The sequence below is a fragment of the Peribacillus sp. NPDC046944 genome, from assembly GCF_050272735.1.
In the GTDB taxonomy this organism is placed as follows: Bacteria; Bacillota; Bacilli; order Bacillales; family DSM-1321; genus Peribacillus.
Window position 1 is genome coordinate 346,028 of record NZ_JBNNML010000004.1, and the last position, 112,946, is coordinate 458,973.

Sequence of the window (112,946 nt, forward strand, 5' to 3'; positions counted from 1 at the left end):
TTGCGCACCTGGACGTCCCGCTACAGGTTGGGGAAAGATATTGGCTTCAAGTGCAGCCAAATGAGGGACAGGTGGTTTTGAAAGTACTTGATTCCCCGAATGTGAACCTCTCGAATACAAAAGAAGCAGCGGCACAGCTACTTGTTTACCTTGGTGTTAAGTCGGAACCAGAGTCTGCAAAGCTTGCCGAGTTTTTACTGAGAAATCAATTCCCCATCACCAAAGATTTCTTCTCATCAGCATTGCAATGGGTTAAAGCGGCAAGTACAACTGAATCGGGACTTTCTGTTATTAAAACGATGTTTACGCAGCAGCTACCTTTTGTTAAGGATGTATTTTTTGCATTGGCCGAACTAGCAAAAGGTGAACCTTTTCATAAGTTACTAAGTGGTCTGCAACAACAATTACAGGAAAGCGGATCTGACACAAAGACGGTGGTGCAGCTAAAAGCCGTATTGGAGTCCCTACATATTACTAAACAAGATCAATTGCAACAAACTGGTTTGCACAGACTTATTGCAACTTGGCTTGATTCCAAGTCGACACCAGATATGAAATCAGGAGCCTTTTCCTTGCTTCAAAAGACTGGTTTCATTCCAAGTGGGATAACTGAAACGGAATTACTGAGAAGAATAGTTGCTGAATCGGTGCGGGCGCCGGAACCCATGAAGACCCCAACGGCTAATAAACTACAGCAAGGACTGCAAGCACTAGCAAATGGAACGCTTGGACAAGGGAATATGGAATCTAACCTTATTAAACTATGGGGGAGTTCGGATATAGGAGCGACGAAATCTTCAGATGTAAAAGATGTAATACCGTATAAAAGCATTGCAACCGATGAAAGGTCTGGACTTAATCTAAACCTGCTTGAACGTGCTTTTGGGAAAGGCTCCTCGGCAAGGGAACCAGGGACTATCCCTATGATTCAACGGAATGGAATCCAAAGCGAAAATGGAGGGCCGGAGTTAATCTCAGAATTATTAAAGAGCTCTAAGGCTGATACCCAATGGCAGGGGATGCAACAGACTGTCCGGCAAATTCCAATGTTTACAAAAGAAGCCCTTAATCTTACTTCACATTTACTTGAACGTGCTTTTTCCGAGGTGTCTGCCAATCGTAAAATCACCCCGGTCGATCTAGAAGTCGATGAATTATTGAGTCAAATAAATAAGGATGTAGGGCAAGTTGGTGAGTCGAAGGGGAAAGTGGGGGATCTTCTACTTCAGGCTTTCAAGCAGGTTCCAGAAACTTCCTCTGCTGCTATCAATCCCGAGAAACTAGTGCTGAGCCATTTAATAGATGAAGGTTTTCAACCAAATGATTTTACAAATGGGACAGCTGTAGCCCAACAACTGAAAGAATGGACCAAAATGCTTGGGCTTCAACTGGAGCATGTTCTTGCTAATCTATCGGGAGGCGAATCGGAAGCGCTATCAGAGGAGTTAGAAACTCTCAAGCCTTTACTCCTAAAATTGTTGAATGAGCAGCATCCACCAGCAATTAAAGACATGGCTGAACAAATAGTGAATCGGCTCACTGCTCAGCAGGTTCTCTCACAGGATAACGGACCCATGCAAAATTTATTGCTCACCCTTCCTCTCAACTTAGGTTCGTCCCAAACGGATTTAACGTTGCAATGGAGTGGAAGGAAAACAAAGGATGGAAAGATCGATCCTGATTACTGTCGTATCCTGTTTTATTTAGAGTTAGAGAACCTTAACGAAACCATCATTGACATGCAAATCCAAAACCGCGTCATCAACGTGACTATCATCAACGAGCAGAATCAAACAATTGAAACTGTGGCGAGTAATTATCTGGACGTGTTGAAGGATAATTTGCGATTGATGGATTACAAGTTATCAGGAGTTTTATTTCAGGACCCAACACGCACAAGAAATACGGGTGTGAGGCAGACTACTGTTCCTTTTTCAGAGACAGGAACTTATAGTGGGGTGGACATTCGGATATGAAACAGGAAAAACGGAAAGAAGCGATTGCCTTAAAATATGATGCAAAGTCATCGCAGGCACCTGTCGTGTTGGCTAAGGGAAAAGGCAAGACGGCAGAGAATATCCTGGCAAAGGCAGGGGAACTGAATATTCCTGTACAGAAGGACGAAACGTTAACGGAACTTTTGGGTCAGCTTGATATTAATCAAACGATACCGGAAGAATTATATGGAGCTGTTGCCGAAGTATTCGCTTTTGTTTATAAGGTGGACCGGAATGCTAAAAGTTAAAACCCTAATTTTATTCGGCAGGTTAAAAAAATGGTCGGATTGTGAAGGAAACCATAAAAAGTACTGAAAAAAATCATTATATTAAAAACATAGTAAACTAATGATAAAAGGATGAAGCAGAAGCTTCGTGCTTTTATTTTTTTTGTCCAAAAAAATAAATAAGGGTGAAAATCTTATAAAAGTGAAGCAAATAAATTCCTAAAAATGGCTTTAAATAAGGTGTTTAATTAAAAAAGTCTGTAGGTGTAAAATGATCATCCTGAAAATGAGCCTATGAATGAATAATGTATTTTCTTCCATATAATAGAAGGTTAATTAGGTATATTGTAATAATTATTTTTCATAGTCGATAAAGAAAATTATGCATGAAAGAGAATTTTGTTGTAATATGGTAGAGAAAACACGCACCAAATTTAAGTTTTGTTTTTTAGTAGATAAGGAGGATGGGAAATGAATATCCATGAGTATCAGGGGAAAGAGATTTTGAGACAATACGGGGTATCTGTTCCAAATGGCCGAGTTGCCTTTACTGTTGATGAAGCAGTTGAAGCGGCGAAGGAGTTAGGTACAGAGGTTGTTGTCGTCAAAGCTCAAATCCATGCGGGTGGCCGCGGAAAAGCCGGCGGAGTTAAGGTTGCGAAGAATCTTGATGAAGCGCGTACATATGCAGAAGAGATTCTTGGTAAAACGTTGGTGACCCATCAAACAGGGCCTGCAGGTAAAGAAGTGAAGCGTTTACTTATCGAGGAAGGCTGCGATATCACCAAGGAATATTACATTGGTCTGGTCTTGGACCGTGCAACGAACAGTGTAGTATTGATGGCCTCCGAAGAAGGCGGAACGGAAATCGAAGAAGTGGCTGAGAAAACTCCCGAGAAAATCTTCAAGGAAGTAATTGACCCTGTGGTCGGTTTAACGGGTTTCCAGGCACGTAGAATCGCTTTTAATATTAATATTCCAGCTCCATTAATAAATAAAGCATCTAAATTGATGATCAACTTATATACAGCATTCGTAGAAAAAGATTGTTCGATTGCCGAAATCAATCCGTTAGTCGTGACGGGGGATGGCAATGTAATGGCCTTGGATGCTAAATTGAATTTTGATGACAATGCAATATACCGTCAGAAAGATATTTCAGAGTACCGTGATTTGGATGAAGAAGATGCTAAAGAAATTGAAGCATCAAAACATGGTCTTAGTTACATATCGCTTGACGGAAATATTGGCTGTATGGTTAATGGCGCCGGGCTTGCAATGGCAACAATGGACATCATTAAACACTATATGGGCGACCCAGCCAATTTCCTTGACGTCGGGGGCGGCGCTACAGAGGAAAAGGTGAAAGAGGCCTTCAAGATCATCCTGTCCGATGAAAAAGTAAAGGGCATCTTTGTCAATATCTTCGGAGGAATCATGAAATGTGACATCATCGCGACAGGCGTCGTAGCTGCTGCAAAAGAGCTAGGCCTGGATGTTCCACTCGTTGTTCGCTTAGAAGGAACGAATGTTGATTTAGGGAAAAGTATTTTGAAAGATTCTGGTCTAAATATCACCGCTGCTGAATCCATGGCAGACGGAGCGCAAAAAATAGTATCACTTGTAGGATAATAGGCAGGGGGGAACATAATGAGCATTTATATTAATAAAGATACGAAAGTGATCGTTCAGGGAATCACTGGCTCAACAGCATTATTTCATACAAAACAGATGTTAGAATACGGTACGAAAATCGTTGCAGGGGTCACTCCGGGTAAAGGTGGAACAGAAGCGGAAGGGGTACCTGTATATAATACAGTTTCCGAAGCTGTCACTGAAACAGGGGCGAATGCATCGGTTATCTATGTACCAGCTCCATTTGCAGCAGATGCAATTCTAGAAGCGGTTGACGCGGAGATTGATCTCGTCATCTGTATTACCGAGCATATTCCAGTCCTTGATATGGTTAAGGTCAAGCGGTATATGGAAGGCAAAAAAACACGCTTAATTGGACCTAACTGTCCGGGTGTGATTACCCCGGAAGAATGCAAAATCGGGATAATGCCTGGCTATATCCACAAAAAAGGCCATATTGGCGTGGTTTCTCGCTCTGGTACTCTGACTTATGAAGCCGTACATCAATTATCACAAGAAGGTATTGGGCAATCATCAGCTGTCGGCATTGGTGGGGACCCTGTTAATGGGACTGATTTCATTGATGTGCTTAAAGCGTTCAATGAAGATCCAGAAACCCATGCGGTAATCATGATAGGGGAAATCGGTGGCACAGCAGAAGAAGAAGCGGCCATTTGGGTTAAGGAAAATATGACGAAACCGGTTGTTGGATTCATTGGAGGACGTACGGCTCCAGCTGGAAAACGTATGGGACATGCTGGTGCAATTATTTCAGGAGGAAAAGGAACAGCCGATGAAAAAATCCGCGTCATGAATGAATGTGGAATTAAAGTTGCTGAAACACCATCGGTCATGGGAGAAACCTTGATATCCGTCTTAAAAGAAAAAGGCATGTACGAACCTTGTAAAACGCATTAATAAGAGATGGGCCGACCTGATATTGGTCGGCCTTTATTTCACTTCTATAGTATGTACCTTCGAAAGCATCCATGACTTCGTTTGACAAACCATACGACCATCCCCTGTTTTTGAATAATCCTCAAAGGAGTGTTTCCAAATTGAACAGAAATGATAAGCTAATCCACCTTCATCATTGTCGTGGTGCAGGCTGGAAAACGATAAAAGTGATCTTGGCTGCAGACCCATCCCTCACCACCCTCTTTACAAAAACGTATGCTGAATGGAAAGAAATTCTCTCCATCCCGAACGACAAACTCCAACTCTTTCTCGCAGACTTGCATTCTTACAATACGATTGAAAAACTGAAACAATATGAAAATAATCAAATCCACTGTATGACGATTTTTGATGAAGACTATCCATATCTATTAAGACAAATTTTCGATCCCCCCTGGGTGCTTTATTTAAAAGGCAATAAACAGCTTTTAGCTAAGAAGAATACCATAGGTGTCGTTGGTACACGGAATCCAACCTCGTACGGGTTAGAGGCCTTAAAAACGATTTTAACGCCACTCGTAAAGAGAAAATTCGTGATTATTAGTGGAGTGGCAGTTGGAATTGACGCGATTGCCCATAAAATCACGTTGAACGAAGGTGGACATACGATAGGGGTTTTAGGAGGGGGATTAATGCACATTTATCCGAAAATCAATATTCCACTCGCAAGGGTGATCATCGATAAGGGATTGCTTCTTTCGGAAACCCCTCCGACTAGGAGATCGGAACCTTGGATGTTCCCTCTCCGCAATAGAATCATCAGTGGTTTATCGCAGGGGATTTTCGTGGTAGAGGCAAAGCAGAGAAGTGGTTCGCTTATCACAGCGCAGGCTGCACTTGACCAGGGAAGGGACGTATTTGCACTTCCTGGTAATATAACTAGTCTTGAATCAATGGGGACTAATCAATTAATTCAAGAGGGAGCTAAATTAGTTTTGACAGCTGAACAGATTGAGGAGGAATATTAAAACAATATAATATAGAAGATATACGGTGAAACCTCCAATTTTTGTCGAAAAAGGTGCTTTTTTAGGTGAATAGAATAAAATATTAGACAAAAAGGTTGAAAAAATTGTAAAACTGTTATAAGTTTTGCAACAGGCACCTCTTGTCAAAATATCTAAATCCTGATGAATCAGCGGGATTGGAAAAGTAAAGAGGTGTTGACAAATGATTTTTGAATGATTAATAATAGTGAAGATTTATATTACCTCTTTGAGGAGGATTTATTGGATGTCAGATTACTTAGTGATTGTGGAATCGCCCGCAAAAGCAAAGACGATAGAGCGATACTTAGGAAAGAAATATAAAGTTAAAGCTTCCATGGGTCATGTACGCGATCTACCTAAAAGTCAAACGGGTGTCGATGTTGAACATGGCTATGAACCTAAATATATAACAATCCGCGGCAAAGGCCCGGTTTTAAAAGAATTGAAAACAGCAGCAAAAAAAGCAAAAAAAATCTATCTCGCAGCTGACCCCGACAGAGAAGGTGAAGCGATTGCCTGGCATTTAGCGCATAGCCTCGACGTCGACATAAACTCGGATTGCCGTGTCGTATTCAATGAGATTACGAAAGAAGCAATCAAAGAATCATTTAAATCTCCGAGACCGATTAATATGCAATTGGTTGATGCCCAGCAGGCAAGGAGGATATTGGATCGTTTGGTCGGGTACAATATTTCCCCTCTATTGTGGAAAAAAGTGAAAAAAGGCTTGAGTGCCGGACGGGTTCAATCAGTTGCAGTCCGAATGATCATAGATCGTGAAAAAGAAATCAAAGACTTCGTTCCTGAAGAGTATTGGACAATCAAGGCCGATTTTGTAAAAGGAAAAGAACAGTTTGAGGGTTCCTTTTTCAGCCTTGCGGGAGAACGTACTGAATTGAATACGGAAGAAGACGTGAAGAAGGTTCTGGATTCTTTGAGCGGTGGGGAATTTACAATCGGTACCGTGACGAAAAAAGAAAGAAAACGTAATCCAGCTGCACCATTCACAACTTCTTCCCTACAACAGGAAGCTGCGCGTAAATTGAATTTCAGGGCCAAGAAAACGATGATGCTTGCCCAGCAGCTTTACGAAGGAATTGAGCTAGGAAAAGAAGGAACAGTCGGACTGATTACTTATATGAGAACGGATTCAACCCGGATTTCCGATGTGGCTAAGCTCGAAGCGCATAACTTCATCTCAACTAGTTATGGTGAAGAGTATGTCCAGACGGAACAGCGTAAAGAGAAAAAACAGACAAATGCCCAGGATGCCCATGAAGCAGTGAGACCGACTAGCACACTGCGGGAACCAGGTTTAGTGAAAGAATTTTTATCCAGAGACCAATTCCGTTTATATAAATTGATCTGGGAACGTTTCGTTTCAAGTCAAATGTCTTCTGCTGTTATGGATACAATGAGCATCGACTTACATAACGGAGATGTCATATTCAGAGCAAATGGATCAAAAGTTAAATTTCCTGGTTTTATGAAGGTCTATGTTGAAGGAACGGATGACTCGGTGGAGGAAAAGGAGAATACCCTTCCTGATGTGAAAAAAGGTGATCGATTCTTTTCAAAAGATGTTGAGCCTAAGCAGCATTTCACGCAACCGCCGCCCCGCTATACAGAGGCACGCCTTGTTAAAACGCTGGAAGAATTAGGCATAGGTCGGCCATCCACTTATGCCCCTACTTTGGATACGATACAAAAAAGGGGTTACGTCACGCTTGATAACAAACGATTTATCCCGACCGAACTTGGTGAAATAGTCCTTGAACTAATTCGCGAATTCTTCCCATATATCCTGGATGCTGAATTCACAGCCAAGATGGAACAGGAGTTTGATGGTGTAGAGGCTGGAAGTGTTGAATGGGTTAATGTCATTGATGACTTCTACAAGGATTTTGCTGTTGATTTGGCCAAGGCAGAAGCCGAGATGGAAAAGATTGAAATTAAAGATGAACCTGCTGGCGAGGATTGTGAAGAATGCGGTCATGGAATGGTCTTCAAAATGGGGAGATACGGAAAATTCATGGCATGCAGCAATTTTCCTGACTGCCGTAACACGAAACCAATCGTCAAGGAAATCGGTGTGAAGTGCCCAAAATGTAAAGAAGGAAACATCATCGAGCGGAAAAGTAAAAAACGCCGCCTGTTTTATGGATGCGATACGTATCCAGGGTGTGATTTCATTTCATGGGATAAGCCATTGCCGCGTAATTGTCCAAAATGTGAAGGTACCCTTGTTGAGAAAAAACTTAAAAAAGGCGTACAAGTACAATGTATGGACTGTGATTTCAAAGAGGTACCTCAAGCTTAAGGAAAGGTGGGCAATCATGCCCACCTTTTTCATGTTCACCAAAAAAGGACTGACTCGGGTAGAGCTGAGTTTCTTCATATTAGGTAAGGTATGATATCATGATAAAGAGAAGGATGTTCCTCGCAGAATATATTGGAAAGGCATGAAACTTTTTAATTTTGCTTAAGTATTGTAAAATTCAGTGGACAAGTGCCTTCATTTAAAGTTATAATTCCTCTTTGTGTCCAGTTATTGTTTCTGTAAGAACACGACTTAAGGCATTTATCCAAATAGACATACTTAAAAAGTGCATCAGCAGGAATGTGCAAGATGGGGTATACATATAAACATATCGTTAAAATGAAGATTTTGTAAAAAACAATTTTGATGATAAATCTTCCTGTTTTATCATATCTATACATGGAGGTTCGAAATATGAAAGAAGCAAAAGTAAGTGTAATTGGTGCTGGGCTTGCAGGAAGTGAAGCTGCTTGGCAATTAGCTAAAAGAGGAATAAAAGTTGATTTGTACGAAATGCGTCCGGTTAAGCAAACGCCTGCACACCATACCGATAAATTCGCTGAACTTGTTTGTTCCAATTCACTTCGGGCAAATACGTTAACAAATGCTGTAGGTGTTTTAAAAGAAGAGATGCGAACATTGGATTCCGTTATTATTTCCGCAGCAGATACTTGTGCTGTTCCTGCTGGTGGTGCATTAGCCGTCGATCGTCACGAATTTGCTGACCTTGTAACGGAGAGGGTGAAAAATCATCCAAATGTGACCGTGTTCCATGAAGAAGTGACAGAGATTCCTGAGGGTCCAACCGTCATAGCTACGGGTCCATTGACTAGCCAATCTTTATCGGATAGCTTGAAGCAAATTATGGATGAAGAATATTTATATTTCTATGATGCTGCAGCTCCAATTCTTGAAAAAGAAAGCATCAATATGGATAAAGTCTATTTAAAGTCCCGCTATGATAAAGGGGAAGCTGCTTACTTGAACTGTCCGATGACCGAAGAAGAATTCGATCGGTTTTATGAAGCGCTGATTTCTGCAGAAACTGTTCCACTTAAGGAATTTGAAAAAGAAATCTTCTTCGAAGGGTGCATGCCAATAGAAGTAATGGCATCTCGTGGGAAAAAGACGATGCTATTCGGACCGTTGAAGCCGGTTGGATTGGAAGATCCAAAAACGGGTAAACGACCATTTGCTGTCGTTCAACTTCGTCAAGATGATGCAGCTGGAACCCTTTATAACATTGTTGGTTTTCAGACACATTTAAAATGGGGACCTCAAAAAGAGGTACTTCAGCTGATTCCAGGATTAGAGAATGCTGAAATTGTCCGTTATGGAGTGATGCACCGCAATACATTCATCAACTCTCCGAATGTGTTAAAGCCGACCTATCAATTCAAAAACCGGGAAGATTTATTCTTTGCCGGCCAGATGACGGGTGTGGAAGGGTATGTGGAGTCTGCCGCATCAGGACTGGTCGCCGGAATTAATGCAGCAAGACTGGTTCAAGGGATGGAACCAATCGTTTTCCCTGCTGAAACGACAATGGGGAGCATGGCAAGGTATATTACGTCCACTAACGGGAAGAGCTTCCAGCCGATGAATGCGAATTTTGGTCTCCTCCCAGATTTAGAAATCAGAATCAAGTCGAAAAAGGAACGAAATGAGGCACATGCAAATCGCGCTTTAGACACAATTCAGAACTTTGTGAAAAGTTTGTAAAATTATTTGCCTGCTGTTTTAAAGTATGATACTATTTATAAGCCTTTGCGAGGTGTTTCTATGATCAATCAAAATAAGGCGTTATCTTCCTTCATTGAATATCTACAAATAGAAAAAAATAGTTCACACTACACGATTGAAAATTACAAGCGGGATATTCACGAATTTTTCTTATTCCTGAACGAACAACGGATTACCGATGTCGCGTCAGTCGAATATATGGATGTCCGGCTATATTTGACGAATTTATATGAGAAACAACTTTCAAAGAGGACTGTAGCAAGAAAAACATCTTGTTTGCGTAGTTTTTATAAATTTCTAATGAGGGAAGGGGAAGTCAAGGATAATCCTTTTTCCCTTGCATCTTTACCCAAAAAGGAACAGAGATTGCCTCGCTTTCTGTATGAGGAAGAAGTCAATCAGTTGTTTTCTTCTTTAAAGAAAGATACCCCAATTGAAATAAGAAACGTTGCATTACTAGAATTACTGTATGCTACTGGCATTCGCGTAAGTGAGTGCTGTGAAATCAAAGTACAGGATATCGATCTCTCGCTTGGAACCGTACTGATCCATGGAAAAGGGAAGAAAGATCGGTATGTCCCGGTTGGCAGTTATGCTCAGGAAGCGATAGATTTATACATACGTACAGCCAGGATGGAAATGACATCGTCTGACGCTAAGGCGCATGCTTATTTATTTGTTAACTTTCGCGGAGAACCCCTTACACCTAGGGGGGTCCGTTATATATTAAATGAATTGATTAAAAAGTCGGCCGCTGATGGAAATCTGCATCCCCATATGTTGAGGCATTCATTTGCCACTCACCTTTTAAATAACGGAGCAGATATACGTACGGTTCAGGAACTGCTTGGACATTCAAAAATTTCATCTACGCAAGTGTATACGCATGTAACAAAGGACCAATTAAAAAAAGTCTACAATGCATCACATCCGCGGGCTTAAAAGTTGAAAGGGGACACTTTATGACAACGATATTTGCAGTGCATCATAAAGGAGAATGTGCCATGTCCGGTGATGGGCAGGTTACTTTAGGGAATTCAGTAGTGATGAAGCATACGGCAAGAAAAGTGAGGAAAATCTTTAACGGGAATGTCCTGGCAGGTTTTGCAGGTTCTGTTGCAGACGCATTCACTCTTTTCGAAATGTTTGAAGCCAAGCTTGAGGAATACAATGGGAATCTTCAACGTGCAGCCGTCGAAATGGCGAAGCAATGGCGGAGTGATAATGTGCTTAGAAAGCTGGAAGCAATGTTAATTGTCATGAATAAACAAGATTTGCTTCTCGTTTCCGGTACTGGAGAAGTAATTGAACCTGACGACGGGATTCTAGCCATAGGATCTGGTGGAAATTATGCTCTAGCTGCAGGCAGGGCTTTAAAGCGTTTTTCTAGTGAAAACCTATCGGCAAGGGAAATAGCCCAATCATCTTTACAAATTGCAGCGGAAATTTGTGTATTTACAAATACGAATATAATCGTGGAAGAGTTGTAAGGAGGAGCGCACAATGTCAAAGAAAACTAATTTAACACCGAGGCAAATCGTAGAGAAACTGGATCAATATATTGTAGGACAGAGTGAAGCAAAACGTGCAGTAGCGGTAGCATTGCGTAATCGATATCGTCGTTCTTTACTCTCAGAACAACTTCGTGATGAAGTCGTTCCGAAAAACATATTAATGATTGGACCGACTGGTGTTGGGAAAACAGAAATTGCTCGGAGAATGGCTAAATTGGTTGGTGCTCCTTTTGTGAAAGTGGAAGCAACGAAATTTACGGAAGTCGGTTATGTCGGCCGTGATGTAGAATCCATGGTGCGTGATTTAGTGGAGACTTCCGTCCGCCTCGTGAAGGAAGAAAAGATGGTTAGTGTCAGAGAACGGGCAGAGGAAAATGCCAATCGCCGTTTAATTGATTTATTAGTGCCATCTAATAAAAAACAGAGCAATTTCAAAAACCCTCTCGAAGCATTTTTCGGAGGAGGAACGAATCAAGCTGAACAGGATTCGAGTGACAACTCAGAAGATTTAAGCCTTCAGCAAAAAAGAAAGCTTGTGGCCAATCAGCTGGCTAAAGGCGAGTTAGAGAATGAAATGATTACAGTTGAGGTGGAAGAACAGGCCGCATCCATGTTTGATATGCTACAAGGTTCGGGAATGGAACAAATGGGGATGAATATGCAGGATGCCTTGGGAAGCTTGATGCCCAAGAAAAATAAAAAGCGTAAATTGAAAGTAAGCGAAGCACGAGTTGTCTTGACCAATGAGGAAGCGGCAAAATTAATCGACATGGATGAAGTAACATCGGATGCTGTATACGGTGCAGAGCAAAATGGGATAATATTCATCGATGAAATTGATAAGATCGCTAGCAAACAGTCGGGAAGTTCTTCAGCGGACGTTTCAAGAGAAGGTGTACAACGGGATATCCTTCCAATTGTTGAAGGGTCTACAGTTGTAACAAAATACGGATCCGTTAAAACCGATCATGTACTCTTCATTGCAGCAGGGGCTTTCCATACGGCTAAACCCTCGGATCTTATTCCTGAGCTGCAGGGCCGTTTTCCAATCCGTGTGGAATTAAACAAATTGACCGTCGAAGACTTTGTGAAAATTTTACACGAGCCGGATAATGCTCTGTTAAAGCAATATGTAGCTTTATTAGAAACAGAAGGTATAGAAATTGAATTTTCTGACGAAGCTGTAAGTAAGATAGCAGAAGTGGCTTTCGAGGTTAATCAAAACACAGATAATATTGGGGCAAGGCGCCTTCATACAATCCTGGAGCGTCTTCTAGAGGACTTATCTTTCGAAGCTCCTGACATTACGATGGAGAAGATTACAATCACTCCTCAATATGTCGAAGATAAGCTGGGCTCGATTGCCCGTAATAAAGACTTAAGCCAGTTTATCCTTTAGAATGAACCAGCGGCAATATTCATTGCCTAAGCAAATTACATCACATTACGGAAATACAACTTCATAGTCAATTGTGAACCATGGTATTTTTAGGAGGAACAAGTCAGATGAACTTATTAGCAAAAACAAGAAAAATTAATGCAATGCTCCAAAAAGCAGCAGGAAAAGCAGTTAATTTCAAAGAAATGGCAGAAAGTTTAAGTGAAGTAATCGAAGCGAATGTATTCGTCGTTAGCCGTCGCGGAAAATTACTTGGAATCGCAGTAAGCCAACAAATCGAAAATGAACGTATGTATAAAATGTTAGAAGATAAGCAATTCCCTGAAGTGTATACAAAGAATCTATTCAACATCCAAGAAACATCTTCTAACCTCGATATTGAAAGCGAATATACAGCTTTCCCAATTGAGAATAAAGAGTTGTTTTCAAATGGCCTAACTACCATCGTTCCTATCATGGGCGGGGGAGATCGTTTAGGAACATTGATTCTTGCTCGATTACAAGATAAGTTCCATGATGACGACTTAATCTTGGCGGAGTATGGAGCCACTGTTGTTGGAATGGAAATCCTTCGTGAGAAATCAGAAGAGATTGAAGAAGAGGCACGTAGTAAAGCAGTCGTTCAAATGGCTATATCTTCACTTTCTTACAGTGAATTAGAAGCTATTGAACATATCTTCGAAGAACTTAAAGGGAACGAAGGATTACTTGTTGCATCTAAAATTGCAGATAGAGTTGGTATTACTCGTTCAGTAATCGTGAATGCACTTAGAAAACTTGAAAGCGCCGGTGTTATTGAGTCACGTTCATTAGGGATGAAAGGGACGTACATCAAAGTATTGAACGATAAATTCCTTAACGAATTAGAAAAACTTAAAAATAACTAAAATTCAGCTCTAGATATAAAGCTGATAGTACCAAAGGAAAGGGTTCGGGAATTTAATTCCGGATCCTTTTTTTATCTTTAAATGTAGATGGAGAAAATTAGCATCTCGATTTCTAGCAATCTAACCAAAAAGGCACGATCTCTTAGTGGGTGAGAGATCGTGCCTTTTTGGGGTTAGGTACGAAATATAATCGTATATATATTAAATTGCACTTATTTAATATATCCTTCATCCGGTAAAACTAAGGTAGTAGTTATAAGAACATGTAGGAGGTTCAATTTATAATGAAGTTTTCCATTATAGGGTAATTGGAATCAAATTCTAATAGGCAGTATGAGGATAAAGAATCGTTTATCCAAAATACAGTATAATTTTCCTTATAAAGGGTAATTATACTGTAATAGCTATCTGAATAGACAGTCCTCTATGGTCAATAAAAGATTGTTTTCATTAATTTTAAGAATACTTTATATCTCAGGCATTTATTAATCGGAATTTCCGGGAAGTTTAATATGTGGAAAAAAGTCGAATGCTTTAATAGTTTTATATTCTTTCAAAAAAATTAGGGAGTCAGTATTTGTAAAAAATCTGATTTTTTACACGTTAATTCACCCTTTGCTGAAGCAGTATGTAGATTACCATTAAACTATTACCAATATATACCTGATGGTTTCTATACTAATTAGTTCTAAAGTATCAGGTATATTGGTTTGTGATTCTGTATGATAAATAAGTATTTAAAGATAAAAATTGGATAAAATCATAAAATAATGTAATATAACGTCACAATTGACTAGAAATTTAAATGAAAAAGCTATAAATTTGAGCAAATTGTGACATTTTTCGACTATAATAGGTCTAAAGTCTATATATTAATTATAGACATCGTTCTTGCGTTTCTTTAAAATTAAGGATATTAAGATAATGGATTTATTTATCACATAAGTTATTATTTGCTTGGATAGAAAGAGGGGAACGACAAAATGGAGTTATTTTCAAATACCTTTCAATCACTGGAAAACGCTCTGAATTTTTCTAGTACGAAACAAAAGGTCATTTCGCAAAATATTGCTAATTCCGATACGCCGAATTATAAGGCGAAAGATGTTTCTAATACAAAGTCCTTTCGAACAGAACTTGATACGGCTATTCAATCATATCGTACCGATGACAGGCACTTTAGCTTTAAATCAAACGGCAAAGCGACTTCTTCCATTGTTACACAGAACAATGTGAATTATAACAGTAACGGGAACAGTGTGGATGTCGATAAAGAAATGACGGACCTGGCTACGAATCAAATTTATTATAATGCTGTAACGGATAGACTTTCGGGTAAATTCCAGTCATTGGAATCAGTGATTAGGGGTGGGAAGTAATGGGGATTTTTCAGAGTATTAATACGACGGGCTCAGCTTTGACTGCCCAAAGGCTTCGGATGGATGTGATTTCTGCCAATATGGCCAATGCCGATACGACTAGAGCCGAATTTGATGCGGAGTCGGGACAATGGAAACCTTATTCAAGAAAATCGGTTGTTCTGCAAAATAAGGAAGCAAGTTTTGCAAGTTTTCTAGATGCAGCAACCGGAAAAACGAACGGTACGGGTACAGGTGTAAAAGTATCAGGAATTGTTAAAGATGAAACACCATTTGAACTGGATTACAATCCAGATCACCCAGATGCAAATGAAGATGGATATGTAGAGATGCCAAACGTGGATCCACTGAGAGAAATGGTCGACTTAATGAGCGTCACTAGATCCTATGAAGCCAATGTCACTGTTTTGAATGCATCAAAGGGAATGATGATGAAGGCATTAGAAATCGGTAAATAATTTTTGATTGGAGCGTGTGCATTATGGAGGGGATTTCTCTTTCAAGCATAAGCAATATAGATAAAGCATGGAAAAGTCAGCAGACTAACACAAGTACACCATACGAAGCGCAACAAGATTTTGCGTCCGTATTAAAAGAAACTATGAATAAAGTTAACGAGGCCCAGGTATCATCGGACAGCCTTACAGCTAAGTTAGCTAACGGAGAAGACGTAGAACTTCATAATGTGGTGATTGCTTCACAAAAGGCGAGCATTACGATGCAGGCTACGTTAGAGGTTCGGAATAAAGTGGTCGAAGCCTACCAGGAAATGATGAGAATGAGCATTTAACATTCATTTTAAAGACCTCATATAAAGAGAGAAAAAATGGCTAGGGGGAAAATGCCTCCTCTCATAAATTCATAGACTGACCGGGGGATTTAAATGAATGATGCACTAGTGAACTTTAAAAATAAAATAACTGGTTACTGGAGTACAAGAAGTAGAAAACAAAAGATGATAATGATTGGTTCAACGGCATTAGTCATCATCATCGTCATGGTTGCCTCATTTTTCGCAACCCGAACGACATTGGTTCCGTTATATTCCAATCTGAAACCATCCGAGACGGGTAGCATAAAAGAAAATTTAGACAGTCAAGGAATAAAAAACGAGATTGCGGATAACGGTACAACCATCAAAGTACCACAAGAAAGTGTTGATACGCTCAAAGTCGAACTAGCGGCTGAGGGAATACCTGAGTCTGGTAGCATCGATTATTCATTCTTTAGCCAGGGAGCTGGATTGGGAATGACTGAAAATGAGTTTAATGTAATTAAATTGGATACGATGCAAACAGAGTTATCCAATTTAATAAAGAAAATTGATGGAGTCGAGGACGCTAGCGTCATGATTACGCTTCCTGATAAAGGAGTCTTTGTCAGCGAATCCGCCGGTGAAGCTTCAGCATCGATTGTATTGAATACGAAATCGGGCTATAAGTTCGAGGAGAGTCAAGTCAATTCCCTATATCATCTTGTTTCGAAAAGTGTTCCCAACCTTCCTACAGATAATATCGTCATCATGAATCAAGATTTTGAGTATTATGACCTTAAAAATGAAAATTCGTCATTCGGTTCTGCTTTTCAATCTCAAAATGAGATAAAAAAAGAAATAGAACGAGATATACAAAGACAAGTGCAAAATATGCTTGGAACTATTATGGGGCGGGATAAAGTGGCCGTTTCCGTTACGACCGACATTGATTTTACTCAAGAAAATCGGGAAGAGAACCTTGTGGAGCCGGTGGATGAGGAAAATATGGCTGGAATAGAAATTTCAGCCCAAAGGATCAACGAATCGTATAGCGGGGACGCAGCTGAAAATGGGGGAATTCCCCAAAGTGAAGACTCCGCGGATTCATTGGGTTCCAGTTATGTAGAAGGTACGACAGGTTCAGGCGATTATGAAAAATCAGATGAAACTATAAATAGTGAAGTGAACCGAATCAAGAAAGAAATCGTTGAAAGTCCATATAAAGTCAAGGATTTAGGCATTCAAGTCATGGTAGAACCACCTACCGCTGATGATCCGAATTCATTATCTCAACAGAGCGTGGATGATATCACACAAATCCTAAGCACGATTATCCGAACGACGATAGATAAAAAAGCGGTAGGGGAAGAACTGACAGATGATGAATTAAATCAGAAGATTGCCATTTCCGTACAACCTTTTAATGGAAAAATGAAGATCTCAGAAGAGGAGAATGCTTCCTCACTACCGATATGGGTTTATATTGTTGGTGGAGTTCTATTGCTAGTCATTATCATTCTATTAGTCTTATTCTTCCGTTCAAGACGTCAACGGGATTTGGAAGAGGAGTATTACGAGGAAGTAGAAGAGGAAGCCCAATTCGAAGTTCCTGATTTAAATAAAGAGACGGAATCGGAGGCCTCTTTAAAAAGGAAACAGCTTGAAAAATTGGCTAAAGAGAAGCCAGATGAATTCGCAAAATTATTAAGAAGCTGGATAGCAGAAGATTAGGAGGCCATGCAAGTGATAGATCGAAAGAAAAAGGGTGGATTGACAGGTAAACAAAAGGCGGCAATCCTCCTTATCTCCTTAGGCCCGGATGTTTCTGCATCCGTATATAAGCATCTTTCAGAAGAAGAAATCGAGAGGCTGACTCTGGAGATTTCAGGAGTTAGAAGTGTCGACTCGCACGATAAGGAAGAGATTTTAGAGGAATTTCATAACATCGCTTTAGCACAGGATTATATTTCGCAAGGTGGGATAGGATACGCGAAGCAGGTTTTGGAAAAGGCGTTAGGTACCGATCAAGCTGCGGCCATCATTAACCGTTTAACTTCATCCCTGCAAGTTCGGCCTTTCGACTTTGCTCGTAAAGCAGACCCAGGGCAAATATTGAACTTTATTCAAAACGAGCACCCTCAGACGATTGCCCTGATTTTATCTTATCTTGATCCAACACAGGCCGGACAAATTTTATCAGAACTGCCTCAAGAAGTGCAGGCAGACATTGCAAGAAGGATTGCTTTGATGGATAGCACTTCGCCAGAGATTATTAATGAAGTGGAACAGATATTAGAAAGAAAACTTTCTGCAACCGTTACCCAGGACTATACACAAACCGGTGGTGTCGAAGCTGTGGTAGATGTCCTGAACGGAGTCGATCGTTCCACGGAACGAACCATTTTGGATGCTCTTGAAATTCAAGACCCTGAACTTGCAGAAGAAATCAAGAAGAGGATGTTTGTCTTTGAAGATATCGTGACCCTTGATGGTAGAGCCATTCAACGCGTGGTTCGGGAATCGGATAATGAAGATCTTAAACTTGCACTTAAAGTGGCAAGTGAGGAAGTGAAAGACATTGTATTCCGCAATATGTCCAAACGGATGGTCGAAACCTTTGAGGAAGAAATGGAATATATGGGACCTGTTCGTCTACGTGATGTAGAAGAAGCACAATCAAGAATCGTTGCTGTCATTCGCCGCCTTGAAGAAACTGGTGAAATTGTAATCGCCCGTGGCGGAGGGGATGATATTATTGTCTAGAATTATTAAATCTCATCAGGCGAAGGAAGATGAAAGTAACAAATTCACGATTAAAATCCGGCAATTTGATGTCCAGGTAACAGAAAATGATGAGGGGCAAGTCACCAATCACTTCCCACCTAATGAATTTCTTAATCAAACCATACAAGAAGCGGATGCCATATTAATAGAAGCAAAGCAGCAAGCCGAAACGATTGTCGAAGAAATTCAACAAGCAAAGGATTATTGGGAGCAAGAGGAAAAAAGAATATACATTGAACAAGCACAAAAAGAAGGATACCAACAGGGCATTGAGGATGGACTTCAAAAGGGCTATAACGAGATGGCCGGGGACATCGCTTTTGCTAAAGAAGTGGTGGAGGCATCAAAAGTTGATTATCAGCAGCATCTTGAATCCTCTGAATCAGTCATTCTAGATATAGCATTGAACGTAGCCAAAAAAATCATCGGACAGCAATTGGAGGCTAAGGAAGAAACATTCTTATCTCTCGTTAAGGGAGCGATTAAAGAAGCAAGGGAATACCGGGAAGTTCAGCTGCACATTCATCCGTCCAGATACCAATCGATTCTTTCTCACAAGGATGAACTGATTTCGATTTTTCCAAAAGAAGCGGAATTATATATTTATCCTGATGATGAATTGGATGAAGGCAGCTGTATCATAGAGTCGGAGAATGGAAGAATTGATGCAAGTGTCGATAGTCAACTACTAGAAATTAAGGCAAAACTATCCGAACTGTTGGAAGGGGAGTAAAGATGAAAGCGAGAGACCTCATACCCTATATTGATGAAGTCGATACATTTAAACACTATGGCCGAGTCAAGCGTGTCGTAGGGTTGATGATTGAATCTCAAGGCCCTGAAAGCTCTGTTGGAGACGTTTGCTATATCTATACCGGTGTTCAAAAAAAGAAAAAACCGATACTGGCTGAAGTCGTCGGTTTCCGCGATGAAATGGTTATTCTCATGCCATTTACAGCTGTGAGTGATATTTCACCAGGGTGCATCGTCGAAGGAAGTGGGCGTAGCCTTGAGATAAAAGTGGGAAGCGGATTGATTGGCCAGGTTGTCGATCCTCTGGGTTTTCCCATCGATCATTCCCTGCTTCCGAAGGGACTAGCTACGGTACCAGTCGATCAAGATCCTCCTAATCCTATGGAAAGACCACCGATTGATGAACCGATTGATGTTGGTGTCAGGGTGATAGATAGTCTACTAACAGTCGGAAAAGGGCAACGTGTCGGGATTTTCGCTGGGAGTGGAGTAGGGAAAAGTACATTGCTAGGCATGGTGGCCAGGAATACGACAGCTGACTTAAATGTTATTGGACTTGTTGGGGAACGTGGTCGGGAGGTTCGGGAGTTCATTGAGAAGGATCTTGGTCCAGAGGGATTGGCTCGTTCCATTGTGGTGGTGGCAACTTCCGATCAGCCAGCGTTGATGCGGATTAAAGGAGCAATGACAGCAACTGCAATTGCAGAATACTTTCGGGATAAGGGATTGAATGTAATGTTGATGATGGACTCTGTCACAAGGGTGGCGATGGCCCAAAGGGAAATCGGACTAGCTGTCGGTGAGCCACCTACGACAAAAGGGTATACACCATCGGTATTCGCCATTCTTCCAAGACTTTTAGAAAGAACGGGAACAAATCAACTAGGATCTATCACAGCCTTTTATACAGTTCTTGTTGATGGAGACGATATGAATGAACCAATTGCCGATGCAGTCAGGGGAATATTGGACGGGCATTTCATCTTAGACCGTAATTTGGCAAACAAGGGCCAGTATCCCGCGCTTAATGTTTTAAAGAGCATCAGCCGAGTCATGAATAACATCGTTGGAGAAAGACACAAAAAGTCGGCAGAAGAACTACGTGCAAACTTATCTACTTATATGGATTCGGAAGATTTAATTAATATAGGAGCTTATAAAAGGGGATCTTCGAAGGAAATAGATAATTCCATAAAGCGCTACCCGGAAATCATTTCATTTTTAAAGCAGGGCACTCATGAAAAGGCGCCTAAAGATATAAGTATAGGAAACCTTGTAGATTTGATGGAAAGAGGTGAGTAGCTATGATTTATCAATATAAGTTCGAAAAGATCCTTACCATAAAAGAAAAAGAAAAAAGAGATGCACTATCTAAATATAATACAGCGCTGAAAAAGTTTGAAGAAGTGGCTGGAAAACTATATAAGTTCTTGAAGAAAAAAGAGGACTTACTGGCATTCCAAGAGGAAAGGTTGAGAAATGGTTTGTCCATTCAAGAAATTCGCCATCACCAGCTGTTTATGGACAATCTTGAAAAGCTCATAAGTCTTAGCCAGGAGGAAGTCATAGAAGCTCGTTATAAAATGAATGTCCTGCAAGAAGTATTAATGGAAAGAAATATTGAAGTGAAGAAGTACGAGAAAATGAAAGAAAACGATTTTCATAAATTCTTGGATATCATCAAGGAAGATGAGAATAGACAAATGGATGAAATATCTATCAGGCAATTCTTAAGTAAAGGGCGTTAGGTGATAGAATGCGTAAAAAAGAAGAACCAACTGGATTGGATGAATTGGAAGAAAGTAAAATAAGTAAATTTCAATGGTTTCTTGTCATCTTTATCCCTTTGATTTTTGCGGTGACTGTTGCATTGATCGTTTTTACTGTAGCCGGTGTGAATGTCATGGAAAAGGCTAAGGAGCTATCAGGGAAAATCCCCTTAACTGAACTATTTGAAAAAGATGATGAAAAAGTAAAACCCACGCAAGAGATTGGTAAGGATTCAAAAAGATTGGCTAGACTAGAGACTGAAATTAAAGACAAGGAAAAAGAGATAAAGAAACTTGAAAGCATCATTGACACCCGTGATCAAGCGGTCGAAAAGGCTGAGGCAGAAAAACAGCAAATACAAACTCAATTGAATCAGCTTAAAGAAAGCCAGGATGGGAGTAAACGGGCATTCAAGGACATCATACGCACATATGAAACGATGGCTCCTAAAAAATCAGCGCCAATCATTACGGAGATGAACGATGAAGATGCCGTGAAAATCTTGGCAAGTATGAAAGCTGATACATTAGCGAAGGTCTTGGAGCAGATGACTACCGCAGATGCTGTCAGATTAACGAAGAAACTAACAGAGTCTAGTACGTAAGTCGCATGAAAGGAGGTGATTTAAACGTGAATTCGGCCATTAATTCGATGCTACCTTTGGCATCAGTGAATAAAAAAGTACAACCCAACCAGAGCCAAGGATCAAATGCCCAGTTTGGATCCGCCCTTCAATCCGCATTGACTGTAGAGACAGATTCGGACAAGACGTTGGATGCAGAATCTATCACTCTTTCGGAGGAAAAACTCACAACACTAAAGGATTTGGTGGATTTCTTGAAACAATCCAATTTAAGTGATCTTGAAGGGGGAGTAGCAGCTGAGGACTTGTTAATAAACGAGTCGTCAGGTTCGGGAGAGTTACTTTTACAGCTACTGCAAATTCTTAACGGTGATGACAAAACTAGTCTAGAGAGATTTTTTACAAGTATCGAAGAACTTGATTTAGATAGTGACCAGGAAGAGATGGCACTCGACGCTCAAAGTCTTCTCGGTGCTAATGTCATGGACCTATATACAATCCTTAAACAAGTTGCATCGTTAAGTGAAGATGAGTGGAAACAGCTCCCAATAGAGGGAACGGCAAACCTTTTAAAGCTAGTGAAAGTTCAGGAACTTCTATCAGAAACTAAAGATATGACACAGGACGAAGCATCCATCCAGAAGCAAATGAAGAACGTGCTTGATGGAATAACCGGAAAGCTTGAAAAATGGGTGTCCAATGAGCAACAGAAAAAAAGTGGAGATCTTGATTTTTCAGTTCTAGTGGATAAAGGGCAGAATAAATCTCTCGAAACGGTGAGGAATGCATTCTCTCGGATGGTAGGGGCTGATAAAGAAGGAAACAAGCAAGGTCTGGGTTTGCCAATACAGATTGTAAAGTCAGCTCACTTTAAGCTCACTCTAACGAAAAGTGGAAATTCAGGAACGCTTAGCAATGAAAAGGTTTTAAATGAAGCTATTAACCAAGGTGCAAGTGTACAGGGGCAAATCACAAAACTGGAACAGCTGGTTATGACAGCTTCCAAAGATGGACAGACGGTTAGTCAAGATGAATTCGTCAAGCGATTTGAATCCATTTTGAACAAATCAAATTTCTCAGGAACGAATGGCGTCAATAAGCTGTTAATTAGACTGAACCCTGAACACCTGGGCTCGCTCAGAATTGAATTGATCCAAAAAGATGGACTGATGACAGCAAGAATCTTAGCCACTACAGCACATGCAAAGGATATGTTGGAGAACCAAGTTCGAGGATTAAAGCAAGCCTTCAGCGGGCAGAACATTCAAATCGAAAAAATCGAAATTGTACAGGCCTTCAACTCTTTCAATGCAGAGAAATTCAGCCAGAAAGATGCAGAGGACCAAAGCAGACAACACCAAGAAAGCAAGCAGGAAAGTAACGAAGAATCAGAAAGTGAATTTACCAGTTCATTTGCTGAAGCCCTGTTAAATCTAGAAGTGTAGGTGAAGAAATGACGACGATTGATACATCACTCATGTTATCAAACTATCAAACCGAAACAAGAAAAACGGGGGATAATCTAGGAAAAGATGATTTCCTGAAGTTGTTGCTTACTCAACTGCAAAATCAAGACCCTTCAAGCCCGATGGACAACTCGGAGTTCATAGCCCAAATGGCGACTTTTTCATCTTTAGAACAGATGATGAATATCGGAACTAAAATGGACGAGTTGCTTGCATCCAATCAGCAAAATAGTTTGATGAACTATAACTCCTTTGTTGGTAAAGAAGTGACATGGCATAAACTTGACGAGGGTGATGAGAACCTTGCAATTGAAGAAGGAACAGGAATCGTGGATTCAATTCAATTTAAAGGAGATAAAGTTTATTTCCTTTTAGAAGATGGAACTAAACTTGAACCGGCGAATATTTCAGCCATGAAGCAGACGGGAACAGGCTCAAATAGCCTGACGACAGCAAGTGAACTGATTGGAAAAAGTGTCACCTGGAATGATGAGAAAAACGGTGAGCAGTCGGCCATCGTGTCTTCCGTATCAATGAGTAATGGTAAGTTGCAAATCGAAGTGAATGATGAAGCAGGCACAAAATTATCAAGAGAGCAATTGATAAAAATAGCTGGCGCTTAAGGAGCGGAACGATGAATAAACTAGATTTTCAAACTAATTCCGCTCAAGCGATACCACTGATGAAAACACCCTTGAGAAAAAGGCAAACGGCCCAGCAAGGATTTCAACAGCACTTTCAAACAGCAGTAACGGCCGTTGAGAAATTGACAATCAGTAAACATGCCCAAATGCGGATGAATCAAAGAAAAATAGAAATAAATCCGCAAATGTGGAGCCGAATTGCCGATAAAGCCAATGAGGCCAAAAAGATGGGAGTGACAGAGTCACTCATCATCACCGATAATGCGGCGCTCGTAGTCAGCACGAAAAATAACAAAGTTATCACAGTCATGGACCGAGAGGAAGCATCGTCTCAAGTTTTCACGAATATCAATGGAACCATATTACTGGATTAACGGGCCGGTCCTAGTATAGGAAGCCTAGACTGTGGAATGACAGAAGCAGTCGCTAATATGAAAGGGGAACGTTTAATATGCTTCGTTCAATGTACTCAGGAATTAGTGGGTTGAAAAACTTACAAACAAAATTGGATGTCATCGGGAATAATGTGGCTAATGTAAATACGTATGGTTTTAAGAAAAGCCGTGTTACTTTCAGTGATACGATGAACCAAACAATATCAGGGGCAAGTGCTGCAACGGAAAATAGAGGGGGGACCAATGCTAAACAAGTAGGTTTAGGGTCTACCATCGCGACGATAGACACGATTCATAGTCAATCAAGCTTGCAAACTACTGGACGTGATCTTGACTTGGCTGTTTCTGGTGACGGTTATTTCGTCGTTAAGCAAGGAGATACCTTATCGTATACACGTGCAGGAAACTTCTATTTGGATGACAATGGTACGCTTGTAAACTCAAGCGGGTCAAAAGTACAGGCCTACAAGGTTGATGCAAAGGGAAATACTTCAAATACTATCGGAGATGTGGCAGTAAACGTTAATGCCGTTTTACCGGCAGTAAAAACTACTACAGTAACCGTGAGTGAAAATCTTGCAGCAGACGCTATTAAAGGTTCCGTATTTAGCCAGCAAATCAAAGTGATTGATGATAAGGGCCAGGAGCAAACGAAAACAATGTATTTTCAAAAAACATCTGAACCAAACGCAACTACTGGATCATGGGATGTATTTATAGACCAGGAACCTCCAGCTATTGCTGGTACAGGTACAGGGAAATTAACTACGCTTGCTTTTGATAACGCCGGTAAGTACACATCTGGTAATAAAAAAGATGCTACCATAGATTATGTTTTCTCAGACCTTACCCAAGTTGCAGGAACCACAACGGCCCTCGTCAATCCAAATGGAAATAAAGAGGGGAAACTAGAAAGCTTTAACTTTGGCGCTTCAGGTGAGATTAATGGGATATATTCAAATGGGAAAATTATAACACTGGGCCAATTGGCAATTGCTAAGTTTTCGAATGCTTCCGGTTTAACTAAATCTGGAGGAAGCACATTCCAGGAATCGATAAACTCAGGAACGGCAAATATAGGTGTCGCAGGGGAAGGTCGAGGATCAATTGCTCCAGGTTCACTTGAAATGTCCAATGTCGATTTATCCGAAGAGTTTACGGAGATGATTGTTGCTCAGCGTGGTTTCCAATCTAATTCACGTATCATCACCACGTCTGATGAAATCCTGCAAGAACTGGTTAACTTAAAACGATAGGTTAAGGGAGGGAGGAGCCAGGTGCTGATTTGCTCTGGCTCCTACATATTATTATTAAAGTGACAAGGCTGAATGGCAAAAGATTTCATATTAATGCATTGTACATAGATACGGTCGAATCCCTGCCGGATACGACCATTACTTTTACAAATGGCAAGAAGATTGTCGTGCTTGAGAAAGAAGAGGATTTGATTCAGGCTATCATTCAATTTTACCGTTCCGTTAACGTTCTTGGATTTCAAAAAGATGGGGAGGGAAGCGTATGAAAAAAAAGCTATTGACGATTATTTTGATTATGCTAGTGGCGATAACCCTGGTTGGCGTCATAGCAGTAGTGGTTGTTACGAAGTTATCTGACCCCACATCGGCAGAGGACAAGCCTAGTATAGATGAAATCGTTAAATCTTCCGTAGAAATTCCGGAGATTACGACGAATCTAGCGGGCAATGATTATATTAAAATATCGTTTATGGTCCAGACAGATAGTAAAAAGGCTAAGGAAGAACTGGAAAAAAGGAATTTTCAAGTGAAAAATATCATTATAACCGAGCTTTCCGAAATGAAGGCAACAGATTTGACAGGTAAAAAGGGCAAGGAAAAACTTCAGAATACATTACAGACTAAAATTAATGAATTAATGGAAGAAGGAAAAGTTGAAAAGGTTTATATAACCTCCTCGATCCTTCAATAAGAACATCCTGACTTCATTAAATAAGAAGGGGAAGTTTTGGAGGTGAATGCTAATGTCCGGGGAAATATTATCGCAAAATGAAATTGATGCACTACTATCAGCGATTTCTACAGGAGAAATGGATGCAGACGATTTAAAGAAAGAAGAAATAGAAAAAAGGGTGAAAGTGTACGACTTCAAGAGAGCGCTCCGGTTCTCGAAAGACCAAATCAGGAGTTTGACACGCATCCATGACAATTTCGCAAGGTTATTGACAACCTACTTTTCAGCGCAGCTAAGAACCTATGTTCAAATTTCGGTCGCTTCCGCTGACCAAATCCCTTATGAAGAATTTATACGGTCCATCCCAAAAATGACGATTTTGAATGTATTCGAGGTCCCACCCTTGGATGGTCGCATTATACTGGAGGTCAACCCGAATATTGCGTACTCCATGATGGACCGGGTGTTGGGCGGCAGGGGCGTCAGTGCAAATAAAGTTGACAGTCTAACGGAAATCGAAACGAAAATCATGTCAAACCTCTTTGAGAAGGCTTTTGAGAATTTACAGGAAGCCTGGGAGACGATTGTCGAAATCGAACCGGTGATGACGGAATTCGAAGTGAATCCGCAGTTCTTACAGCTAGTTTCACCCAATGACACAGTGGTGGTCATTTCGTTGAATACCCAGATTGGTGAAACAAGTGGAATGATCAATATATGTATACCGCACGTCGTATTAGAACCAATCATACCAAAGTTATCTGCTCATTACTGGATGGAAACGTCCCAAAAAGAAAGACTGCCTGAGGAAATCAAGGTCTTGGAAACGCGTATCAGGAATTCAGACCTCCCGATTATATCCGAGCTTGGAACCACTGATATTACCATACAGGATTTTCTGCTTCTTGATGTAGGTGATGTTATCGATTTAAATCAGGCAATCGATCAACCTTTATTAATTAAAGTTGGAGGAATTCCAAAATATAGTGGGCAGCCAGGCAAAGTAGGTAAAAAACATGCCATCCAGATTCTTGATATTTTGAAAGGGGGAGACGAAGATGGTAAGTGACGAAATGCTTTCACAAGACGAAATAGATGCCCTTTTAAAAGGTACAGATGATACAGATGAAGGGGTAAGCTCGCTTCCCATTGCTGATTATTTATCAGCAATGGAACTGGATGCACTCGGTGAAATCGGGAATATCTCTTTCGGAAGCTCAGCAACTGCATTATCTACCTTATTGAACCAAAAGGTGGATATCACGACTCCGACTGTTACCATCATTGAAAAGGGTAAGATAGCAGAGGAGTTTCCACAGCCATATGTGGCCATCCAAGTAAGGTATACGGAGGGTTTTTCCGGTATCAATATGCTTGTTATCAAGCAAAGTGATGCAGCCATCATCGCCGATTTGATGTTGGGTGGTGATGGATTAAGTCCTTCGGATATGCTAGGTGAAATCCAATTAAGCGCGGTCCAGGAAGCAATGAATCAAATGATGGGGTCCGCCGCTACGTCAATGTCGACCATTTTCAGCAAAAAGGTTGATATTTCTCCACCTAGCATAGATTTACTCAATTTTTTGAACGGCGAAGGCGAGGACGCCATCCCGAACGAAGATCTATTTGCAAAAATTTCGTTCCGGTTGCGCGTCGGTGATTTAATTGATTCAAGCATCATGCAGTTATTGCCTTTAGAGTTCGCTAAGGGATTGGTCGATGAACTATTGAATGGTACCGGAGATAGTGAACCTGCCGAAATTCCAAAAACGATAGAACAGGTGGCCAAAAATCAGCCGCAGAGCATTCCGACACAAGCGACTGTTCAATCACAGATGCCCATTACGAACCAATCAGTCCATGATCCATATGGACAAATGCCTTATCAGGCACAACAACAGACTTATCAAATGCCTAATGAACCTCAGCATTTTGGTTCACCAAGTGCATCCAATGGTAAGCCTGTAAATATCCAACCAGCTAGTTTCACAAGTTTTCAGCCTTATCAACTTCAAGAATCGGAAACGAAGAACCTCAGCATGCTGATGGACATTCCACTTCAAGTAACGGTAGAGCTTGGCAGGACAAAGCGTTCGGTCAAGGAAATCCTGGAGTTGTCATCCGGTTCTATCATTGAATTGGATAAACTGGCTGGGGAACCTGTTGATATTCTTGTAAACAGCCGGTTAATCGCAAAGGGTGAAGTTGTTGTCATTGATGAAAACTTTGGAGTTCGAGTTACTGATATTATGAGTCAGAGCGACCGATTAAAAAAAATTAGATAAAATTTGGGGGAAGAAACAAAATGGCAAATAGAATATTAATTGTAGACGATGCAGCATTTATGAGAATGATGATCAAGGACATCCTTTCTAAAAATGGCTTTGAGATTGTCGGAGAAGCGGCAGATGGAGCCCAAGCAGTTGAGAAATATAAAGAAACGCACCCGGATCTTGTAACGATGGATATAACGATGCCTGAAATGGATGGAATTACCGCATTAAAGGAAATTAAAAAGGTAAATCCTCAAGCCAAGGTCATCATGTGCTCTGCAATGGGCCAACAAGCGATGGTCATTGATGCCATTCAAGCGGGAGCCAAAGATTTCATTGTAAAACCGTTCCAAGCGGATCGCGTATTGGAAGCCATAAATAAAGCACTAAGCTAACTAAGAGGGTGTCTTCATATTGTTTGCTTTAAAAAAATGGCTTCAAGTTTCATTAGCGCTACTCATTGTGTTTTGCGGGGCCATTCAGGCCCATGCACAAGATCAGGATGACACAGTAAAGAATTTTTTTGAGCCAGAAAATTCAAAAACGGATAAAACTGATAAATCAAAAGAATCCCTTTCTACCGATTCCCAATCTACCGATGAAGCAACGAATCCTGAAAAAGTGGGGATTACTGGATGGGAGTTCCTCAGGATGATTCTTGCGACCATTTTTGTGGTCGTGCTGCTCTATATAGTTTTAAGATTTGTAGGAAAGAAAAGCAAAACGTATCAAAAAGCCAATTCGGTTGAGAATCTGGGAGGTACGAGTCTTGGGGCAAACCGATCCGTACAGCTTGTAAAAGTCGGAGGAAGGATTCTAGTCGTAGGGGTTGGTGAAAACATCCAACTTTTAAAGGAAATAGATGATCCAAAAGAATATGAACAGCTGATAGAAGATTACAATGGGAAAATGGACCAGATGATCCAGCCAAGAGATCTTGTGGCAAAAATGAAAGGCAAATGGCTGAAAAAGGATGAAACAGAGACTAATAGTTTTTCCTCGGAGTTCAAAAATCAGCTCGAGAAAATGTCTAAAAGCAGGAAGAAGCTGTTAAAAGAACTTGATAGGAAAGGAAGAGACAAAGAATGAATGAGTTCATGGAGTTCTTTAACAACAGTGATCCCACTAGCGTCTCTACTTCCGTCAAGTTAGTTCTTTTGCTAACCGTTTTATCTCTTGCTCCTAGTATATTGATTTTAATGACGTGTTTTACGAGGATCATCATCGTACTCAGTTTTGTCAGGACTTCGCTGGCGACGCAACAGATGCCGCCGAACCAGGTACTGGTCGGCTTGGCTCTTTTCATGACTTTTTTCATCATGGCTCCCACTTTCCAGGAAGTGAATGAGAAGGCATTGACTCCTTTATTTAATGAAGAAATTGATTTGGAAGAGGCGTATGAGCAAGCAGCGATTCCTTTTAAGGAATTTATGAGCGCTCATACGAGACAGAAAGACCTGGCCTTATTTCTTGACTATGCCCAGGTAGAACAGCCAAAAACGATACAGGATATCCCCTTGACTGCTTTTGTTCCAGCATTTGCAATCAGTGAAATTAAAACGGCCTTTCAAATAGGATTCATGATTTTCATTCCATTTTTAGTGATAGATATGGTTATTGCCAGCGTCCTGATGTCAATGGGGATGATGATGTTACCGCCGGTCATGATTTCCCTCCCATTCAAGATCCTTCTCTTCATTCTTGTTGATGGTTGGTATTTAGTAGTGAAGTCATTATTACAGAGTTTTTAAGCAGGTGAGAAAAGATGAGTGCAGATTATGTGATTGATGTAGCAGAAAAAGGGATTTATATGGTGTTGATTATTGCGGGTCCGTTGATGTTGATAGCTCTTGTGGTCGGGTTATTAGTAAGTATCTTTCAGGCAACCACTCAGATTCAGGAGCAAACATTGGCCTTCGTTCCGAAAATTGTGGCTGTTTTATTGGCGCTTATTTTATTGGCCCCATGGATGCTCAGTCATCTATTATCATACGCAAATGATATATTCGGTAATTTGAATCGATTTGTAGGTTAGGGCATGGAGGAAATATTCCCTTACTTTCCTGCTTTTTTATTAATAGTAGTCAGGGTTACCACCTTTTTCGTGGCCATGCCGATTTTTTCGTATCGATCAATTCCGATACAGCACAGAATCGGGTTGGGGGTTTTCCTGGCTTGGATCATGTACTATACCATCGATGCCCCAGTTCTGGATTTGGATGTGACATTTTATTTATTGATCATGAAGGAAGCACTTGTAGGACTTTTCATTGGGTTTGCTGCTTATATGATTTTGTCTGCGGTCCAAATTGCCGGTGGGTTAATCGATTTTCAACTCGGCTTTTCAATAGCGAATGTCATCGATCCGCAAACAGGAGCACAAAGTCCCTTGATGGGTCAATATTTATACACGATAGCTCTATTGTTTCTATTAAGCACCAATGGTCATCATTTACTACTGGATGGAATCTTTTATAGCTATCAATTTATCCCGATTGACCAATTGTTTGTCCCGTTCGGCGACCAAACAATAATAGAGTACTTGGCCAAGGCGTTTAGTAAAGCATTTATGATTGCCTTTCAAATGGCGATCCCAGTTGTGGGGAGCATATTTTTAGTGGATGTCACGCTTGGTATCCTAGCAAGGACCGTTCCTCAACTAAATGTTTTTGTTGTCGGCATCCCTGTGAAAATCATCGTGGGTTTAGCGATTGTCATCATAGTCATGGGAATGATGATGACGGTTGTGTCACAGTTATTTAACTTCATGCTCCTGACGATGCGTCAGTTAATGCAGCTGATCGGGGGCTTATGACAATGGAATGGATACAACTGGATTTACAGTTTTTCGCTGGTGAAAAAACGGAAAAGGCAACCCCCAAAAAACGTCAGGATTCAAAGAAAAAAGGGCAAGTTGCCAAAAGCCAGGATGTCAACACCTCAGTTAATTTAATCACTGTATTCTCAGTGTTGCTGTTGATGGGACCCTATATGTACAATCATTTACTCTCCCTTATGAAGAAATACCTACAGAACTTCACGATGGCTGATTTCAGTGAAGAGGGGATGCAAGTCATTTTGCTCGAAATTCTTGTAGAGATGGGACTTGTTTTGGGTCCTGTTTTTCTGGCAGCAGTGGTAGCAGGGATTTTGGCCAATGTGATGCAAATCGGTTTTATGTTTTCTACGGAATCAATTCAGTTCAAGCTCGAAAAGCTGGACCCCATTAAAGGGTTTAAACGAATTTTTTCCATGAGGGCAATTGTTGAATTATTGAAATCCATTCTTAAAATATCATTTGTTGGTTTTGTTGCTTTTTATGTACTTTGGAACCGTATGGAAGAGATCATGATTTTATCACAGATATCTGTGGCAGATGCAATGGCAACATTGGCGGATATTACGATTAAAGTAGGGTATTATGCTGCCGTGGCTTTATTGTTCATTGCACTATTGGACTATATGTATCAAAAATATGACTTTGAAAAAAACATCCGGATGTCTAAGCAAGATATTAAGGATGAATATAAAAATTCTGAAGGCGACCCGCTCATTAAATCTAAGATCAGGCAAAAGCAACGTCAGATGGCTGCCCAGAGAATGATGCAGGAAGTGCCGAATGCGGACGTTGTCATTACAAACCCCACGCATTTTGCCATTGCTCTAAAATATGATGAAAATGAAGCGGAAGCTCCCTTTGTCGTGGCGAAGGGTGTGGATTTTGTTGCTCAGAAGATTAAATATATCGCGAAAGAAAATGATGTCGTCATGGTGGAAAATCGGCCTTTGGCAAGATCGTTATATGATCAAGCCGAAGTGGGACAAGCGATACCGGAAGAGTTTTTTAAGGCAGTCGCTGAAATACTGGCCTTTGTATATAAAACGAAAGGCAAGCTTTAAAAGGTAGATTGTTACCTGTTAGTTAGGAGAGAAAAACATGCGAGCAAGAGATTTGGTTGTTATATCGAGTGTCATCATGATTGTCGCCATGTTGGTCATACCATTACCAACTTGGTTATTAAGTATCTTACTTCTTTTAAATATATCTCTTGCGCTGTTGGTTCTATTGACTACGATGAATATGAAAGAGCCGCTTGAGTTTTCAATCTTTCCGTCGCTTCTCTTATTATTAACACTATTCAGACTCGGTTTGAATGTGTCCACGACTCGTGCCATTTTGACGTATGGAGATGCTGGCGGTGTCGTTGAAACCTTTGGCTCCTTTGTGGTTGGAGGGAATGTGCTTGTCGGTTTAGTGGTATTTATAATCTTGGTCATCATCAATTTCATTGTCATCACGAAAGGGTCCGAAAGGGTATCTGAAGTAGCGGCAAGGTTTACGCTGGATGCGATGCCTGGGAAACAGATGGCCATTGACGCGGATTTGAACGCTGGGATGATATCTGAAGGCGAAGCACGCACAAGGCGAGAAAAAATCAGCAACGAAGCCGATTTCTATGGATCCATGGACGGGGCGAGCAAGTTCGTAAAAGGTGATGCTATTGCAGGTATCATCATTGTCATCATCAACTTGATTTTTGGGATGATCATCGGTGTCATGCAATTGGACATGAGCTTTGGCGAATCAGCCGTCCATTTTTCCATGTTATCGGTGGGCGATGGAATCGTCAGCCAAGTGCCGGCATTACTGATTTCAACGGCTACAGGGATTGTCGTGACTCGTGCGGCATCTAATGGAAATTTAGGTGCGGATATCGTTGAGCAGTTATTTCAATTTCCTAAAATGCTGTACTTGACTGCAGCAACAATTTTCCTCCTGGGATTATTCACCCCCATATCGGATGTATTCACAATGCCGATTGCCGCTTTGTTGGTTCTGGGTGGATATGTCATTTCCAAAACACCACAACCTGATGAAAATGAAATCCAGGAGATGGAAGAAGTATTGGAAACGGACGAAATGAAAAGTCCTGAAAGCGTCGTGAACCTTTTGAGTGTCGACCCCATTGAATTTGAGTTTGGCTATGGACTAATCCCCCTTGCCGATACGAATCAGGGAGGAGACCTTCTCGATCGGGTTGTCATGATTCGCAGACAGCTGGCAATCGAAATGGGTTTGATCATCCCAGTGGTTCGGATTCGGGATAATATCCAGTTGAATCCTAATGAGTATCGCTTGAAGATCAAGGGAAGTGAAATTGCCAACGGAGAATTACTTTTGAACCACTATTTAGCCATGAGTCCTGGCATAGAGGACGATACAATAGAAGGAATCGATACGGTTGAACCGTCATTCGGTCTGCCTGCTAAATGGATTACGGAAGACATGAAAGAGCATGCGGAAATGATGGGCTATACCGTGGTGGATCCTCCGAGTGTGGTTTCCACGCATTTAACGGAAGTTATCAAAGCTAATGCTCATGAACTTTTGGGCAGGCAGGAAACGAAACAATTAATCGATCATCTACGAGAAACATCGCCGATTCTCGTCGAGGAGGTCACCCCGAATCCATTATCGATTGGGGATGTCCAAAAGGTATTGGCAAAACTATTGAAAGAAAAAGTTTCGATAAGGAACTTACCAATCATTTTTGAAACGCTTGCTGATTATGGAAAGTTATCTACTGATACCGATTTGCTCACTGAATATGTAAGGCAGAATTTAGCAAGGCAAATTACGAACTCCTTTATTTCAGGAGAAAACCGGATAAAAGTCATCACTTTATCGGGAAAAGTGGAGAAGGCGATTGCAGATGCGGTACAACAAACTGAACATGGTAACTTTTTATCGCTCGATCCTACTGTATCCCAGTCGATACTAGAGGCGATTGCCAGTAAATTGGAGGAGCTGACTTTGATGGATCATCAACCGATTGTGCTTTGCTCCCCAGCTGTACGTATGTACGCTCGACAATTGACAGAACGTTATTTTCCCAATGTACCGATTCTTTCATACAATGAACTCGAATCAAATGTAGAAGTACAAAGTGTAGGGGTGGTGAATATTGATTGAGAGTAAAGAAATATATGGCACCTTCCATGTCTGAAGCCATGAAGCAGATACGACAAGAGTTAGGCAGTGAAGCGGTCATTTTAAGTTCGAAAGCGGTATTCACGGGTGGTTTTCTAGGGTTGTTCAAGAAAAGGAATATTGAAGTCATGGCTGCCATCGATCCCGTTTCACAGCCCGCCCAACCCGTAACTAAACAAAAAGAGAAAAAGCTGCCTGTAAAACCGGCACTTGAGAGTACTATAGCGAAAAACAATGAACAGGTTGCATCAAAACAAATCAACCGGGGAGATGTTGAACTGGTAAAGGAAATTGAGGGGTTAAAAGGGATGATAAGAAATATACAAATCCCATCACACGCCCATTATCCGGAGAAATTACAACAAGTTTATGAGTATCTTATCGAACAGGATGTCGATACAGTTATCCGCTCACAAATCATGGACGAGCTCCTTGATAAATGGTTTGCTACTAAAGCGGATTCTACTGATGAAGAGATTAAAAACTGGCTAGAAGCATCTTTGTGTAAACTAGTGGATCAGGTACCGAATGGAAGGCCCGGCCTGCAGAAGAAATATATTAATATTGTAGGTCCGACAGGTGTCGGCAAGACAACAACTTTAGCTAAGGTAGCAGCAGAGACCATACTGAAGCATGATAAGAAGGTAGCTTTCATTACAACCGACACGTATAGGATAGCTGCTATCGATCAGTTGAAGACATATGCAAAGATTCTAAACGTTCCAATCGAAGTGGCTTATAACTTGGAAGATTTCAAAAAAGCCACAGAACGCTTTTCTCATTACGATTATGTGTTTATCGATACAGCTGGAAGGAATTTTCGCAATCCGCAGTATGTTAAAGACCTAGGGGAAATCATCCACTTCACAGATGAGATGGAAACGTACTTAGTGCTTTCATTGACTTCGAAGCAAAAGGACATGGAGGATATTTATCGACAGTTCACGAAGATTCCGATTAAGCAGGTCATTTTTACGAAAGCGGATGAAACGTCTACTTTTGGTTCGATCTTTAATTTTATTCACACTCATAAATTGGGGGTAGCTTATATAACAAATGGACAAAATGTGCCAGATGATATTGAAAAAGCAACTTCATCCAATTTATTGAAGATGGTTCTTGGAGCTAAAGATTATGAAAGATCAAGCTGAAAACCTAAGAAGGAGACTGGAATTGCAAAAAAACCATTCAATGGCCAAGACACTTGCCATCTTGAGTGGAAAAGGTGGAGTCGGTAAATCCAACTTTTCTTTGAACTTTGCCATTTCCTTGTCGAAACTGGGAAAAAAGGTATTGTTGTTCGATATGGATATTGGAATGGGTAATATAGATATCTTATTTGGGCAGCATTCTCCATATAGCATCGTTGATTTTTTTGAAGATGGTCTAAGCTTGAAAGAGATTATGACCACAGGACCGGAACAAATTTCCGTAATAACAGGTGGAACGGGGCTGACCCACCTTTTTACTTTAGATGAAGATAAATATGCACGTTTTACTGATGAATTTGGTTCTCTGCTAGAGAGTTATGATTATATATTGTTTGATATGGGGGCAGGTATCACACAGGATTCCGCAAAATTCCTTTTGTGTGTGGATGAGTTAATCATTATCACAACCCCAGAACCGACTTCTGTGATGGATGCTTACTCTACGATGAAATACATTCATTCAGTAAATGATGAGATTCCATTTTTTCTCGTTTGCAATAGAGTGTTCACGAAGAAGGAAGGGAAAGAAACGATGATCAGACTTCAAAATGCCCTGAGAAAATTCCTTGGAGCGGAGATGGTTACACTTGGATATCTCCCCGATGATAGATCCGTTTCCAAAGCGGTTTCCAAGCAAATTCCTTTTATCCTTTCTTATCCTGATGCGGCTGTTTCCAAATCTCTAATCGAGATTGTATCTAGATATGTAAATCATGGCTTTGGTGAAGAATCAATTATACAAAAAAGTAATTTCCTGCAAAATATGAAACGATATTTTCTTGGAAAGTAGGTTTCCTTATATGGAAAAGGTTAAAGTGTTGATAGTGGATGATTCCGCGTTTATGAGGAAGCTGATTTCTGAACTTTTAGCAGAAGATAATAGAATGGAAATCATTGGTACGGCCAGGAACGGTAAAGATGCTTTATTAAAAATAAAATCGCTGAAACCGGATGTCGTCACCTTGGATGTTGAAATGCCGGTTATGGATGGATTAGAAGCGTTAAACCGGATTATGGAAGAATGTCCGACAGCAGTGGTCATGCTATCAAGCACGACGAAGGAAGGGACGGAAAGTACATGTATCGCCATGCAGAGTGGCGCCATTGACTTTATTGCTAAGCCTTCAGGGGCTATCTCACTGGATTTGCATAAAATTAAGGAAGAACTATGTGAGAAAGTTATGGCAGCCAGCTTTGCAAATGTTCACAAACTACAAAAAAGTGCGATAAATGTTGAAAGAAACCCATCAGACTGGAAAAAATATAGTAAAATAGAATCAAAAGAAATTAACGATATTGTTAATGATATGAAAAAATGGTTCCATGGGAATAAAAAGATTGTAGTTATTGGTACATCGACAGGAGGACCAAGGGCTTTGCAGACAGTATTGACGGGTCTCCCGGAAAATATCGATGCCCCTATTTTGATTGTCCAGCATATGCCTCCCAGCTTCACGAAATCCTTAGCCGATAGGCTCAATTCATTATCGAGGATACGGGTAAAGGAAGCGGAAGATGGGGAGTTGATTCAAAAAGGAGTAGCTTATATCGCTCCGGGGGGCTTCCATTTCAAAGTGAAAAAAGTTGGTTTGAGTCTTGCGGTAGAATTGGATCAATCCGAGCAGCGAAATGGGCACCGTCCTTCGGTGGATGTGCTTTTCGAATCAGTAAGTGAAATAGCGGAATTTGCAAAAATAGCTGTTGTCATGACTGGAATGGGGATGGATGGTTCAAGCGGACTTACCAAGTTGAAAAGAACTGGTCCCTTAAAGGCAATAGCAGAGTCACAGGAGACGTCAATTGTCTTTGGAATGCCAAAAGCGGCAATTGCTACCAATTTAATAGATAGCATAGAGGATGTAGATAAAATAGCAAAAGCCATAATTGGCTATTGCTAACATACGGGGGTGGAGATTGTATGGATATGAATCAGTATTTAGAGGTATTTATTGAAGAAAGTAAAGAACATCTTCAAACGTGTAGTGAACAGCTGTTGGTACTTGAGAAGAACCCGGAGGATCTTTCGATAGTCAATGAGATTTTTCGTTCCGCACATACTTTAAAAGGTATGTCGGCTACAATGGGCTATGAGGATTTAGCTAATTTGACCCATAAAATGGAAAATGTTCTAGACGCGATCCGGAACAGCAAAATTATCCTAACTCCTGAACTGTTCGACGTAATATTCTTGGCGGTGGATGACCTAGAAGCAATTGTCATGTCGATTGCTGAAGGCGGAGATGGCAAACGTGATGTGACGAACGTGGTGCAAAAATTGCAACAAATCGAAAAAGGTGAATCACTGGTTATCCCTACAATTAATGAAACGGCAGCAGCATCTCCCGTTCTAGAAACAATGGAACAAGCAACGATGGGCGAATATGACGAATTCGAAATGACTGTTTTGCAGCAATCCAAGGAACAAGGATTTAAAAGCTATGAAATTTCAATCAGCTTACGTGACGACTGCCTTTTAAAAGCTGCAAGAGTGTTTATGGTGTTTGAAGTTCTTGAAAAGTCAGGTGAGGTGATAAAATCGAATCCACCCGCTGAACTTTTGGAGGAAGAACAATTTGATCAGAAATTCACGGTTACATTGGTGACCAATGAATCGATTGAAGAGACCAAGAAAAAAATCATGAAGGTTTCAGAAGTGGATGTCGTCGAAATAACAGCCCTAAATCTGGAAGAACTACGTCATGCTGCAAATATTAAAGAGGAAAAAAAAGCGGCCGATAAAAAGCCTCAGGAAGGTACGGACCAGTCACCTTCAATCAATGAGGCTAAAGAAACAAAAAAAGCGGTCAAGCATGCTCCAAGCAAGACCATTCGGGTAAATATCGAGCGGCTAGATATATTAATGAACTTATTTGAAGAACTAGTTATCGATAGAGGAAGGTTAGATCAAATTTCAAGCGATTTGGATAACCAGGAACTGCACGAAACTGTGGAAAGAATGTCTCGCGTAACAAGCGATTTGCAAACGATTGTGTTGAACATGCGCATGGTTCCTGTCGAAACGGTATTCAACCGTTTTCCGAAAATGGTACGCCAATTAGCGAGGGATTTAAATAAAAAAGTAGATTTAGAGATTATCGGCGCTGAAACTGAATTGGACCGAACGGTCATTGATGAAATTGGCGACCCACTCGTTCATTTATTAAGAAACGCGATGGATCATGGAGTGGAGACACCTGAAAAGCGTCTTTCTATGGGGAAAAATGAAGTAGGGAAGATTCTATTAAAGGCCTATCATAGCGGTAACCATGTGTTCATTGAAATTGAAGATGATGGAGCTGGTATTAATAAAGAACGGGTTTTAAGTAAAGCCCTTTCCAATGGAATACTAACGAAGGAGACCGCCGCAACACTATCGGATAAGCAAATTTATGAATTGATTTTCGCTTCAGGTTTCTCCACAGCCGATACCATTTCGGATGTATCTGGCCGTGGCGTAGGTTTGGATGTCGTGAAGAACACAATAGAATCACTGGGCGGATCGGTAACAATCGACTCTAAGGAGAATGAAGGGTCCATTTTTCTCATACAACTTCCTTTGACGTTATCTATCATTTCCGTCATGTTAGTTGAAATTCAACAGGAGAAATATGCAATCCCTCTTTCTTCTATTATAGAGACAGCCATTATAAGAAAAGAAGATATTATGAATGCCCATAATCAACAAGTGATCGACTTTAGAGGAAAAGTGCTGCCACTCCTGTTCCTAAAGGACATTTTTGAAGTGCCCGTACAAAACGAAGAAGAAGAGTTTCTTTCAATCGTTATAGTCAGGAAAGGCGAAAAAATGGCGGGACTTGTAGTGGATTCCTTTATAGGGCAACTTGAAATCGTCTTGAAGTCATTAGGTAATTATTTATCGACTGCATTTGCCATATCTGGAGCTACTATTTTAGGCGATGGCCAAGTAGCCTTGATTGTCGATTGCAATGCATTGATTCACTGACCATTTTAATATATAGATTCGCTACAATCCTTCCTACCATTTGATTACTGGAGACCCTTTGGAAACAAGGGTCAATGGATGAACAGTAGATATGGTTGAGGGGTAAAAAGAGGAGGGTAATTGAATGTCGACCACAAGTCCTGTTCAAGATATAAAAGTAATCGTGTTTCAAATCAAAGACAAAGAATATGCGATTCCGGTGGATAAAGTAAGTGGAATAGAAAAACTTTTGCATATAACAAGGGTGCCCAAGGCCGTTCCATTTGTTAAAGGTGTGATTAATTTAAGGGGTGTGATTACCCCCATTATTGATTTAAGAGTCCGTTTCGGTTTTGAAGAGGTTGAATATAACGATTCAACGAGGATCATCATTGTTGTCCTTGATGACATCGAAGTAGGGTTGATTGTCGATTCAGCCAATGATGTGCTTGACATTCCTGTCGAGAGCATTGAGCCTCAGCCGGAAGTTGTCGGTCATTTAGCTTCTGAATATATCAGCGGTGTCGCAAAAATTGAAAAACGTTTGCTTGTATTGGTGAATTTGGAGAAGGCCTTAAGTCTTGAAGCAAATGAAATCGTGAGAAAAGAAGGATAAAGGGATGTCATTTATTGATAAAATCAACCCCATCCACCTTGATATCCTCAAAGAAATTGGGAATATTGGGGCGGGACATGCTGCTACTGCACTCTCTGCCATTCTTAATAAAAAAATAGATATGAATGTTCCTAATGTCCGGGTAGTTTCCTTTGATGAAATGATGGAATTGGCAGGGGGAGCAGAACATGTTGTGGCTAGTGTCTTTTTGCGAATTGAAGGAGATGCCACTGGAAGCATGATTTTTATCCTTTCATTACCTGTAGCTGAATATTTCATTCAACAGATGATAGGGGATGAAACCTTCTCCATTGATAAACCACAGCATTCTGAATTAGCTCTTTCTTGTCTACAGGAATTAGGGAATATCCTGTCGGGATCCTATCTTTCTTCTTTATCGGATTTTACTAAGTTGAATATATATCCATCGGTTCCTTCCTTGAATATCGATATGGTGGGAGCAACTATCAGTTATGGATTACTGGAATTATCACAAGTAAGTGATTCTGCTATTGTGATAGATACCGTCCTAGCGCAGAATGAGAGGTTTGCTGAATCTATCAATGGCCATTTCTTTTTACTGCCCGATCCTGATTCCTTTGATACTATTTTTGCTGCCCTGGGAGTGACAATAAATGGTTGAAATATTGCAAATCCAAGTTGTTAAAGTGGGGATAGCGGATATGAATACTGTAAAACCTCCTTATTCGATTCGCACTTCAGGGCTTGGTTCATGCGTAGGGGTCGTCATTTATGATGAGAAAAGAGAGATTGCCGGTTTGGCGCATGTCATGTTGCCGGATTCTTCACTTGCTAAGTCTGGTCAGATTAATCGGGCCAAGTTTGCCGATACAGCCGTAAAGGAATTGGTGAATCGTCTGGTGAAGGAAGGAGCAAGGCCTGCTTTTTTAAAAGCAAAGCTGGCTGGAGGTGCACAAATGTTTCAATTTGCCTCTGGGGGGGATTTAATGAGAATAGGACCCCGAAATGTTGAAGCTGTCCGGAAAGAATTGGCTGATTTACGAATACAGGTCGTTTCGGAGGACGTCGGCGGGAACAGTGGTAGGACGATAGAATTCAATGTGACAAAGTGCATGCTTAATATCCGGACAGTAAATAAAGGGACTAGAAATATTTAATTGGGAAGATGAAATTTGCTCAGCCGGAAAGTGACGGGAACACTGCAATCAAAATATTGTTGCACCTAGAGCCTTCGAGGACCGTTTTGATTACAAAACGTAAACAATGTTAGGAGGAAATCCCATGTCTCAACTGACTATCGAAGAAGAACAGTTATGCTGGAAAAATTGGGTCGAATGCAGGGACCCGCAAGCAGGGGACGTTTTGGTGAAGAAATATGTTCCACTTGTATCTTACCATGTCCAACGTATTTCAGTCAGCCTTCCTAGGAATGTCAGTCGTGATGACATTAGGAGTTTAGGGATGATGGGCTTATTTGATGCCTTGGAGCGCTTTGATCCAAAGCGTGATCTGAAATTTGACACATATGCTTCATTCCGGATCCGTGGGGCCATATTGGATGGTTTAAGGAAAGAGGATTGGCTACCGCGGAGTGCGAGGGATAAAGCGAAAAAAATCGATTCAGCTATTGAAAAATTGGAACAAAAATATATGCGGAACCTTACACCAAAGGAAATTGCATTTGAATTAAATATTCCGGAAGATGAAGTATATGCTGCACTTAACGAGCATTTCTTTGCCAATGTTTTATCCATGGATGAAAATCCTCAAGAACAGGATGACAAAGAAAAAACGAATTTCCATATTAAAGATGATAAAGCAGACCTGCCTGAAGAGAATGTTCTAAGACAAGAATTGTATGCAGAGCTAGCAAAGGTCATAGAAACACTAAATGAGAAAGAACAGTTGGTATTGCAACTTTTTTATAAAGAAGAACTTACGCTGACGGAAATTGGACAAGTGATGAGTCTTTCCACATCAAGAATATCGCAAATTCACTCAAGGGCGATATTTAAACTTAGACATGCTATGCAGGATAAAAAAAGTTAACCCATATTTTTATTTAGTGTCATGCTTCGAGGCATGCTCTATGAGAAATGCATGGATTTATCATTTTGGATAGACCATTCCGAACATTTTGAATCCATGGGAAGAACATGTGTAACACAGGCAGTTATACAGAAGAATCACTATAGAAATATAGGGGTGGATGGCTGTGAGTTTAAAAGCAATCGAGATGCAAATTGCCCTTCCAAGAACCCAAGATGCCGGAAAGATCCAAGAACAACTTTTACAAAAAAATCTAATCCAACAGGATCATGCCACCCATCAAGGAAGAAAAGAAGAGAAACGAAAACAAACGACTGTAATGGGCGAGGAACAAAAGCTCCCAGCTCATTTTTATGAAAAGGAAGGCAGCGCGGATAAGGGTCCGTTTTTTAAACAGCGTAGGAAGAAAGACAATACGAGACAAACAACAGAGAATATAGATCCCCATCCCTATAAAGGAAAGAGTATCGACTATTCCGGTTAAGAGGAGGCACCATGTCAGTATTTTTTATGTTACTCCTTTTTAGTCTAAATATTTTCACGATTTTCGCCGTTATTCTTTTGTATCTTAGACAAAATCGATTAAGTAAGCTAGAAAAGGAACAAAAAGCCACCATAATTGAAATGGAAGAACTACTAACAGGCTATCTAATGGAAATGAAGGAAGATAACGAAGCCTTGATAAAAGCTTTTACACAAACTGACGTCTTACCTAATGAGAAAAAGATAGAAGAGTCAGTAATAGTAAAAACAAGGCCACCTATAGAAAAGGAAGCAGAACTAGAAAAGGAATCATTCCCTGACTATAAAGAACCAAGTTTTAACGGGAAGAAATTGCAGGCTGCTAATGCTTATATGAACCAGACTGGAATAGAAGAAGAATTCAAGCCAGCCAATGAAGTGAAGGACAAGCTCGAACTTTCGGCGGAGGCCTCCATTTTAACCAAACAAGAGGCACGCGTGGAAAAAGATTTTTCAGCCATGCTACAGGATTCTTTAGAAGAATTATCATTAAATGAACAGGTAGACTATTTAGTGGAGCAAGGTCTTTCAATTGAAGATATCGCCAAAAAATTAAATAGGGGTCAAACGGAAATTGAGCTTTTATTAAAGTTCCGTATGGATAGATAAATAATGCTTGATTGTATCACCTGAGTATGATATATTATGAAATGGTGTTAATACACACGCCCGTGATTCTAGCAGATGGTGCTGTTTATACAGTTTCTGTATGAAAATGATCGGAGCGGAGGAAAAACAAAACCATTTAGGAGGAACTAAAATGTCAGTCATTTCTATGAAACAATTGCTTGAAGCTGGTGTGCATTTCGGACACCAAACACGTCGCTGGAACCCTAAGATGAAGAAATATATCTTCACTGAGCGTAACGGCATCTACATCATCGACCTTCAAAAAACAGTTAAAAAGGTTGAAGAAGCTTATAACTTCGTTAAAGAACTAGCTGCTAACGGTGGAACTGTTCTTTTCGTTGGTACTAAAAAACAAGCTCAAGAATCAGTTAAAGAAGAAGCTATCCGCTCTGGTATGTACTATGTAAACCAACGTTGGTTAGGTGGAACTTTAACAAACTTTGAAACAATCCAAAAACGTATTAATCGTCTTAAAGATATCGAAAAAATGGACGCTAACGGAACTTTCGAAGTGCTTCCTAAAAAAGAAGTAATCCAACTTAAAAAAGAATGGGATCGCTTAGAAAAATTCTTAGGCGGTATTAAAGATATGAAGACTCTTCCAGATGCGATCTTCGTTATCGACCCTCGCAAAGAGCGTATTGCTGTTGCGGAAGCACACAAATTAAACATTCCACTTGTTGGTATCGTTGATACAAACTGTGATCCGGACGAAATCGACGTAGTTATTCCTGCGAATGACGATGCAATCCGTGCTGTTAAATTATTAACAGGTAAAATGGCAGATGCTATCTTAGAAGCTAAACAAGGCGAAGAAACAGCAACTGAAACAACTACTGCTTAATAGTTGACAGAACTGCTTAACTAGTGAGAAAAAAAGGTGATAAGAGGATAATGCCTTTTATCCCTTTTTTTTGCACTAAATAAGCATACATAAATCCCGTGCCTTATCACGGCTGATTTTTTTGAAACTGGAGAGAACCGAGCTTATTTGTCATAACGTTGACCAATAAATATTTTTTGTAAAAATTTGCTGCGATTTGTTGTATTTGTTGTTGAAAACAAGTATTATCTAGCAAAATGGGTAAAGACTGAATAAACCGCACTTAATTTGAGGAGGATTTATATTATGGCAATCACTGCACAATTAGTTAAAGAATTGCGTGAAAAAACTGGCGCTGGCATGATGGACTGCAAAAAAGCACTTGTACAAACTGAAGGAAATATGGATAAAGCGATTGACTTCCTTCGCGAAAAAGGAATTGCAAAAGCTGCCAATAAAGGCGACCGTATCGCTGCTGAAGGGTTAACTTCTATCGTAGTAGACGGAAACCAAGCAGTAATCCTTGAAGTGAACTCAGAAACTGATTTCGTTGCTAAAAACGAAGGTTTCCAAACTCTTGTTAAAGAATTGGCTTCATTCTTATTGGCTAACAAGCCTGAAACTGTAGAAGCTGCTCTTGAGCAAACAATGGAAAACGGTGTGAAAGTTGCTGATCATATCAATGCAGCAGTAGCTAAAATTGGTGAAAAATTAACTCTTCGCCGTTTCCAAGTCGTTACAAAAACAGACAGCGATGCTTTCGGCGCTTACCTACACATGGGTGGACGTATCAGCGTACTTACAGTTCTTGAAGGTACAACTGATGCTGAAGCAGCTAAAGGTGTTTCTATGCACATCGCAGCTCTTAACCCAAAATATGTTTCTCGTGACCAAGTAGACGCTACTGAGCTAGAGCACGAACGTGAAGTTCTTACTCAACAAGCCCTAAACGAAGGCAAGCCAGAAAAAATCGTTGCTAAAATGGTTGAAGGACGTATCAACAAATTCTACGAAGAAATCTGTGTAAACGAACAAGCTTTCGTTAAAAACCCAGATCAAAAAGTAGGACAATTCGTTGAAGCACTAGGCGGAAAAATCCTTTCATTCGTACGTTACGAAGTAGGGGAAGGTCTTGAAAAACGTCAAGAAAACTTTGCTGAAGAAGTAATGAACCAAGTTAAAAAGGACTAATTGATTGTAAGAAAATGGTTAAATAGGGAACACTATAGTGTTCCCTATTTTTTAAAATGTCCTGAATTTTTGATTAATGCAAGAATGAGCATGATGGACGAACAAAAAAGATTACATAGTTGGAGGTTCTCATGGCTAAATATAAACGTGTCGTATTGAAACTCAGTGGTGAAGCATTGGCTGGAGACGAGGGTTTCGGAATTAATCCTGCAGTTATAAAGTCGATTGCAGAACAAGTAAAAGAAGTAGCTGAATTGGATGTAGAAGTAGCTGTGGTTGTCGGTGGCGGAAACATATGGCGCGGGAAAATCGGTAGTGAAATGGGCATGGACCGTGCAAATGCCGATTATATGGGCATGCTCGCTACAGTCATGAATTCATTGGCGTTACAAGATAGCCTCGAGCAGCTTGGGATTGAAACGCGCGTCCAAACGTCAATTGAGATGAGACAAGTGGCAGAACCATATATTAGACGCCGTGCAATTAGACACCTGGAGAAAAAGAGAGTAGTCATTTTTGCAGCAGGAACAGGAAACCCATATTTCTCAACGGATACGACTGCCGCATTACGTGCAGCTGAAATTGAAGCGGATGTCATCTTGATGGCGAAGAACAATGTGGATGGCGTATACAATGCTGATCCTGTTAAAGACAAAAATGCAGTGAAGTACGATGAACTTTCATATCTTGATGTGATAAAAGACGGATTACAAGTCATGGATTCTACTGCGTCCTCGCTATGTATGGACAATGATATTCCATTGATTGTCTTCTCTATTATGGAAAAAGGTAATATTAAGCGCGCTGTATTAGGCGAAACGCTTGGAACTATTGTAAGGGGGAAATAAAAGATGCCGAAACAAGTTATTTCGAATGCGAAAACGAAAATGGAAAAAGCCATTAGCGCTTACACACGTGAATTAGCCAGCATCCGTGCCGGAAGAGCAAATGCCTCATTGCTTGATAGAATCTCAATTGATTATTACGGATCCCAAACACCTATCAATCAAATGGCGGGCATTTCTGTACCAGAAGCAAGACTTTTAGTCATCCAGCCTTATGACAAAACGATTTTGGGCGAGATTGAAAAAGCAATTTTGAAATCGGATTTAGGATTAAATCCTTCTAATGATGGTTCTATAATCAGGATTGCTATTCCTGCGTTAACAGAAGAACGTAGGAAAGAACTTGTCAAGGTCGTTAAGAAAGAAGCCGAAGAAGCAAAAATCGCGGTTCGTAACGTTCGCCGTGATGCTAACGATGAGTTGAAAAAGCTTGAGAAAAATGGCGATATCACAGAAGATGATTTGCGCGGTTATGCAGATGACATTCAAAAGATGACGGATGGCAACATCTCAAAAATCGATGATATTACAAAAGATAAAGAAAAAGAAATTCTAGAAGTCTAATCCCTTCTAAAAGCATTGTATAAAAGGGCCGAATCCATTGTGGTCATGTCTTTGATCTAACATATAGGTGTGTTAAAAAGAGAAAACTGTTATAATAAGGTTTCTCCGATTATGATTACGCCTGAGTTAGTAAGAGCTTGAAAATGATGGAGGAGGTCCTTTTTGCCTTTTCTTCTTGAAAGGATATGCATTATTTATTTCTTGCCAACTTCTAATGAAGATAATATTTTCATAATAATAATATGAGAACAAGTTTTTTTTTGATATTATAATATAGATTCTGTTCTTATTTAGAATCCAAAAAATATACATAGTGCACGTAAATATTGCCTTTGTAGAGATAAGTACAACCTAATGGGGGACTAACATATGTATTCACTATGGAAGCGTTTCGTTAAAAAAGATGCTTCTTCCGATGTAGCAAGTAGGATCCAGCATATTAAGGAGTCTAATGTTCCTCAACATATTGCCATTATTATGGATGGAAACGGCCGATGGGCTAAAAAACGTGCGCTGCCACGTGTGGCAGGCCACCATGAAGGAATGAAAACCGTTCGAAAAATAACAAAGATTTCTAATGAGTTGGGAATAAAAACGTTGACCGTTTATGCGTTCTCCACAGAAAATTGGAAACGTCCGAAAAGTGAAGTCGATTTTTTAATGAAACTTCCACAGGAATTCCTAGGCACCTTTTTGCCAGAGCTTATAGCTGAAAATGTAAGGGTGGAGATGATGGGAGACTTATCGTTAATCCCGTCACATACTCAGAAAGCAGTTAAACAAGCAATGGAGGATACGAAAAATAATAACGGGATGATTTTGAACTTTGCCCTTAATTATGGAAGCCGTGGAGAAATAGTTGCGGCGGTCAACAGCATCATACATGATGTGAAAAATGGTATAATAAAGGAAAATGTTTCTGAGGAAATAGTATCAAGCTACTTAATGACACAACATTTGCTGGATCCGGATTTGTTGATCCGTACAAGCGGCGAAAAAAGGTTAAGCAACTTCATGCTTTGGCAGTCAGCGTATACCGAGCTATGGTTTACGGATGTGTTATGGCCGGACTTTAGTGAAGGTCATTTACTACAGGCTGTCGAGGAGTATCAAAAACGTTCACGCAGGTTCGGTGGCGTTTAATGTAGAAGGCGAGGAAATAGGAATAATGAAACAGAGAATTATTACGGCAGTCATCGCTGCCGCCATCTTCATTCCAATCGTGATGATAGGGAAGCTTCCCTTTTTATTGGTAATCTACCTTCTAGCATCTATCGGGTTGTATGAATTGATGAAAATGAAAAAGATGCGTGTAATCTCCTTTGAGGCGATTCTTTCACATGTTTTACTTTGGATATTATTACTGCCGAATGAATATAGCACGTTTTTAACTGAAAATAATTATGACAAAGTACAGATTTTCTTAATCGGCGTTTTAGTGCTATTGCTTTATACGGTCCTTTCGAAAAATATGTTCACTTTCGATGATGCAGGATTTTTGGTCATTGCGATTCTTTATTTAGGCATCGGCTTTTACTATTTCTTTGAAACACGTGACAATGAATCTCTAGGTCTAGTCTATATCCTTCTTACTTTATTTACGATATGGGCAACCGATTCAGGAGCATACTTCATTGGAAAAGCAATCGGTAAGAGGAAGTTATGGCCTGAAATCAGTCCTAATAAAACAGTCGAGGGATTTTTTGGAGGCGTAGTTTCCGCGTTAGTCGTAGGTGTGCTTTTTTACGTATTTTCATCCCTTGACTATTCGATATGGCAATTGTTGTTGATATCATTAATCATAGCAATCTTCGGCCAACTGGGAGACCTTGTTCAATCGGCTTATAAACGTCATTATGGCGTAAAGGATTCAGGAAAGATCCTACCTGGTCATGGCGGGATTTTAGACAGGCTGGATAGTTTAATATTTATTTTACCAATCTTACATTTATTGCATGTATTATAATTAAAAAGGTAAGGTTATATGGAATTAGGAGATGAACGGATTTGAAGTATATCAGCCTTCTGGGTGCAACAGGTTCGATAGGCAAGCAAACGGCGGATGTGGTCAGGGCCCATCCCGATCAATTTAAGATAGTGGCACTTTCGGCCGGAAAGAATATTGCTTTGGTCAGAACCTATATAAAAGAGTTTGAACCAGAACTAGTTTCCGTACAGACAAAAGAAGATTATGAAGTTTTGAAAAGCGAGTTCTCTAACCGGAAAGATATTGAGTTCATGTATGGCGATGAGGGAATAACGGCAGTGGCTGTGTATAATCAAGCAACAGTCTTAGTGAATGCGGTCATCGGCAGCGTAGGACTTTATCCGACTTTGCAAGCGATTAAAGCCGGTAAGGATATTGCGATTGCCAATAAGGAGACTTTGGTAACAGCGGGCCATTTGGTCATTGATGAAGCGAAAAAAGCCGGGGTAAGGCTGCTTCCGGTCGATAGTGAGCATTCAGCAATTTTTCAAGCACTTCAGGGTGAACAAGAAAAAAATATCGAGCGCTTAGTCATTACTGCCTCTGGTGGAAGTTTCCGTGATCGCACCCGTGAAGAGCTAAAAGGCGTCACGGTAGAAGAGGCTTTAAACCATCCAAACTGGTCTATGGGGGCTAAAATCACCATCGATTCAGCATCCATGATGAACAAGGGATTGGAAGTAATCGAGGCACACTGGTTGTTTGATCTTCCATACGAAAAGATTGACGTGCTTCTCCATAGGGAGAGCATCATCCACTCAATGGTGGAATTTCATGATTCCAGTGTGATGGCACAGTTAGGTACACCTGATATGCGTGTACCCATCCAATATGCCCTTACATATCCAGATCGACTGCCTCTTGTAGGACGGAAGCGTTTGAATTTGGCTGAAGCGGGAAAACTCCACTTTAGTGAAATGGACTTCACTCGATATCCTTGTTTGCAATTCGCTTACAAAGCAGGTAAAATGGGCGGCACGATGACAACGGTGTTGAATGCTGCAAATGAAGCTGCAGTAGCTGCATTTTTATCTGGAAAAGTTTCTTTCCTAGAAATTGAAACCCTGATAGAAAGAGCGCTTAACAAACATTCTGTCATAGCGAGTCCTGACTTAGAAACGATCCAGGAAGTCGATAAAATGACAAGGAAGTTTATAGAATCCTTAGTGAAAGATAGGTGACCAGAACATGCAGACTCTAGAAACGCTTATAGCGTTCATTATCATTTTTGGCGCTCTTGTTTTTTTCCATGAGCTTGGACACTTAGTATTTGCGAAGCGTGCTGGAATTCTATGCCGCGAATTTGCAATCGGATTTGGACCAAAAGTATTCACATATAAAAAGAAGGAAACGGTCTATACAATACGTCTTCTTCCTCTAGGTGGATACGTTCGAATGGCCGGAGAAGATGCGGAAAATATTGAATTGAAACCTGGTTACCGTGTGGGATTGATGTTTGATGAAGAAGAAACCGTCACGAAAATCATCTTGAACAACAAAGACAAATACCCGGATATTCGGCTTGTCGAAGTGGAAGTGATAGATTTAGATCATAAACTGATACTTACGGGATATGAAGAGGGAGAAGAAGACACGTTAAAAACGTTTTCGATCCATAAGGAAGCCGTAATCGTTGAAAATGGGGTCGAGAACCAAATTGCCCCTTATGATCGCCAGTTTGCATCTAAATCTCTTGGACACCGCTTTTTAACGATCTTAGCGGGCCCAGCAATGAACTTTGTTCTAGCTTTTGTTATTTTTACATTGATTGGTTTATTTCAAGGCGTCGTGGTGGACGAAGCCAAACTGGGTGAATTAACTAAGGACGGTGCAGCCGTTACTTCTGGACTTAAATCAGGGGATGCCATTCAATCGATTGAAGGTACGGAAGTCACAACCTGGGAAGATGTACAGGCGAGTATCCAAAAAAGTCCCGGTAAAGAAATCGAATTCGTTGTATATAGGGACGGTAAAACGTTAGAAGTTCCAGTTACTCCTCAGGAAGTCGAGAGGGAAGGTCAGAAAATTGGAATCATCGGGGTATACCCGCCCGTTGAAAAAGCTCCACTAAAAGCCATTCAATATGGTGCGACGGAGACGTATTTTTGGACGAAACAGATTTTCATCATTCTGGGTGACCTAGTAACGGGTGGCTTTACGATTGACAGTCTATCTGGTCCAGTAGGTATATATAAATCAACTGAGGAAGTCGCAAAACAGGGCTTGTTCACGTTGATGAAATGGGCTGGGTTGCTCAGCATAAATTTAGGAATCATGAATCTTTTACCGTTACCTGCTTTGGACGGCGGACGATTATTATTCTTCGTGGTTGAGTTCTTAAGAGGAAAACCAATTGATCGCCAAAAAGAAGGAATGGTGCATTTCATCGGATTTGCTTTGCTGATGTTGTTAATGATCGTCGTGACATGGAATGACATCCAGAGATTCTTCCTATAAGCTGATATGAATGAAACCAAACAAGCCAGCAGAACTATCTGTTGGCTGTTTGAATCTACTTGTAACTTTTTGAAGAGTTTGGGCAAAATAGTTTGTTTTATCGGGAATTCGTAAGTATAATCGAAAAAGAGCGAATGAAATCAACTTAATTTAAATCAATCAGACAATAATAATGTAATTTTGTATTACATGACCCGTAAATTTCCGTATGGAAGTTTAAAGGAAATATTGAAGAGGTGTAGATATGAAACAAAGTATGACGTTAATCCCTACATTGAGGGAAGTCCCTGCAGATGCAGAAATTAAAAGCCACCAGCTTTTGTTGCGAGCAGGATTCATGAGACAGAATTCAAGTGGTGTTTACAGTTTTATGCCGCTTGGTAATAAAGTGCTTCAAAAGGTTGAAGCAATTGTTCGGGAAGAAATGGACAGTGCAGGTGCCGTAGAATTATTGATGCCAGCCCTTCAACAAGCGGAATTTTGGCAGGAATCCGGTCGTTGGTATACATATGGACCCGAATTAATGCGATTAAAAGACCGTAACAACCGTGAATTTGCCCTTGGAGCTACACATGAAGAGGTCGTTACAAGCTTGGTCCGTGACGAAGTGAAGTCATACAAGCGTTTGCCATTGACGGTTTATCAAATCCAAACGAAGTTCCGTGATGAAAAAAGACCTCGTTTTGGTTTATTGCGCGGACGCGAATTCATCATGAAGGATGCTTACTCATTCCATGCAAATCAAGAAAGTCTTGATGCTGTATATGAAAAACTTTATGCGGCCTATTCAAATGTATTTAGCCGTTGTGGCCTTGATTTTCGTGCAGTCATCGCCGATTCAGGAGCGATGGGTGGAAAGGATACACATGAATTCATGGTGCTTTCTGAAATTGGAGAAGACACGATTGCCTATTCAGATACATCCGATTATGCGGCGAATATTGAAATGGCGCCTGTAGCGGTAAAATATGAAAAAGATTCCGAAGAGCAGGGAACACTTGATAAAGTTCATACTCCTGGACAAAAATCAATTGATGATGTAGCTTCATTTTTAAAAACCGATGCTTCAAAATTGATCAAGTCCTTGTTATTTAAAGTGGATGAAAAATATGTACTCGTCTTGGTACGAGGAGATCATGAAGTGAATGATATCAAAGTAAAAAACTTCTACAATGCTGAAGTCGTGGAGTTAGTGGACCCTAACGAAACGAAAGAAGTCTTAGGTTGTGCGGTAGGTTCTCTTGGACCAATCAATATTGTCTCAAGCGTAGAAGTCATCGCCGATTTGGCCATTGAAGCAATGGTTAATGGAGTATGCGGCGCTAATGAGGAAGATTATCATTTTGTGAATGTAAACCCTGACCGTGATTTTAAGGTGGAAAGTTTTATCGATCTTCGTTTTATCCAAGAGGGAGATCCATCACCGGATGGCAACGGAATAATCAAGTTTGCTAAAGGAATTGAAGTCGGTCACGTATTCAAGCTTGGGACTAAATATTCCGAAGCGATGAACGCGACGTTCCTAGATGAAAACGGCCGTTCGCAACCGATGATCATGGGTTGTTACGGTATTGGTGTATCTCGTACACTTGCAGCTGTCGCTGAGCAATTCAATGATGAGAAAGGTTTAGTATGGCCGGTGAATTTGGCTCCGTTCCAGGTCCATTTGATTCCGGTTAATATGAAGGATCAATCTCAAGCTGAACTTGCAGAAAAACTATATGCTGAACTTAAAAAACAAGGCATGGATGTCTTGATGGATGACCGTCATGAACGTGCCGGAGTGAAATTTGCCGATTCTGACTTGATTGGACTTCCTGTCCGCGTAACGGTCGGTAAAAAAGCTTCCGAAGGCATCGTGGAAGTGAAGATCCGTAAAACAGGTGAAGTGCTTGAACTGGAAACATCGGAACTTGCACAGAAGTTACATGAATTATTGGGATAAAGCAGTAAAATCATAGCTTGATTTGGCATCATTCATTTGGATGATGCCTTTCCTTTTCCCTATAATTAGATGTCCGTGAACTGCATCTAGTATGTTATAATAACCACTGTTATTAGAATGAAACTGATGAATAATATCTTTAGATAGTAGATAAAGGGGAGAGAGGAAATGGATCAAAATCCAAACAGCGGTAGAGAGAGATTTCAACTCTTGCTCCAGCAATTGGGCTTGACTGAGGATGCCTTTGTGAATTTTTTCATCGGTGCCGAAATTGATAAACTTTCCATAGAGAGAGAGTCCCAAAAATGGCATTTTGCCTTTAATATACCTGCGTTAATTCCATGCAGTGTTCATACAAGATTTTCAAATCATTTAACTAGTACTTTTGCCCATATTGCCAAGGTTACATTCACCATGAATGTTGCCAATCCGATAGTGACGGAGGAATTGGTCAAAGAATACTGGAAAAATTGCATAAGTGAGCTACAAGGCATTTCGCCAGCACTTTTATCACTCTTAAATGAGCAAGAACCCAAAGTGATAGGGTATAAGCTCGTGGTCAATGCACGTAATGGTGCGGAAGCTGGACAGTTAAAACAGAAATACTCCGGTCTCATTTCGAATATTTATCAAACGTATGGTTTCCCTCCATTAACTCTTGAAGCAGAAGTGAACGAAAATGTTTCGGAAACTGATTACAAGAAGTTTTTAGCAGAGAAGCAAAAGGAAGATGAGGAAAAGGGACTTGCCGCGTTACTAGAGATGCAGAAGAAAGAATCGGAAAAAGGAGACGAGGGTGTTTACGAAGGCCCGGTTAAAATCGGGTACACCATTAAAGAAGATGCCGATTTCCGTAGCATAGAGCAAATTATTGATGAAGAGCGCAGGATAGCGATTGAAGGTTTCGTGTTTGACGCGGAAGTCCGTGAGCTCCGGAGCGGACGTAGTCTATTGACGTTTAAAGTTACGGATTATACAAGCTCTATTTTAGTTAAAATGTTTTCACGTGACAAAGAGGATGCTGCCATCCTAGCCCGTGTTAAAAAAGGAATGTGGGTACGTGCCCAAGGTAGCATTCAAAATGATACGTTTGTTCGCGATCTAGTTATGATTGCAAACGATATTAATGAGATTTCTAAGCAGGGACGGCAGGATAAGGCTCCTGAGGGTGAAAAACGCGTCGAACTTCATATGCACACACCGATGAGCCAAATGGATGCAGTGACGCCGACATCCGCTCTTGTTGCCCAAGCCGCGAAGTGGGGTCATAAGGCCGTAGCCATCACCGATCATGCAGGGGCTCAATCTTTCCCAGAGGCCTACGGCGCCGGCCAAAAACATGACATCAAGATTTTGTATGGTGTCGAAGTGAATCTCGTGAACGACGGTGTGCCAATTGCCTATAATGAAGCACATATACCGCTTTCCGATGCCACCTATATCGTTTTCGATGTCGAGACGACTGGTTTGTCTGCCGTATATGATACGATCATTGAATTAGCAGCCGTGAAAATTCATGATGGAGACATCATTGATAAATTTGAATCATTCGCTAACCCACATCGACCGTTATCCAATACGATCATCGACTTGACTCATATCACAGATGATATGTTGGTGGATGCACCGGAAGTTTCAGACGTATTGGAAAAGTTCAAGGAATGGGCGGGAGATGCCATCCTTGTTGCGCATAATGCAAGTTTTGATATGGGCTTTTTGAACATGGGCTACAAAAATATTGGGTATCCAAAAGCAACCAATCCCGTATTGGATACGCTGGAATTAGGGAGATTTTTATATCCCGAGTTCAAAAATCACCGGTTGAACACATTGTGTAAAAAGCTCGATATTGATTTGACTCAACATCATAGGGCCATATACGATGCTGAGGCTACGGGGTACCTGATGTTGAAGATGTTGAAGGAAACGATAGCGAGAGGCATTACCCATCATGATCAATTAAATGACAATATGGGAAACGGAAATGCATATCAGCGTTCTCGACCATCTCATTGTACTTTGATTGCACAAACACAGGAAGGCTTGAAAAATCTCTTTAAATTGATTTCATTATCCCATATTAATTATTTTTACAGAGTTCCGCGGATTCCGCGTTCTCAACTAAAAAAATATCGTGAAGGAATTCTCGTTGGTTCTGGATGTGATAAAGGGGAAGTCTTCGAAGGGATGATGCAAAAGGGTTTTGAGGATGTTGTCGAAATAGCCGAGTTTTATGATTATCTTGAAATCCATCCAAAGGATGTTTATCAACATTTGATAGAGCTTGAATTTGTCCGTGATGAAAAGTCGTTAGAGACGATTATTTCAAACATTGTCAAGCTCGGAGAAAAGCTTAATAAACCTGTTGTAGCGACAGGAAATGTGCATTATTTGGACCCGAATGACAAGATATACCGTAAAATCCTTGTGAATTCACAAGGTGGGGCGAATATGCTGAATCGACATAAGCTACCAGATGTCCATTTCCGTACAACGGATGAGATGTTAAGGGATTTTTCCTTCCTTGGTGCCGAGAAGGCAAAAGAAGTCGTAGTCACAAATACGAATAAAATTGCAGATATGATAGAAAACATCAAGCCAATCAAGGACGATCTATATACACCTAAAATCGAGGGTGCAGAAGAAGAAATGCGTGCAATGAGTTATGGAATGGCTAGAAAGATATATGGAGAGAATCTACCGGAAATCGTTGAGGCCCGTCTTGAAAAGGAACTAAAAAGTATTATCGGCCATGGATTCGCCGTTATCTATTTAATTTCTCATAAACTGGTTAAAAAATCATTGAATGATGGCTATCTCGTTGGTTCCCGGGGTTCGGTCGGATCGTCATTCGTTGCGACGATGACAGAAATTACGGAAGTGAACCCGCTGCCGCCACATTATGTGTGCCCAGTATGTAAGAAATCGGAATTCTTTAATGATGGGTCAGTAGGCTCAGGGTTTGACTTGCCTGATAAAGATTGCCCGGATTGTGGCATTGCCTATACGAAAGACGGTCATGATATTCCATTTGAAACGTTCCTTGGATTTAAAGGGGATAAGGTCCCCGATATTGACTTGAACTTCTCTGGTGAATATCAGCCGAAAGCCCATGATTATACGAAGGTCCTATTTGGAGAAGATTATGTTTATCGTGCCGGTACAATCGGTACGGTGGCTGAAAAGACGGCATACGGATATGTTAAAGGCTATTCAGCCGACAATAATATCCACATGCGTGGTGCAGAAACAGATCGACTTGTCGCGGGATGTACGGGTGTTAAACGGACAACTGGACAGCATCCAGGGGGAATCATCGTTGTCCCGGATTACATGGATATCTATGATTTCTCACCGATACAGTTCCCTGCGGATGACAGAAACTCAGAGTGGAAAACGACTCACTTTGATTTCCACTCCATTCACGATAATATTTTGAAACTGGATATACTTGGTCATGATGATCCGACGGTGATCAGGATGCTTCAGGATTTAAGTGGTATTGACCCAAAAACGATTCCTACAGATGATCCAGAGGTAATGAAGATATTCAGCAGCACGGAATCGTTAGGTGTGACCGAAGATCAAATCATGTGTAAAACCGGGACACTTGGCATACCTGAATTTGGAACGCGTTTTGTTAGACAAATGCTTGAGGACACTAAACCTACGACATTTTCCGAGCTTGTCCAGATTTCTGGTTTATCCCATGGTACCGATGTATGGCTGAGCAATGCACAAGAACTGATTCATAATAAAATCTGTACACTTAGCGAAGTAATCGGTTGCCGGGATGATATTATGGTTTATCTCATTTATCAGGGACTGGATCCTTCCCTTGCTTTTAAAATCATGGAATCCGTACGTAAAGGGAAAGGCTTGTCTGAGGAATTCGAAGAGGAAATGCGTAAGAATCAAGTGCCGGAATGGTATATAGATTCCTGTAAGAAGATTAAATATATGTTCCCGAAAGCACATGCTGCCGCATATGTGTTGATGGCGGTTCGGATTGCCTATTTCAAAGTGCATTTGCCATTATTGTATTATGCAGCATATTTCACGGTTCGTGCCGATGACTTCGAAATAGATGCCATGACACGTGGGTCACAAGCAATCAAGACCAAGATGGATGAAATAAATGTAAAAGGGTTGGATGCTTCCACGAAAGAGAAAAACACACTGACGGTACTTGAGCTAGCTTTGGAAATGTGTGAGCGTGGATACTCTTTCGCCAAGGTAGACTTGTATAAATCGAGTGCAGACCAATTCATCATTGAGGGTAACACGTTAATTCCACCTTTCAATTCGATTCCAGGTCTTGGTACGAATGCGGCGATCAATATTGTCAATGCGCGCAAAAACGGAGAGTTTCTCTCCAAGGAAGATTTGCAGCAACGTGGGAAAGTATCCAAGACAATTCTTGAATACCTTGATAAACAAGGCTGTCTCGAGGCTCTTCCAGAACAAAATCAGCTTTCCTTATTTTAAGTGTGGAACTGTCTATGAAAAGGAAGAAACAGACATGATATTTGCAAAAATATCTTGATTATGGTATATTTTTATTGGAAATACTAAGAGGAACCAATGGCAAGAGTGGGGAAACCCACTCTTTCGTGTTGTATTGACCATTTAATTTTGAATCCGAAACCAAGCGCACACAACGCACGTATGGAGGAAACAAATGAGTAAAAAGGTAACGGAAGTTGTAGAAGAATTAGCTCTACCAATTCTTGAAGAATTGCAGCTTGAATTAGTTGAAGTGGAGTATGTGAAGGAAGGCAAGAACTGGTTCCTTCGAGTGTACATTGATAAAGAGACAGGCGTAGATCTTGAAGATTGCGGGAAAACGAGTGAAAAGCTCAGTGAAAAGCTTGATGAAGTCGATCCAATTCCACAAATTTATTTTCTCGAAGTTTCATCTCCCGGAGCGGAAAGGCCTCTAAAAAAAGAGAAGGATTTCCTTAATGCTATCGGTAAAAATGTTTACATAAAAACATACGAGCCCATTTTAAATGAAAAAGAATTCGAAGGAATCATGACCAATTATGATGGGAATGAAGTGACGCTTGAAATCAAAATCAAGACTAGAAAGAAAATAGTCGTCATTCCATTTGAAAAAGTGGCGAAAGCAAGACTTGCCATTACCTTCTCTTAATCAAGCAATTATTAATTAAATATCCGTAAGGGGGATCACCATGAGCAATGAGTTATTGGATGCTCTCTATATTTTAGAACATGATAAAGGAATTTCGAGAGAAGTTTTGATCGACGCGATTGAGGCTGCACTTATATCGGCATATCGCCGTAACTTTAACCAAGCACAAAATGTACGTATCGACTTGAATTTAGGCAAAGGCACCATGCGAGTATTTGCCAGAAAAGATGTAGTCGAGGAAGTATTCGATTCACGTCTGGAAATTTCCGTTGAAGAAGCAAGAGCAATAGATCCAAACTACCAGTTGGAAGATATTGTGGAAATGGAAGTTACGCCTAAGGATTTCGGCCGTATTGCTGCACAAACAGCCAAGCAGGTCGTAACACAAAGAGTGCGTGAAGCTGAACGTGGTATCATTTACGCAGAATTCATAGACCGTGAAGAGGATATCATGACAGGTATCGTGCAACGCCAGGATTCACGTTTCATCTATGTGAGTTTGGGGAAAATTGAAGCATTGCTTCCTGTCAATGAACAGATGCCAAATGAACAGTATAAACCTCACGACCGCATCAAGGTTTTCATTACAAAAGTTGAAAAGACTTCGAAAGGGCCACAAATTTTTGTATCCCGTTCTCATCCAGGTCTTTTAAAACGTTTGTTTGAGATAGAAGTGCCTGAGATTTTTGATGGAACTGTAGAAATCAAATCAGTTGCCAGAGAAGCAGGCGACCGCTCAAAAATTTCTGTACACTCAGATAATGAGGAAGTCGATCCAGTTGGTTCATGTGTTGGCCAAAAAGGACAGCGTGTCCAGGCTATCGTCAATGAATTAAAAGGTGAGAAGATCGATATCGTTAAATGGTCAGAAAATCCTGTTATCTTTGTTGCGAATGCTTTAAGTCCTTCAAAAGTGCTTGAAGTAATCGTTAAAGAAGAAGACAAAGCGACGACGGTCATTGTTCCTGACTACCAACTTTCACTAGCAATTGGTAAGCGTGGACAAAACGCACGCTTAGCAGCCAAACTGACTGGCTGGAAAATTGATATCAAGAGTGAAACGGAAGCCCGCGAAGCTGGTATTTACCCTGTTGAAGAACAGGAGTTCTTATTAAGCCGGGATAGTTATGTGAATGAAGAGGATGAAGAATTCGAAGAGGATAACGAGTAAGGTAGAGGTGAAAATAGATGAATAGCCGAAAAAAAATCCCGATGCGTAAATGTGTTGCCACTGGCGTTATGAAGCCAAAGAAAGAACTCATTCGTATCGTTCGATCTAAAGAAGGGGAAGTCAGCCTTGATCCGACCGGAAAAAAATCGGGAAGGGGAGCTTATTTGACCCTTGATCGGAATATTATCGAGCTGGCAAAAAAGAAAAATGTGCTGGCAAATCACCTTAGTACTCAAATTGATTCTTCCCTTTATGAACAATTGCTTGAATTAGTGGATAAGGAGCAAGACTAACACCATGACCCAACAACAACAATGGATGTCTCTATTAGGTTTGGCCAATCGAGCACGCAAGCTAATTTCGGGTGAAGAATTAGTGGTTAAAGAGATTAGAAGCGGTAATGCCAAAGTTGTTATTTTAGCCGCGGACGCTTCAAAAAACACTGAGAAAAAAATCTCTGATAAGTGCGCATTTTATCAGGTTCCTTTAAAAAGAGTCGAAGACAGATCTATGCTCGGCCATGCTATTGGCAAAGATGCTAGAGTTGCCGTCGCAGTTCTTGATGAAGGTTTTGCACAAAAACTCCGAATGCTGCTCGATTAAATTTACCGGGGGTGAACGTATGACAAAATTGCGTGTATATGAATATGCAAAACAGAAAAACGTTTCAAGTAAAGACGTAATAAATAAACTTAAAGAAATGAATATAGAGGTAACAAACCATATGACAGCATTAGACGATTCAACTGTAAACAAATTAAACGATTCTCTTAAACCAAAAAGCGAAGAACCAACCCAAGCAGCTGCTGAACCAAAAGCAAATGCAACGGTTGCGAAATACGAAGCTGAAGCAGATGAGAAAAGCACGATCAATAAAGAAAAGCTAAAGAAAAAGCCACCAGTTAAACCGTTGGGCACTAAAAAACCATCAGGACAGTTTAGCAGGGGAAGAAATAACCGTAATAAGAATAACAAACAAAGACAATCGGCGCCGCAGGCACCAGTTACAAAACGTAAGGAAAGAGAACTTCCAGAAAAAATTACGTTTTATGAGTCTTTGACTGTCATGGAACTTGGTAAGAAACTTCACCGTGAACCTTCTGAAATCATTAAGAAGCTTTTCATGCTTGGAGTCATGGCTACAATCAACCAAACGTTGGATAAAGATGCTATCGAATTAATCTGTACTGAGTACGGAGTATTGGCTGAAGAAGAGATTCGTGTTGACTTGACAGATCTTGAGTCATTAGTGACTGAAGATGCTTCTGAAGATTTAATCGAACGTCCAGCAGTCGTAACTATCATGGGTCACGTCGATCATGGTAAAACGACATTGCTTGATTCTATTCGCCATACGAAAGTAACAGAAGGCGAAGCGGGCGGAATCACTCAACATATCGGTGCTTACCAAGTCAAAGTCAATGACAAGAAAATCACATTCCTTGATACACCAGGACATGCTGCGTTTACAACAATGCGTGCTCGTGGAGCTTTAATCACGGATATTACGATTCTTGTTGTAGCAGCGGATGACGGTGTAATGCCGCAAACAATTGAAGCGATTAACCATGCTAAAGCAGCGGATGTTCCAATCATTGTTGCTGTTAATAAAATGGATAAAGAAGCAGCTAATCCTGACCGCGTCATGCAAGAATTAACAGAGCATGGTTTAGTTTCTGAAGCATGGGGTGGAGATACGATCTTCGTACCTATTTCTGCCAAAACGGGTGAAGGAATTGATAACTTGCTGGAAATGATTCTACTAGTTAGTGAAGTAGAAGAATATAAAGCCAATCCAACCCGTAAAGCGAACGGAACGGTTATAGAAGCACGTTTGGATAAAGGCCGTGGCTCTGTGGCGACGTTACTAGTCCAAAACGGTACTTTGAAAGTCGGAGACCCAATCGTTATCGGTAACACTTTCGGCCGTGTACGTGCCATGGTCAGTGATCTTGGACGCCGTGTTAAGGATGCAGGTCCATCAACACCGGTTGAAATCACTGGATTGAATGAAGTTCCACAAGCAGGCGACCGTTTCATCGTCTTTGAAGATGAGAAAACAGCCCGCCAAGTTGGGGAAGTACGTGCACAGAGACAACTTGCTTCACAACGTAATGAAAAATCACGTGTAACGCTTGATACATTGTTTGAACAAATGAAAGAAGGGGAAATTAAGGAATTGAACATCATCTTAAAAGCGGATGTTCAAGGTTCTGCTGAAGCAGTAGCCGCTTCCCTGAATAAAATAGAAGTAGAAGGCGCTAAAGTAAAAATCATTCATATCGGCGTCGGTGCTATCACAGAGTCTGATATCATCCTTGCTACCGCTTCTAATGCAATCGTAATTGGTTTTAATGTTCGTCCCGATGCGAATGCGAAGCGTGCCGCTGAATCAGAACAAGTTGATGTTCGCCTTCACCGTATCATATACAAAGCAATTGAAGAGATTGAATCGGCTATGAAAGGGATGCTTGATCCTGAGTTCGAAGAAAAAATCATTGGTCAAGCTGAAGTTCGTACAACTTTCAAAGTATCTAAAGTTGGTACAATTGCTGGTTCATATGTTACCGAAGGAAAACTTACGCGTGACAGCGGAATTCGCTTAATTCGTGAAGGTGTTGTCATTTACGAAGGTGAAATTGACGCATTGAAACGATTTAAAGATGACGTTAAAGAAGTGGCAACAAATTATGAATGTGGTATTACCATTAAAAATTACAATGACCTTAAAGAGGGCGATGTAATTGAGGCTTATATAATGGAAGAGATCGAGCGTAAATGATCGTTGGATCCGTCCAATGTGAGTGCATGATCTATGACACCCATTCTTTGAAAGAAAAACGAGCTGTGTTGCAACGTGTCATGACACGGCTTAAGCAGAAGCTTAATGTCTCGGTAGCGGAAACGGATTTCCAGGATCTTTGGCAGCGTACTAAGATTTCTATCGTAACTGTTTCTTCCTCAAGGAAAGCTACTGAGAGGGAACTTCAAAATGCCCTTAAATTTCTAGATTCATTTCCGGAAATTGAGCGCACAATAACAGATATAGACTGGCTATAAGCTAGCGAGGTGATATTATGAGCCTTCGAGCAAATCGTGTGGGCGAACAAATGAAAAAAGAGCTGAGTGAAATCATCGGCCGCAAAATTAAAGATCCAAGAATCGGATTCGTCACAGTAACGGATGTTGAAGTGACAGGCGATTTACAACAAGCAACAATTTATATCTCTGTCTTGGGAGACCAGGAGCAACGGGAAAAAACTTTGCAGGGTCTTGAAAAGGCAAAAGGATTCATGCGTTCAGAAATTGGGCAAAGAATTCGCTTGCGTAAAACTCCGGAGTTGTTTTTTGAATTTGATGAATCCGTCGATTATGGTAACCGTATCGAATCATTAATTTCTCAAATCAAAAAAGAGGAAAAACCTTCAGTAAAAGACGAAGAATAAGCAAGCAGTAAATGGAGGCTGACTCAATAAGTGCTTTGCACTTCTTGGCTCGGCCTCTTTTTTTTGAAATGACAAGATTAATGAGGTGAAGGAATGGACGGCATACTCCCATTATGGAAACCAAAGGGAATGACATCCCATGATTGTGTTTTTAAATTAAGGAAGATTTTAAAAACGAAAAAAGTCGGACATACGGGCACTTTAGATCCTGAAGTCACCGGTGTTTTACCGATATGTATCGGCAGGGCAACGAAAATTGCCGAATACTTAACAGAAGCAGGTAAAGCGTATGAAGGGGAAGTGACGCTTGGTTTTTCAACGGCTACCGAAGATGCGACTGGAGAAAAGGTGGCGGAACAAAAGGTAACCGAAACATTTCAACGTTCACAAATCCTTGAGGTATTGAAATCCCTAACAGGAACAATTGAACAAACTCCACCAATGTTCTCAGCTGTCAAGGTAAATGGCAAAAAGCTATATGAATATGCTCGGGCTGGGATAGAAGTGGAACGTCCAACACGGGAAGTAACTATTCATGATATTACTTTACTGGATGACCGTTCAGAATTCAAAGGTGAAACCATTTCCTTCCGGTTTCGTGTCAAGTGTAGCAAAGGAACCTATATTCGGACATTAGCGGTGATGATGGGCGAAAGATTGGGATACCCGGCACATATGTCGGACTTGGTCCGGATTGAAGCGGCTGGCTTTACGCTTGAGGATTGTTTCACGTTCGCTGAGGTGGAAGAATTCATGGAATCAGAAAAGACAGGAGATTTTCTGTTGCCATTAGAACGTGGATTGTTACATTTGCCGAAATTCCAGATTAATGATAAAGTAGCAAAGAAAGTACTTAACGGTGCGGTATTGGAACAAACGGAGGATGTTGTTTTTGAAAAGGGGCAACCATTTGTCATGATGGATCCCACTGATAAGGCGATTGCCATTTATCAAATACATCCCACAAAAGAAGGGTTAATTAAACCTGTCAAAGTTTTCGCACAAGAATCATAGACCGTTTTTGCCGTCGGAAAGAGGAGATTGAAAGGTGAAAGTGATTGCATTAGAGCATCCTCATCAATTTAAACCGGATGACTTCCCTGAGCTTGTCATGGCACTTGGTTTTTTTGATGGCATCCATAAAGGACATCAAACTGTCATCCAAACCGCTAAGCAAAAGGCTCATGAAATGAATCTTATGTCAGCAGTCATGACATTTGATCCACATCCTTCCGCTGTATTAGGGAAGAAAGTGGGAAACATCCGTTATATTACACCACTGGAAGATAAGATAAAAATCATAGAAACGATGGAAATCGATTACCTATTTGTCGTCAACTTCAGTAAGGAATTCGCTTCGATGCTACCTGAGGAGTTCGTGGATGATTACATAGTGGGTCTGAATGTCCGTCACGTTGTAGCAGGTTTTGATTATTCATATGGCCGCTATGGCAATGGATCCATGGATGACCTACCTATCTATGCTAAGGGGAGATTTGGTCAAACCGTCGTTGCAAAGCAGACATTCGAGGACGGAAAGGTAAGTTCCACAAGAATCAGGGAGACGCTCAGCAATGGTGATTTTTCTGACTTCTATCATTTAGCGGGTCGTCGCTATGTAACAAAGGGACATGTAGTCCATGGAGAAAAGCGGGGGAGAAAGTTAGGATTCCCGACCGCGAATATTGAAGTGAGTGATGATTACATATTCCCCGCACCTGGCGTATATGCAGTCAGGATTAAAATAAGTGGATCCTGGTATGATGGGGTGTGCAATGTAGGGTATAAGCCGACATTCCATGAAGAAAAACCCGAATATCCTAGCGTAGAAGTTCATGCATTAGGTTTTACAGGAGATATCTATGGAGAACAGGTGTCAGTCGAGTGGCATATTAGGTTGAGAAGCGAGCGCAAATTCTCGGGACTTGAAGAGTTAGTCAACCAGATTGAAATTGACAAGCAAAATACGCAAGCATATTTTGCCGAATTGAACGGGTAACATTGTAAGAAACCAAAAGGATAGAAGACAAGGCTTGCAATTTTGACGGAAAACATGTATTCTATTGTATGTATGAAAATAACCATTGCTTGGCTAGTCGAGACTCCGACGCTGGCTCGGTAATAGGTGATTTTACAGAATTTTAGGAGGAATAATAACATGGCTATTACACAAGAACGCAAAAACGAACTTATCGCTGAGTTCAGAACTCACGATACTGACACTGGATCTCCAGAAGTTCAAATCGCAGTACTAACAGAAGAAATCAACAACTTGAACGGTCACTTACGCACACACAAAAAAGATCACCATTCTCGTCGCGGTCTTCTTAAAATGGTAGGTAAACGTCGTAATCTTTTAACTTACCTACGTAATAAAGACGTTACTCGTTACCGTACACTAATTAACACATTAGGTCTACGTAGATAATTTTTTCAAAAAAAGCGGGAAATTTCCCGCTTTTTTGATGTTATTCAAATGATTTGGACGCTATCAATTTTTAGGCTAAGCCATCGTCCTTTGGACTCGGCAGCCGCCGAGTTTTTTTCTACTCATAAATGATTAAGATATATACATAATTGAATGAATAAATATTTAGTCATATTACTGTTAACACTTGTTTTTTTCGTGCATAATAGTGATAGTTTGGTTATAACTTGAGTTCAATTACTTTCACATATAATGATTTATTTTAATAAAGGTTTAGGTAAACTAAGCCTCTAATAGCGAAGATTCAGAGAGGGGTTTAATAAATGGGACAGGGAAAACATACGTATTCATTTGACTGGGCCGGCCGTAATGTAACGGTAGAAATCGGTCAGTTGGCCAAACAAGCGAACGGAGCCGTTTTAGTCCGTTATGGCGAAACAGCTGTCTTAAGTACAGCAACTGCTTCTAAAGAACCTAGAAACGTCGACTTCTTCCCGTTGACAGTCAACTACGAAGAAAGACTGTATGCAGTCGGTAAAATTCCAGGGGGCTTCATTAAACGTGAGGGTAGACCGAGCGAAAGAGCTATTTTGGCAAGCCGTCTAATTGACCGTCCAATTCGCCCACTATTTGCGGATGGTTTCAGGAACGACGTTCAAATCATCAGCATGGTCATGAGTGTTGATCAAGATTGTTCTACAGAAATGGCAGCAATGCTAGGTTCTTCCCTTGCACTTTCAGTTTCTGACATTCCGTTTGAAGGACCAATCGCGGGCGTAGTAGTAGGAAGAATCAATAATGAATTCATCATAAACCCTACTGTTGACCAACTTGCGAAAAGTGATATCAACTTAACGGTTGCTGGAACAAAGGACGCTATCAACATGGTTGAAGCTGGAGCGAATGAAGTGCCTGAAGAAACAATGCTTGAAGCCATCATGTTTGGACATGATGAAATCAAGAAGGTCATTGCATTCCAAGAAAAAATCGTTGCTGAAATTGGCAAGGAAAAGCTACAAATCACTTTGTATAAAGTGGATGAAGAACTTGAAGCAGAAGTGAAAGGCCTATGTGAGGCGGAACTTAACAAAGCTGTACAAGTTCAGGAAAAACATGCACGTGAAGCCGCCATCAAAGAGGTTAAAGATGATGTGTTGGCTAAATACGAAGAAGAAACTGATGAAGAAAAACTAAAACAAATTAAAGAAATTTTAAATAAACTGGTTAAATCAGAAGTCCGCCGTTTAATCACGGAAGAAAAAGTACGTCCGGATGGCCGTAATCCTGATGAAATCAGACCATTGTCATCTGAAGTTACGATTTTACCACGTACCCACGGCTCTGGATTGTTCACACGCGGACAAACACAAGCACTATCCATTTGTACACTGGGAGCACTAGGAGATGTACAAATTTTGGACGGGCTTGGAACAGAAGAGTCAAAACGCTTTATGCATCATTATAACTTCCCACATTTCAGTGTTGGGGAAACAGGTCCGATCCGCGGGGCAGGACGTCGTGAAATCGGTCACGGTGCACTTGGTGAAAGAGCATTAGAACCAGTCATTCCAAATGATAAAGACTTCCCTTATACAATCAGACTTGTATCTGAAGTACTTGAATCTAATGGATCAACATCTCAAGCAAGTATCTGTGCTAGTACGCTAGCTATGATGGACGCGGGTGTTCCATTGAAAGCACCGGTTGCAGGTATCGCAATGGGTCTTGTAAAAACAGGTGAGCATTATACGATCCTGACTGATATTCAAGGCATGGAAGATCACCTTGGCGATATGGACTTTAAAGTGGCTGGAACATCTAAAGGTGTTACCGCTCTTCAAATGGATATCAAAATTGATGGTCTTTCAAGAGAAATTCTTGAAGAAGCATTGCTTCAAGCTAAAAAAGGCCGCATGCATATCTTGGAATCGATGATTGCTACAATCAATCAACCGCGTGAAAAATTGTCCAAATATGCGCCTAAAATCGTTACAATGACCATTAATCCGGACAAAATCCGCGATGTTATCGGACCTAGTGGTAAACATATCAATAAAATCATTGAAGAGACCGGCGTGAAAATCGATATCGAACAAGATGGTACGGTATTCATTTCTTCAACGGACGAACCGATGATCGAAAAAGCTAAAAAAATCATTGAAGACATCGTTCGTGAAGTCGTTGTGGGCGAACTATACTTAGGTAAAGTTAAACGCATTGAAAAATTCGGTTGCTTCGTGGAGATTTTCAATGGTAAAGATGGTTTGGTCCATATTTCGGAATTGGCTGAAGAAAGAGTCGGCAAAGTGGAAGATGTCGTTTCACTTGGCGATGAGCTATTAGTAAAGGTCACTGAGATTGACAAACAAGGTAGGGTTAACCTTTCTCGTAAAGCTGTACTTAAAGAACAAAAAGAAGCAGCTAATCCTTCTCAATCATAAGAAAAAAGAATATACGGCATGCGGTTCTCTTTATGAACCTGCATGCTTTTTTTGTTTGAAAAGGCCCCCTTATTTATAAGCATTTCAGCAATTGAAAGTTGTCATGTTCTACCTTGTCCATTTTCTTCATACATTTCTGTATGAAGGGGGCGTAAAAAATGAATAATAAATGGAAGCAGATAGTTGCGATAAGTGCCATTGCAGGTATATCATGGTTATTAGTGCAAAATCCATATACACAAGTTTATTTGACCCAGTTAACGAATCAATCAGTGGCTACCATGAAGCAGGAAGATGAACTGCTTACCGAGATAAAAGGATCAGCCCAAAAATATGAGATTGCACCCCAAGATGCACGAATAGATTCGGTTTGGAAGACCGTTCCTGGGTATAATGGCCTTACGGTCAATATCCAGGCTTCGTATAAAGCAATGAAGAAGGAGGATAAATTCGATAAGGATAAGCTTGTGTATGAACAAGTTCCCCCAAAAGTCCATTTAAAAGATCTTGAGCCTGCACCCATTTACCGGGCACATCCGGAAAAGCAGGTTGTATCATTTTTAATCAATGTGGCTTGGGGAAATGAATACCTACAAGATATGTTGGCTGTGTTGAAGAAGCATAATGTAAAGGCGACGTTTTTTCTAGAAGGGAAATGGACGAAAAATAATCCGGAATTCGCAAAAATGATTGTGGATGGTGGTCATGAAATAGGCAATCATTCATACTCGCATCCTAATATGCAAACCATTTCCTCACAGGCAACACGGGAGGAAATCACCAAGACGAATGAAGTGGTGGAAGCTGTGACGGGCGTGAAGATGAATTGGTTCGCCCCTCCAAGTGGGAGTTATCGAGACGAAACGGTCAAAATTGCGAGTTCTTTAGGAATGGGGACCGTGATGTGGAGTGTGGATACGATTGACTGGCAAAAACCCAGCCCCGAGGTCCTTCAACAAAGGGTCCTTTCTAAAGTTCACCCTGGAGCTTTTATTTTAATGCATCCGACAGAATCTACAGCCAAATCCTTGGAGACGTTAATTATTAATATAGAAAAGAAAGACCTGGAAGTTGTTAAGGTTTCGGAAGCAGTTAGTGAGGAACGTTTGAATCCGTAAGGCTTTGGTTACGATAGCAGCATAGAATGATTGGGAGGAATGTTAGTTGATTAAGAAATACACGTGTCAAAATGGAGTAAGAATAGTATTGGAAAATATTCCAACAGTGCGTTCAGCGGCAATTGGAGTTTGGATCAAGACCGGTTCGCGGAATGAAACACCGGAACTGAATGGTGTATCCCATTTTCTTGAGCATATGTTTTTCAAAGGGACGACAACGAGGAACGCGCGTGAAATCGCCGAGTCGTTTGACAGCATTGGCGGCCAAGTGAATGCATTTACTTCAAAAGAGTATACATGCTACTATGCTAAAGTAATGGATAACCATGCAAGCTATGCTCTTGAAATTCTTGCTGATATGTTCTTCAACTCTACATTTGATGAGGAAGAATTGAAAAAAGAAAAAAATGTTGTCTATGAAGAAATCAAAATGTATGAAGATACACCCGATGATATCGTCCATGACCTTTTGAGCAAGGCTGTCTATGAAAATCATCCTCTTGGCTATCCAATCCTTGGTACGGAAAGTACGTTGGAAACATTCAATAGTGAAACACTTAAGAAATATGTTCATGATATGTATACGCCTGATAAAGTCGTCATCTCGATTGCTGGAAATGTGGACGAGAAGTTGATTCAGGAAGTGGAAAGTTACTTTGGTTCCTATCAAGGTGGGGAAGAGCGTCTTGAATTGGTGAAGCCTTCATTCCATGAAAATAGAATCACTCGTAAAAAAGAGACTGAACAAGCACACCTATGCCTCGGTTTCAAAGGTTTGGAAATCGGAAATGATAAAACCTATAGTCTAGTCACATTGAATAATATCCTTGGAGGTAGCATGAGTAGCCGTCTATTCCAAGAGGTCCGTGAGCAACGTGGGCTGGCCTACTCGGTATATTCTTACCATTCAAGCTACCAGGATACGGGTTTAGTGACCATTTATGGTGGGACAGGCACAAGCCAGCTTGACAGCTTGTATGATACGATCCAGGAGACGCTTGCTACGCTGAAAAGAGACGGAATCACAGAAAAAGAATTGCGAAATAGTAAGGAACAGCTAAAAGGTAGCTTAATGCTAAGCCTTGAGAGCACAAACAGCCGAATGAGCCGTAATGGCAAAAATGAGCTAATGCTAGGTGAGCATCGTTCACTGGATGATATCATCGTCAAGATTGATGAAGTTACGGAAGATAGTGTCAATGAACTAGCAAACCGTATCTTCACAGAACACTCTTTATCGTTGGTGAGCCCTTTGGGAAATTGGGATAAATAAATATCTACGACCTGTTCTTCTGTTTAGGAGAGCAGGTTTTTTTTGGAAGGAAGGGGACGACTATTTTTATAAATGCCTTCTAAGTTCTCTTGATTTCGGATATAGATGGAATTAAGGAGAAAAAAAGGGGGATACGGATTTGAGGCTGAGTGAATTAAGTGGAAAAGAGATAGTCGATGTGAACAGGGCAGAACGATTAGGTGTCCTGGGACAAACGGATTTGGAATTTGACGAAACGGGACAAATTACCACTTTGGTCATTCCTTCAGTAAAATGGTTTGGGCTTTTCAGAAATGGAAGTGAAATCAGGGTACCATGGAATCACATTAAAAAAGTGGGAACGGATATGCTCATTATCGATTTTAGGGAAGAACTTGAAGCTCATTCGGTGGAAGACGGAGAACATATGGATGGATAGGAATGAAAATGAGAAAAGACTAATGAGCGCCTTAGCTGGTAATAGCTATAGGCGTTTTTACTTTTCTAATCACCGTTCTTTATTTCAGTACATAAGATGGATGGAGACTGAATGAATATCGGATAACAAAACGCCTTCAAGAGTTGATCTTGGGCGAGGAGTGGGTTGGATTTTTAAAAAGAAGGTGACGATTTAATGCTCACAGACATGCAAATCGCTGTAATCGGTGGGGATGCGCGTCAGCTTGAAGTTGTTCGTAAACTGACTGAGCTAGATGCGAAGCTGTTTTTAGTAGGGTTTGAACAGCTTGACCATGCGTTTACAGGTGCGGTTAAGGAGAAATTAGAAGATATAAATTTTACGGAACTGGATGCAGTTATCTTGCCTGTGCGAGGGACGGATTCAACCGGTAAAGTGGAAACCATCTTCTCCAGTGAAGATGTTTTCTTGACCGAGTCCATGATAAATGACACGCCAAAGGATTGTGTATTTTATTCAGGAATCAGTAATGATTACCTCGATCGATTATTCAAGGAAGCAGATCGTAAACTCGTACTCTTATTTGAACGAGACGATGTAGCGATATACAATTCGATTCCCACCGTAGAGGGCGCAATCATGATGGCTATTCAACACACGGATTTTACCATCCATGGATCGGATGTTGCCGTTCTAGGCCTAGGAAGGGTTGGGATGAGTGTGGCACGATCATTTCAAGCACTTGGAGCCAAAGTGAAGGTAGGGGCGAGGAAAAGCGAAGATATTGCGAGAATTACTGAAATGGCGATAATCCCTTTTCATCTAAATGATCTTGCGTCCGAAATGAAAAATGTTGATATTTGCATTAATACCATCCCTTTTCCCATCATTACAGCAGACGTTCTTGCAAACATGCCCGTTCATACTTTGATTATTGACCTTGCTTCAAAGCCTGGGGGGACGGATTTTCGTTTTGCGGAAAAAAGGGGAATTAAAGCGTTATTGGCGCCAAGCCTACCGGGGATAGTGGCCCCGAAAACTGCCGGTCAAATTTTGGCGAATGCACTTGGGGTCTTGATCCAAGGGGAATTCTTGAAAAGAAAGGGGAAAAAATTATGAGTCTGAAAGGTAAACGGATCGGTTTTGGATTGACAGGATCGCATTGCACATACGATAGTGTGTTTCCCGAGATAGAAAAACTTATAAATGAAGGGGCAGAAGTCATTCCGATTGTGACATCCACTGTTCAAAATACGGAAACACGCTTTGGAAATGGGGAGGACTGGGTTGCACGTATAGAAAAATTGACGGGAAATGAAGCCGTTGATACAATCGTCAAAGCAGAGCCATTAGGACCTAAATTGCCGCTAGACTGCATGGTCATTGCTCCGTTGACCGGGAATTCGATGAGTAAGATGGCAAATGCCCTTACAGATTCGCCTGTACTTATGGCTGCAAAAGCGACGATGAGAAATCACCGTCCAGTTGTGGTTGCGATTTCAACCAACGATGCCCTTGGTTTGAATGGTGTAAATTTAATGAGGCTGATGGCTGCAAAGGATATTTATTTTGTTCCATACGGCCAAGATAATCCGGTAGGCAAACCGAGCTCGATGGTGGCGAGAATGAGTTTGATTCGGGATACCATCGTGGCGGCAATAGAAGGAGAACAAATACAGCCAGTGATTATTGAAAGGTTCAAAGATGATGTAATCTAATTGTCGTTCCATAATGCCTAAATCCAGGAAATGTCATTTGTTCATGCTTTGCAACCAGTTGGAATTATCGTTAAGAACCAAAAACAATCTATACTACCAGAATATTTTGTTAAAGTGCGTTCTTTCGAATGTTAATGTGTTAAAATATATGATATTCTGAGCAAGTAGAAATAATTAGACAAATTATAAACCAACTTTTAGAGATAGAAAAGGAGTATGGACAAATGACCGGGACACAGGGATTGCATATTGCAGTAGTAGGAGCGACTGGAGCAGTAGGACAACAAATGATTTCAACACTTGAACAACGGGATTTACCGATTAAGAAAATCATCTTTTTATCATCGGCTCGTTCTGCAGGGACTAAATTGTCATTTAAAGGCGAAGAAATCGAAGTTCAGGAAGCAAAACCTGAAAGCTTTGAAGGCATAGATATCGCTCTTTTCAGTGCAGGAGGAAGTGTGTCTAAGGAATTGGCTCCTGAAGCAGTAAAAAGAGGAGCGATAGTAGTAGATAATACAAGCGCGTTCCGCATGGATGAAAATGTTCCGCTTGTTGTACCGGAAGTAAATGAAGAGGACTTGAAACAGCATAACGGGATCATTGCCAACCCGAATTGCTCAACAATCCAGATGGTTGTTGCATTGGAACCAATCCGTCAAGAGTTTGGTTTATCAAAGGTAGTCGTTTCAACATACCAGGCAGTATCTGGAGCTGGAGTCGCTGCGATAAACGAACTAAAGGATCAGGCTCGTGATCTTCTGGATGAAAAAGAAATCGAACCAAAAATCTTGCCGGTAAAAGGGGATGCCAAGCATTATCAAATTGCTTTCAATGTCATTCCACAAATCGATAGGTTCCAAGATAATGGATTCACGTTTGAAGAAATGAAAATGATTAATGAAACAAAGAAAATCATGCATATGGAAGAGCTACCTGTAGCGGCAACTTGCGTAAGGCTTCCTGTTGTAACGGGGCATTCGGAATCCGTATACATCGAAGTCGAAAAAGAAGGCATTTCTGCGTCTGAGATCAAGAATTTGATGAAAACGGCACCGGGAGTCGTATTAGAAGATGAGCCAGAACAACAGGTTTATCCAACGCCTGCATCATCTGTCGGCAAGAATGACGTATTCGTTGGCCGGATCCGTAAAGATTTAGATGAAGATAAAGGCTTCCATTTATGGATAGTTTCCGATAATCTATTAAAAGGGGCAGCATGGAATTCTGTCCAAATAGCTGAAAGCCTTTTAAAATTAGGGTTAGTGACAGTTAAGTAAGGTAAAAACTCAAGCAGCTAAGACTTGTCAACATGATAGAGAGTTAGGTCAGCTTCCTTAACGGGGGAGCTGGCTTATATTTGGGGTGAGAATAGTGAAAATAATCGTCCAGAAATTCGGTGGGACATCAGTCCGGGACGAAGAGAGCCGGGCCCATGCCAAGAATCATATCGAAAGGGCAATTAAAGAAGGCTACAAAGTGGTGGTCGTTGTTTCTGCCATGGGTAGGAAGGGCGATCCATATGCGACGGATACGTTACTTTCTTTAGTGAATGGTTCCAACGCCCGCCTCTCCAAGCGGGAACAGGATTTACTAATGTCGGTAGGGGAAACGATCTCTTCTGTCGTATTTACGAATATGTTATTGGAACATGGAATCGAGGCTACTGCATACACAGGTGCTCAAGCAGGGTTCCAGACGAATTATGAATTTTCGAGTGCGAAAATCATTGAAATGAAATGTGACCGTCTTCTGAAAGAACTTGAATTGAAGGATGTCGTCGTGGTCGCAGGCTTCCAAGGGGCCGCTAAAAATGGGGACATGACAACTATTGGACGAGGTGGAAGTGACACTTCGGCTGCTGCATTGGGGGCGGCTTTACAGGCTGACCGCGTTGATATTTTCACGGACGTCGAAGGTATCATGACCGCTGATCCACGGATTGCAGAGCATGCACGCCCATTATCGATCGTTTCTTATACTGAGGTATGCAATATGGCATATCAAGGTGCTAAAGTCATCCATCCCCGCGCGGTCGAAATTGCTATGCAGGCAAAAGTACCAATCCGGATTCGTTCGACATACAGTGAAGGGTTGGGAACTCTGGTTACCAGTGTCAATAAAGGAAGCCAAGGTAGTGATATCAGGGAAAGACTCGTTACAGGAATCGCTCATGTTTCGAAAATCACCCAAATTAAGGTGAATGCAAAAAAAGGACAATATAATTTACAGGCAGAAGTGTTTAAAGCAATGGCAAATGCATCTATTTCCGTAGACTTTATCAATATTTCTCCGCATGGTGTCGTGTATACGGTCACGGAAGAGATGACCGAACTTGCACTTTCCATTCTTACAGGAATGGGACATGAGCCTCTCGTTGAGCGGAATTGTGCGAAGGTATCAGTCGTGGGCGCAGGCATCAACGGAGTACCTGGGGTTGCATCAAAAATTGTCACAGCATTATCGGAAAATGAAATCTCGATTCTACAATCCGCGGATAGCCATACGACTATATGGGTTCTAGTGAAGGAAGAAGATTTAATCAAGGCTGTAAATTCACTTCATGATGCATTCCATTTACATGAAATAGAAGCAGAATAATCTATATAGAGGTTTTAAAAATTAAAGAGGTGTTAAATAATGATATTTGGTAGAGTATCAACCGCAATGGTCACCCCTTTCGATAGCAAGGGAAACGTTGATTTTCAAAAAACAACTAAATTAGTCAATTACTTATTATCGAACGGAACGGATTCGCTTGTACTTGCGGGTACAACTGGGGAATCACCGACATTATCCTCGGAAGAGAAGATAGCCTTGCTTCGCCATGTCACCAAGGTTGTAGAAAAACGGGTGCCAATCATCATGGGAACTGGGAGCAATAACACATATGCTTCCATTGAGCTGACTAAAAAAGCAGAAAAGAATGGCGCCGACGCAATCATGTTGGTGGCTCCTTATTATAGTAAAACGAATCAGGAAGGCCTATACCAACATTTTAAAGCGATTGCCGAAAGTACGATATTGCCGGTCATGGTTTATAACATTCCGGGACGTGCTTCGGTCAATATTGAACCGGAGACCATTATTCGCCTTGCGGAAATACCGAATATCGTGGCTGTGAAAGAGGCGAGCGGCGATTTAAACGCCATGACCCAAATTATTGCCGAAACGGATGAAGATTTCGCTTTATATAGTGGCGATGATGCTTTAACCCTTCCTGTACTAGCAATCGGTGGGGTTGGGGTCGTATCGGTTGCTTCCCATGTAGCCGGGAATGAAATGCAGAAAATTGTTGAAGCTTTCGTCACTGGGAACTTATCGGAAGCGGCGAGACTTCATCAGGAGCTACTCCCGCTCATAAAAGGCTTATTTGCAGCACCAAGCCCTGCGCCTGTTAAAACGGCTCTTCAAATTCGTGGCATAGATGTAGGCTCAGTCAGGTTACCAATTGTACCATTGACTGAAAAAGAGCGCTTAACGCTCATATCCGTCTTAAATAAATAAAAATAATCACCAAACAAGCTGATCGTTTAATGATTGGCTTGTTTTTACATAGAGAATGATTAGTTTTGGGATTCCCGTATTATTTTCTTTCCAGTTATAGGATAAAGGCTTATACTTCTAATAGTCTTTTCTTTAAAAAAGACAAAAATTGAGAAGTGGGACCTATACATATACGCATGGCCAAGTAGAGGAAAAAATCTTTCTAAAAATGGTATGTGTTGTCATGTTTTTTGAACTTGAGTTATAATGAAATCATTGGAACTTATGAACGGCTATTTTTTAAGGAGGATATTCGATTGGGTAAAGATAAAAATAATGGAATTAAAGTGATTTCTCTTGGGGGACAAGGGGAACTTGGTAAAAATATGTATGTAGTTGAGGTGAACGATGACCTTTATCTTTTGGATGCAGGTTTGATGTTGCCGGAAGAAGAAATGCTTGGCATCGATGCTGTCATACCTGATATTTCTTATTTGATGGATAACAAAGAACGGATTCAGGGGATTTTTATAACGCATGGTCATGAAGATCATATGGGAGCCCTAGCTTATGTATTGAAGTATTTACCTGTTCCTGTTTATGGGACAAAGTTAACACTAGCGCTGATTAAGACTAAGTTGAAGGAAGATGGCTTTAATGGCCGGGCAATTTTTACTGAGATTGACTCTGATTCCCTTTTGAGTTTCCCAGAGGCTGCTGTTTCCTTTTTCCGTACGAACCATAGTATCCCTGATTCTGTGGGAGTGGTCATCCATACTCGTGAAGGGGCCATCGTCTACACCGGTGATTTCAAGTTTGATCAAGCTGCGACCGAACTGTATAAACCGGAAATAGGCAAAATGGCAAGTATAGGAGAAGAAGGGGTCCTGTGTCTCCTATCTGATAGCACAGGGGCGGAGAAACCAGGCTATACACCATCCGAAGCGGTAGTGGCCAAGGATATTACCGAAGCTTTCCGTTCCACAACCGGAAGAATTATCGTTGCCTGCTTTGCTTCGAACGTAAATCGAATTCAGCATGTTTTCAATGCGGCTGCAGCGAATAAAAGGAAAGTGGCCGTTGTTGGAAAAAGTCTGAAGCGGGTATATGAAACAGCCTTAAATCTAGGTTACTTAAAAGTGGAAGAAGATTTAATCATTCCGGTCAGTGAAATCAGCCAATACGAAGACCGTGAAATTGTGGTGCTATCAACGGGTCATCAAGGGGAGCCGATAGCGGCACTTCAAAAAATGGCGAAGCAGACTCATAAGCAAGTTACGATTAAGAAAGGGGATACGGTCTTGATCAGTGCGTCCCCACTACAGGGTGGAGAACTCATTCTATCAAAAACCGTCGACTTACTTTACCGGGTGGGTGCGGAAGTCGTTTCTTCTAATAAATATAAGGTCCATGTTACGGGCCATGGTAGTCAGGAAGAATTGAAAATGATGATCAACCTGATGAACCCTAAGTTTTTCATACCGGTACATGGGGAATACCGTCACCTTTATTCTCACCAAAAAGTAGGTATCTCTGCCGGAATCAAGCCGGAAAACATCATGATTGCTGAAAAAGGTGACGTCATTGAAATGAATGGTGATAAGATTGCCCTTTCAGGCAAGGTAACTGCTGGAAATATTTTAATTGATGGCAGTGGTGTTGGTGATGTCGGGAATATCGTACTCCGTGATCGCCGTCTGTTATCACAAGATGGTATATTGATTGTTGTTGTCACGTTGAATCGACAAGATAAGAGCATTGCTGCAGGTCCGGAAATCATCTCCCGTGGATTCGTATATGTACGTGAATCAGAAAAAATGATGACGGAAGCAACAGCCATTGTCAATGAGATAGTGAAGAAAAACGGTTCTCGTCAGCCTTTCGATTGGTCCACGCTGAAACAGGAAATGCGTGATGCGCTAAACCAATTCTTCTATGAAAAAACAAAGCGTCGCCCGATGATATTACCCATCATCATGGAATATTAATAAAGAAGGGATTTTCATACCCCTTTTTCAAATAAGTGAAAATGCAAAAGGCAGCAACGTTCATACAACGTTTCTGCCTTTTTGTATTCCTTTCGATTTCGATTTTTATAAGGGGCAAGGCTTTTTCTCATGCAGGCTATCTGACTGGAAGAATGAAGTTTAAGACTCGAGACATAATAAGGGCATAGGCTTTTGAGAAAGGGGTTGCCATAAGTGGATACACCATTACCAAATGAAAATGAAGGACGGCAGGAAGGTAAAAATTCAACTTTAATTGAGAAGATTCAGCAGTTGGGAACAACAAGTGTCCCACAATTATCGAAAGACTCAAAAATCCATTGTTTGACGATCATTGGTCAAATTGAAGGTCACATGCAACTTCCTCCACAAAATAAAACGACAAAGTATGAGCATGTTATTCCTCAAATTGTTGCGATTGAACAAAATCCTAATATTGAGGGGTTACTTGTCATTTTAAATACCGTCGGAGGAGACGTGGAAGCGGGACTAGCCATTGCCGAGATGTTAGCTTCCTTGTCTAAGCCGTCCGTCTCCATCGTTTTAGGCGGCGGACATTCCATTGGGGTGCCGATTGCCGTATCTTGTGATCATTCCTTTATAGCAGAGACGGCGACCATGACGATCCATCCTATTAGGTTGACAGGTATGGTCATTGGAGTACCGCAAACATTTGAATACTTAGATAAAATGCAGGAACGGGTCATAAAGTTTGTCACACGGCATTCCAATGTTACCGAAGACAGTTTTAAAGATCTAATGTTCGCTAAAGGAAATTTAACGAGGGATATAGGCACGAATGTAATCGGGGTGGAAGCGGTCGATGTAGGAATGATTGATGGTGTCGGAGGAGTAGGGCAGGCGATGAGGAAACTGAATGAATTCATGGAGGAAAGAAGTACAAATAAAGGAGAAGAGGGGCTACTGCAATGACACTTTATACGATCGTTCCAGAAGAAATCATCTTCCCTCATCCCCATGAGAAAATTGCACAAATGATTGAAATGAAGGTGAATGGGGTTCATGTTATGGTGGAACATGAAGGAGGAAGTTCGTTTCGCATTGATCGGATCGTGAGTACGAATCCTGAGGATTACATGAAGACCAATGTACAGCCTGGTGAAGTCGTCAATGTATTCGAACCGTTGAGAAATTAGAAAAAAGGACCAACGGAGAGAAATTATGATATACTAATGAAAAAATTAGCAGCCCTTTGGCTGCTTTATTCATTGGTTTGATTTTTCCATGTTAGATAAGACACGATCAAGGGACAACATGATATTTTTTTGATATAATCGATGAACGAACGTTTGTTTCCTATTGAGTTGTACCATACGAATGGAAAGAAGTTTCAAGAAGAATCAGGTGATTTTATGGTGAAGAAGAAAAAAAGGACAAAGAAAAGTTCAGAAAAATTAAAGATTACGCTTAAATATGAATTGATTGGTCTGATCATAATAAGTCTGGCCGTCATTGCCATTGCAAAACTAGGGGCAGTGGGAAATGGTACCGTCCTTTTAGTCCGTTTCTTTATGGGGGAATGGTATATCCTATTTTTATTAGGGGCAATAGCGGCGGGCTTTTATTTAATGATTAAAAGAGAAGTTCCATATTTATTGAAACGGCAGTTAATTGGCTTGTATTTCATTGTTGCGAGCATGCTACTGCTTAGTCATGTCACCCTCTTTAATTTATTGGCCGAAGGTGGTCCTTTCGCAAAGCCAAGTGTCATTTCGAATACTTGGGAATTGTTCTGGATGGAAGTGACTGGAAATGCTAGCACAAAAGATCTTGGAGGTGGGATGGTTGGAGCTGTTTTATTCGCTGCTTCTTATTTCTTGTTCGATGAAGCGGGTTCAAAAATCGTATCCATCGTCCTAATAATCATCGGGATTGTATTACTGACTGGGAAAACACTAGGCGATACTCTTGGTAAATTTGCCTTTGCCCTTGGTAGCTTTGTTAAAAGGCAATGGACCGCGTTTAGTGATGACATGAAAACATGGAATAACGATAAGAAACAGAAGAAAAAAGATCCGGTCAAAAAGAAAAAACGTGAAAAAGAACCAGTGGAAGAAGAGGTTCATGCCACACAGCAGGAAGAAGAGACACAACAAGTGGCGACAGAACGTATTATTTCAAGCTTTGCAGATAAAGCATACGGTGATGATGAAAAGGATGAACAACCGTCTGCTGAAACGCTACCTTCGGCTGAAGAAGAAGAACATGACGATCCTGTTCCTGCCATCAATTTTACGGAAGTAGAAAATAAAGAATATGCTCTACCGCCACTTTCCTTGTTATCGCAACCGAAAAAAACGGATCAAAGTGGAGAGTATCAATTAATTCATGAAAATGCGGCAAAACTTGAACGTACTTTTCAGAGCTTTGGGGTCAAAGCAAGAGTCACTCAAGTTTATTTGGGACCGGCTGTAACTAAATATGAAGTGCACCCGGATGTAGGGGTGAAAGTCAGTAAAATAGTGAGCCTTTCCGATGACCTGGCACTGGCACTTGCAGCTAAAGATATCCGGATGGAAGCACCGATTCCAGGTAAATCGGCGATTGGCATTGAGGTGCCGAATTCTGAGGTGGCAATGGTTTCCCTTAGAGAAGTATTGGATGCAAAAGAAGTGGACAAGCCGGATGCCAAGCTGCAAATTGGTCTAGGCCGAAATATTTCCGGTGAAGCGGTTAAGGCGGAACTTAATAAAATGCCCCATTTACTGGTAGCGGGGGCTACAGGCAGTGGTAAATCCGTCTGTATCAACGGCATTATCACAAGTATCTTGATGCGGGCAAAACCTCATGAAGTGAAGATGATGATGATTGATCCGAAAATGGTGGAACTCAATGTGTATAATGGAATTCCGCATTTACTGGCACCAGTCGTGACTAATCCGAAAAAAGCGGCCCAAGCTTTGCAAAAAGTGGTCAGTGAAATGGAACGACGCTACGAGCTCTTTTCACATACGGGTACGCGTAATATAGAAGGCTATAACGATTACGTTAACCGTTTTAACAGTGAGGAAGATTCCAAACAACCGTTGTTACCCTATATAGTAGTGATAGTCGATGAGCTGGCTGATTTGATGATGGTGGCTTCAAATGACGTGGAGGATGCTATCACACGTCTTGCACAGATGGCAAGGGCAGCGGGCATCCACTTAATCATAGCCACTCAGCGACCGTCTGTAGATGTTATTACGGGGGTCATCAAGGCCAACATCCCATCCAGGATTGCTTTTAGTGTCTCCTCCTCAACGGATTCTAGAACCATACTCGATATGGGAGGTGCGGAGAAACTGTTAGGCCGTGGAGATATGCTATTTTTACCTGTTGGATCTTCAAAACCAATTCGCGTCCAAGGGGCTTTCTTATCTGATCATGAAGTTGAAGAAGTGGTCACTTACGTCATTTCCCAACAGAAAGCCCAGTACAACGAAGAAATGATACCGGATGAGATACCGGAGACGTCAAGCGGTGAAGTCGAAGATAGCTTATATGGGGAAGCGGTGGCTTTAATTACCGAAATGCAGACAGCTTCTGTCTCTATGCTTCAGCGCCGTTTCAGGATTGGCTATACACGGGCTGCAAGGTTAATCGATGAAATGGAAGCAAGGGGAATCGTCGGTCCATATGAAGGAAGTAAACCACGTAATGTGTTAATTTCCAAAGATGATCATGATGAAGCACATTTATCTTAGGTATAAAAAAATACCGGGCAGCTGCCCGGTATTTTTTAATTTACTGTCGCTTCGTCTAGATGCTCTAGGCAGAAGGCAGTAATCATGGCTACTTCTTCATCTTCTAACTCGAAATCAAACAGTTGATCGCTGCCTTTTTCTAGAATGTCATATTTAACAAGTCTGCCATTCTGTTCTTCGACAACAAATAAAACCCGGATATATAAACCGTTCTCTGAAAAGAGTTCGTCCTCTTCCGGAACTTCAATATCTAAAAAGTATTCAAAGCGGTCTCCGGATAAGATTCCGAATGGGTCGGTCAATTTTTCTACGGTATATTCTGTAATGTTTAACATAATTCGATCATCCCTTCAAAGAAGATAAGTTCTATTATACAGCAAAACGGATTCTTGGAAAGAAAGCAGTGTCATTTTCGCAATAAGAATTTTACCCATGACCAATAGTTGGATTAGGGCAAATAATCGTAAGATTTGCAACGTTTTTACTACGTGGAAGAAAATAGGGGGGTATATTCTACTAAATTCTTTTCAGTTAATTAGTAAAACTCTATTTATTTATAGTTGAAAAAATGTTATATTATTTTCGATTAGTAGGAATGATTCAACATCAGATGTCTGATGTCTTAAGAAACAAGCTGGGGGAAACTGTATGTCTATTAAATCAGATAGTCGACATTTATATTTGCAGGTCATTGATTACCTGAAGCAAGATATTGAATCAGGAGTTTACAAGGAAAATGAAAAATTTCCTTCTGAATTCGATCTTGCAAAAAAGCTAGGAGTGAGTAGAGCGACGCTTCGTGAAGCACTGCGAATTTTAGAAGAAGAAAATATCATCATTCGCCGCCATGGAGTCGGAACCTTTGTCAATCCTAAGCCACGGTTCACTTCAGGTATCGAGCAACTAAAAAGTGTCACGGATATGATTGAGGAGGCAGGGATGAAGCCGGGGACGTTTTTCTTAAGTTCGACGACTCAAGAACCAACAGAAGAGGATATCCGCAGGTTTTCATGTACACCGGATGAACGCATCGTGATTATTGAACGTGTAAGAACAGCGAATGGTGAGCCTGTCATCTACTGTATCGATAAAATTCCTGAATCTATTCTCTCGGTGAATTTCGACCGTAATGATGAGTCTCTTTTTGATATATTGGAAAGGGACGCTGATAGGAAAATCACCCATGCCGTAGCTGAAATAGAGCCTATCGGATACCATGAGAAGGTTTCTCCTATCCTTAAATGTACGCCTGAAGCTGCCTTGCTCGTTCTAAAGCAGATGCATCTGGATGACTGGGACCAGCCTATCTTGTATTCTGTTAACTACTTTAAAGCCAATATGTTCAGTTTTCATGTCCTTCGGAAACGGGTGTAGGCATAGTCCCTTACATAAGGATGAATGCAAACGTTTGTTTCCACTATGGCGCACCGTTAACCGTTTCGTTTTTTTGCGGACCATTGAAAACGCAAACATGAATGACTTTTCAGAACATTCCTGCTCAAACCATCAATCTTAGGAGGAAAAAAAATGAAAAAGCGTAAATTGGGTTTAGCTCTTTCGCTTGTTCTTGCTGCTGGTACATTATTGGGGGCTTGTGGTAATTCAGAGGACGATGATAAAGAATCTTCTACTGGGAAAGACAAGAAAGATAATTTCACAGTAGCGATGGTGACCGATACGGGTGGAGTTGATGATGAGTCTTTCAACCAATCCGCTTGGGTAGGAATTCAGGACTTCGGGAAAGAAAATAACTTAAAAAAAGGTAAGGATGGATACAATTACCTGCAATCGAAATCGGATGCTGACTATGCAAAGAACTTGAATACGCTTGTCCGTGAAGATTACAGTTTGATTTATGCCATTGGTTTCTTATTAGCAGAGTCAGTTGAAGAAGTAGCTGACCAACGTCCTGATTCACATTTTGCTATCGTTGATACTGTTGTGGATAAACCGAATGTTGCAAGTATTAATTTCAAAGAACAGCAAGGTTCCTTCTTGGTTGGGGTTATAGCTGGACTTCAAACGAAAACGAACAAAGTCGGTTTTATCGGCGGAGTTGAATCCGAATTAATCAAAAAATTCGAAATCGGATTCAAAGCTGGTGTATTGGCAGTAAACCCGAAAGCAAAAGTAGAAGTCAAGTATGCCGGTGATTTCAATAAGGCTGATATCGGTAAATCTACTGCTGGGTCTATGTACTCTTCAGGAGCAGATATCATTTATCATGCTGCTGGCGGTACGGGTAAAGGTGTATTCACTGAAGCAGTGGAACAAAAACAAAAAGATCCTAAGAGAGAAATTTATGTAATTGGTGTGGATAGTGATCAAGTTAAACTGGGAGATGTTCCAGGAACAGATGAAAATGTTACATTAACATCCATGATCAAACGCGTTGATATTGCGGTTAAAGACCTTTCTACAAAAGCGAAGGATGGAAAATTCCCTGGTGGAGAAACCATTGAATATGGTATCGAAGAGAATGGTGTAGGCATTTCAGAATCGAAAGACAATGTTTCTGAAGAATCTTTAAAAGCAGTAGAAGAATGGACTGCGAAAATCAAGTCAGGTGATTTAGTGGTTCCTGGCACGGATGATGAATTCAAAAAATTCCAAGAAGAATTATAATCAGAAAGATCGAGAGGGAGTAGGGAACATTTTCCTATTCCTTCTTTTCCCCAAAAACGCTGGTGGAAAAAAATGAATGAAAGACTATGAAAGATTCATAGTTTCTCATTTGGTTTTTTCTAATAAGGTAGGGATAAGCCAATCTTCTAGTTAAGTTTCATATACACTCATTTAGGGGTTGATTATACGTGGATTATGTAATTGAGATGCTGAACATCCGAAAGGAGTTTCCTGGAATCGTCGCTAATGATAATGTAACCCTTCAAGTGAAAAAAGGGGAGATTCACGCATTATTGGGTGAAAATGGTGCCGGAAAATCGACATTGATGAATGTTCTGTTTGGTCTTTACCAACCAGAACAAGGGGAAATTCGAGTGAATGGAGAGCCCCATAAAATCACAAGTCCGAATATTGCAAATGATTTAGGAATCGGGATGGTGCATCAGCATTTTATGCTTGTTGATCCTTTTACTGTCACTGAAAATATCATTTTGGGAAAAGAACCTTCAAAGGCTGGGAAAATTGATTTAAAAGAGGCGAGTGAAGAAGTTCGGAAACTATCGGAACAATACCAGCTTCGTGTTGACCCTCATGCGAAAATTGCCGACATTTCGATAGGGATGCAACAACGTGTCGAAATTTTGAAAACACTCTACCGTGGGGCAGAGATTCTCATATTCGATGAACCTACGGCCGTATTGACCCCTCAAGAGATTAAAGAGCTGATAACGATTATGAAGGCGCTCGTTAGAGAAGGGAAATCTATCATTTTGATCACCCACAAACTTAAGGAAATCATGGAAGTTTGTGATCGTGTGACAGTCATCCGTAAAGGACAAGGAATCGGGACGGTTACTGTCAGTGAAACAAACCCCAATGAACTAGCTAGTTTAATGGTTGGCCGGGAAGTCCTATTTAAAACGGAAAAAACGGAAGGTACCCCAACGGATGTCGTTTTAGATGTAAAAGGACTTGAAGTGAAGGATGCCAGGGGAGTTTCAGCCGTAAGGAACCTGGATTTAACCGTCCGTGCTGGAGAAATCGTCGGGATCGCAGGAGTGGATGGCAATGGTCAATCCGAACTCATTGAGGCTTTGGCCGGCTTAAGGAAAACGACAGCTGGTAGCATTCAATTGAATGGCAAGGAAATCCGGAATCTAAAACCACGGAAAATTACGGAATCAGGGGTAGGACATATCCCGGAAGACCGTCATAAGCATGGCTTGGTCCTCGATTATAGCATTGGGGAAAACATTGTCCTGCAAACGTATTATCAACAGCCATTTTCCAAAGGTGGAATCTTGAATTCAAGAAAAATATTCGAAAAAGCCCGTTCTTTAATTAAATCTTATGATGTTCGTACACCAAGTGAGTATACACCTGCAAGGGCTCTATCGGGAGGAAACCAGCAGAAAGCAATCATCGGCCGGGAAGTTGATAGAAACCCGGATTTATTGATTGCCGCACAGCCCACTCGAGGACTCGATGTTGGAGCGATTGAATTTATTCATAAACGTTTGATTGAACAACGTGATGCGGGCAAGGCGGTACTTCTCATCTCATTCGAACTGGATGAAATCATGAATGTGAGCGATAGAATTGCTGTTATATACGAGGGAGAAATCGTGGCCATTGTCAATCCTAAAGAAACGACAGAACAGGAACTTGGGCTTCTTATGGCTGGCAGTAAACGGACGGGAGCAGGTGAGAAACAACATGACTAAAGACAAAATCATGAAATTTGTATCTAAATATTTATCCAAATTACTAAACCCGGTGATTGCCGTCATCCTCGGTTTAATTGTAGGGGCTATCATCATGTTGGTCAGTGGATATGATCCAATTGCAGGATATGGTTCCATGCTTGGCGGCATTGTTGGGGATTCTTATTATGTGGGAGAATCAGTCAGGACGATCATCCCTTATATCCTTACCGGTTTGGCGGTCGCTTTTGCTTTTCGTACGGGTCTATTCAATATCGGTGTTGAAGGACAATTAATCGTAGGCTGGCTGGCTGCAGTATGGGTAGGAATTGCTTTTGAACTTCCTGGGATCATTCATTTACCTTTAGCGATTTTAGCAGGGGCCGCTGCAGGAGCTCTGTGGGCCTTTATCCCGGGGTATTTAAAAGCGAAATTTCGTGTACACGAAGTAATCGTTTCTATCATGCTAAATTATACGGCCTTATATGTAACGAACTATTTAATCCGGAACGTATTGACGGACAAGCTAGATAAAACAGAGAGAATTGCTGATTCTGCTTCTCTTCGTTCACCTTTCTTTGAAAGTATGACCGATTATTCCCGGATGCACTGGGGAATTGTCGTAGCCATCATATGTGTGATCATCATGTGGTTCATTTTAGAAAAAACCAAAACCGGTTTTGAATTGAAAGCGGTTGGATTTAATCAGCATGCATCTGAGTACGCAGGGATGAGCGTCAATAAGAACATTATCCTATCCATGGTCATTTCAGGTGCATTCGCTGGTCTTGCTGGAGCGATGGAAGGATTGGGTACATTCGGATATGCTGCCGTAAAAGGCGGATTCACAGGTATGGGATTTGATGGTATCGCAGTCGCGTTACTCGGAGCGAATACGGCCATCGGTGTTGTGTTGGCAGCCTTATTATTCGGTGGACTAAAAGCCGGGGCATTGAACATGCCACTTGAAACAGGCATACCTAGTGAAATTGTAGACATTGTCATTGCATTGATCATCTTCTTCGTAGCATCCAGTTACTTTATTCGTTGGATTGCCAATCGTTTTAAGAAAGGGGTGAAATAAGTGGACTTTTATCAAGTTTTACAAATTATTGTACCATCAATGATCGCTCTAGCTGCTCCGCTTATATTCACGGCACTCGGCGGAGTATTTTCTGAACGGGCTGGCGTCATCAATATTGGGTTAGAAGGATTAATGGTCATTGGTGCTTTCACCGGGATTGTATTTAACTTAACCTTTGCCGAAACATTTGGCGCTTGGACTCCGTGGCTGGCAGTTTTAGCCGCTATGGTTGCCGGATTGTTATTTTCGGTTCTCCATGCCGTTGCGTCGATCACATTCAGGGCGGACCAAACGGTTAGTGGGGTCGCCATCAACTTATTGGCAGTCGGGCTCACGATGTTTTTAGTCAAGCTGATTTATGATAAAGGACAAACAGATCGTATTACGGAAACATTCCCGAGGATTGATGTCCCATTATTAAGCGATATCCCATTCATCGGTCCAATCTTCTTCTCGAATGGATACTATATCGTCTATATCGCTATTTTAATTTCATTTGTCGTATGGTATATCCTTTATAAAACGCCGTTCGGCTTACGAATCCGGGCTGTAGGGGAGCACCCGATGGCCGCTGATACGATGGGTGTCAACGTTACAAAAATTCGGTATGCAGGCGTTCTTCTTTCAGGTGCTTTTGGGGGAATCGGCGGAGCAATATATGCGACCATCTTTTCTAATGAATTCAACCATGCGACCATCAATGGTCAAGGGTTCATGGCTATTGCGGCCATGATATTTGGTAAGTGGCACCCAATCGGGGCTATGGGAGCCGCCTTATTCTTTGGACTGGCTCAAAGCTTGAGTATTGTGGGATCAAGCTTACCATTCTTTAAAGACATACCATCTGTCTATCTATTAATTGCGCCTTATGTTCTAACAATTATCGCATTAACTGGATTCATCGGTCGCGCAGATGCACCTAAGGCATCTGGTCAGCCGTATATCAAAGGAAATAGATAAAAGTTTGACGGTCAGCTATTATAATGCTGACCGTTTTTTTCATGTCAGGGACAGAGTAAAGATAGTTAAGTTGGAACTTTTACAAAAAAAGTACCTCCAACTTGCATGAATTTTCCTTTGACATGTATATTTTAAGGAGATGTTTAAAAGATTACGTATCTACAAACAATAACTTAATTAAGAATGCATTCCATATCGAGGAGGATTAATCCATGTCTATTGCATCCGACACAGTTACAGAAAAAAGCGGATATAAGCTGCATATTGTCCATACGGATAAATATAAAACAAACACGCTCGTGTTGAAAATGAAAGCTCCACTGACTAAAGATTCCGTTACATACCGTGCTTTATTGCCATATGTGCTTCAAAGCAGTACAAGTAAATTCCCAACTACGCCCGAGCTTCGGTCTTATTTGGATGATCTATATGGAGCGGGCTTTTACGTCGATGTGGCAAAAAAAGGGGAATATCAAGTCGTGAGCTTTACCATTGATATCGTCAACGAAAAGTTCTTAAGCGACCCGACCCCCCTTCTGGAAAAAGCTTTTGCGTTGCTTTCTGAAGTGATCTTTCATCCCAAAACAAATGGAGAGGCTTTTGATGCCAAGACTGTTACCAATGAAATCAGGTCATTAAGGCAACGTATTCAGTCAATCTATGATGATAAAATGAGATACTCCGCTACTCGTCTTGTCGAGGAAATGTGTAAAAATGAGCCATATGCTTTGGAGGCCAGTGGCAATTTAGAAGACCTGGAGACCATTACTCCACAATCACTTTATGCTTTTTATGAAAAAATGCTGGCTCAGGATGATATCGATCTGTATGTCATTGGTGATATTGATGAGTCAGAAGTGGAGAAGCTGGCTGACCGATATATTTCCCTTCCGGAACGGGTTCCGGCCCGACTTCAAAGAAATATAGGGGGAAAAGTTGAGAAAGAACAAGAAATCATTGAGAATGCTGATGTGAAACAAGGGAAGTTGAATATGGGGTATCGGACGCATATTTCATATGGAAATCCCGACTATTATGCCCTCCAGCTGTTTAATGGGATTTTTGGCGGTTTTTCACATTCAAAACTTTTCATCAATGTCAGGGAAAAAGCAAGCCTGGCTTATTATGCTGCCTCAAGACTTGAAAGTCATAAGGGACTTCTAATGGTGATGGCTGGCATCGAAAATGCTAACTATAAGCAGGCGATAGATATCATTCATGAACAAATGAAGGAAATGAAGCAAGGGAATTTTTCGGAAGAAGAATTGGAGCAAACAAAAGCTGTCATTAAAAATCAACTTCTAGAAACCATTGATGTATCAAGGGGATTAGTCGAAATCCTCTATCATAATGTTCTATCGGGGAAAGATATCTCACTTGATGAATGGTTTGAAAAAACGGAACAGACAACCAAGGAAGATATTATCAAAGTTGGCCAAAAGATTGAGCTAGATACAATTTACTTCCTATCTGGAACGGAGGTGCAAGAATAATGGAAAAAATTGAATTCGCCCAATTAAAAGAAGAGCTCTATCATGAAAAAATGGAGAATGGATTAGAGGTATATATTCTTCCAAAAAAAGAGTTTAACAAATCATTCGCCACGTTTACGACAAAGTACGGTTCAGTTGACAGCCATTTCAAACCATTGAACCAAGAAGGATTTACAAAAGTACCGGATGGAATTGCCCATTTCTTAGAGCATAAATTATTTGAAAAAGAAGACGGAGACGTGTTTCAACAATTCTCTAAGCAGGGTGCGTCCGCCAATGCCTTCACATCGTTTACAAGGACGGCTTATCTTTTTTCGAGCACATCGGATTTTGAAAGGAACTTAACCACATTAATAGACTTCGTCCAAGAACCTTATTTCTCCGAGAAGACCGTCGAGAAGGAAAAAGGCATTATAGGACAAGAAATTAATATGTATGATGACAACCCTGATTGGCGTTTATATTTTGGTACGATTGCGAACATGTACCATCACCATCCTGTGAAGATCGACATCGCAGGCACAGTCGAATCAATCGCAGATATTACGAAAGACATGCTTTATGATTGTTACAATACGTTCTATCATCCAAGCAACATGCTATTATTCGTTGTAGGACCAGTGGATGTGGAGAAAACGATGAAGCAGATACGGGATAATCAAAACGGTAAAGACTACCGGGAACAACCGGAAATCGAACGGAGATTCGAAAAGGAGCCCGATACAGTAGCTAAGGATAAGAATATTTTAAAAATGAATGTTCAAACACCGAAAGTGATGATTGGAATCAAGGCCACCGATGTTTTTCAAACAGGCGAACAACTTTTGAAGCGGGAACTGGCAACGAATATATACTTAGAAATGCTGTTCGGGAAAAGTTCATCCCTTCATGAAGGCCTGTATGAGGAGGGATTGATTGATCAAAGCTTCTCGTATGATTATACCCAGGAACAAGGGTTTGGTTTCGCTTTAATTGGTGGAGACACGGCCAATCCTGAAAAATTAACAAAGTCTTTGTTGGAAATCCTGGAGAATTCTAAAAAAGGTACTGGTTTAAGTGAAGAAAGTTTGCAAAGAACAATTAAGAAAAAAATTGGTTCTTTCCTTCGCTCACTGAATTCACCCGAATATATTGCCAACCAATTTACGCGGTATGCATTCAATGAGATGAAATTATTCGATGTGGTAGCAGTTTTGGAAAAACTTAAAATGGAAGACATCGAACAGATTGCCAAGGATCTAATCTCCGTTGAGCGGATGACGGTCTGTGAGGTACTTCCTAAATAACATATAGAGGGGGCATGAAAGTGGAAAAGCGTTTTGCCCTTATAACGGGAGCTAGTGGAGGAATCGGCAGGGAAATTGCTTTAAAACTTGCGGAAGAAAATTATTCACTTTATTTACATTACAATAGCAATGAGGAAGCCATTCATGATCTAATTGAACAACTTCGTCCATTTCAGGTCGAACTCATCCCGATTCAGGCAGATTTGTCTACCGGGGATGGTTACAAAAAATTGGTGGAAAATATATTTGCTCTTCATGCCATCGTCCTTAATAGCGGGAATAGTTATTATGGACTCATATCAGACATGACTGAGCAGATTGTCAATGAAATGGTTCAGTTACATGTGACCAGCCCTTTTCAATTAACCAAGGAATTGTTGCCTAAATTAATGTATCAAGAAAAGGCGGCCATCGTCGCAGTTACATCCATCTGGGGTCAGACGGGTGCTTCATGTGAAGTGCTTTATTCGATGGTCAAGGGAGGGCAAAATGCCTTTATCAAGGCATTAAGCAAAGAAGTATCATTAAATGGACTTCGTGTAAACGCCGTCGCCCCTGGCGCGATTTCAACTTCCATGCTGGAATCTTTTAGTGCGGAGGATTTGGAAATCATTAAAGGCGACATCCCAATGGGCAGGATGGGGAGTGCCAAGGAAGTGGCGGAAGCCGTTTCCTATTTACTTTCAGATAAGGCTTCTTATATAACCGGGCAAATCCTTGGTGTAAATGGCGGTTGGTATACTTGAATAAAATTTTTTAAGATGCATAATTTCATCGTTTCCTTCACAAAATATACTTGTACTATTTTGAAGGAAAGGGTGACCACACATGTCTGTATTAGACAATTGGGATCAATGGAAAAATTTCTTGGGAGATCGTCTTAATGAGGGTGAACGCCAAGGGTTGAATGATGAGACAGTAAATAGCTTGGCTTTCGAAATCGGTGATTACTTAGCTAAGCAGGTTGAGCCCCAAAACGACCAAGAAAAAGTGCTAGCTGATCTTTGGTCCGTTGCGAGCGATGAGGAAAAACAAGCAATGGCAAATGTAATGGTCAAGTTAGTCGAGAACAACGGAACAAAGTAAATATGTGAAGATAAAGGCCCCATTACCCTTGTAATGGGGCCTTTATCTTGGTTATATAAAATATTCCGCTATCCTTCAATGAAAATGGAGATTTTTTATAGGGTTTTTCCTTTTAACTTATCAAGAAATACTATATTATAGAATCTAGACAGTAATAATTTAAAAGTAAAGAAGATGAAATAGTATGACGGATAAGTAATACTCGATGGTTGGATAAAAGCTTCTAGGCTTAAGGAGTGTTATCGTGGAGAAAAAAGAATGGTATTTTGAATATGAAATTCAAGTTAACCGTCCAGGTTTATTAGGGGACATATCATCTTTGCTGGGTATGCTATCCATTAATATCATCACTATTAACGGTGTCGACCAAGGCAGGCGAGGTTTGCTTTTAAGGGCAAACGACAGCCGAAATATAGAGAGATTTGAGTCCATTCTCCATACGATGGATACGATAAAGGTCATTAAACTTAGAGAACCCAAATTACGCGATCGGCTTGCGGTCAGACATGGCCGTTATATACAACGTGATGCTGATGAAAAAAACACATTCAGATTTGTTCGTGATGAATTGGGCTTACTGGTGGACTTTATGGCCGAACTATTCAAACAAGAAGGTCACAAGTTAATCGGTATTCGAGGAATGCCCCGAGTCGGAAAGACCGAATCGATAGTTGCATCAAGCGTTTGTGCGAATAAAAGATGGTTGTTTGTGTCATCTACCCTTCTAAAGCAGACGATTCGCAGTCAACTTATCGAGGATGAGTACAATAATGATAATTTGTTTATTCTAGACGGAATTGTATCAACCCGTCGCGCCAATGAGAGACATTGGCAGCTTATCCGTGAAATAATGAGGCTTGATGCTGTCAAAGTCATTGAACATCCAGATGTGTTTGTTCAAAATACGGAGTATACGCTCGAAGACTTTGATTATATTATTGAACTAAGAAACAATCCAGAAGAAGAAATTACATATGAAGTTGTGGACCAAAAAGATCAGTTTTCTGGTTCGGAATTTGGATCCTTTGACTTTTAAAATGGCAGGTGTTTTATTTGACTGAATTAGGTAATCGATTAAAAGAAACTAGGGAAGCCAAAGGGCTTACCCTTGATGATTTACAGGAACTGACAAAGATTCAAAAGCGGTATCTTGTAGGGATTGAAGAGGGAAATTATAGTATGATGCCCGGAAAGTTTTATGTGCGGGCATTCATCAAGCAATATTGTGAAGCTGTAGGTCTGGACCCTGATGAAATATTCGAGGAGTTCAAGAGCGACGTGCCATCTGTCTATAGCGAGGAACTGCCTGAACAGCTTTCAAGGGTTCAAACCCGTAAGACGATTCCGGCAAAAGACTCCAAATTTGTAGAGATGTTGCCTAAAATCCTAGGTGTGATCGTGGTAATTGGTGTCGCTATATTGATTTGGGTGTTGGTTTCCAATAGTATGAGTAAGTCCAATGACAATGATAAAAAGAGCGATAAACCGAATGAAGTGGTTGGATATAACGAAAGTAATGAGTTTAACGAAAAAGAAGAAAAAGTAGATAAAGACCAGAAAGAAGAAACAGATATAGCTAATAAAAAGGATAAAGACAATGCTGTAGAAGAAGAAAAAGAAGAAGAAAAGATTGAGCAGGATTTGACTGTTGTCAGTTCTAGCGGTAAAAATAGTACGTATGAGTTAAAAGGTTCGGATACTTTCAAATTGAAAGTTTCCTCTAAAGGTTCGCCATGGGTAGGTATTACAAATGGTGAAGGGAAATTACTTTTCCAAGGGACAATCAAGGAAAATGAAAGTGAGGAAATAGATTTTACTGAAGAAAAAGAAGCTGTCATTAATATTGGTAGAGCAAACGAAACGGAAATTTTTGTCAATGATGAAAAGCTTGAGTATACTATTTCACCCAATGATATGACTACGCAATTGGTTACGATACAATTTACGAAAGCGGAATAGTCATCTCTTAGATGACTATTTTTCTCTTTTCTATATGGAAAATGTCCATGTTAAACCGGCATATATCAATGATTTTGAGGTAAATTATACATAGGTAAACCTGGCCATTGGCCACATTACAATGATGGAAAGCGCATTGCCTAAAAGCAAGCGTATATTTTGGAGGTTAAAAGTTTGAATCTGCCTAATAAGATTACAGTAGCAAGAATCTGTCTAATTCCAGTTTTTTTAATCATCATGCTCGTACCTTTTTCTTGGGGAACACTTACTTGGGGAGAGTATACATTGCCGGTGGCGCATCTAGCGGGGGCTATACTTTTCATCATAGCTTCTACTACGGATTGGATTGATGGTCATTTTGCAAGAAAATATAATTTGGTTACTGATTTAGGGAAGTTTTTAGACCCGTTGGCCGATAAATTACTTGTTTCGGCAGCATTGATTGTTTTAGTTGACTTAAATTTAATGTATGGCCAGTCCTGGATTGCCATCGTCATTATCAGTCGGGAATTTGCCGTTACTGGTTTACGCCTGGTTTTAGCCGGTACGGGTGAAGTGGTCGCGGCCAACCAATTGGGTAAAATTAAAACATGGGCACAAATTGTCTCAATATCTGCTTTATTGCTTCATAACCTGCCCTTTGCTTTTATTTCGCTTCCATTTGCCAATATCGCTCTATGGATTGCGTTAATCTTTACAATATGGTCTGGGGCCGATTATTTTGTGAAAAACAAGCAAGCTTTCATTAATTCTAAGTAACGAAGGGGTCGTTGATATGGATGCAGAAATCATTGCAGTAGGCTCTGAACTTCTATTGGGGCAAATTAACAATACAAACGGAAGGTTTTTATCGCAACAGTTTGCTGAAATGGGTGTCAATGTTTTTTACCATACTGTCGTCGGAGATAATGACCGTCGTCTGCAACAAGCCATAGAGATTGCTGAGTCACGGGCTAACTTAATTGTCTTTACTGGTGGCCTTGGTCCAACGAAGGATGATTTAACGAAGGAGACAATTTCTCGCCACATTGGGAAAAAGCTCGTTTTTGATGAGGATGCACTACAATCCATAGAAGCGTACTTTCAAAAGCGCGGTCGTCCAATGACTGAAAATAATAAGAAGCAGGCTCTTGTCTTGGAAGGCTGTGATGTATTGCCAAACGACCATGGCATGGCACCCGGAATGGTCTTGGCTAAATCGGGAATCACATATATGCTGCTTCCTGGTCCACCAAGCGAAATGGAACCGATGTTCTTAAACTACGGATATGAAGCAATCATGAAAAGGCTTGAAAAGCATGAACGAATTGATTCGAAGGTTCTTCGTTTCTACGGAATAGGGGAAGCGGAGCTGGAAACGGTGATAGAAGATCTTCTCGTAGACCAAACCAATCCAACCATTGCCCCACTTGCAGCTGAAGGGGAAGTGACTTTAAGGATTACAGCAAAAGAATCGTCTAAAGAAAAGTGTGAAGAGCTTATTTTGGGAGCGGAGAAGGAAATCCTTAGTCGGGTCGGTCAATATTATTATGGAAGTGATAATACATCGCTGATAAAAGAACTGGTTAAAGAATTAACGGTCCGTAAGCTAACGATCGCGGCGGCGGAAAGTTTGACCGGTGGAATGTTTCAAGAACAGTTAACGACCATACCAGGTGCTGGAAAAGTGTTCAAAGGCGGTATTGTCAGCTATACAAACGATGCAAAGGCGGATGTGCTAGGCGTAAGCGAAGGAACCATTTCAACTCATGGCGTCGTGAGCGGAGAGTGTGCCATGGAAATGGCCTCTAAGGTACGGGAGAAGCTTGATGCAGATGTAGGTATCAGTTTTACTGGAGTGGCAGGACCCGATGAACAAGAAGGGAAACCAGTGGGTACTGTATTCATTGGCATTTCCTTACGGGGTGGGGACACTCGCTTTGAAGAGTTGAATTTATCTGGAAGCAGGGCGCAAAACCGAGTAAGAAGTGTAAAATATGGTTGCCATTATTTATTACGGGGTTTATAAGCGACATAAAAGCAGAGCTCAAAAGGCTCTGTTTTTTATGTCTTAGAAGTTTTCATTTTGTCGAATTAGGGAAAAGAAGAAAACAGTTTATTCAATAAAAAGGCATTTTATTAGCGGATATCTTATAGAAAAAGATAAAATCACGTAGACAAAATACTTTTTCATGAAGATTTAACCAAAAGAAAAAAACGAATGAATGTTCGACTTTTTGCTTGGCAAAATAGCAAAAAGAGTATATAGTTAAGATAGATTTTGAGACAAGATATTGACCTTGTCCTCAAAGAATGGCTAACGTAAGAACATCTTTAATCGGACTGCCGATTATTTGAATATAGAGGAGGAACTTAAGTGAGTAGTGATCGTCAAGCGGCTTTAGATATGGCGTTAAAACAAATTGAGAAACAATTTGGTAAAGGTTCTGTAATGAAACTTGGAGAACAGTCCGATCGAAGAATCTCAACGATTTCGAGTGGGTCTCTAGCGTTGGATGTAGCATTGGGAGTAGGTGGCTATCCGAGAGGCCGTGTCATTGAGATATACGGACCGGAGAGTTCAGGTAAAACGACTGTTGCCTTGCATGCAATAGCAGAGGTGCAAAAGACTGGCGGAACAGCTGCATTTATTGATGCTGAGCATGCCTTGGATCCAGCATATTCTGAAAAACTTGGCGTGAATATTGATGAATTGTTGCTTTCACAGCCTGATACTGGTGAACAAGCCCTTGAGATTGCGGAAGCGTTAGTGAGAAGTGGTGCGGTGGATATTATTGTTATCGACTCCGTAGCAGCACTTGTTCCTAAAGCGGAAATCGAAGGAGAAATGGGAGATTCCCATATGGGTCTTCAAGCCCGTATGATGTCACAGGCCCTTAGAAAACTTTCTGGTGCTATCAATAAATCAAATACCATTGCGATTTTCATTAACCAGATTCGTGAAAAGATCGGGATTATGTTTGGGAATCCAGAAACGACTCCGGGTGGTCGTGCCTTGAAGTTCTATTCGACTGTTCGTCTTGAAGTGCGTCGTGCTGAACAATTAAAACAAGGTAATGAAATCGTTGGTAATAAAACAAAGATTAAAGTCGTTAAAAATAAAGTAGCTCCACCTTTCCGTCAAGCGGAAGTCGATATCATGTATGGTCAGGGAATCTCACAGGAAGGCGAAATCATTGATATGGGTGCAGACCTGGATATCGTCCTAAAAAGTGGTTCGTGGTATTCATACAATGATGAGCGTGTGGGACAAGGTAGGGAAAATGCGAAATTGTTCTTGAAAGAAAATCAGGACATCGCTAAGGAAATCTCACAAAAAATCAGGGACCATTATAATCTAGATGGAGAGTTTGAGCTCCCGAAAGAGGCTGAAGAGGAGCATCTTGAACTACTTGATTGATGGTAGGAAAGGACCTAAGCTAATTATGCTTAGGCCTTTTCTATATTCCTTAAGATCGTTGAAATGGAAAAATTGCAAAAATTAAAGCGGTTTTGCAGCCCTCAATTATGTTAAACTGATACATAATTGCTATGCATAGTAATAAAACGAGAATAAACCTTGATACATAAGGGACAAAGGCTTGACAATAAAAATTCTCAACTATACAATTAATATGTATATTTTACAATTTTTCAAACTAAAATTTTGAAAATTAAGAGCTGTATATTGAATTTATGTGCAATGTACTTGCCGACAGTTCAACATTTTATGTAAAAGTTCATAGCAAGGGGAGGTGAAACGATGGAACCCATGACAATCATCTTCACTTTGCTTGGCCTAATCGTCGGTGCAGTTGTTGGTTATTTTATTCACAAATCAAAATTTGAGAGTAAAATAGCAGGGGCAAAGGGCTCTGCTGAACATATCCTTGAGGATGCAAAACGTGAAGCGGAAGCGCTTAAAAAAGAAGCCTTGTTGGAAGCAAAAGATGAAATTCACAAGGTTCGTTCTGAGTCCGATCGGGAATCCCGTGAAAGAAGGAACGAATTACAAAAACAAGAAAATCGATTATTGCAAAGAGAAGAGAATCTTGATCGGAAGGATGAAACGTTGGATAAACGTGAAAGCCTTTTAGAGAGAAAAGAGGAGTCTCTTAACCAAAGACAACAGCATATTGAAGAGATGGAAAGCAAAGTGGACGAGACGGTACGTAAGCAACAAACGGAGCTTGAACGTGTCTCTGGTTTGACTCGTGAAGAAGCTAAATCGATCATTATAGATCGAACAGAAAATGAGCTTGCTCATGATGTAGCAGTTATGATTAAAGAAAGTGATACCCGCGCCAAAGAAGAAGCTGATAAAAAGGCGAAAGAAGTCTTATCTCTAGCCATTCAGCGTTGTGCGGCTGATCATGTTGCAGAAACCACCGTTTCTGTAGTGAATCTTCCAAATGATGAAATGAAGGGACGGATAATCGGACGTGAGGGCCGAAATATCCGAACACTTGAAACGCTAACGGGTATTGATCTTATCATTGATGATACTCCTGAGGCAGTCATCCTATCTGGATTTGATCCAATTCGACGGGAAACAGCACGTTTGGCTCTTGAAAAACTAGTTCAGGACGGACGGATTCATCCGGCTCGTATTGAAGAAATGGTTGATAAGGCAAGACGTGAGGTAGATGAACATATTCGTGAAATTGGTGAACAAACAACTTTCGAAGTGGGTGTTCACGGGCTTCATCCAGATCTTATCAAGATTCTTGGTCGTTTGAAGTTCCGTACAAGCTATGGTCAAAACGTACTGAAACATTCTATTGAAGTGGCCCAACTTTCAGGATTATTGGCAGCTGAGCTTGGTGAGGACGAAGTACTTGCCCGCCGTGCCGGTTTATTACATGATATTGGGAAAGCAATTGACCACGAAGTGGAAGGTAGTCACGTTGAAATCGGCGTTGAATTAGCGACTAAGTATAAGGAACATCCAACTGTCATCAACAGCATCGCTTCACATCATGGTGACACAGAGCCAACATCCATTATTTCGGTGCTTGTAGCGGCCGCTGATGCCTTATCAGCTGCAAGACCAGGTGCACGAAGTGAAACGCTGGAAAATTACATTAGAAGACTTGAAAAACTTGAAGAGATATCCGAATCCTATGATGGAGTGGAAAAATCCTTCGCGATTCAAGCCGGACGTGAAGTGCGGATTCTAGTGAAACCAGAACAAATAGATGATCTTTCGGCTCATAAACTTGCTCGTGACATCCGGAAACGGATTGAAGAAGAGCTTGATTACCCAGGTCATATAAAAGTAACAGTAATCCGTGAAACAAGAGCGGTAGAATATGCCAAATGATTTGGCTTGGAAAACGAAGTGGTGAAAACCACTTCGTTTTCATTTTTTGTATGAACTTTTTTGAGGATGTCTGTGCATTCAACAGTTATACCAAACAAGTGAAATGTATATAGGAAAGGGTTTTAGTATGAGATTGTTATTTATAGGAGATGTAGTGGGGGCACCGGGCCGTGGTATGGTTAAAGAATACCTCCCAAGACTTAAAGAAAAATATCAGCCGCACATCACGGTAATAAATGGTGAAAATGCTGCAGGAGGCCGAGGAATTACAGAAAAGATTTACCGCAGTTTTCTGGAGTGGGGCGCGCAGGCCGTAACAATGGGAAATCATACGTGGGATAATCGAGATATTTTTTCGTTTATTGATGAAGCGGAATATCTTGTTCGTCCAGCCAACTTTCCCATGGGTGCCCCGGGTGAGGGTCTGAAGTATATAGCGCTAGATCAACAGGAAGTCGCTATCATCAATCTACAGGCCCGGACATTCATGCCAGCATTGGATTGTCCTTTCCGAAAAGCGGAAGAGCTCGTTCTGGAAGCCCAAAAAAGGACACCTATCATTTTTGTCGACTTCCATGGTGAAGCTACAAGTGAAAAACAGGCGATGGGCTGGTACCTTGATGGGAAGGTGACTGCGGTGGTAGGCACACATACACATGTCCAAACAGCTGATAACCGGGTTTTACCACAAGGTACAGCTTATGTATCGGACGTAGGGATGACAGGGCCTTATGACGGCATTCTGGGAATGGATAGAGAGGCTGTTATCCATAAGTTCTTGACGAGCCTCCCTGTGCGATTTGAAGTACCTAAAGCTGGCCGTTCTTTATTAAGTGCTGTATTAATAGATATTGATGAAAAGTCAGGCAAGGCGGTAAACATTGAGCGAATACTGATAAACGAAGATAACCCGTTTTATAACTAACTTAAATGGACATCAGTCGTGGCTGATTGTCCATTTTTCTTTATAATAGCTACGTGATTTTTACGAGAAAGATTCAATGAGGGAAAAAGTTAAGTAAGGTCTCCTAATAGGGAATCTAAAATCTGTTGTTGGACAATCCTGGTTTTCTTTGTCATACAAGTTTTACTAGCTGAATATAGTAGCAGTGGAAAGTGTTATAACTATTGAGCCAAGTTATAATCGGCAGGGAAAACAAGGAGGACTAGGAATGGAAATATTAAAGGTTTCAGCAAAATCTAATCCTAATTCTGTAGCAGGCGCACTGGCGGGGGTTCTCAGAGAAAGAGGGACCGCAGAAATTCAAGCAATTGGTGCAGGTGCGTTAAATCAAGCCGTTAAGGCAGTAGCAATCGCAAGAGGATTTGTCGCACCTAGTGGAGTCGACTTGATTTGTATTCCTGCCTTTACGGATATTCTCATTGATGGCGAAGAGCGTACGGCAATTAAGCTAATCGTTGAACCAAGATAAATTCATAAGTTTATGCCTGTTTGTCGGATGGCGAGCAGGTTATTTTTTGTATGTGACGAATAAGAAAGGTAGAGAAGGGGGATTGGATGGGTGATTTTTGATGCGCATTGTGATGTTTTGATGAAATTGTTTATAGATCCGGATATTTCCTTTGTGGACAGCGATAAGTTACATATTACAAAGCGTGAACTTATGGATTCAGGTGGAAAGGTCCAATGCTTTGCGATATACATTCCTGAACAAGTCCACTCGGATATGAGATTTCAGGCTGCCTTGGCGATGGTGGAAATTTTTCACAAAAAAGTCCTGGCTGAACCTGAAATAAAATTTATAAGGTCGAAGAAAGATATCGATTCACTGGGGGAAAAAGAGATAGGAGCTTTGCTGACATTAGAAGGCTGTGATTGCATCGGGGATGATGTATTAAAGATGAAAACCCTCCTTCAATTGGGGGTTACTTCGGTAGGATTAACATGGAATTATGCCAATCTGGTAGCCGACGGAGTTTTAGAAAAAAGAGGAGGCGGGCTAACGCGATTTGGAACGGATGTGGTGGGATTATTGAATGTGCAGTCGATATGGTGCGATCTTTCCCACCTATCGGAATCTGGGTTTTGGGACACCATAGAAATAGCAGACTTTCCGATTGCTTCCCATTCGAACGCCTATCGTTTATGCCCACATCCAAGGAATCTGAAAGACAGCCAAATAAAGGCTCTCCTAAAAAAGAATGGGACTATTGGGGTGACATTTGTTCCTCAATTTTTATCACAAGGTAAATCCGCGTCCATAAAAGACGTTATCAATCATATTGAACATATTTGTAGTTTAGGTGGAGAAAAACAAATTGGTTTTGGATCGGATTTCGATGGCATAGAAGAGATGGTCGATGACTTGGTCTCTTATAGCAATTACCAAAATTTAATTGATGAACTTGATAGGCTCTATTCCACAGAATTCGTAAAAGGCATTCTTTTTGAAAATTTCATTCGTCATTATCCTCGATAAAAAAAGGATAGGGCGAAATGGTGTTTTTATTCTGATTTTGTAGATAGGATTGAATATTCTGAAAATATAAAAAATAAAAGCAAAAAGGTTGCAATTTATGTATTTAACCGATAGAATTGAAAGCGTTTAGTACACCTTTTCTGTCATAGAACGATTATTTACATATTGAACGTTCTGAAGAGAGGTACAGGTAAATAGCAGTTATATACGAACGTTCTAAAGGAGTGTAAGACATGATCAATCAACTTTCATGGAAAGTTGGCGGACAACAAGGTGAAGGTATTGAAAGTACAGGAGAAATATTCTGTATTGCCCTCAATCGCTTAGGTTATTACTTGTATGGCTACCGTCATTTCTCATCTCGAATAAAGGGAGGACACACGAATAATAAGATTCGTGTAAGTACTTCTGAAACTCGTGCTATCTCAGATGATTTAGACATCTTAGTTGCTTTCGATCAAGAAACAATAGACGTCAATTATAAAGAACTACACGAAGGCGGCATCATTATCGCTGATGCAAAATTTAAACCTGTCTGCCCTGAAGATACAAAGGCAGAGTTATATATAGTCCCATTTACGGAAATCGCATCTGAATTGGGTACTTCTTTAATGAAAAACATGGTGGCAATCGGAGCTACCTGTGCTGTACTTGGCATGGAAATCTCCGTGTTCAATGATGTTGTTGATGAAATCTTCGGCCGTAAAGGTGAAGAAATCGTTAAAAAGAACATGGATGCGATTACTGCTGGTTATAAAGCCATGGAAGTATTGCTTGGTGAAAAAGTGGGCGCTATGGAACTTGAAAAAGCGGATGGTCAAAAACGTTTATTCATGATTGGTAACGACGCAATCGCACTAGGTGCAGTTGCCGGTGGATGTCGATTTATGGCTGCTTATCCGATTACGCCAGCCTCGGAAATCATGGAGTATTTAATCAAGAAACTGCCTAAAGTGGGTGGTACCGTCATTCAGACGGAAGACGAAATCGCTGCAGCTACGATGGCAATCGGGGCTAACTACGGTGGTGTTCGTGCTATTACAGCTTCTGCCGGACCAGGTCTTTCATTGAAAATGGAAGCAATCGGTTTAGCGGGAATCACAGAAACTCCGATTGTTATTGTAGATACACAACGTGGCGGTCCTTCTACCGGACTTCCAACGAAACAAGAACAATCTGACTTAATGGCGATGATTTATGGGACGCACGGAGAAATACCGAAAATCGTCATGGCCCCAAGTACGGTTGAGGAAGCCTTTTATGATACGGCTGAAGCCTTCAATCTTGCTGAGGAATACCAATGTCCGGTTATCATTTTATCCGATTTACAGCTATCATTGGGTAAGCAGACCGTGCAACCGCTAGATTACAGTAAAGTGGAAATCAGACGTGGTAAACTTTTGGACACGGAAATAGAAGGCCCTCAAGAAAAAACATATTTCAAGCGCTATGAAGTAACAGAAGATGGAGTTTCTCCTCGTGTCGTTCCAGGCATGAAAAACGGAATTCACCATGTTACGGGTGTAGAGCATGATGAAACAGGGAAGCCTTCTGAATCAGCTGCAAATCGTGTAGCACAAATGGATAAGAGGATGCGTAAGCTTAGCAATTTAGCGAACACATTCAATACACCCGTTTACAAAAATGCACCACACGCAGAGGCTGACTTGTTAATCCTAGGGTTTAACTCTACCCGGGGAACGATAGATGAAGCTATCGGCCGTTTGGAAACGGATGGAATAAAAGTGAATCATGCGCAAGTTCGTTTGATTCATCCATTCCCTGCTGATGAAGTTCTTTCTTTAGTGCAATCAGCTAAGAAAGTAGTAGTAATTGAAAATAATGCGACTGGACAATTGGCTAATATTATCAAGATGAATGTCGGGCATGTAAATAAAATTAAAAGCATCCTAAAATATGACGGCAACCCATTCCTCCCGCATGAAATTCACACACAATGCAAGGAGATGTTCGAATATGGCAACATTTAAAGAATTTCGAAATGATGTAAAACCTAATTGGTGTCCTGGTTGTGGGGATTTCTCCGTTCAGGCTGCCATGCAGCGTGCAGCAGCCAACGTAGGCTTGGAACCGGAAAACTTAGCTGTGGTTTCTGGAATCGGCTGTTCAGGTCGGATTTCAGGCTACATCAAATCTTATGGTTTCCATGGCATTCATGGTCGTTCGCTACCGATTGCCCAAGGATTGAAAATGGCTAACCGCGAGTTGACGGTTATAGCTTCCGGTGGGGATGGCGATGGTTTTGCAATCGGGATGGGACATACCATACATGCAATACGTCGTAATATCGATATAACGTATATCGTTATGGATAACCAAATTTATGGTTTAACTAAAGGACAGACTTCCCCACGTTCAGCTGCTGGATTTAAAACGAAATCCACGCCTGAAGGATCAATTGAGCGGGCAGTCTCTCCGATGGAATTAGCTTTGTCGGCTGGAGCTACCTTTGTCGCCCAAAGTTTTTCAACGGATTTAAAAGACTTAACTGCAATCATTGAAGCTGGAATCAACCATAAAGGGTTCTCCTTTATTAATGTTTTCTCGCCATGCGTTACGTACAACAAAATCAATACGTACGATTGGTTCAAACAAAACTTAACAAAATTAAGCACGATTGAAGGATATGATTCCACAAATAAAGAACAGGCCATGCATACGTTAATGAAGCATGACAGTCTTGTGACTGGGATCATTTATCAAGATTCTTCACGGTCATCGTATCAGGAATTAATTCCAGGTTATGCCGATGAAGCGTTGAATAAATCTGATTTAACTCTAGATCAGGCTCATTTTGATAAACTTGTTGAAGAATTTATGTAAGCGTGAAAAGGTTCACCCCAAATTTGGGGTGAACCTTTTTTGTGGTTAATAACCAAGCGTTCTAATGAGGAGACAGCACGCTAGAAGATGGTGCTACCTAAATAGTAGGGCTTAGAAGAAACCGTTATTGCATCCGCAGCGGTTTCCTCGGTTACAGCATCCGAAAGAGAAGAAATTACAACGATTTCTTCTACAACAACAGTTGTTGTTATTGTTGTTATTGTTGTTATGGTGGTGGTGGTGGTGATGGTGATTGTTGTTGTCGTTGTGGCGGTCGTCGCGGTCATTGTCGCGTCTTTGACAACCCCTCACCGCACGACAGAAATCTCTTTCGATTCTGCTATTATCGTCGTTATTACGATGATGATCGTGATTATTATTATTATTTCCAGAACATGACATATAAGTCACTCCTTAAATTGTTTTTGTTGTACGAGATATCTTATTCAAGAGCGGACAGGATGTTATAGGACTATGTCCTATATAGTGAAAATGTACGATAGACCTAGACTGTCGATAGTAGTGAAAAAGTTTTGGGTAATAAATTCAGGGTTTATTTTTATTATTTTATTACCTTTTTTGTGAATTTTTTCTAACAAACGCTAAAGGATTGACAGAATGATTGTTTCTTCCTGGTAAAAGCTTTATACTATGTTAATGTGGATATATCACACTTAAAAGCAAATATTTACACATGAATGAAATAGGTAAGTGAACAAAAAACCTGGTTAGCATGCGGGTCTGGAAATAGTTAGGACGTTAAATAAACTAACTATTTTGAAAGGAGATTAACATGAACGAGAAACAAAGATTAGAATTACAACAAGTACAGAATGAAAATCCAGCGGACAAAAAATCCGAAAAGGATTACAGTAAGTACTTTCAGGCAGTTTATATACCGCCTTCCTTGAAGGATGCTAAAAAACGAGGAAAAGAAAATGTAGAATATCATGATGACTTTGCTATTCCTGAACAATTCCGAGGAATGGGAGAAGGTAAGAAATTTCTTATTCGTACATACGGTTGCCAAATGAATGAGCACGATACTGAAGTCATGGCGGGTATCTTTACGGCACTCGGATATCAACCGACCACTACAGTCGACGATGCGAATGTCATTTTACTGAACACTTGCGCAATAAGGGAAAATGCGGAGAACAAAGTATTCGGGGAACTAGGGCATTTAAAATCACTTAAATTGGAAAAACCAGATTTACTGTTGGGCGTTTGCGGCTGTATGTCCCAGGAAGAATCGGTCGTTAAAAGAATCCTTGAGAAACATCATTTTGTCGATATGATCTTTGGTACACATAATATCCACCGACTACCACAAATCCTAAATGAGGCATATCTTTCAAAAGAGATGGTCATTGAAGTTTGGTCCAAAGAAGGGGATGTGATTGAAAATCTTCCTAAAGTACGTAAAGGGAAAACAAAAGCATGGGTCAATATTATGTACGGCTGTGATAAATTCTGTACGTATTGCATCGTGCCTTTTACACGAGGAAAAGAAAGGAGTCGCCGTCCCGAAGACATCATTCAGGAGGTTCGTCATCTTGCGGCACAGGGCTACAAGGAAGTCACCCTCCTCGGTCAAAATGTGAATGCATATGGAAAAGACTTTACAGACATGGAGTATCGCCTTGGTGACTTGATGGATGAAATCCGTAAGATAGATATCCCGCGGATTCGCTTTACTACTAGTCATCCCCGGGACTTCGATGATCATTTGATTGAAGTTCTTGCTAAAGGCGGTAACTTAGTGGATCATATCCATCTTCCTGTTCAATCGGGAAGTACGGAAACGCTTAAAATCATGGCGCGTAAATACACGCGTGAACAATATTTAGAGCTTGTTAGAAAAATTAGGGAAGCAATTCCTAGTGCATCTTTAACGACGGATATTATTGTCGGTTATCCAAATGAAACGGAAGAACATTTCGAGGAAACGATGTCTTTATACCGGGAAGTTGGATTTGATGCTGCTTATACGTATATTTACTCTCCGCGAGAAGGAACGCCTGCAGCAAAAATGCAGGATAATGTCCCGATGGAAGTGAAAAAAGAACGTCTGCAACGCTTAAATGCCCTTGTGAACGAAACATGTGCTTTGAAAATGAAAGAGTACAATGGGCAAATTGTAGAAGTTCTCGTGGAAGGTGAAAGTAAGAAAAATCCAGATGTATTAGCAGGGTATACTACGAAAAATAAGCTAGTGAACTTCAAAGGACCAAAGTCCGCGATTGGCCAAATCGTCAAGGTGAAAATCATCGACACGAAAACATGGTCATTGAATGGGGATATGGTTGAAGAAGCGACAGCGATAGAGGTGGATTAAAATGACAAAATATACAAAAGACGATATCTTAACAAAAGCGGCAGAGCTAGCTGAAATGATTGCCAGCACGGAAGAAGTGGATTTCTTTAAACGGGCTGAGGCTCATATTAATGAAAACCAAAAGATACGTGAAATGATTGCCAGTATCAAAAGCTTACAAAAACAAGCTGTGAACTTCCAACATTATGGAAAAGAAAAAGCATACGGGCAAGTTCAGGCGAAAATCGATGCCCTTGAAAAGCAGTTGGATGAGCTTCCAATCGTCCAGGAGTTCAAGCAATCCCAAGTCGATGTCAACGACCTTCTTCAAATGGTTTCTTCGCAAGTATCCAATAAGGTGACGGATTTGATAATTGAATCAACTGAAGGTGATATCCTTCGTGGTGAGACAGGATCAAAGGTACAGGCTGGTGGCGGAGGTTGTTCATAATATTTTCGGAAAGCCCTTCTGGATGCAGAAGGGCTTTTTTATGTTTCAAAAACCCTTATACAGCGCCCATTCGTGACACATATCCCAAAACTGGTGCATAAAATAACCTAGATTTAAACATTACAGCAGTTTTCAGATATTAAAAATTCTACGCACACTAGACTTTTACCACGCATAGGATGAATGGAAACTGTATGAGGAGGGTTCGCTAGCATGTCACAATATAGAGAGATAATAACTAAAGCGGTGGTGGCCAAGGGACGTAAATTCACAAAGTCCTCACACACCATTTGCCCGGCTCATCATCCTTCTAGCATTCTAGGTTGTTGGATCATCAACCATAAATACGATGCCAAGAAAGTCGGCAAAAAGGTAGAAATTCACGGCAGCTACGAAATCAACGTTTGGTATTCATATAACCATAATTCAAAGACGGAAGTTGTCACTGAAAAAGTACAATATACCGACGTGATTTCGCTAAAATACCGTGATCCAGATTGTCATGATGACCATGAAATCGTAGCACAAGCTGTCCAACAGCCGAATTGTTTAGAAGCATCCATCTCCCCATGTGGACAAAAGATCATTGTTCATGTGGAAAGAGAATTCTTTGTGGAGGTCGTTGGCGAAACGAAAATTTGCGTCGCTGTAAGCCCAGATGGCCGCTGTGAAGATGACTGGGGCTCAGATTTTGATGATGATGAGTTCGAAGATTTAGATCCGGATTTCCTTGATGAATTCGAAGATGAGTAAAATACTTTAATATAGTCAATACCGGATGACATTCCCTTCATCCGGTCTTATTTACGTTAAAAGAAGGACAGGCCAAATTAGTAGAGTATTTTATTACCCGCATAAGCTCCTCGGCGTCCTAAATCCCCTTATAAAAAGGAAAAAAACAGTGTATTATGCATGTTTTCTTGTAATAGCGAATACAGGAAAGGTGCTATCCCGTATGGTATAATAAATGACATATATAAATAACAGATTATAGTTTGGAAAGGTTTTGAAAGAATGGCTGGATATACACCAATGATTCAACAATATTTAAAAATCAAGGCAGAGTATCAGGATGCCTTTTTATTTTTCCGTTTAGGGGATTTTTATGAAATGTTTTTTGAGGATGCATTGAATGCCTCACAGGAACTGGAGATTACATTAACGAGCCGGGAGGGTGGCACGGAAAATCGAATTCCCATGTGTGGCATTCCCTATCACTCGGCTCCCAATTATATTGATATTTTGATAGAAAAAGGCTTTAAGGTAGCCATTTGTGAACAGACAGAGGATCCTAAACAAGCAAAAGGGGTCGTCCGCCGGGAAGTTGTCCAGCTGATTACACCGGGAACCAAAATGGATAGTAAGGGACTTCGGGAAAAAGAAAATAATTACATTGCATCCATCACGTCCTTTACAGATGGGCAATTCGGTTTTGCTTACAACGATTTGTCGACAGGTGAAAACAAGGTCACGTTGATTGAAAGTTTTGAAGAGGTATTGAATGAGTTTGCAAACCTTGGTGCCAGCGAAGTTGTCATTGCAACGGATTTTAACGATGAATGGAAAAAGCAATTGCAGGAACGGGGTGCCGCAGCACTTTCCCTTGAGGATAACTTAGAGCAAAGTGAGTCGTTCGTTTCTTTGTTTCGACTGTTGAAAGAAGATAAGCAAGCTCAAACGACTGCGCGTTTATTGAATTATTTATACCGTACCCAAAAAAGAAGCCTAGATCACCTGCAGCCAGTATTTGCATATGAAACGTCCCATTATATGAAAATCGACTATTATAGCAAGCGTAATTTGGAGTTGACGGAAACCATCCGTTCCAAAGGAAAAAAAGGGTCGTTATTATGGCTTTTGGATGAGACGAAGACAGCGATGGGAGGCAGGATGCTTAAGCAATGGATTGATCGTCCACTCATCAATCGACTGCAAATCGAACGTAGACAAAACCTTGTGGAAATATTGAAGGATCACTACTTCGAACGTCAAGATTTGCGCGAGCGCTTGAAGGAAGTATATGATTTAGAGCGTCTTGCGGGCCGGGTGGCGTTTGGAAATGTCAATGCACGTGATTTAATCCAGTTGAAACGTTCACTCCAACAAGTACCCATCATTCGTGAAATCGTCCAATCCTTGGGCTCCAATGGCGATATAACAGCTCTCGCCGAAAAGCTGGATCCCTGTGAGGAAGTGACCGATTTACTTGAAACGGCATTAGTGGAAAATCCACCGTTATCCGTTAAGGAAGGGAACATTATCCAAGATGGTTTCCACTCGGAACTGGATACATATCGAGATGCCAGCCGAAACGGAAAAACGTGGATCGCTCAGCTGGAACGGGAGGAACGGGAACGTACCGGAATACGATCATTGAAAATCGGCTATAACCGAGTATTTGGTTATTATATTGAAGTGACTCGCGCCAATTTGCATTTACTTGAAGAGGGACGGTATGAACGGAAGCAAACCTTGACCAATGCTGAAAGATATATCACACCTGAACTAAAAGAAAAGGAAGCCTTGATTTTACAAGCCGAAGAGAAAAGCATCGGTCTTGAATATGATCTGTTCCTCAGCCTCCGTGAACAGGTGAAAAGCTATATCCCACGTTTACAAGAGCTTGCGAAAGGCATCAGTGAACTTGATGTTCTCCAATGCTTTGCAACGATCAGTGAAGAGCGTCATTATGTAAAGCCGGTCTTTTCTGAAAATCGTAAAATAGCCTTACAGGAAGGACGCCACCCTGTTGTCGAAAAAGTACTGCATTCTCAAGAGTATGTTCCAAATGACTGTTTTATGGATAGCGACCGTGAGCTACTTTTGATTACAGGACCTAATATGTCGGGTAAAAGTACGTATATGCGTCAGATTGCGTTGACATCCATTTTGGCCCAAATCGGTTGTTTTGTATCGGCGACCTCAGCGGAACTGCCGATTTTCGATAAAGTGTTCACTCGAATTGGTGCAGCGGATGATCTCATTTCGGGGCAAAGTACTTTCATGGTCGAGATGCTCGAAGCAAAAAATGCCATCATGAATGCTACGGAAAACAGCTTGATTTTATTCGATGAAATCGGACGAGGAACTTCCACTTACGATGGTATGGCGTTAGCGCAGGCAATCATTGAATATATTCATGGAGAAATCGGTGCAAAGACACTCTTTTCAACACATTATCATGAATTGACCGTGTTATCAGAGGAACTTCCTAAACTGAAAAATATCCACGTAAGTGCAATCGAACAGAATGGGAATGTCGTTTTCCTTCATAAAATAAAAGAGGGACCAGCCGATAAAAGTTATGGTATTCATGTTGCCAAGCTTGCCAACCTTCCAAAACAGTTAATTGACCGGGCAGCTGCCATTTTAGCGCAACTTGAAAGTGATAATGAACAAGTGACGCAAACACCTTCACAGTCAGCTGTTGTAGTAGATATAGATGTTCCTAAAGGATCTAAAGAAAAGGATGGTACGGTTGTAAATGAAGCGTCGCAACTTTCCTTTTTCGGAGAAGAAGTTCCAAGGGGAAAAACCAGTTCATCAGCTAAGGAAAAAAAAGTGCTTGATGATATCAAATCGCTCGATATCCTAGAAATGACACCACTGGATGCGATGAATATACTCTATAAATTGCATAAGAAATTGAAATAAATAATTGAAGCGAGGCGATAAAAGTGGGGAAAATCATACAGCTAGACGAGTCTTTATCGAATAAAATAGCAGCTGGCGAAGTGGTTGAACGTCCTGCCTCAGTCGTGAAGGAGCTAGTGGAGAACGCCATAGATGCCAACAGTACCATCATTGAAATTGAATTGGTGGAGGCCGGACTTGGGTCCATCAGGATCATAGACAATGGAGATGGAATGACGGCCGACGATGTAGAAGCGGCGTTTAAACGTCATGCCACAAGTAAAATAAAAGATGAAAATGACTTGTTTCGGATTCGGACGCTCGGGTTCCGTGGTGAAGCCATGCCAAGTATCGCATCAGTTTCCCATTTTGAAATGAAAAGCAGCACGGGAGAGGGGCCAGGAACCCGAATTCTGCTTGAAGGGGGGATCATTCGTGAATTGGAGGCTTCATCAAGCCGAAAAGGGACGGACATCACGGTCTCCGAGCTTTTCTATAATACACCGGCACGATTGAAGTATTTAAAAACGATTCATACTGAGCTAGGAAACATTACGGATGTCACGAACAGGCTGGCTTTGTCACACCCTGACGTTTCGATAAGCCTTACGCATAATAAGAAGCGTATTTTGCATACAAATGGTAATGGAGATGTCCGGCAAGTACTGGCCGCAATCTACGGAATGAATATCGCCAAAAAGATGATTCCGATAGAGACGAGGTCTTTGGACTTCACTATAACCGGATATATCGTAATGCCCGAGGTCACCCGTGCCTCCAGAAATTACATTTCGACGATGATTAACGGTAGATTTATAAAAAACTATGTTCTTGTTAAGGCAATCCTGGAGGGATACCACACACTCCTTCCTATTGGACGTTTCCCAATTGCTTTGTTGAATATTGAAATGGATCCAATCTTGGTCGATGTTAATGTACATCCGTCCAAATTAGAGGTGCGACTTAGTAAGGAACAAGAGTTATATGCCTTAGTATCGGAAACGATTAAATCAGCTTTCAAGAAACTTTCCTTGATTCCAAGCGGTTTCACGCCGTCACAAAAGAAAGAGGAGCCTAAAAGCGAGCAGACGTCTCTCAGCTTAGACCATGTCGTAGAAAGAGGAAGGCAAGTTCTTGAAGAAGCAAAAAAAGAAGCATCCCTACTAAAGAATACCTTGATACGAGAAAAACAACAGCAAGAAGTTCCAGTGGAATCTATCGATGATAACCAGGATATTGATACCATGCATGAATTAATATATAGCAGTGAAGATGGAATGCAAATGGGAGAGGCCTCTATCCCTGTCATACCTCCAGAAGAAAAAAGGTCCTTGTTCGAATCCGCTGAAGGGTATACAACATATACAGTCGAAGAGGATGAGGAAGAAATAGAGGAGGAAGATGCTTCAAGCCGCATACCTCCTATGTATCCAATTGGACAAATGCATGGCACCTATATTTTCGCCCAAAACGAAAAAGGTTTGTATATCATCGATCAGCATGCTGCACAGGAACGGATTAAATATGAATATTTCAAAGAAAAGGTTGGTCGTGTCGAAAATGAGCTACAGGATATGCTCGTTCCGATCACGTTAGAATTTTCGACCGATCAATCAATTCGAATCAATGAATACAAGGATGAGCTAGAAAAGGTCGGCGTCTTTTTAGAGGAATTCGGTTACAATTCCTTTATCGTCCGGTCCCATCCACAATGGTTCCCTAAAGGAATTGAACAGGAAATCCTTGAAGACATGATTGAACAATTATTGTCGATGAAAAAGGTGGACATAAAAAAACTGCGTGAAGCGGCGGCCATCATGATGAGCTGCAAAGCCTCCATTAAAGCCAACCGCCACCTCCGTAACGATGAAATACAAGCCCTTCTTGATGAATTAAGGCGAACAACCGATCCATTCACCTGTCCGCATGGAAGACCCATCATCATCTCCTATTCAATTTACGAAATGGAAAAGATGTTTAAAAGGGTGATGTGAAAATGAAAAGGGGCTGTCTAATAAGTCCCTAAAATAAAACAGGTGGAGAAAAACGAGTTGTTTTTCTCCACCTGTTTTTCTATTTCTATAATAATTTACTGAAAGTAGCTGACGTAACCCAGCTATCTTCAGTAAATTATGTGCCATGGCTACGATGCCAAACTCCGTTTGTACTTTCGCTAAGCCCCGAAGCGAAAAGCGACGGAACGACCTATTGCCCTTGATATGACCAAAAACACTCTCTACCTCGATTTTTCGTCGAGCGTA

General features: G+C 40.9%; 107 protein-coding genes (1 of these 107 cut by a window edge). 104 read left to right on the top strand and 3 right to left on the bottom strand.

The genetic code is table 11. From position 1 onward, the window contains the following. From ACQKIC_RS09965 to ACQKIC_RS10350, 78 genes are all read left to right on the top strand, one after another. A protein-coding gene (locus ACQKIC_RS09965; RefSeq protein WP_427591095.1) for a hypothetical protein crosses the window boundary here: on the top strand, nt 1-1,976 show its 3' portion. It extends 151 nt beyond the left edge of the window; only the last 1,976 of its 2,127 coding nucleotides appear in the window; its start codon lies off the left edge, out of view; its stop codon occupies nt 1,974-1,976. Continuing rightward, the gene (locus tag ACQKIC_RS09970; protein ID WP_403123188.1) at nt 1,973-2,245 is read left to right on the top strand and encodes an EscU/YscU/HrcU family type III secretion system export apparatus switch protein; all 273 of its coding nucleotides are present in this window, start codon (nt 1,973-1,975) and stop codon (nt 2,243-2,245) included. The genes ACQKIC_RS09965 and ACQKIC_RS09970 overlap by 4 nt, the downstream gene beginning before the upstream one ends. 450 nt (nt 2,246-2,695) lie before the next feature. Continuing rightward, complete coding sequence (gene sucC, locus ACQKIC_RS09975) at nt 2,696-3,856, top strand: ADP-forming succinate--CoA ligase subunit beta (protein ID WP_403123185.1); 1,161 nt, start codon at nt 2,696-2,698, stop codon at nt 3,854-3,856. Nucleotides 3,857-3,874: 18 nt separating this feature from the next. Continuing rightward, nucleotides 3,875-4,777 (top strand): succinate--CoA ligase subunit alpha, encoded by a 903-nt coding sequence (gene sucD / locus ACQKIC_RS09980; protein WP_427591096.1) that lies wholly within the window; start codon nt 3,875-3,877, stop codon nt 4,775-4,777. 140 nt (nt 4,778-4,917) lie between these two features. Further along, nucleotides 4,918-5,784 (top strand): DNA-processing protein DprA, encoded by an 867-nt coding sequence (gene dprA / locus ACQKIC_RS09985; protein WP_427591098.1) that lies wholly within the window; start codon nt 4,918-4,920, stop codon nt 5,782-5,784. A 265-nt stretch (nt 5,785-6,049) separates the two neighbouring features. Continuing rightward, nucleotides 6,050-8,125, top strand: a complete 2,076-nt coding sequence (topA, locus tag ACQKIC_RS09990) for a type I DNA topoisomerase (RefSeq protein ID WP_427591099.1) — start codon at nt 6,050-6,052, stop codon at nt 8,123-8,125. 399 nt (nt 8,126-8,524) lie between these two features. After that, nucleotides 8,525-9,847 (top strand): FADH(2)-oxidizing methylenetetrahydrofolate--tRNA-(uracil(54)-C(5))-methyltransferase TrmFO, encoded by a 1,323-nt coding sequence (trmFO, locus tag ACQKIC_RS09995; RefSeq protein ID WP_402868313.1) that lies wholly within the window; start codon nt 8,525-8,527, stop codon nt 9,845-9,847. Nucleotides 9,848-9,907: 60 nt separating this feature from the next. Further along, complete coding sequence (xerC, locus tag ACQKIC_RS10000; RefSeq protein WP_402868315.1) at nt 9,908-10,810, top strand: tyrosine recombinase XerC; 903 nt, start codon at nt 9,908-9,910, stop codon at nt 10,808-10,810. A 20-nt stretch (nt 10,811-10,830) separates the two neighbouring features. Then, nucleotides 10,831-11,358, top strand: coding sequence for an HslVU peptidase proteolytic subunit (hslV, locus tag ACQKIC_RS10005; RefSeq protein ID WP_402868317.1), 528 nt, complete (start codon nt 10,831-10,833; stop codon nt 11,356-11,358). Between the two features lie 13 nt (nt 11,359-11,371). Then, nucleotides 11,372-12,781: an HslU--HslV peptidase ATPase subunit gene (gene hslU, locus ACQKIC_RS10010; RefSeq protein ID WP_402868319.1), complete on the top strand. Its 1,410-nt coding sequence runs from the start codon at nt 11,372-11,374 to the stop codon at nt 12,779-12,781. Nucleotides 12,782-12,888: 107 nt separating this feature from the next. Further along, nucleotides 12,889-13,668, top strand: coding sequence for a GTP-sensing pleiotropic transcriptional regulator CodY (gene codY, locus ACQKIC_RS10015; protein WP_402868321.1), 780 nt, complete (start codon nt 12,889-12,891; stop codon nt 13,666-13,668). A 983-nt stretch (nt 13,669-14,651) separates the two neighbouring features. Next, entirely contained in the window at nt 14,652-15,047 is a 396-nt protein-coding gene (flgB, locus tag ACQKIC_RS10020; protein ID WP_402956295.1) for a flagellar basal body rod protein FlgB, read from the top strand. Next, complete coding sequence (gene flgC, locus ACQKIC_RS10025; RefSeq protein WP_402956297.1) at nt 15,047-15,505, top strand: flagellar basal body rod protein FlgC; 459 nt, start codon at nt 15,047-15,049, stop codon at nt 15,503-15,505. Before flgB ends, flgC begins: the two co-directional genes overlap by 1 nt. A 23-nt stretch (nt 15,506-15,528) precedes the next feature. Beyond that, on the top strand, nt 15,529-15,837 hold the full coding sequence (fliE, locus tag ACQKIC_RS10030) for a flagellar hook-basal body complex protein FliE (RefSeq protein WP_427591104.1): 309 nt from the start codon (nt 15,529-15,531) through the stop codon (nt 15,835-15,837). 93 nt (nt 15,838-15,930) lie between these two features. After that, complete coding sequence (gene fliF, locus ACQKIC_RS10035) at nt 15,931-17,532, top strand: flagellar basal-body MS-ring/collar protein FliF (RefSeq protein ID WP_402987885.1); 1,602 nt, start codon at nt 15,931-15,933, stop codon at nt 17,530-17,532. 12 nt (nt 17,533-17,544) lie between these two features. Continuing rightward, nucleotides 17,545-18,564, top strand: a complete 1,020-nt coding sequence (fliG, locus tag ACQKIC_RS10040) for a flagellar motor switch protein FliG (RefSeq protein WP_402956303.1) — start codon at nt 17,545-17,547, stop codon at nt 18,562-18,564. After that, nucleotides 18,557-19,318, top strand: coding sequence for a flagellar assembly protein FliH (fliH, locus tag ACQKIC_RS10045; RefSeq protein ID WP_427591107.1), 762 nt, complete (start codon nt 18,557-18,559; stop codon nt 19,316-19,318). Before fliG ends, fliH begins: the two co-directional genes overlap by 8 nt. Before the next feature lie 2 nt (nt 19,319-19,320). After that, entirely contained in the window at nt 19,321-20,640 is a 1,320-nt protein-coding gene (gene fliI, locus ACQKIC_RS10050) for a flagellar protein export ATPase FliI (RefSeq protein WP_402956307.1), read from the top strand. Nucleotides 20,641-20,642: 2 nt separating this feature from the next. Next, nucleotides 20,643-21,086 carry a flagellar export protein FliJ gene (gene fliJ, locus ACQKIC_RS10055; protein ID WP_402868333.1) on the top strand — a complete coding sequence of 148 codons (444 nt, stop codon included), beginning with the start codon at nt 20,643-20,645 and terminating at the stop codon, nt 21,084-21,086. Nucleotides 21,087-21,094: 8 nt separating this feature from the next. Further along, nucleotides 21,095-21,712, top strand: coding sequence for a MotE family protein (locus ACQKIC_RS10060; protein ID WP_427591109.1), 618 nt, complete (start codon nt 21,095-21,097; stop codon nt 21,710-21,712). 26 nt (nt 21,713-21,738) lie between these two features. Further along, nucleotides 21,739-23,136: a flagellar hook-length control protein FliK gene (locus ACQKIC_RS10065; protein ID WP_427591111.1), complete on the top strand. Its 1,398-nt coding sequence runs from the start codon at nt 21,739-21,741 to the stop codon at nt 23,134-23,136. Nucleotides 23,137-23,144: 8 nt separating this feature from the next. Next, entirely contained in the window at nt 23,145-23,780 is a 636-nt protein-coding gene (flgD, locus tag ACQKIC_RS10070) for a flagellar hook assembly protein FlgD (protein WP_427591113.1), read from the top strand. A gap of 11 nt (nt 23,781-23,791) precedes the next feature. After that, nucleotides 23,792-24,175, top strand: a complete 384-nt coding sequence (locus tag ACQKIC_RS10075) for a TIGR02530 family flagellar biosynthesis protein (RefSeq protein WP_402956315.1) — start codon at nt 23,792-23,794, stop codon at nt 24,173-24,175. A 77-nt stretch (nt 24,176-24,252) separates the two neighbouring features. Next, nucleotides 24,253-25,452, top strand: a complete 1,200-nt coding sequence (flgF, locus tag ACQKIC_RS10080; RefSeq protein WP_427591115.1) for a flagellar basal-body rod protein FlgF — start codon at nt 24,253-24,255, stop codon at nt 25,450-25,452. 50 nt (nt 25,453-25,502) lie between these two features. After that, a complete protein-coding gene (locus tag ACQKIC_RS10085; RefSeq protein ID WP_402868573.1) occupies nt 25,503-25,718 on the top strand; it encodes a flagellar FlbD family protein in 216 nt (71 codons plus the stop codon). Next, nucleotides 25,715-26,143 carry a flagellar basal body-associated protein FliL gene (gene fliL, locus ACQKIC_RS10090; protein ID WP_402868342.1) on the top strand — a complete coding sequence of 143 codons (429 nt, stop codon included), beginning with the start codon at nt 25,715-25,717 and terminating at the stop codon, nt 26,141-26,143. The genes ACQKIC_RS10085 and fliL overlap by 4 nt, the downstream gene beginning before the upstream one ends. A 52-nt stretch (nt 26,144-26,195) precedes the next feature. Next, a complete protein-coding gene (fliM, locus tag ACQKIC_RS10095; RefSeq protein WP_402868343.1) occupies nt 26,196-27,194 on the top strand; it encodes a flagellar motor switch protein FliM in 999 nt (332 codons plus the stop codon). Then, nucleotides 27,184-28,410, top strand: a complete 1,227-nt coding sequence (gene fliY, locus ACQKIC_RS10100; protein WP_427591117.1) for a flagellar motor switch phosphatase FliY — start codon at nt 27,184-27,186, stop codon at nt 28,408-28,410. Before fliM ends, fliY begins: the two co-directional genes overlap by 11 nt. 20 nt (nt 28,411-28,430) lie before the next feature. After that, nucleotides 28,431-28,793 carry a response regulator gene (locus tag ACQKIC_RS10105; protein ID WP_063231856.1) on the top strand — a complete coding sequence of 121 codons (363 nt, stop codon included), beginning with the start codon at nt 28,431-28,433 and terminating at the stop codon, nt 28,791-28,793. Between the two features lie 19 nt (nt 28,794-28,812). Next, nucleotides 28,813-29,487: a flagellar biosynthetic protein FliO gene (locus tag ACQKIC_RS10110; RefSeq protein WP_427591118.1), complete on the top strand. Its 675-nt coding sequence runs from the start codon at nt 28,813-28,815 to the stop codon at nt 29,485-29,487. Beyond that, on the top strand, nt 29,484-30,149 hold the full coding sequence (gene fliP / locus ACQKIC_RS10115) for a flagellar type III secretion system pore protein FliP (protein WP_402868349.1): 666 nt from the start codon (nt 29,484-29,486) through the stop codon (nt 30,147-30,149). Before ACQKIC_RS10110 ends, fliP begins: the two co-directional genes overlap by 4 nt. Before the next feature lie 14 nt (nt 30,150-30,163). Continuing rightward, nucleotides 30,164-30,433: a flagellar biosynthesis protein FliQ gene (gene fliQ, locus ACQKIC_RS10120; protein WP_402868351.1), complete on the top strand. Its 270-nt coding sequence runs from the start codon at nt 30,164-30,166 to the stop codon at nt 30,431-30,433. A gap of 3 nt (nt 30,434-30,436) precedes the next feature. Then, on the top strand, nt 30,437-31,213 hold the full coding sequence (gene fliR, locus ACQKIC_RS10125) for a flagellar biosynthetic protein FliR (protein WP_402868354.1): 777 nt from the start codon (nt 30,437-30,439) through the stop codon (nt 31,211-31,213). A 2-nt stretch (nt 31,214-31,215) separates the two neighbouring features. Next, nucleotides 31,216-32,298, top strand: coding sequence for a flagellar biosynthesis protein FlhB (gene flhB / locus ACQKIC_RS10130; RefSeq protein WP_402868355.1), 1,083 nt, complete (start codon nt 31,216-31,218; stop codon nt 32,296-32,298). Between the two features lie 37 nt (nt 32,299-32,335). Beyond that, complete coding sequence (gene flhA / locus ACQKIC_RS10135; protein ID WP_402868357.1) at nt 32,336-34,372, top strand: flagellar biosynthesis protein FlhA; 2,037 nt, start codon at nt 32,336-32,338, stop codon at nt 34,370-34,372. Further along, nucleotides 34,369-35,541: a flagellar biosynthesis protein FlhF gene (gene flhF / locus ACQKIC_RS10140; RefSeq protein WP_427591121.1), complete on the top strand. Its 1,173-nt coding sequence runs from the start codon at nt 34,369-34,371 to the stop codon at nt 35,539-35,541. The genes flhA and flhF overlap by 4 nt, the downstream gene beginning before the upstream one ends. Beyond that, the gene (locus ACQKIC_RS10145; RefSeq protein ID WP_427591123.1) at nt 35,525-36,391 is read left to right on the top strand and encodes a MinD/ParA family protein; all 867 of its coding nucleotides are present in this window, start codon (nt 35,525-35,527) and stop codon (nt 36,389-36,391) included. Before flhF ends, ACQKIC_RS10145 begins: the two co-directional genes overlap by 17 nt. Nucleotides 36,392-36,401: 10 nt before the next feature. After that, nucleotides 36,402-37,499, top strand: a complete 1,098-nt coding sequence (locus ACQKIC_RS10150; RefSeq protein WP_427591125.1) for a protein-glutamate methylesterase/protein-glutamine glutaminase — start codon at nt 36,402-36,404, stop codon at nt 37,497-37,499. A 20-nt stretch (nt 37,500-37,519) separates the two neighbouring features. Beyond that, nucleotides 37,520-39,565, top strand: a complete 2,046-nt coding sequence (locus tag ACQKIC_RS10155) for a chemotaxis protein CheW (protein WP_427591127.1) — start codon at nt 37,520-37,522, stop codon at nt 39,563-39,565. Nucleotides 39,566-39,689: 124 nt separating this feature from the next. Further along, on the top strand, nt 39,690-40,160 hold the full coding sequence (locus tag ACQKIC_RS10160) for a chemotaxis protein CheW (RefSeq protein ID WP_402956335.1): 471 nt from the start codon (nt 39,690-39,692) through the stop codon (nt 40,158-40,160). Between the two features lie 4 nt (nt 40,161-40,164). After that, the gene (locus ACQKIC_RS10165; RefSeq protein ID WP_402868368.1) at nt 40,165-40,803 is read left to right on the top strand and encodes a chemotaxis protein CheC; all 639 of its coding nucleotides are present in this window, start codon (nt 40,165-40,167) and stop codon (nt 40,801-40,803) included. Beyond that, nucleotides 40,796-41,299 carry a chemotaxis protein CheD gene (locus tag ACQKIC_RS10170; RefSeq protein WP_427591128.1) on the top strand — a complete coding sequence of 168 codons (504 nt, stop codon included), beginning with the start codon at nt 40,796-40,798 and terminating at the stop codon, nt 41,297-41,299. The genes ACQKIC_RS10165 and ACQKIC_RS10170 overlap by 8 nt, the downstream gene beginning before the upstream one ends. A gap of 124 nt (nt 41,300-41,423) precedes the next feature. Beyond that, nucleotides 41,424-42,191, top strand: a complete 768-nt coding sequence (locus ACQKIC_RS10175; protein ID WP_427591129.1) for a FliA/WhiG family RNA polymerase sigma factor — start codon at nt 41,424-41,426, stop codon at nt 42,189-42,191. Nucleotides 42,192-42,357: 166 nt separating this feature from the next. Beyond that, a complete protein-coding gene (locus tag ACQKIC_RS10180) occupies nt 42,358-42,675 on the top strand; it encodes a hypothetical protein (protein ID WP_402868373.1) in 318 nt (105 codons plus the stop codon). Between the two features lie 11 nt (nt 42,676-42,686). Next, nucleotides 42,687-43,322, top strand: a complete 636-nt coding sequence (locus tag ACQKIC_RS10185; protein WP_402956340.1) for a hypothetical protein — start codon at nt 42,687-42,689, stop codon at nt 43,320-43,322. Between the two features lie 151 nt (nt 43,323-43,473). After that, complete coding sequence (gene rpsB / locus ACQKIC_RS10190; protein ID WP_402868377.1) at nt 43,474-44,187, top strand: 30S ribosomal protein S2; 714 nt, start codon at nt 43,474-43,476, stop codon at nt 44,185-44,187. Between the two features lie 285 nt (nt 44,188-44,472). Beyond that, complete coding sequence (gene tsf, locus ACQKIC_RS10195; protein ID WP_402868378.1) at nt 44,473-45,357, top strand: translation elongation factor Ts; 885 nt, start codon at nt 44,473-44,475, stop codon at nt 45,355-45,357. Nucleotides 45,358-45,488: 131 nt separating this feature from the next. After that, complete coding sequence (pyrH, locus tag ACQKIC_RS10200; RefSeq protein ID WP_402868380.1) at nt 45,489-46,205, top strand: UMP kinase; 717 nt, start codon at nt 45,489-45,491, stop codon at nt 46,203-46,205. Between the two features lie 3 nt (nt 46,206-46,208). Continuing rightward, nucleotides 46,209-46,766, top strand: a complete 558-nt coding sequence (frr, locus tag ACQKIC_RS10205) for a ribosome recycling factor (protein WP_402868382.1) — start codon at nt 46,209-46,211, stop codon at nt 46,764-46,766. 369 nt (nt 46,767-47,135) lie between these two features. Further along, complete coding sequence (locus ACQKIC_RS10210; RefSeq protein WP_402868383.1) at nt 47,136-47,909, top strand: isoprenyl transferase; 774 nt, start codon at nt 47,136-47,138, stop codon at nt 47,907-47,909. Nucleotides 47,910-47,934: 25 nt separating this feature from the next. Further along, the gene (locus ACQKIC_RS10215; protein WP_427591130.1) at nt 47,935-48,732 is read left to right on the top strand and encodes a phosphatidate cytidylyltransferase; all 798 of its coding nucleotides are present in this window, start codon (nt 47,935-47,937) and stop codon (nt 48,730-48,732) included. A gap of 41 nt (nt 48,733-48,773) precedes the next feature. Continuing rightward, nucleotides 48,774-49,934 carry a 1-deoxy-D-xylulose-5-phosphate reductoisomerase gene (gene dxr / locus ACQKIC_RS10220; RefSeq protein WP_427591131.1) on the top strand — a complete coding sequence of 387 codons (1,161 nt, stop codon included), beginning with the start codon at nt 48,774-48,776 and terminating at the stop codon, nt 49,932-49,934. Between the two features lie 7 nt (nt 49,935-49,941). Then, nucleotides 49,942-51,210 (top strand): RIP metalloprotease RseP, encoded by a 1,269-nt coding sequence (gene rseP / locus ACQKIC_RS10225; RefSeq protein WP_402868389.1) that lies wholly within the window; start codon nt 49,942-49,944, stop codon nt 51,208-51,210. A 244-nt stretch (nt 51,211-51,454) separates the two neighbouring features. Next, nucleotides 51,455-53,155, top strand: coding sequence for a proline--tRNA ligase (locus tag ACQKIC_RS10230; protein ID WP_427591132.1), 1,701 nt, complete (start codon nt 51,455-51,457; stop codon nt 53,153-53,155). A 168-nt stretch (nt 53,156-53,323) separates the two neighbouring features. Further along, nucleotides 53,324-57,643: a PolC-type DNA polymerase III gene (locus ACQKIC_RS10235; RefSeq protein WP_427591133.1), complete on the top strand. Its 4,320-nt coding sequence runs from the start codon at nt 53,324-53,326 to the stop codon at nt 57,641-57,643. A 193-nt stretch (nt 57,644-57,836) separates the two neighbouring features. Continuing rightward, nucleotides 57,837-58,310, top strand: a complete 474-nt coding sequence (gene rimP / locus ACQKIC_RS10240; RefSeq protein WP_402868394.1) for a ribosome maturation factor RimP — start codon at nt 57,837-57,839, stop codon at nt 58,308-58,310. A 40-nt stretch (nt 58,311-58,350) separates the two neighbouring features. Further along, nucleotides 58,351-59,481, top strand: a complete 1,131-nt coding sequence (nusA, locus tag ACQKIC_RS10245) for a transcription termination factor NusA (protein WP_402868396.1) — start codon at nt 58,351-58,353, stop codon at nt 59,479-59,481. 17 nt (nt 59,482-59,498) lie between these two features. Continuing rightward, nucleotides 59,499-59,774 (top strand): RNase P modulator RnpM, encoded by a 276-nt coding sequence (gene rnpM / locus ACQKIC_RS10250; RefSeq protein ID WP_402868398.1) that lies wholly within the window; start codon nt 59,499-59,501, stop codon nt 59,772-59,774. 4 nt (nt 59,775-59,778) lie between these two features. Next, on the top strand, nt 59,779-60,084 hold the full coding sequence (locus ACQKIC_RS10255; RefSeq protein WP_402868399.1) for a YlxQ family RNA-binding protein: 306 nt from the start codon (nt 59,779-59,781) through the stop codon (nt 60,082-60,084). Between the two features lie 19 nt (nt 60,085-60,103). Then, nucleotides 60,104-62,263, top strand: coding sequence for a translation initiation factor IF-2 (infB, locus tag ACQKIC_RS10260; RefSeq protein ID WP_402868401.1), 2,160 nt, complete (start codon nt 60,104-60,106; stop codon nt 62,261-62,263). Further along, on the top strand, nt 62,260-62,541 hold the full coding sequence (locus tag ACQKIC_RS10265; RefSeq protein ID WP_402987947.1) for a DUF503 domain-containing protein: 282 nt from the start codon (nt 62,260-62,262) through the stop codon (nt 62,539-62,541). The genes infB and ACQKIC_RS10265 overlap by 4 nt, the downstream gene beginning before the upstream one ends. A gap of 17 nt (nt 62,542-62,558) precedes the next feature. Beyond that, a complete protein-coding gene (gene rbfA, locus ACQKIC_RS10270; protein ID WP_427591134.1) occupies nt 62,559-62,927 on the top strand; it encodes a 30S ribosome-binding factor RbfA in 369 nt (122 codons plus the stop codon). A gap of 93 nt (nt 62,928-63,020) precedes the next feature. Then, on the top strand, nt 63,021-63,941 hold the full coding sequence (gene truB, locus ACQKIC_RS10275) for a tRNA pseudouridine(55) synthase TruB (protein WP_427591135.1): 921 nt from the start codon (nt 63,021-63,023) through the stop codon (nt 63,939-63,941). A 34-nt stretch (nt 63,942-63,975) separates the two neighbouring features. Then, nucleotides 63,976-64,926 carry a bifunctional riboflavin kinase/FAD synthetase gene (gene ribF, locus ACQKIC_RS10280; protein ID WP_427591136.1) on the top strand — a complete coding sequence of 317 codons (951 nt, stop codon included), beginning with the start codon at nt 63,976-63,978 and terminating at the stop codon, nt 64,924-64,926. 159 nt (nt 64,927-65,085) lie between these two features. Next, entirely contained in the window at nt 65,086-65,355 is a 270-nt protein-coding gene (gene rpsO / locus ACQKIC_RS10285; RefSeq protein ID WP_402868411.1) for a 30S ribosomal protein S15, read from the top strand. Nucleotides 65,356-65,678: 323 nt separating this feature from the next. Then, a complete protein-coding gene (gene pnp, locus ACQKIC_RS10290) occupies nt 65,679-67,796 on the top strand; it encodes a polyribonucleotide nucleotidyltransferase (RefSeq protein ID WP_402868413.1) in 2,118 nt (705 codons plus the stop codon). A gap of 158 nt (nt 67,797-67,954) precedes the next feature. Continuing rightward, on the top strand, nt 67,955-68,914 hold the full coding sequence (locus ACQKIC_RS10295; protein ID WP_402868415.1) for a polysaccharide deacetylase family protein: 960 nt from the start codon (nt 67,955-67,957) through the stop codon (nt 68,912-68,914). A 46-nt stretch (nt 68,915-68,960) separates the two neighbouring features. After that, on the top strand, nt 68,961-70,187 hold the full coding sequence (locus tag ACQKIC_RS10300) for a M16 family metallopeptidase (RefSeq protein WP_427591137.1): 1,227 nt from the start codon (nt 68,961-68,963) through the stop codon (nt 70,185-70,187). A gap of 139 nt (nt 70,188-70,326) precedes the next feature. Further along, nucleotides 70,327-70,605, top strand: coding sequence for a YlmC/YmxH family sporulation protein (locus ACQKIC_RS10305; protein WP_402868419.1), 279 nt, complete (start codon nt 70,327-70,329; stop codon nt 70,603-70,605). A 195-nt stretch (nt 70,606-70,800) separates the two neighbouring features. Beyond that, on the top strand, nt 70,801-71,703 hold the full coding sequence (dpaA, locus tag ACQKIC_RS10310; protein WP_402956345.1) for a dipicolinic acid synthetase subunit A: 903 nt from the start codon (nt 70,801-70,803) through the stop codon (nt 71,701-71,703). Further along, nucleotides 71,700-72,302 carry a dipicolinate synthase subunit B gene (locus ACQKIC_RS10315; RefSeq protein WP_402956346.1) on the top strand — a complete coding sequence of 201 codons (603 nt, stop codon included), beginning with the start codon at nt 71,700-71,702 and terminating at the stop codon, nt 72,300-72,302. The genes dpaA and ACQKIC_RS10315 overlap by 4 nt, the downstream gene beginning before the upstream one ends. A 224-nt stretch (nt 72,303-72,526) precedes the next feature. Next, on the top strand, nt 72,527-73,582 hold the full coding sequence (gene asd / locus ACQKIC_RS10320) for an aspartate-semialdehyde dehydrogenase (protein WP_402868424.1): 1,056 nt from the start codon (nt 72,527-72,529) through the stop codon (nt 73,580-73,582). A gap of 94 nt (nt 73,583-73,676) precedes the next feature. Continuing rightward, entirely contained in the window at nt 73,677-74,903 is a 1,227-nt protein-coding gene (gene dapG / locus ACQKIC_RS10325) for an aspartate kinase (protein ID WP_402868426.1), read from the top strand. Nucleotides 74,904-74,939: 36 nt separating this feature from the next. After that, complete coding sequence (gene dapA, locus ACQKIC_RS10330; protein ID WP_427591158.1) at nt 74,940-75,809, top strand: 4-hydroxy-tetrahydrodipicolinate synthase; 870 nt, start codon at nt 74,940-74,942, stop codon at nt 75,807-75,809. 296 nt (nt 75,810-76,105) lie between these two features. Then, the gene (locus tag ACQKIC_RS10335; protein WP_427591138.1) at nt 76,106-77,776 is read left to right on the top strand and encodes a ribonuclease J; all 1,671 of its coding nucleotides are present in this window, start codon (nt 76,106-76,108) and stop codon (nt 77,774-77,776) included. 273 nt (nt 77,777-78,049) lie between these two features. Then, complete coding sequence (locus ACQKIC_RS10340) at nt 78,050-78,727, top strand: ClpP family protease (protein ID WP_427591159.1); 678 nt, start codon at nt 78,050-78,052, stop codon at nt 78,725-78,727. Then, nucleotides 78,724-78,951, top strand: coding sequence for a YlzJ-like family protein (locus ACQKIC_RS10345; protein WP_402868431.1), 228 nt, complete (start codon nt 78,724-78,726; stop codon nt 78,949-78,951). Before ACQKIC_RS10340 ends, ACQKIC_RS10345 begins: the two co-directional genes overlap by 4 nt. A gap of 216 nt (nt 78,952-79,167) precedes the next feature. Continuing rightward, nucleotides 79,168-81,501, top strand: a complete 2,334-nt coding sequence (locus ACQKIC_RS10350; RefSeq protein ID WP_427591160.1) for a DNA translocase FtsK — start codon at nt 79,168-79,170, stop codon at nt 81,499-81,501. Between the two features lie 35 nt (nt 81,502-81,536). Here the strand turns inward: ACQKIC_RS10350 and ACQKIC_RS10355 are convergent, their stop codons facing one another. After that, a complete protein-coding gene (locus ACQKIC_RS10355) occupies nt 81,537-81,836 on the bottom strand; it encodes a DUF6509 family protein (protein ID WP_402868433.1) in 300 nt (99 codons plus the stop codon). A 313-nt stretch (nt 81,837-82,149) separates the two neighbouring features. On the opposite strand from ACQKIC_RS10355, the gene ACQKIC_RS10360 reads away from it, so the two are divergent. The 20 genes from ACQKIC_RS10360 (at nt 82,150) to ACQKIC_RS10455 (ending at nt 104,284) form a co-directional block, all read left to right on the top strand. Continuing rightward, nucleotides 82,150-82,875 carry a GntR family transcriptional regulator gene (locus ACQKIC_RS10360; RefSeq protein ID WP_402868435.1) on the top strand — a complete coding sequence of 242 codons (726 nt, stop codon included), beginning with the start codon at nt 82,150-82,152 and terminating at the stop codon, nt 82,873-82,875. 153 nt (nt 82,876-83,028) lie between these two features. Continuing rightward, entirely contained in the window at nt 83,029-84,126 is a 1,098-nt protein-coding gene (locus ACQKIC_RS10365) for a BMP family lipoprotein (RefSeq protein ID WP_402868437.1), read from the top strand. 188 nt (nt 84,127-84,314) lie between these two features. After that, the gene (locus tag ACQKIC_RS10370; RefSeq protein ID WP_402987964.1) at nt 84,315-85,850 is read left to right on the top strand and encodes an ABC transporter ATP-binding protein; all 1,536 of its coding nucleotides are present in this window, start codon (nt 84,315-84,317) and stop codon (nt 85,848-85,850) included. Continuing rightward, nucleotides 85,843-86,913, top strand: a complete 1,071-nt coding sequence (locus ACQKIC_RS10375; RefSeq protein WP_402987972.1) for an ABC transporter permease — start codon at nt 85,843-85,845, stop codon at nt 86,911-86,913. The genes ACQKIC_RS10370 and ACQKIC_RS10375 overlap by 8 nt, the downstream gene beginning before the upstream one ends. Continuing rightward, nucleotides 86,914-87,873: an ABC transporter permease gene (locus ACQKIC_RS10380; protein WP_402987978.1), complete on the top strand. Its 960-nt coding sequence runs from the start codon at nt 86,914-86,916 to the stop codon at nt 87,871-87,873. A gap of 212 nt (nt 87,874-88,085) precedes the next feature. Continuing rightward, a complete protein-coding gene (gene yfmF / locus ACQKIC_RS10385; RefSeq protein WP_427591140.1) occupies nt 88,086-89,366 on the top strand; it encodes an EF-P 5-aminopentanol modification-associated protein YfmF in 1,281 nt (426 codons plus the stop codon). Then, entirely contained in the window at nt 89,366-90,652 is a 1,287-nt protein-coding gene (gene yfmH / locus ACQKIC_RS10390; RefSeq protein WP_427591141.1) for an EF-P 5-aminopentanol modification-associated protein YfmH, read from the top strand. The genes yfmF and yfmH overlap by 1 nt, the downstream gene beginning before the upstream one ends. 14 nt (nt 90,653-90,666) lie before the next feature. Then, nucleotides 90,667-91,398: an elongation factor P 5-aminopentanone reductase gene (gene ymfI / locus ACQKIC_RS10395; RefSeq protein WP_402987989.1), complete on the top strand. Its 732-nt coding sequence runs from the start codon at nt 90,667-90,669 to the stop codon at nt 91,396-91,398. Nucleotides 91,399-91,480: 82 nt separating this feature from the next. Continuing rightward, entirely contained in the window at nt 91,481-91,738 is a 258-nt protein-coding gene (locus ACQKIC_RS10400; protein ID WP_402868451.1) for a DUF3243 domain-containing protein, read from the top strand. Between the two features lie 244 nt (nt 91,739-91,982). Continuing rightward, the gene (locus tag ACQKIC_RS10405; protein WP_402868453.1) at nt 91,983-92,774 is read left to right on the top strand and encodes a DUF3388 domain-containing protein; all 792 of its coding nucleotides are present in this window, start codon (nt 91,983-91,985) and stop codon (nt 92,772-92,774) included. An 8-nt stretch (nt 92,775-92,782) separates the two neighbouring features. After that, nucleotides 92,783-93,697 carry a RodZ domain-containing protein gene (locus ACQKIC_RS10410; RefSeq protein ID WP_427591142.1) on the top strand — a complete coding sequence of 305 codons (915 nt, stop codon included), beginning with the start codon at nt 92,783-92,785 and terminating at the stop codon, nt 93,695-93,697. 174 nt (nt 93,698-93,871) lie between these two features. Then, nucleotides 93,872-94,456 carry a CDP-diacylglycerol--glycerol-3-phosphate 3-phosphatidyltransferase gene (gene pgsA / locus ACQKIC_RS10415; RefSeq protein WP_402956357.1) on the top strand — a complete coding sequence of 195 codons (585 nt, stop codon included), beginning with the start codon at nt 93,872-93,874 and terminating at the stop codon, nt 94,454-94,456. Nucleotides 94,457-94,472: 16 nt separating this feature from the next. Continuing rightward, nucleotides 94,473-95,705, top strand: coding sequence for a competence/damage-inducible protein A (locus ACQKIC_RS10420; protein WP_402987995.1), 1,233 nt, complete (start codon nt 94,473-94,475; stop codon nt 95,703-95,705). A 348-nt stretch (nt 95,706-96,053) separates the two neighbouring features. Next, nucleotides 96,054-97,097 carry a recombinase RecA gene (gene recA, locus ACQKIC_RS10425; protein WP_402868461.1) on the top strand — a complete coding sequence of 348 codons (1,044 nt, stop codon included), beginning with the start codon at nt 96,054-96,056 and terminating at the stop codon, nt 97,095-97,097. Nucleotides 97,098-97,439: 342 nt separating this feature from the next. Next, nucleotides 97,440-98,999 carry a ribonuclease Y gene (gene rny / locus ACQKIC_RS10430; protein ID WP_402868463.1) on the top strand — a complete coding sequence of 520 codons (1,560 nt, stop codon included), beginning with the start codon at nt 97,440-97,442 and terminating at the stop codon, nt 98,997-98,999. Between the two features lie 127 nt (nt 99,000-99,126). After that, nucleotides 99,127-99,924: a TIGR00282 family metallophosphoesterase gene (locus tag ACQKIC_RS10435; protein WP_402956361.1), complete on the top strand. Its 798-nt coding sequence runs from the start codon at nt 99,127-99,129 to the stop codon at nt 99,922-99,924. Between the two features lie 247 nt (nt 99,925-100,171). Continuing rightward, complete coding sequence (gene spoVS / locus ACQKIC_RS10440) at nt 100,172-100,432, top strand: stage V sporulation protein SpoVS (protein ID WP_191095538.1); 261 nt, start codon at nt 100,172-100,174, stop codon at nt 100,430-100,432. A 90-nt stretch (nt 100,433-100,522) separates the two neighbouring features. Next, nucleotides 100,523-101,440, top strand: a complete 918-nt coding sequence (locus ACQKIC_RS10445) for a dipeptidase (RefSeq protein ID WP_427591145.1) — start codon at nt 100,523-100,525, stop codon at nt 101,438-101,440. Between the two features lie 233 nt (nt 101,441-101,673). Further along, nucleotides 101,674-103,431, top strand: coding sequence for a 2-oxoacid:acceptor oxidoreductase subunit alpha (locus ACQKIC_RS10450; RefSeq protein ID WP_402956365.1), 1,758 nt, complete (start codon nt 101,674-101,676; stop codon nt 103,429-103,431). Further along, nucleotides 103,418-104,284, top strand: coding sequence for a 2-oxoacid:ferredoxin oxidoreductase subunit beta (locus tag ACQKIC_RS10455; RefSeq protein WP_402956367.1), 867 nt, complete (start codon nt 103,418-103,420; stop codon nt 104,282-104,284). The genes ACQKIC_RS10450 and ACQKIC_RS10455 overlap by 14 nt, the downstream gene beginning before the upstream one ends. Nucleotides 104,285-104,364: 80 nt before the next feature. Here ACQKIC_RS10455 and ACQKIC_RS10460 read toward each other — a convergent pair whose 3' ends face one another. After that, the gene (locus tag ACQKIC_RS10460) at nt 104,365-104,571 is read right to left on the bottom strand and encodes a hypothetical protein (RefSeq protein ID WP_427591146.1); all 207 of its coding nucleotides are present in this window, start codon (nt 104,569-104,571) and stop codon (nt 104,365-104,367) included. Between ACQKIC_RS10460 and ACQKIC_RS10465 the strand changes: the two genes are divergently transcribed. The 6 genes from ACQKIC_RS10465 to mutL all read left to right on the top strand — a co-directional run bounded on the left by ACQKIC_RS10465 (nt 104,552) and on the right by mutL (nt 112,679). After that, complete coding sequence (locus ACQKIC_RS10465; protein ID WP_427668616.1) at nt 104,552-104,683, top strand: hypothetical protein; 132 nt, start codon at nt 104,552-104,554, stop codon at nt 104,681-104,683. The genes ACQKIC_RS10460 and ACQKIC_RS10465 overlap by 20 nt on opposite strands. 394 nt (nt 104,684-105,077) lie before the next feature. Next, on the top strand, nt 105,078-106,622 hold the full coding sequence (gene miaB / locus ACQKIC_RS10470; RefSeq protein ID WP_427591148.1) for a tRNA (N6-isopentenyl adenosine(37)-C2)-methylthiotransferase MiaB: 1,545 nt from the start codon (nt 105,078-105,080) through the stop codon (nt 106,620-106,622). Nucleotide 106,623: 1 nt separating this feature from the next. Then, nucleotides 106,624-107,052, top strand: a complete 429-nt coding sequence (locus ACQKIC_RS10475; RefSeq protein WP_402868476.1) for a RicAFT regulatory complex protein RicA family protein — start codon at nt 106,624-106,626, stop codon at nt 107,050-107,052. A 213-nt stretch (nt 107,053-107,265) separates the two neighbouring features. Further along, on the top strand, nt 107,266-107,805 hold the full coding sequence (locus ACQKIC_RS10480; RefSeq protein WP_402868478.1) for an outer spore coat protein CotE: 540 nt from the start codon (nt 107,266-107,268) through the stop codon (nt 107,803-107,805). A 261-nt stretch (nt 107,806-108,066) separates the two neighbouring features. Then, entirely contained in the window at nt 108,067-110,706 is a 2,640-nt protein-coding gene (mutS, locus tag ACQKIC_RS10485) for a DNA mismatch repair protein MutS (protein WP_427591149.1), read from the top strand. A gap of 23 nt (nt 110,707-110,729) precedes the next feature. Continuing rightward, a complete protein-coding gene (gene mutL, locus ACQKIC_RS10490) occupies nt 110,730-112,679 on the top strand; it encodes a DNA mismatch repair endonuclease MutL (protein ID WP_427591151.1) in 1,950 nt (649 codons plus the stop codon). On the opposite strand, the gene ACQKIC_RS10495 is transcribed toward mutL, so the two are convergent. After that, nucleotides 112,638-112,946, bottom strand: a 309-nt coding sequence (locus tag ACQKIC_RS10495; protein WP_427668618.1) for a transposase, incomplete at its 5' end; no start/stop codon positions are given. The genes mutL and ACQKIC_RS10495 overlap by 42 nt on opposite strands.

Bases quoted from the DNA above. Each gene is read 5' to 3' on its own strand.
- miaB (WP_427591148.1), top strand. From the start codon at position 105,078: ATGAACGAGAAACAAAGATTAGAATTACAACAAGTACAGAATGAAAAT.
- fliF (WP_402987885.1), top strand. From the start codon at position 15,931: ATGAATGATGCACTAGTGAACTTTAAAAATAAAATAACTGGTTACTGG.
- fliP (WP_402868349.1), top strand. From the start codon at position 29,484: ATGAATGAGTTCATGGAGTTCTTTAACAACAGTGATCCCACTAGCGTC.
- trmFO (WP_402868313.1), top strand. From the start codon at position 8,525: ATGGAGGTTCGAAATATGAAAGAAGCAAAAGTAAGTGTAATTGGTGCT.
- ACQKIC_RS10215 (WP_427591130.1), top strand. From the start codon at position 47,935: ATGAAACAGAGAATTATTACGGCAGTCATCGCTGCCGCCATCTTCATT.
- ACQKIC_RS10265 (WP_402987947.1), top strand. From the start codon at position 62,260: ATGATCGTTGGATCCGTCCAATGTGAGTGCATGATCTATGACACCCAT.
- rseP (WP_402868389.1), top strand. From the start codon at position 49,942: ATGCAGACTCTAGAAACGCTTATAGCGTTCATTATCATTTTTGGCGCT.
- fliJ (WP_402868333.1), top strand. From the start codon at position 20,643: ATGATTTATCAATATAAGTTCGAAAAGATCCTTACCATAAAAGAAAAA.
- sucC (WP_403123185.1), top strand. From the start codon at position 2,696: ATGAATATCCATGAGTATCAGGGGAAAGAGATTTTGAGACAATACGGG.
- codY (WP_402868321.1), top strand. From the start codon at position 12,889: ATGAACTTATTAGCAAAAACAAGAAAAATTAATGCAATGCTCCAAAAA.
- fliQ (WP_402868351.1), top strand. From the start codon at position 30,164: ATGAGTGCAGATTATGTGATTGATGTAGCAGAAAAAGGGATTTATATG.
- ACQKIC_RS10185 (WP_402956340.1), top strand. From the start codon at position 42,687: ATGTCAGTATTTTTTATGTTACTCCTTTTTAGTCTAAATATTTTCACG.
- asd (WP_402868424.1), top strand. From the start codon at position 72,527: ATGACCGGGACACAGGGATTGCATATTGCAGTAGTAGGAGCGACTGGA.
- pnp (WP_402868413.1), top strand. From the start codon at position 65,679: ATGGGACAGGGAAAACATACGTATTCATTTGACTGGGCCGGCCGTAAT.
- ACQKIC_RS10315 (WP_402956346.1), top strand. From the start codon at position 71,700: ATGAGTCTGAAAGGTAAACGGATCGGTTTTGGATTGACAGGATCGCAT.
- ACQKIC_RS10170 (WP_427591128.1), top strand. From the start codon at position 40,796: ATGGTTGAAATATTGCAAATCCAAGTTGTTAAAGTGGGGATAGCGGAT.
- rpsO (WP_402868411.1), top strand. From the start codon at position 65,086: ATGGCTATTACACAAGAACGCAAAAACGAACTTATCGCTGAGTTCAGA.
- spoVS (WP_191095538.1), top strand. From the start codon at position 100,172: ATGGAAATATTAAAGGTTTCAGCAAAATCTAATCCTAATTCTGTAGCA.
- ACQKIC_RS10160 (WP_402956335.1), top strand. From the start codon at position 39,690: ATGTCGACCACAAGTCCTGTTCAAGATATAAAAGTAATCGTGTTTCAA.
- ACQKIC_RS10375 (WP_402987972.1), top strand. From the start codon at position 85,843: ATGACTAAAGACAAAATCATGAAATTTGTATCTAAATATTTATCCAAA.
- ACQKIC_RS10480 (WP_402868478.1), top strand. From the start codon at position 107,266: ATGTCACAATATAGAGAGATAATAACTAAAGCGGTGGTGGCCAAGGGA.
- ACQKIC_RS10295 (WP_402868415.1), top strand. From the start codon at position 67,955: ATGAATAATAAATGGAAGCAGATAGTTGCGATAAGTGCCATTGCAGGT.
- yfmF (WP_427591140.1), top strand. From the start codon at position 88,086: ATGTCTATTGCATCCGACACAGTTACAGAAAAAAGCGGATATAAGCTG.
- pyrH (WP_402868380.1), top strand. From the start codon at position 45,489: ATGGCTAAATATAAACGTGTCGTATTGAAACTCAGTGGTGAAGCATTG.
- rimP (WP_402868394.1), top strand. From the start codon at position 57,837: ATGAGTAAAAAGGTAACGGAAGTTGTAGAAGAATTAGCTCTACCAATT.
- ACQKIC_RS10105 (WP_063231856.1), top strand. From the start codon at position 28,431: ATGGCAAATAGAATATTAATTGTAGACGATGCAGCATTTATGAGAATG.
- nusA (WP_402868396.1), top strand. From the start codon at position 58,351: ATGAGCAATGAGTTATTGGATGCTCTCTATATTTTAGAACATGATAAA.
- ACQKIC_RS10255 (WP_402868399.1), top strand. From the start codon at position 59,779: ATGACCCAACAACAACAATGGATGTCTCTATTAGGTTTGGCCAATCGA.
- dpaA (WP_402956345.1), top strand. From the start codon at position 70,801: ATGCTCACAGACATGCAAATCGCTGTAATCGGTGGGGATGCGCGTCAG.
- ACQKIC_RS10145 (WP_427591123.1), top strand. From the start codon at position 35,525: ATGAAAGATCAAGCTGAAAACCTAAGAAGGAGACTGGAATTGCAAAAA.
- ACQKIC_RS10165 (WP_402868368.1), top strand. From the start codon at position 40,165: ATGTCATTTATTGATAAAATCAACCCCATCCACCTTGATATCCTCAAA.
- ACQKIC_RS10075 (WP_402956315.1), top strand. From the start codon at position 23,792: ATGAATAAACTAGATTTTCAAACTAATTCCGCTCAAGCGATACCACTG.
- hslU (WP_402868319.1), top strand. From the start codon at position 11,372: ATGTCAAAGAAAACTAATTTAACACCGAGGCAAATCGTAGAGAAACTG.
- fliR (WP_402868354.1), top strand. From the start codon at position 30,437: ATGGAGGAAATATTCCCTTACTTTCCTGCTTTTTTATTAATAGTAGTC.
- ACQKIC_RS10230 (WP_427591132.1), top strand. From the start codon at position 51,455: ATGAAACAAAGTATGACGTTAATCCCTACATTGAGGGAAGTCCCTGCA.
- flhB (WP_402868355.1), top strand. From the start codon at position 31,216: ATGGAATGGATACAACTGGATTTACAGTTTTTCGCTGGTGAAAAAACG.
- topA (WP_427591099.1), top strand. From the start codon at position 6,050: ATGTCAGATTACTTAGTGATTGTGGAATCGCCCGCAAAAGCAAAGACG.
- yfmH (WP_427591141.1), top strand. From the start codon at position 89,366: ATGGAAAAAATTGAATTCGCCCAATTAAAAGAAGAGCTCTATCATGAA.
- hslV (WP_402868317.1), top strand. From the start codon at position 10,831: ATGACAACGATATTTGCAGTGCATCATAAAGGAGAATGTGCCATGTCC.
- fliM (WP_402868343.1), top strand. From the start codon at position 26,196: ATGTCCGGGGAAATATTATCGCAAAATGAAATTGATGCACTACTATCA.
- ACQKIC_RS10350 (WP_427591160.1), top strand. From the start codon at position 79,168: ATGGTGAAGAAGAAAAAAAGGACAAAGAAAAGTTCAGAAAAATTAAAG.
- ymfI (WP_402987989.1), top strand. From the start codon at position 90,667: ATGAAAGTGGAAAAGCGTTTTGCCCTTATAACGGGAGCTAGTGGAGGA.
- ACQKIC_RS10365 (WP_402868437.1), top strand. From the start codon at position 83,029: ATGAAAAAGCGTAAATTGGGTTTAGCTCTTTCGCTTGTTCTTGCTGCT.
- ACQKIC_RS10175 (WP_427591129.1), top strand. From the start codon at position 41,424: ATGTCTCAACTGACTATCGAAGAAGAACAGTTATGCTGGAAAAATTGG.
- flhA (WP_402868357.1), top strand. From the start codon at position 32,336: ATGCGAGCAAGAGATTTGGTTGTTATATCGAGTGTCATCATGATTGTC.
- frr (WP_402868382.1), top strand. From the start codon at position 46,209: ATGCCGAAACAAGTTATTTCGAATGCGAAAACGAAAATGGAAAAAGCC.
- ACQKIC_RS10345 (WP_402868431.1), top strand. From the start codon at position 78,724: ATGACACTTTATACGATCGTTCCAGAAGAAATCATCTTCCCTCATCCC.
- fliL (WP_402868342.1), top strand. From the start codon at position 25,715: ATGAAAAAAAAGCTATTGACGATTATTTTGATTATGCTAGTGGCGATA.
- rny (WP_402868463.1), top strand. From the start codon at position 97,440: ATGGAACCCATGACAATCATCTTCACTTTGCTTGGCCTAATCGTCGGT.
- flgF (WP_427591115.1), top strand. From the start codon at position 24,253: ATGCTTCGTTCAATGTACTCAGGAATTAGTGGGTTGAAAAACTTACAA.
- fliY (WP_427591117.1), top strand. From the start codon at position 27,184: ATGGTAAGTGACGAAATGCTTTCACAAGACGAAATAGATGCCCTTTTA.
- rpsB (WP_402868377.1), top strand. From the start codon at position 43,474: ATGTCAGTCATTTCTATGAAACAATTGCTTGAAGCTGGTGTGCATTTC.
- sucD (WP_427591096.1), top strand. From the start codon at position 3,875: ATGAGCATTTATATTAATAAAGATACGAAAGTGATCGTTCAGGGAATC.
- ACQKIC_RS10150 (WP_427591125.1), top strand. From the start codon at position 36,402: ATGGAAAAGGTTAAAGTGTTGATAGTGGATGATTCCGCGTTTATGAGG.
- ACQKIC_RS10235 (WP_427591133.1), top strand. From the start codon at position 53,324: ATGGATCAAAATCCAAACAGCGGTAGAGAGAGATTTCAACTCTTGCTC.
- xerC (WP_402868315.1), top strand. From the start codon at position 9,908: ATGATCAATCAAAATAAGGCGTTATCTTCCTTCATTGAATATCTACAA.
- fliI (WP_402956307.1), top strand. From the start codon at position 19,321: ATGAAAGCGAGAGACCTCATACCCTATATTGATGAAGTCGATACATTT.
- ACQKIC_RS10400 (WP_402868451.1), top strand. From the start codon at position 91,481: ATGTCTGTATTAGACAATTGGGATCAATGGAAAAATTTCTTGGGAGAT.
- rbfA (WP_427591134.1), top strand. From the start codon at position 62,559: ATGAGCCTTCGAGCAAATCGTGTGGGCGAACAAATGAAAAAAGAGCTG.
- ACQKIC_RS10060 (WP_427591109.1), top strand. From the start codon at position 21,095: ATGCGTAAAAAAGAAGAACCAACTGGATTGGATGAATTGGAAGAAAGT.
- tsf (WP_402868378.1), top strand. From the start codon at position 44,473: ATGGCAATCACTGCACAATTAGTTAAAGAATTGCGTGAAAAAACTGGC.
- ACQKIC_RS10360 (WP_402868435.1), top strand. From the start codon at position 82,150: ATGTCTATTAAATCAGATAGTCGACATTTATATTTGCAGGTCATTGAT.
- ACQKIC_RS10355 (WP_402868433.1), bottom strand. From the start codon at position 81,836: ATGTTAAACATTACAGAATATACCGTAGAAAAATTGACCGACCCATTC.
- rnpM (WP_402868398.1), top strand. From the start codon at position 59,499: ATGAATAGCCGAAAAAAAATCCCGATGCGTAAATGTGTTGCCACTGGC.
- ACQKIC_RS10475 (WP_402868476.1), top strand. From the start codon at position 106,624: ATGACAAAATATACAAAAGACGATATCTTAACAAAAGCGGCAGAGCTA.
- infB (WP_402868401.1), top strand. From the start codon at position 60,104: ATGACAAAATTGCGTGTATATGAATATGCAAAACAGAAAAACGTTTCA.
- ACQKIC_RS10420 (WP_402987995.1), top strand. From the start codon at position 94,473: ATGGATGCAGAAATCATTGCAGTAGGCTCTGAACTTCTATTGGGGCAA.
- ACQKIC_RS10155 (WP_427591127.1), top strand. From the start codon at position 37,520: ATGGATATGAATCAGTATTTAGAGGTATTTATTGAAGAAAGTAAAGAA.
- ACQKIC_RS09970 (WP_403123188.1), top strand. From the start codon at position 1,973: ATGAAACAGGAAAAACGGAAAGAAGCGATTGCCTTAAAATATGATGCA.
- ACQKIC_RS10460 (WP_427591146.1), bottom strand. From the start codon at position 104,571: ATGACCGCGACGACCGCCACAACGACAACAACAATCACCATCACCACC.
- truB (WP_427591135.1), top strand. From the start codon at position 63,021: ATGGACGGCATACTCCCATTATGGAAACCAAAGGGAATGACATCCCAT.
- fliE (WP_427591104.1), top strand. From the start codon at position 15,529: ATGGAGGGGATTTCTCTTTCAAGCATAAGCAATATAGATAAAGCATGG.
- ACQKIC_RS10450 (WP_402956365.1), top strand. From the start codon at position 101,674: ATGATCAATCAACTTTCATGGAAAGTTGGCGGACAACAAGGTGAAGGT.
- flgC (WP_402956297.1), top strand. From the start codon at position 15,047: ATGGGGATTTTTCAGAGTATTAATACGACGGGCTCAGCTTTGACTGCC.
- ACQKIC_RS10435 (WP_402956361.1), top strand. From the start codon at position 99,127: ATGAGATTGTTATTTATAGGAGATGTAGTGGGGGCACCGGGCCGTGGT.
- ACQKIC_RS10455 (WP_402956367.1), top strand. From the start codon at position 103,418: ATGGCAACATTTAAAGAATTTCGAAATGATGTAAAACCTAATTGGTGT.
- flgB (WP_402956295.1), top strand. From the start codon at position 14,652: ATGGAGTTATTTTCAAATACCTTTCAATCACTGGAAAACGCTCTGAAT.
- mutS (WP_427591149.1), top strand. From the start codon at position 108,067: ATGGCTGGATATACACCAATGATTCAACAATATTTAAAAATCAAGGCA.
- ACQKIC_RS10210 (WP_402868383.1), top strand. From the start codon at position 47,136: ATGTATTCACTATGGAAGCGTTTCGTTAAAAAAGATGCTTCTTCCGAT.
- flgD (WP_427591113.1), top strand. From the start codon at position 23,145: ATGACGACGATTGATACATCACTCATGTTATCAAACTATCAAACCGAA.